At 62.8% G+C, this 114,316-nt stretch carries 103 protein-coding genes and 1 tRNA gene (2 of these 104 cut by a window edge); 60 read left to right on the top strand and 44 right to left on the bottom strand.

The genetic code is table 11. The features are described 5' to 3' along the window. Both FJ492_RS04165 and FJ492_RS04160 read left to right on the top strand, forming a co-directional pair. On the top strand, positions 1 to 93 hold the end of the coding sequence (locus tag FJ492_RS04165) for a glycosyltransferase (protein ID WP_140768609.1). It extends 882 nt beyond the left edge of the window; the window shows 93 of its 975 coding nt (coding positions 883-975); the start codon falls outside the window, past its left edge; the stop codon is at positions 91 to 93. 141 nt (positions 94 to 234) lie between these two features. Then, positions 235 to 1,275 carry an acyltransferase gene (locus tag FJ492_RS04160; RefSeq protein WP_140768607.1) on the top strand — a complete coding sequence of 347 codons (1,041 nt, stop codon included), beginning with the start codon at positions 235 to 237 and terminating at the stop codon, positions 1,273 to 1,275. 369 nt (positions 1,276 to 1,644) lie between these two features. Here FJ492_RS04160 and FJ492_RS04155 read toward each other — a convergent pair whose 3' ends face one another. The 5 genes from FJ492_RS04155 to FJ492_RS04135 all read right to left on the bottom strand — a co-directional run bounded on the left by FJ492_RS04155 (position 1,645) and on the right by FJ492_RS04135 (position 6,951). Further along, the gene (locus tag FJ492_RS04155) at positions 1,645 to 2,976 is read right to left on the bottom strand and encodes a UDP-glucose/GDP-mannose dehydrogenase family protein (RefSeq protein WP_140506638.1); all 1,332 of its coding nucleotides are present in this window, start codon (positions 2,974 to 2,976) and stop codon (positions 1,645 to 1,647) included. A 48-nt stretch (positions 2,977 to 3,024) separates the two neighbouring features. Further along, positions 3,025 to 3,885, bottom strand: coding sequence for a family 16 glycosylhydrolase (locus FJ492_RS04150; RefSeq protein WP_140506640.1), 861 nt, complete (start codon positions 3,883 to 3,885; stop codon positions 3,025 to 3,027). Positions 3,886 to 4,033: 148 nt separating this feature from the next. Then, positions 4,034 to 4,435 carry a hypothetical protein gene (locus FJ492_RS04145; RefSeq protein WP_140746145.1) on the bottom strand — a complete coding sequence of 134 codons (402 nt, stop codon included), beginning with the start codon at positions 4,433 to 4,435 and terminating at the stop codon, positions 4,034 to 4,036. A 298-nt stretch (positions 4,436 to 4,733) separates the two neighbouring features. Further along, positions 4,734 to 5,756, bottom strand: a complete 1,023-nt coding sequence (locus FJ492_RS04140) for a glycosyltransferase family 2 protein (RefSeq protein ID WP_140768605.1) — start codon at positions 5,754 to 5,756, stop codon at positions 4,734 to 4,736. Positions 5,757 to 5,820: 64 nt separating this feature from the next. Next, positions 5,821 to 6,951 carry a nucleotidyltransferase family protein gene (locus FJ492_RS04135; RefSeq protein ID WP_140746139.1) on the bottom strand — a complete coding sequence of 377 codons (1,131 nt, stop codon included), beginning with the start codon at positions 6,949 to 6,951 and terminating at the stop codon, positions 5,821 to 5,823. A 435-nt stretch (positions 6,952 to 7,386) separates the two neighbouring features. Here FJ492_RS04135 and FJ492_RS04130 point away from each other — a divergent pair, with 435 nt between their 5' ends. The 6 genes from FJ492_RS04130 (at position 7,387) to FJ492_RS04105 (ending at position 13,205) form a co-directional block, all read left to right on the top strand. Then, positions 7,387 to 7,539 (top strand): lasso peptide, encoded by a 153-nt coding sequence (locus FJ492_RS04130; protein ID WP_140506647.1) that lies wholly within the window; start codon positions 7,387 to 7,389, stop codon positions 7,537 to 7,539. Positions 7,540 to 7,673: 134 nt separating this feature from the next. Beyond that, complete coding sequence (locus FJ492_RS04125; RefSeq protein WP_140506649.1) at positions 7,674 to 7,973, top strand: PqqD family protein; 300 nt, start codon at positions 7,674 to 7,676, stop codon at positions 7,971 to 7,973. A 109-nt stretch (positions 7,974 to 8,082) separates the two neighbouring features. Next, positions 8,083 to 8,475, top strand: a complete 393-nt coding sequence (locus FJ492_RS04120) for a lasso peptide biosynthesis B2 protein (RefSeq protein WP_246675884.1) — start codon at positions 8,083 to 8,085, stop codon at positions 8,473 to 8,475. Then, complete coding sequence (locus tag FJ492_RS04115) at positions 8,472 to 10,394, top strand: lasso peptide isopeptide bond-forming cyclase (RefSeq protein WP_140768601.1); 1,923 nt, start codon at positions 8,472 to 8,474, stop codon at positions 10,392 to 10,394. The genes FJ492_RS04120 and FJ492_RS04115 overlap by 4 nt, the downstream gene beginning before the upstream one ends. Further along, complete coding sequence (locus tag FJ492_RS04110) at positions 10,391 to 11,368, top strand: serine kinase (protein WP_140768599.1); 978 nt, start codon at positions 10,391 to 10,393, stop codon at positions 11,366 to 11,368. Before FJ492_RS04115 ends, FJ492_RS04110 begins: the two co-directional genes overlap by 4 nt. After that, on the top strand, positions 11,361 to 13,205 hold the full coding sequence (locus FJ492_RS04105) for an ABC transporter ATP-binding protein (RefSeq protein ID WP_140768597.1): 1,845 nt from the start codon (positions 11,361 to 11,363) through the stop codon (positions 13,203 to 13,205). Before FJ492_RS04110 ends, FJ492_RS04105 begins: the two co-directional genes overlap by 8 nt. Before the next feature lie 23 nt (positions 13,206 to 13,228). Here the strand turns inward: FJ492_RS04105 and FJ492_RS04100 are convergent, their stop codons facing one another. After that, positions 13,229 to 13,504, bottom strand: coding sequence for an exopolysaccharide production repressor exox (locus FJ492_RS04100; RefSeq protein WP_140506657.1), 276 nt, complete (start codon positions 13,502 to 13,504; stop codon positions 13,229 to 13,231). Between the two features lie 600 nt (positions 13,505 to 14,104). Between FJ492_RS04100 and FJ492_RS04095 the strand changes: the two genes are divergently transcribed. After that, positions 14,105 to 14,782, top strand: a complete 678-nt coding sequence (locus tag FJ492_RS04095) for a sugar transferase (RefSeq protein ID WP_140506659.1) — start codon at positions 14,105 to 14,107, stop codon at positions 14,780 to 14,782. Positions 14,783 to 14,867: 85 nt separating this feature from the next. After that, positions 14,868 to 16,124, top strand: coding sequence for a polysaccharide biosynthesis/export family protein (locus FJ492_RS04090; protein ID WP_181165857.1), 1,257 nt, complete (start codon positions 14,868 to 14,870; stop codon positions 16,122 to 16,124). A 361-nt stretch (positions 16,125 to 16,485) separates the two neighbouring features. Here the strand turns inward: FJ492_RS04090 and FJ492_RS04085 are convergent, their stop codons facing one another. Further along, complete coding sequence (locus tag FJ492_RS04085; RefSeq protein ID WP_140768595.1) at positions 16,486 to 17,784, bottom strand: O-antigen ligase; 1,299 nt, start codon at positions 17,782 to 17,784, stop codon at positions 16,486 to 16,488. Positions 17,785 to 18,107: 323 nt separating this feature from the next. Between FJ492_RS04085 and FJ492_RS04080 the strand changes: the two genes are divergently transcribed. The 3 genes from FJ492_RS04080 (at position 18,108) to FJ492_RS04070 (ending at position 21,947) form a co-directional block, all read left to right on the top strand. Continuing rightward, the gene (locus FJ492_RS04080) at positions 18,108 to 18,860 is read left to right on the top strand and encodes an SDR family NAD(P)-dependent oxidoreductase (protein ID WP_140506664.1); all 753 of its coding nucleotides are present in this window, start codon (positions 18,108 to 18,110) and stop codon (positions 18,858 to 18,860) included. A gap of 230 nt (positions 18,861 to 19,090) precedes the next feature. Then, positions 19,091 to 20,431 (top strand): glucoamylase family protein, encoded by a 1,341-nt coding sequence (locus FJ492_RS04075; RefSeq protein ID WP_140506666.1) that lies wholly within the window; start codon positions 19,091 to 19,093, stop codon positions 20,429 to 20,431. After that, positions 20,421 to 21,947, top strand: a complete 1,527-nt coding sequence (locus FJ492_RS04070; RefSeq protein ID WP_140768593.1) for a mercuric reductase — start codon at positions 20,421 to 20,423, stop codon at positions 21,945 to 21,947. The genes FJ492_RS04075 and FJ492_RS04070 overlap by 11 nt, the downstream gene beginning before the upstream one ends. A 345-nt stretch (positions 21,948 to 22,292) precedes the next feature. Here the strand turns inward: FJ492_RS04070 and FJ492_RS04065 are convergent, their stop codons facing one another. After that, the gene (locus FJ492_RS04065; RefSeq protein ID WP_140506670.1) at positions 22,293 to 22,868 is read right to left on the bottom strand and encodes a DUF1349 domain-containing protein; all 576 of its coding nucleotides are present in this window, start codon (positions 22,866 to 22,868) and stop codon (positions 22,293 to 22,295) included. 64 nt (positions 22,869 to 22,932) lie between these two features. Continuing rightward, the gene (locus FJ492_RS04060) at positions 22,933 to 24,372 is read right to left on the bottom strand and encodes an aldehyde dehydrogenase family protein (protein WP_140768591.1); all 1,440 of its coding nucleotides are present in this window, start codon (positions 24,370 to 24,372) and stop codon (positions 22,933 to 22,935) included. Between the two features lie 275 nt (positions 24,373 to 24,647). Here FJ492_RS04060 and FJ492_RS04055 point away from each other — a divergent pair, with 275 nt between their 5' ends. Then, the gene (locus tag FJ492_RS04055; RefSeq protein ID WP_181165867.1) at positions 24,648 to 25,307 is read left to right on the top strand and encodes a TetR/AcrR family transcriptional regulator; all 660 of its coding nucleotides are present in this window, start codon (positions 24,648 to 24,650) and stop codon (positions 25,305 to 25,307) included. Positions 25,308 to 25,379: 72 nt separating this feature from the next. Here FJ492_RS04055 and FJ492_RS04050 read toward each other — a convergent pair whose 3' ends face one another. After that, complete coding sequence (locus tag FJ492_RS04050) at positions 25,380 to 25,865, bottom strand: hypothetical protein (RefSeq protein WP_140506676.1); 486 nt, start codon at positions 25,863 to 25,865, stop codon at positions 25,380 to 25,382. Positions 25,866 to 26,220: 355 nt separating this feature from the next. Here FJ492_RS04050 and FJ492_RS04045 point away from each other — a divergent pair, with 355 nt between their 5' ends. The 3 genes from FJ492_RS04045 to FJ492_RS04035 are packed head-to-tail and all read left to right on the top strand — an operon-like array spanning position 26,221 to position 28,104. Continuing rightward, positions 26,221 to 26,895, top strand: coding sequence for a GntR family transcriptional regulator (locus tag FJ492_RS04045; protein WP_140768589.1), 675 nt, complete (start codon positions 26,221 to 26,223; stop codon positions 26,893 to 26,895). Between the two features lie 45 nt (positions 26,896 to 26,940). After that, positions 26,941 to 27,774 (top strand): Crp/Fnr family transcriptional regulator, encoded by an 834-nt coding sequence (locus tag FJ492_RS04040; RefSeq protein ID WP_348641901.1) that lies wholly within the window; start codon positions 26,941 to 26,943, stop codon positions 27,772 to 27,774. A gap of 36 nt (positions 27,775 to 27,810) precedes the next feature. After that, positions 27,811 to 28,104 carry a hypothetical protein gene (locus FJ492_RS04035; RefSeq protein WP_246675877.1) on the top strand — a complete coding sequence of 98 codons (294 nt, stop codon included), beginning with the start codon at positions 27,811 to 27,813 and terminating at the stop codon, positions 28,102 to 28,104. 371 nt (positions 28,105 to 28,475) lie between these two features. Here FJ492_RS04035 and FJ492_RS04025 read toward each other — a convergent pair. Both FJ492_RS04025 and FJ492_RS04020 read right to left on the bottom strand, forming a co-directional pair. Next, a tRNA-Ala gene (locus FJ492_RS04025) sits at positions 28,476 to 28,551 on the bottom strand. Between the two features lie 172 nt (positions 28,552 to 28,723). After that, positions 28,724 to 29,116: a TIGR02300 family protein gene (locus FJ492_RS04020; protein ID WP_140506681.1), complete on the bottom strand. Its 393-nt coding sequence runs from the start codon at positions 29,114 to 29,116 to the stop codon at positions 28,724 to 28,726. 206 nt (positions 29,117 to 29,322) lie between these two features. Between FJ492_RS04020 and aroA the strand changes: the two genes are divergently transcribed. The 3 genes from aroA to rpsA all read left to right on the top strand — a co-directional run bounded on the left by aroA (position 29,323) and on the right by rpsA (position 33,507). After that, entirely contained in the window at positions 29,323 to 30,681 is a 1,359-nt protein-coding gene (aroA, locus tag FJ492_RS04015) for a 3-phosphoshikimate 1-carboxyvinyltransferase (RefSeq protein WP_140768585.1), read from the top strand. Between the two features lie 272 nt (positions 30,682 to 30,953). Continuing rightward, positions 30,954 to 31,604, top strand: coding sequence for a (d)CMP kinase (gene cmk, locus FJ492_RS04005; protein WP_140768583.1), 651 nt, complete (start codon positions 30,954 to 30,956; stop codon positions 31,602 to 31,604). A 205-nt stretch (positions 31,605 to 31,809) separates the two neighbouring features. Beyond that, positions 31,810 to 33,507: a 30S ribosomal protein S1 gene (gene rpsA / locus FJ492_RS04000; RefSeq protein ID WP_008872513.1), complete on the top strand. Its 1,698-nt coding sequence runs from the start codon at positions 31,810 to 31,812 to the stop codon at positions 33,505 to 33,507. A gap of 132 nt (positions 33,508 to 33,639) precedes the next feature. On the opposite strand, the gene FJ492_RS03995 is transcribed toward rpsA, so the two are convergent. From FJ492_RS03995 to FJ492_RS03980, 4 genes are all read right to left on the bottom strand, one after another. Next, the gene (locus tag FJ492_RS03995; protein WP_027142833.1) at positions 33,640 to 34,347 is read right to left on the bottom strand and encodes an SDR family NAD(P)-dependent oxidoreductase; all 708 of its coding nucleotides are present in this window, start codon (positions 34,345 to 34,347) and stop codon (positions 33,640 to 33,642) included. A 235-nt stretch (positions 34,348 to 34,582) separates the two neighbouring features. After that, on the bottom strand, positions 34,583 to 36,163 hold the full coding sequence (locus tag FJ492_RS03990; RefSeq protein ID WP_140768581.1) for a 5-guanidino-2-oxopentanoate decarboxylase: 1,581 nt from the start codon (positions 36,161 to 36,163) through the stop codon (positions 34,583 to 34,585). Positions 36,164 to 36,268: 105 nt separating this feature from the next. Continuing rightward, positions 36,269 to 36,913 carry a TetR family transcriptional regulator C-terminal domain-containing protein gene (locus tag FJ492_RS03985; RefSeq protein ID WP_246675876.1) on the bottom strand — a complete coding sequence of 215 codons (645 nt, stop codon included), beginning with the start codon at positions 36,911 to 36,913 and terminating at the stop codon, positions 36,269 to 36,271. Further along, a complete protein-coding gene (locus tag FJ492_RS03980) occupies positions 36,910 to 37,782 on the bottom strand; it encodes a dimethylarginine dimethylaminohydrolase family protein (RefSeq protein ID WP_140768577.1) in 873 nt (290 codons plus the stop codon). The genes FJ492_RS03985 and FJ492_RS03980 overlap by 4 nt, the downstream gene beginning before the upstream one ends. A gap of 213 nt (positions 37,783 to 37,995) precedes the next feature. On the opposite strand from FJ492_RS03980, the gene FJ492_RS03975 reads away from it, so the two are divergent. The 6 genes from FJ492_RS03975 (at position 37,996) to FJ492_RS03950 (ending at position 43,833) form a co-directional block, all read left to right on the top strand. After that, positions 37,996 to 38,811 (top strand): ABC transporter ATP-binding protein, encoded by an 816-nt coding sequence (locus tag FJ492_RS03975; RefSeq protein ID WP_140506691.1) that lies wholly within the window; start codon positions 37,996 to 37,998, stop codon positions 38,809 to 38,811. A 55-nt stretch (positions 38,812 to 38,866) separates the two neighbouring features. Next, entirely contained in the window at positions 38,867 to 39,664 is a 798-nt protein-coding gene (locus FJ492_RS03970) for a transporter substrate-binding domain-containing protein (RefSeq protein WP_140716408.1), read from the top strand. A gap of 205 nt (positions 39,665 to 39,869) precedes the next feature. Then, positions 39,870 to 40,535, top strand: coding sequence for an ABC transporter permease (locus tag FJ492_RS03965; RefSeq protein WP_140506889.1), 666 nt, complete (start codon positions 39,870 to 39,872; stop codon positions 40,533 to 40,535). Continuing rightward, entirely contained in the window at positions 40,535 to 41,344 is an 810-nt protein-coding gene (locus FJ492_RS03960) for an ABC transporter permease (protein ID WP_140768575.1), read from the top strand. The genes FJ492_RS03965 and FJ492_RS03960 overlap by 1 nt, the downstream gene beginning before the upstream one ends. Before the next feature lie 88 nt (positions 41,345 to 41,432). Continuing rightward, entirely contained in the window at positions 41,433 to 42,434 is a 1,002-nt protein-coding gene (locus FJ492_RS03955; protein WP_181166569.1) for an Ldh family oxidoreductase, read from the top strand. Between the two features lie 421 nt (positions 42,435 to 42,855). Beyond that, positions 42,856 to 43,833: a complex I NDUFA9 subunit family protein gene (locus FJ492_RS03950; protein WP_140768571.1), complete on the top strand. Its 978-nt coding sequence runs from the start codon at positions 42,856 to 42,858 to the stop codon at positions 43,831 to 43,833. A 19-nt stretch (positions 43,834 to 43,852) separates the two neighbouring features. Here the strand turns inward: FJ492_RS03950 and FJ492_RS03945 are convergent, their stop codons facing one another. Then, complete coding sequence (locus tag FJ492_RS03945; protein ID WP_140768569.1) at positions 43,853 to 45,226, bottom strand: cytochrome P450; 1,374 nt, start codon at positions 45,224 to 45,226, stop codon at positions 43,853 to 43,855. 210 nt (positions 45,227 to 45,436) lie between these two features. Here FJ492_RS03945 and FJ492_RS03940 point away from each other — a divergent pair, with 210 nt between their 5' ends. From FJ492_RS03940 to FJ492_RS03925, 4 genes are all read left to right on the top strand, one after another. Next, the gene (locus tag FJ492_RS03940) at positions 45,437 to 46,006 is read left to right on the top strand and encodes an NADPH-dependent FMN reductase (protein ID WP_140716399.1); all 570 of its coding nucleotides are present in this window, start codon (positions 45,437 to 45,439) and stop codon (positions 46,004 to 46,006) included. Between the two features lie 56 nt (positions 46,007 to 46,062). Next, positions 46,063 to 48,717, top strand: a complete 2,655-nt coding sequence (locus FJ492_RS03935; RefSeq protein WP_246675875.1) for a caspase family protein — start codon at positions 46,063 to 46,065, stop codon at positions 48,715 to 48,717. A 144-nt stretch (positions 48,718 to 48,861) separates the two neighbouring features. After that, positions 48,862 to 51,333 (top strand): DNA topoisomerase (ATP-hydrolyzing) subunit B, encoded by a 2,472-nt coding sequence (gyrB, locus tag FJ492_RS03930; RefSeq protein WP_140768567.1) that lies wholly within the window; start codon positions 48,862 to 48,864, stop codon positions 51,331 to 51,333. Between the two features lie 215 nt (positions 51,334 to 51,548). Then, a complete protein-coding gene (locus FJ492_RS03925; RefSeq protein ID WP_140506706.1) occupies positions 51,549 to 52,469 on the top strand; it encodes a hypothetical protein in 921 nt (306 codons plus the stop codon). 73 nt (positions 52,470 to 52,542) lie between these two features. On the opposite strand, the gene FJ492_RS03920 is transcribed toward FJ492_RS03925, so the two are convergent. From FJ492_RS03920 to FJ492_RS03875, 10 genes are all read right to left on the bottom strand, one after another. Then, on the bottom strand, positions 52,543 to 53,949 hold the full coding sequence (locus FJ492_RS03920) for an NAD(P)(+) transhydrogenase (Re/Si-specific) subunit beta (RefSeq protein WP_140506708.1): 1,407 nt from the start codon (positions 53,947 to 53,949) through the stop codon (positions 52,543 to 52,545). Between the two features lie 6 nt (positions 53,950 to 53,955). Next, entirely contained in the window at positions 53,956 to 54,384 is a 429-nt protein-coding gene (locus FJ492_RS03915; RefSeq protein ID WP_027142818.1) for an NAD(P) transhydrogenase subunit alpha, read from the bottom strand. Further along, positions 54,381 to 55,655, bottom strand: a complete 1,275-nt coding sequence (locus tag FJ492_RS03910; RefSeq protein ID WP_140716393.1) for a Re/Si-specific NAD(P)(+) transhydrogenase subunit alpha — start codon at positions 55,653 to 55,655, stop codon at positions 54,381 to 54,383. Before FJ492_RS03910 ends, FJ492_RS03915 begins: the two co-directional genes overlap by 4 nt. A gap of 88 nt (positions 55,656 to 55,743) precedes the next feature. Then, the gene (locus FJ492_RS03905) at positions 55,744 to 55,968 is read right to left on the bottom strand and encodes an aa3-type cytochrome c oxidase subunit IV (protein WP_027142816.1); all 225 of its coding nucleotides are present in this window, start codon (positions 55,966 to 55,968) and stop codon (positions 55,744 to 55,746) included. A 163-nt stretch (positions 55,969 to 56,131) separates the two neighbouring features. Then, positions 56,132 to 56,281, bottom strand: a complete 150-nt coding sequence (locus FJ492_RS03900) for a DUF3096 domain-containing protein (protein WP_084636514.1) — start codon at positions 56,279 to 56,281, stop codon at positions 56,132 to 56,134. A gap of 122 nt (positions 56,282 to 56,403) precedes the next feature. Further along, on the bottom strand, positions 56,404 to 57,090 hold the full coding sequence (locus FJ492_RS03895; protein ID WP_246673838.1) for a hypothetical protein: 687 nt from the start codon (positions 57,088 to 57,090) through the stop codon (positions 56,404 to 56,406). A gap of 242 nt (positions 57,091 to 57,332) precedes the next feature. After that, positions 57,333 to 59,648, bottom strand: a complete 2,316-nt coding sequence (locus tag FJ492_RS03890; RefSeq protein ID WP_140506713.1) for an EAL domain-containing protein — start codon at positions 59,646 to 59,648, stop codon at positions 57,333 to 57,335. A gap of 91 nt (positions 59,649 to 59,739) precedes the next feature. Next, the gene (locus tag FJ492_RS03885; protein ID WP_140716387.1) at positions 59,740 to 63,234 is read right to left on the bottom strand and encodes an indolepyruvate ferredoxin oxidoreductase family protein; all 3,495 of its coding nucleotides are present in this window, start codon (positions 63,232 to 63,234) and stop codon (positions 59,740 to 59,742) included. Positions 63,235 to 63,451: 217 nt separating this feature from the next. Further along, positions 63,452 to 63,997, bottom strand: coding sequence for a hypothetical protein (locus FJ492_RS03880; RefSeq protein ID WP_140506716.1), 546 nt, complete (start codon positions 63,995 to 63,997; stop codon positions 63,452 to 63,454). Continuing rightward, positions 63,978 to 64,586, bottom strand: coding sequence for a CGNR zinc finger domain-containing protein (locus tag FJ492_RS03875; protein WP_140716385.1), 609 nt, complete (start codon positions 64,584 to 64,586; stop codon positions 63,978 to 63,980). The genes FJ492_RS03880 and FJ492_RS03875 overlap by 20 nt, the downstream gene beginning before the upstream one ends. Before the next feature lie 140 nt (positions 64,587 to 64,726). Between FJ492_RS03875 and FJ492_RS03870 the strand changes: the two genes are divergently transcribed. The 4 genes from FJ492_RS03870 (at position 64,727) to FJ492_RS03855 (ending at position 69,255) form a co-directional block, all read left to right on the top strand. Continuing rightward, a complete protein-coding gene (locus tag FJ492_RS03870) occupies positions 64,727 to 65,632 on the top strand; it encodes a branched-chain amino acid ABC transporter permease (RefSeq protein ID WP_140768702.1) in 906 nt (301 codons plus the stop codon). A 182-nt stretch (positions 65,633 to 65,814) separates the two neighbouring features. Next, positions 65,815 to 66,420 (top strand): TRAP transporter small permease subunit, encoded by a 606-nt coding sequence (locus FJ492_RS03865; protein ID WP_140768565.1) that lies wholly within the window; start codon positions 65,815 to 65,817, stop codon positions 66,418 to 66,420. After that, positions 66,420 to 68,207 (top strand): TRAP transporter large permease subunit, encoded by a 1,788-nt coding sequence (locus FJ492_RS03860; RefSeq protein WP_140768700.1) that lies wholly within the window; start codon positions 66,420 to 66,422, stop codon positions 68,205 to 68,207. The genes FJ492_RS03865 and FJ492_RS03860 overlap by 1 nt, the downstream gene beginning before the upstream one ends. A 19-nt stretch (positions 68,208 to 68,226) precedes the next feature. After that, on the top strand, positions 68,227 to 69,255 hold the full coding sequence (locus FJ492_RS03855; protein WP_140506722.1) for a zinc-dependent alcohol dehydrogenase family protein: 1,029 nt from the start codon (positions 68,227 to 68,229) through the stop codon (positions 69,253 to 69,255). Between the two features lie 97 nt (positions 69,256 to 69,352). On the opposite strand, the gene FJ492_RS03850 is transcribed toward FJ492_RS03855, so the two are convergent. Then, positions 69,353 to 70,462: a TRAP transporter substrate-binding protein gene (locus tag FJ492_RS03850; protein WP_140716379.1), complete on the bottom strand. Its 1,110-nt coding sequence runs from the start codon at positions 70,460 to 70,462 to the stop codon at positions 69,353 to 69,355. A gap of 263 nt (positions 70,463 to 70,725) precedes the next feature. On the opposite strand from FJ492_RS03850, the gene FJ492_RS03845 reads away from it, so the two are divergent. Beyond that, complete coding sequence (locus FJ492_RS03845; RefSeq protein WP_140506725.1) at positions 70,726 to 71,499, top strand: gamma-glutamyl-gamma-aminobutyrate hydrolase family protein; 774 nt, start codon at positions 70,726 to 70,728, stop codon at positions 71,497 to 71,499. Here FJ492_RS03845 and FJ492_RS03840 read toward each other — a convergent pair whose 3' ends face one another. The 4 genes from FJ492_RS03840 to FJ492_RS03825 all read right to left on the bottom strand — a co-directional run bounded on the left by FJ492_RS03840 (position 71,500) and on the right by FJ492_RS03825 (position 74,936). Beyond that, complete coding sequence (locus FJ492_RS03840) at positions 71,500 to 71,904, bottom strand: hypothetical protein (RefSeq protein WP_181165950.1); 405 nt, start codon at positions 71,902 to 71,904, stop codon at positions 71,500 to 71,502. Between the two features lie 79 nt (positions 71,905 to 71,983). After that, complete coding sequence (locus tag FJ492_RS03835; protein ID WP_140506728.1) at positions 71,984 to 72,967, bottom strand: 2-hydroxyacid dehydrogenase; 984 nt, start codon at positions 72,965 to 72,967, stop codon at positions 71,984 to 71,986. Then, entirely contained in the window at positions 72,964 to 73,986 is a 1,023-nt protein-coding gene (locus FJ492_RS03830) for a LacI family DNA-binding transcriptional regulator (protein ID WP_140506730.1), read from the bottom strand. The genes FJ492_RS03835 and FJ492_RS03830 overlap by 4 nt, the downstream gene beginning before the upstream one ends. Before the next feature lie 65 nt (positions 73,987 to 74,051). After that, positions 74,052 to 74,936 carry a DMT family transporter gene (locus tag FJ492_RS03825; RefSeq protein WP_181165949.1) on the bottom strand — a complete coding sequence of 295 codons (885 nt, stop codon included), beginning with the start codon at positions 74,934 to 74,936 and terminating at the stop codon, positions 74,052 to 74,054. 479 nt (positions 74,937 to 75,415) lie between these two features. Here FJ492_RS03825 and FJ492_RS03815 point away from each other — a divergent pair, with 479 nt between their 5' ends. Further along, complete coding sequence (locus FJ492_RS03815; protein ID WP_140768563.1) at positions 75,416 to 76,660, top strand: multidrug effflux MFS transporter; 1,245 nt, start codon at positions 75,416 to 75,418, stop codon at positions 76,658 to 76,660. Between the two features lie 16 nt (positions 76,661 to 76,676). Here the strand turns inward: FJ492_RS03815 and FJ492_RS03810 are convergent, their stop codons facing one another. Continuing rightward, entirely contained in the window at positions 76,677 to 77,084 is a 408-nt protein-coding gene (locus tag FJ492_RS03810) for a DUF2000 family protein (protein ID WP_140506737.1), read from the bottom strand. Positions 77,085 to 77,138: 54 nt separating this feature from the next. On the opposite strand from FJ492_RS03810, the gene FJ492_RS03805 reads away from it, so the two are divergent. Then, entirely contained in the window at positions 77,139 to 78,008 is an 870-nt protein-coding gene (locus FJ492_RS03805) for an AraC family transcriptional regulator (protein WP_140768561.1), read from the top strand. Positions 78,009 to 78,020: 12 nt separating this feature from the next. Here FJ492_RS03805 and FJ492_RS03800 read toward each other — a convergent pair whose 3' ends face one another. After that, positions 78,021 to 78,491 carry a MarR family transcriptional regulator gene (locus FJ492_RS03800; protein ID WP_140506741.1) on the bottom strand — a complete coding sequence of 157 codons (471 nt, stop codon included), beginning with the start codon at positions 78,489 to 78,491 and terminating at the stop codon, positions 78,021 to 78,023. 420 nt (positions 78,492 to 78,911) lie between these two features. Here FJ492_RS03800 and FJ492_RS03795 point away from each other — a divergent pair, with 420 nt between their 5' ends. The 4 genes from FJ492_RS03795 (at position 78,912) to FJ492_RS03780 (ending at position 81,934) form a co-directional block, all read left to right on the top strand. Then, the gene (locus FJ492_RS03795) at positions 78,912 to 79,982 is read left to right on the top strand and encodes a GTP-binding protein (protein ID WP_140716370.1); all 1,071 of its coding nucleotides are present in this window, start codon (positions 78,912 to 78,914) and stop codon (positions 79,980 to 79,982) included. An 80-nt stretch (positions 79,983 to 80,062) separates the two neighbouring features. Continuing rightward, positions 80,063 to 80,341 (top strand): DUF1778 domain-containing protein, encoded by a 279-nt coding sequence (locus FJ492_RS03790; RefSeq protein ID WP_027142795.1) that lies wholly within the window; start codon positions 80,063 to 80,065, stop codon positions 80,339 to 80,341. Then, a complete protein-coding gene (locus FJ492_RS03785) occupies positions 80,338 to 80,865 on the top strand; it encodes a GNAT family N-acetyltransferase (RefSeq protein ID WP_140716368.1) in 528 nt (175 codons plus the stop codon). The genes FJ492_RS03790 and FJ492_RS03785 overlap by 4 nt, the downstream gene beginning before the upstream one ends. A gap of 94 nt (positions 80,866 to 80,959) precedes the next feature. Continuing rightward, positions 80,960 to 81,934 (top strand): WD40 repeat domain-containing protein, encoded by a 975-nt coding sequence (locus FJ492_RS03780; RefSeq protein ID WP_140716366.1) that lies wholly within the window; start codon positions 80,960 to 80,962, stop codon positions 81,932 to 81,934. A 15-nt stretch (positions 81,935 to 81,949) separates the two neighbouring features. Here the strand turns inward: FJ492_RS03780 and FJ492_RS03775 are convergent, their stop codons facing one another. Next, on the bottom strand, positions 81,950 to 82,402 hold the full coding sequence (locus FJ492_RS03775) for a hypothetical protein (protein ID WP_140768559.1): 453 nt from the start codon (positions 82,400 to 82,402) through the stop codon (positions 81,950 to 81,952). 151 nt (positions 82,403 to 82,553) lie between these two features. Here FJ492_RS03775 and FJ492_RS03770 point away from each other — a divergent pair, with 151 nt between their 5' ends. The 3 genes from FJ492_RS03770 (at position 82,554) to FJ492_RS03760 (ending at position 86,191) form a co-directional block, all read left to right on the top strand. Next, complete coding sequence (locus FJ492_RS03770; protein ID WP_140716362.1) at positions 82,554 to 83,930, top strand: aspartate aminotransferase family protein; 1,377 nt, start codon at positions 82,554 to 82,556, stop codon at positions 83,928 to 83,930. Positions 83,931 to 83,962: 32 nt separating this feature from the next. Further along, positions 83,963 to 85,348 (top strand): glutamine synthetase family protein, encoded by a 1,386-nt coding sequence (locus FJ492_RS03765; RefSeq protein WP_181165948.1) that lies wholly within the window; start codon positions 83,963 to 83,965, stop codon positions 85,346 to 85,348. A 117-nt stretch (positions 85,349 to 85,465) separates the two neighbouring features. Continuing rightward, positions 85,466 to 86,191 carry a UdgX family uracil-DNA binding protein gene (locus FJ492_RS03760; RefSeq protein ID WP_281406150.1) on the top strand — a complete coding sequence of 242 codons (726 nt, stop codon included), beginning with the start codon at positions 85,466 to 85,468 and terminating at the stop codon, positions 86,189 to 86,191. A 108-nt stretch (positions 86,192 to 86,299) separates the two neighbouring features. Here the strand turns inward: FJ492_RS03760 and FJ492_RS03755 are convergent, their stop codons facing one another. The 4 genes from FJ492_RS03755 to FJ492_RS03740 form a co-directional block, all read right to left on the bottom strand. Then, positions 86,300 to 87,565: a glycerate kinase gene (locus FJ492_RS03755; protein WP_140748961.1), complete on the bottom strand. Its 1,266-nt coding sequence runs from the start codon at positions 87,563 to 87,565 to the stop codon at positions 86,300 to 86,302. After that, the gene (locus FJ492_RS03750) at positions 87,562 to 88,065 is read right to left on the bottom strand and encodes a heme-degrading domain-containing protein (protein WP_140716354.1); all 504 of its coding nucleotides are present in this window, start codon (positions 88,063 to 88,065) and stop codon (positions 87,562 to 87,564) included. The genes FJ492_RS03755 and FJ492_RS03750 overlap by 4 nt, the downstream gene beginning before the upstream one ends. A 214-nt stretch (positions 88,066 to 88,279) precedes the next feature. Next, positions 88,280 to 89,596: a guanine deaminase gene (gene guaD, locus FJ492_RS03745; RefSeq protein ID WP_140768557.1), complete on the bottom strand. Its 1,317-nt coding sequence runs from the start codon at positions 89,594 to 89,596 to the stop codon at positions 88,280 to 88,282. A 2-nt stretch (positions 89,597 to 89,598) separates the two neighbouring features. Continuing rightward, positions 89,599 to 90,816, bottom strand: a complete 1,218-nt coding sequence (locus FJ492_RS03740; protein ID WP_140768555.1) for a urate hydroxylase PuuD — start codon at positions 90,814 to 90,816, stop codon at positions 89,599 to 89,601. 132 nt (positions 90,817 to 90,948) lie between these two features. On the opposite strand from FJ492_RS03740, the gene FJ492_RS03735 reads away from it, so the two are divergent. Further along, positions 90,949 to 91,869 carry a LysR family transcriptional regulator gene (locus FJ492_RS03735; protein WP_140506764.1) on the top strand — a complete coding sequence of 307 codons (921 nt, stop codon included), beginning with the start codon at positions 90,949 to 90,951 and terminating at the stop codon, positions 91,867 to 91,869. Between the two features lie 40 nt (positions 91,870 to 91,909). Here the strand turns inward: FJ492_RS03735 and xdhC are convergent, their stop codons facing one another. From xdhC to uraH, 4 genes are all read right to left on the bottom strand, one after another. Further along, positions 91,910 to 92,851, bottom strand: a complete 942-nt coding sequence (gene xdhC, locus FJ492_RS03730; RefSeq protein ID WP_140716348.1) for a xanthine dehydrogenase accessory protein XdhC — start codon at positions 92,849 to 92,851, stop codon at positions 91,910 to 91,912. Between the two features lie 63 nt (positions 92,852 to 92,914). Beyond that, positions 92,915 to 95,278 carry a xanthine dehydrogenase molybdopterin binding subunit gene (xdhB, locus tag FJ492_RS03725; protein WP_140768553.1) on the bottom strand — a complete coding sequence of 788 codons (2,364 nt, stop codon included), beginning with the start codon at positions 95,276 to 95,278 and terminating at the stop codon, positions 92,915 to 92,917. Further along, on the bottom strand, positions 95,278 to 96,759 hold the full coding sequence (gene xdhA, locus FJ492_RS03720; protein ID WP_140768551.1) for a xanthine dehydrogenase small subunit: 1,482 nt from the start codon (positions 96,757 to 96,759) through the stop codon (positions 95,278 to 95,280). The genes xdhB and xdhA overlap by 1 nt, the downstream gene beginning before the upstream one ends. Before the next feature lie 3 nt (positions 96,760 to 96,762). Further along, positions 96,763 to 97,137: a hydroxyisourate hydrolase gene (gene uraH, locus FJ492_RS03715; protein ID WP_140716344.1), complete on the bottom strand. Its 375-nt coding sequence runs from the start codon at positions 97,135 to 97,137 to the stop codon at positions 96,763 to 96,765. Positions 97,138 to 97,341: 204 nt separating this feature from the next. Here uraH and puuE point away from each other — a divergent pair, with 204 nt between their 5' ends. The 15 genes from puuE to FJ492_RS03640 all read left to right on the top strand — a co-directional run bounded on the left by puuE (position 97,342) and on the right by FJ492_RS03640 (position 114,021). Further along, positions 97,342 to 98,760, top strand: a complete 1,419-nt coding sequence (puuE, locus tag FJ492_RS03710; protein WP_140768549.1) for an allantoinase PuuE — start codon at positions 97,342 to 97,344, stop codon at positions 98,758 to 98,760. A gap of 9 nt (positions 98,761 to 98,769) precedes the next feature. Continuing rightward, positions 98,770 to 99,633 carry a bifunctional allantoicase/(S)-ureidoglycine aminohydrolase gene (locus FJ492_RS03705; RefSeq protein ID WP_140768547.1) on the top strand — a complete coding sequence of 288 codons (864 nt, stop codon included), beginning with the start codon at positions 98,770 to 98,772 and terminating at the stop codon, positions 99,631 to 99,633. After that, positions 99,630 to 100,133, top strand: coding sequence for an ureidoglycolate lyase (locus FJ492_RS03700; RefSeq protein WP_140768545.1), 504 nt, complete (start codon positions 99,630 to 99,632; stop codon positions 100,131 to 100,133). Before FJ492_RS03705 ends, FJ492_RS03700 begins: the two co-directional genes overlap by 4 nt. Next, positions 100,133 to 100,726 carry a nucleoside deaminase gene (locus tag FJ492_RS03695; RefSeq protein ID WP_140748931.1) on the top strand — a complete coding sequence of 198 codons (594 nt, stop codon included), beginning with the start codon at positions 100,133 to 100,135 and terminating at the stop codon, positions 100,724 to 100,726. Before FJ492_RS03700 ends, FJ492_RS03695 begins: the two co-directional genes overlap by 1 nt. A gap of 101 nt (positions 100,727 to 100,827) precedes the next feature. Then, complete coding sequence (locus FJ492_RS03690) at positions 100,828 to 101,184, top strand: type II toxin-antitoxin system MqsA family antitoxin (RefSeq protein WP_246675873.1); 357 nt, start codon at positions 100,828 to 100,830, stop codon at positions 101,182 to 101,184. A gap of 79 nt (positions 101,185 to 101,263) precedes the next feature. After that, a complete protein-coding gene (locus FJ492_RS03685; RefSeq protein ID WP_140768543.1) occupies positions 101,264 to 103,249 on the top strand; it encodes a CocE/NonD family hydrolase in 1,986 nt (661 codons plus the stop codon). A gap of 154 nt (positions 103,250 to 103,403) precedes the next feature. After that, a complete protein-coding gene (locus FJ492_RS03680) occupies positions 103,404 to 104,990 on the top strand; it encodes an ABC transporter substrate-binding protein (RefSeq protein WP_140768541.1) in 1,587 nt (528 codons plus the stop codon). A gap of 16 nt (positions 104,991 to 105,006) precedes the next feature. Next, positions 105,007 to 105,966, top strand: coding sequence for an ABC transporter permease (locus FJ492_RS03675; protein WP_015314326.1), 960 nt, complete (start codon positions 105,007 to 105,009; stop codon positions 105,964 to 105,966). A 9-nt stretch (positions 105,967 to 105,975) separates the two neighbouring features. Continuing rightward, positions 105,976 to 106,800, top strand: coding sequence for an ABC transporter permease (locus tag FJ492_RS03670; RefSeq protein WP_140768539.1), 825 nt, complete (start codon positions 105,976 to 105,978; stop codon positions 106,798 to 106,800). Beyond that, entirely contained in the window at positions 106,800 to 108,455 is a 1,656-nt protein-coding gene (locus tag FJ492_RS03665; RefSeq protein WP_140506789.1) for an ABC transporter ATP-binding protein, read from the top strand. The genes FJ492_RS03670 and FJ492_RS03665 overlap by 1 nt, the downstream gene beginning before the upstream one ends. Positions 108,456 to 108,673: 218 nt before the next feature. Continuing rightward, the gene (locus FJ492_RS03660; RefSeq protein WP_140768537.1) at positions 108,674 to 110,260 is read left to right on the top strand and encodes an ABC transporter substrate-binding protein; all 1,587 of its coding nucleotides are present in this window, start codon (positions 108,674 to 108,676) and stop codon (positions 110,258 to 110,260) included. An 82-nt stretch (positions 110,261 to 110,342) separates the two neighbouring features. Beyond that, on the top strand, positions 110,343 to 111,182 hold the full coding sequence (locus tag FJ492_RS03655; RefSeq protein ID WP_140768535.1) for an alkaline phosphatase family protein: 840 nt from the start codon (positions 110,343 to 110,345) through the stop codon (positions 111,180 to 111,182). Between the two features lie 181 nt (positions 111,183 to 111,363). Then, on the top strand, positions 111,364 to 111,930 hold the full coding sequence (locus tag FJ492_RS03650) for a sigma-70 family RNA polymerase sigma factor (protein ID WP_140716330.1): 567 nt from the start codon (positions 111,364 to 111,366) through the stop codon (positions 111,928 to 111,930). Then, positions 111,927 to 112,595 carry an anti-sigma factor gene (locus FJ492_RS03645; RefSeq protein WP_140506797.1) on the top strand — a complete coding sequence of 223 codons (669 nt, stop codon included), beginning with the start codon at positions 111,927 to 111,929 and terminating at the stop codon, positions 112,593 to 112,595. The genes FJ492_RS03650 and FJ492_RS03645 overlap by 4 nt, the downstream gene beginning before the upstream one ends. Then, positions 112,585 to 114,021, top strand: coding sequence for a S8 family serine peptidase (locus FJ492_RS03640; RefSeq protein ID WP_140768533.1), 1,437 nt, complete (start codon positions 112,585 to 112,587; stop codon positions 114,019 to 114,021). Before FJ492_RS03645 ends, FJ492_RS03640 begins: the two co-directional genes overlap by 11 nt. 41 nt (positions 114,022 to 114,062) lie before the next feature. Here FJ492_RS03640 and FJ492_RS03635 read toward each other — a convergent pair whose 3' ends face one another. Further along, positions 114,063 to 114,316, bottom strand: partial view of a hypothetical protein gene (locus tag FJ492_RS03635; RefSeq protein ID WP_140768531.1) — the 3' portion only. Its footprint extends 211 nt past the window's final position; the window shows 254 of its 465 coding nt (coding positions 212-465); its start codon lies off the right edge, out of view — the gene reads right to left on this strand; its stop codon occupies positions 114,063 to 114,065.

Raw genomic sequence — 114,316 nt, 5'->3', positions numbered from 1 at the left:
AGGATTTCAACCCTTCGGGGCGCTCGCACTCGAATATCCCAGCGCCGGGCATTTCGTGCCTATGTCAAGCGGGACTTCTTCGCAGTTAGATAACCGCCGCTATGTCGATTAATTCAGGGCGCGAATATTGGCTCAAGACCGTTTCAATTCCCTGCATGCAATTCGTGGAATTGCCGCTATCGTCGTACTAACGAGCCACTTGGTGTTGGCAATTCCAGGTATCGATTTGCTTGTGTGGGCAGACCCGAACGCGACACGCCATTTCACCTGGCGTTGGGAAAACGTAATTACCTATTCTCCGCTCCACATCTTCTGGAGTGGGCACGAAGCAGTACTGGTGTTTTTCATATTAAGCGGCTTTGTCTTGACGTTGGCTATTCTCAAGGCACGGGATTCTTTTGCCAATTATGCCGCAAAGAGAATAGTGCGAATTTGGATGCCCTTTGCCGTCGCATTGTTGCTGGCAATAATGCATCAAAGGCTCTTTTCGTTCAATCCATCGGAGATGGATACAGCGAATGGCTCCAGCACACGCCACCTGGTGCGATTTCAATCAAGTCCGTCGTGGGTCATTTGTTAATGACAGGACTGACCCAACATATGACGCTATCGCCCATAATGTGGTCTCTCGTACACGAGATAAGAATATCCATCGCGATGCCATTCATAGTCTGGGGCGTTCTGAAATTTCCAAAGGCCATGGTAACTTTGTCGTTGGTCCTCTTGGTGCCCGGGGCGATCTGGCCCGAAGCATTTAGCCTTACCGCCAGCAGCCTAACGCAGTCTCTTCTGCAGACCTCCATTTATATCCCGATCTTTGTCGGCGGAGCTTTCCTGGCCGTCTATCGAGACACACTGAAAACAGCTATCGCCAAATATCCAACCGTTATCGTTGCGTTGATGTGGGCCATGGGAATTCTTCTTTTGGAGGCTCGTTGGATCATCTATGACGGGTTACTTTTCAGCCACATCTCCTCCGGAGTTGGTGCTGGCCTCATAATTCTTATGGCGTTCGCTTCGCCCGGGAGCAGCCGTTTCCTCGATAAGCCGCCGCTGATTTGGCTGGGGGATATATCTTACCCATTGTACCTCACTCATTTCACCGTGCTCATCGCTGTCGCGAAAATAGGTACGTTGATTGGTGCTCCTGTGTGGATCGTCCTGCCCATGGTTCTTGCAGTGTCGCTTTTGGTAGCCGACATTTTCCGAAGAATGGTCGATAGCCCTGTGCAAAATCTCAACAAGATGTTTTCGACCAAGCCCCGAACCGCCTAAAGCGCGTCGCGTCGAAACGGATTCAGGCGACACGCTTGGTCTTTGTTTTTACGCATGTCGTCTTCCCGAACCGAGATCACTTTTGGGCGACGTGCATTGACCCGCGGCGTCCCATTGAAGTGGCATGGTGGCCAGCCCGTGAGCGTCGAGCGATCGACATGATCGCCTCAATTCACACACCACGATGACGCGCTGCTCAGCTGGAGTGATGGCGCGTTGGTGACGTTGCACGGGGCTACACGAATTCAAGGCCGGCTATCCAATTCAAGCTGGCCTATTTTCCGTCGACCTAATGCATGTCGCGCAAACTGCCCAGAGCGCGGAGCGCACAACGCCGGGTTAACAGCAGTCGTGATTGTATTCAGCTGCTCACGCGGCCAGCCTGCCAATCGAGTGATATTCGATGCCGTGGCGCGCCACGACCTTGGGATCGTAGAGGTTGCGGCCATCGAAGATGACCGGTGTGGTCAGTGCAGCCTTCAGCGCATCGAAGGACGGTGCGCGAAAATTCTTCCATTCGGTGGCGATCAGCAGCGCATCGGCGCCGCGCAATGCCGCTTCCTTGGTGCCGCACAACATCAGGTCGTCACGCAGCCCATAGATGGCCTGGCATTCCTGCATGGCCTCGGGGTCATAGGCCTGCACGGTCGCGCCGGCGCTCCAAAGCGCTTCCATCAGCACACGCGCCGGCGCCTCACGCATGTCGTCGGTGTTGGGCTTGAAGGCCAAGCCCCACAGCGCGAAGGTCTTGCCCGTGAGATCACCCTTGAAATAGCGGTGCACCTTGTCGAACAGGACGGATTTCTGGTCGTTGTTGCGCTCCTCGACGGCGCGCAGCAGCTTGGCGTCGAATTTGACGCCCTCGGCGGTCTTGATCAGAGCGCGGACGTCCTTGGGAAAACACGAGCCGCCATAGCCGAGGCCCGGATAGATGAAGTGGTAGCCGATGCGCGGATCGCTGCCGATACCCTTGCGCACCTCCTCGATGTCGGCGCCGAGCTGCTCGGCGAGGTTCGCCATCTCGTTCATGAAGCTGATCTTGGTCGCCAGCATGCAGTTGGCGGCGTATTTCGTGAATTCGGCGCTCCGAACGTCCATCACGATCATCTTCTCATGGTTGCGATTGAAGGGCGCGTAGAGTTCGCGCATCACCGCTTCGGTGTCCTCGCTGCTGGTGCCGACGATGATGCGGTCGGGCTTCATGCAGTCGGCGACGGCGGAGCCCTCCTTGAGGAATTCGGGATTGGAGGCGACGTCGAAGCGCAAATCCTCGCGCCCCCTTTTCTTCAGCGTCTCGGCGATCCTAGCCTTCACCTTTTCGCAGGTGCCGACCGGCACGGTCGACTTGCCGACGACGATCTTGGCGGTATCCATCTCGCGCCCGATGGTCTCGGCGACCGTCAACACGTATTTGAGGTCGGCCGAACCGTCCTCGCCGGGCGGCGTGCCGACCGCTATCATCTGGATTTCGCCATGCCTGACGGCGGCCGCCGCATCGGTGGTGAACTTGATGCGGCCGGCGGCGTGATTCTCCCTGACGATGCTTTCAAGGCCTGGCTCGAAGATCGGGACTAGGCCCTGGTTGAGCCGCTCCACCTTGCTTGCGTCGATGTCGACGCAAACGACCTGGTGTCCAACCTCGGCAAGCACCGCCGCCTGCACGAGGCCGACATAGCCAATTCCAAACACCGTCAAGTTCATGCGGTTTGATTCCCATCAGGCAGCGGGCCTCTTCTCGGCCCTGCCGGTTCAATTCGTCTTTCCGAACTCCTTTATACTGCACACCAGCGATTCCGGAAATTGGCAGGGCTGGCCGAGCGCGGTGAAGGCGACACGTTCGACCTGCAGCGAAAGCTTGCGGCCCGGATCTGCGAACGCTCCCATCCAGCCCTTCATCGTGTCGCTGCCCCAAAAGCTGAAGAAAATCCTCTGCGCATGGCTGGGCAGCTTCGCAGGATCGGTGATGGTGTTCACAAGCTGGCCGTTGAGGTACCAGCGAAGACTATCCTTCTCCCAGACGAAGGCGTAGTCGTTGAAGGCACTGTCGGTGCCACCGGGCACGTCGACCAGCTTCTCGTTCTTGCCCTTGCCGGCGATATAGGCGTTGACCTGCACCTTGGACGTGTCCTTGGTGAGGACCTCGAAATCGATCTCGTCCCAGGGCTGCTTGTCGGACGGGCCGATATAGGAAAAGAAGGCCGCATTGAGGCCGGCGCCTGTATCGGTTTTCATTCGCGCCTCATAGGTACCATAGCCGAAGCGCTGCTTGGTCTGTATCTCACCGCAGGCGAACTCACGATCCTTGGTCTTCTGCTTCGCGAAACCGAGCGAAAGAACGCCGTCGGAAAGCTGGACCAGGCCTTTCGACCAGGTGCAATTCTGATGGCTGCCGTTTGTCCAGCCATCTGAAACGTACCAGCGCTCGCGGTCGAAACTCTTGAAGTCGTCGACGAAAGAGGGCGCGGACTGGACATCCTGCGCATGAGACGCGGTTGCCGGCAGGCTGCCAAGAGCGGCGAGCAGCAAAGCGACTGCCAGGCCGGACCGCCAGCCGAAATGCAGGGGGGTGTCGATTGCTGTCGTGGACATGATTTTGGGATCCGAATTCATGACAAACTCACCTTTGCGCTGTGCGTCCCCAACCCAAAGTCGACGCTTGAACCGCTTCCAAACGGGCCAACCTTGACCTCTTCAATCACCCTCCCGACTTCCTCCAGTCTTGCATCACCTCCGTCGTAACGGTCCCGCGCCGCCGCCTTCACCCCCGGCCGGCTCCTGCCCGCCAGGCCGATGCGACCGTGGCCGGCGAATCGGTGGCCGCGTTCTCGTCGAAGACCACATCCAGCGAATGCCGGAGCTCGCGCATCATGCCGCCCTGGCGCGACAATGCCGCGATGCGGCGCTCGCTGTTCAAGATCGACTGCGTCAACGCGCTGACCTCGGACGCGCGGCGGTCGGAGGCGGAACCGTTTTCCACGGCTTCGACTGGGAAGGCCGCGTTGGTCGCCTCCTTGCGATAGCGGCTCTCCAGGCTGGTTTTCTCGGCATCGATTTCAGCCGCGACCTGCTCGAACAGCTTCGCCAGCCGGTCGAGACGCGCAACGTCTGTCTGCCTGTCGCGGATAGGATCCCTTGATCTGAAGCCGAATATCGAGGCCATGAGCTTAAATTCCCGTCATCGCCGGCTTTCTGGACCGGCTTTCCGTCCGGGCCACTGGCCGATCCCCGCAACCGGGGCTCAAAAACTCGTACCGCGTCCACTTCTCCGAAGAAGAGAGACTTGGGACCAGTCCGATCGGGGGCCAATTCGGCTGGCCGTTCAATTTGCTGCATCGCAACATAGACTGCCATCCCCAGAGCCGCGAGGCAACCACCCAATTCGTAAACTCATGAATCCGATCGAAATGGTTTGCGTGGCACGCTCCCGGGCGGCAGGCAGCACCGGACGGTCCCGCGCCTTACCGTCCCTTGCCCGTGCTGGTTCCGTCCATCAGGAAACGCAGCGTCGGCACGCGCTTGTTCCTGGACACGAGGCCAACACTGCGAAACAGCGCCTCGAGCTTGTCGGATGCCACCCCCTGGACGATAGGAATGAGGTTGGATTGGCTTGCGAAGGCGTAGGCCGCGGCCGAAGCCAGGCCTCGCTCGGCCTTCACGTCGAGGAAATTGCGCAGCCGGTATTTGTCGCGCACATGCCGCTCGTGCCGCCGCAGTACCGCCTTGGACCCTTCCGGCAGGCTGTCGATGGCCAGCAGCGCCAGATCGGCATCGGCCAGCCGCTTCAGGTCTTGCGTCTTGTGGCGGCCACTGAGCGAATCGGCGCGCACGATGGCGCCGTAACCGCAGGAGCGGATGACCTTGAACCGTGCCCCGTGGGCGACCGCCCGCGCGTAAAGCACATAGTCCTCGCCCAGTCGCAGGCTTTCGTCGTAGCGCAATCCGTGGCGGTCGAGGAAGGCACGGCTGATCACGGGCTTCAAGAAGCCGAGCTCGCCTCTTTGCACGCGGCGTCTGGAGATGTTGCCTTCCACGAAGCTTTCGAAATCCAGGAATTCCGGATCGGCGGCAAAATCCGGGGCGACGATTTTGGTCGCGTCACCGGTCGCGTCATCTCTGATAAGCATGATGTTGTCGGCAGCGAAATCCCAGTCGGCGCCGGCAAACAGGTTGCGAAACCGGCCCTCGAGGAAGAAATCGTCGGCGTCCAGAATGCTGACGAACGGCGCTCGTGAGCGGGCGATCGCGGCATTACGGGCAAAGGACGGGCCGCGGTTGACGTCGAGGCGCATGACGGTAAGCCGACCGCTGCCATCATCGGCGGAGCGGGCGACCTCGGCCGTAGTGTCGGTAGAGCCGTCGTCGACGACGACGACCTCCGCCACTTGCGGTTCGCGCAGCGCGGATCCGATGGCGACCGCGATGGTGCGCGCCGCGTTCTTGGCCGCGATGATCACGCAGACCTGGGATTTCGTCATCGACATGGAATTTGCCTCTTGCACAGGTTCCGTTCTGCCCCCGCCCTGTACCCGTTCGATACCACTGCCATCATGGACTGGCCGGCCGTTCGAAGATGCGGCGGCTGATGTCCGCCGACGCGGCCCAGCCAACCTCGGCCAGATAGCGGACGGGAGCCCGCCCGCACAATTCCCACAACACCGTCCGCCGCTGCGGCCAGCGCAGCGACAACAGCCATGGCGCAATGACCATGTTGAGCAGATCCTCATTGCCGATGCGCGACAGGATCGGCTTGGCCCGCTCCGACAGAAGCGTGCCGGTGCCGCCCAGCAGCACATCGGCGGCGCGCAGGCCGAGCAGCAAGGTGTCTTCCAGTCCCTGGTTCACCGCGGCATCGAGCACACGCTGCTGATCAGCCTCGTCGAGTCGGCTGGCGCCGGCCCTGATATCGCAGACATAGCCGGCGCAGGGCTCGCGGTTGAACAGGGCCTTGGCGACGCTGATGCAGGACAGCATCAAAGTGTCGGCGGCTGACGTGAAGGGGACTTCGGCGCCGGTAATCTCGACCAGCCGTTTTCGCCGCAGGAACCCGTCGGCATCGCGGGGACTGGGCGAGCCGGGCTGCTGAAGCCGGTAATGAAGATCGACCGTGGATGATCTCGGCCCATTGCCGCGGACCATGTGCTGTTCGCCGAGGAAGCGGACCCACCAGACCGAACGTGACTTGCCTGACACCTCGTAGCCGATCGAGCGCAACACTTCGCGTGCCTTCGAGAACCCGACCGGCGAGACCAGGATGTCGACATCGCCCGCAGGCTTCATGAAGTGATCGTCGTAAAGCAGATGCTGCTGGAATGGCCCTTTCAGGAAGACGAAATCAATCCGCCTGTCGAGCAGTGCCTCGTTGATGGCCATCGAATCCATCAGGCAGGCGGCGTTCATCGAAACCGTGCTTCTACGATAGGTTTCAAGCCACTGGAAGAGCTCGGCCGGCCTGTCATTCGCCGGCGCACGCGACAGGGCCTTCAGAACGAAGGTACCGACCTTATTGAGCCTGGCGATATCGGCGACGACAGCGACGGAAAGGCCAGGCGGCGACACCTCGCCCGCCGAGGCGGCCGTTCCTGCGAAATACAATCGTAAGCAGGCCTGCACATAGGCGATCTCATTGGCGCAGTCCGTGGCGCGCAATCTTTCATAAGAGCTTTCCGGCAAGGCCATTGAGCGCACAGTCTCCAAAAAACGGTTTGCGCATCGCGCTATGCTGCACCTGCGAAGCAAAGCATCCTTAAAAACCGCGGCGCCGTAAAGCCTTTCCTTTCGCAGTGCAAAATTTTGCAACCGCCGGGCTGTCGGCGGCGGTCAGCTCAAAGAGGGATATAGTCTAGTGTCATCTAAAATCAATCGCCTGCGTTATTTTCCCTTAAAATAGTAGAATCAAAGGTTTACAGGGCTTTTAGCAGCAAGGGCCGATTGCATGCGGCCTTATCTCAAAAGAGGCGAGTCTCTTATACCGGGTGACGGTCGCAACCCATAATTGATTAACGCAAGGTAAATGAGGCTTGACTCATAAATGTTGCCATGCAGCTATTGCAATGCAGCATTAAAGTGCTGACGGCAATCGACAGGCCGTTTCAAGTCCTAATGGAGAGTAAAATGGAACAGAATGTTGAAAAGCATGAGTATGAGACGCCAAACCTGACGGTACATGGTTCAATTGAAACCATTACGCAGGGCGGCGGTGGCAACACGGCACTCGACGCGTCGTTTCCCGCGCACACCCCGATCGGCGACCTGACTTTCTCCTGAGACCAGCCTGATGCTGGAGGAGTGACGTTGGGCCTCCAGGATCCAAGACCAAAATGGAGCCGGGGATGAAAATCCCCGACTTTCCGCCTTGAACCGACGACGTGTAGGCCGTGTGTTGCAAACGAGGTTTTAGGATGAACTGGAACCCCTCCGAGCAGGATTGCGTAAGGGCCACCAAGGACGCCGTTGCTTGCGAATTCGGCAGTGGCCTCGCGCTTCTCAACCTGAAATCCAATATTTATTACAGCCTCAACGGTGTCGGGGCCTTCATTTGGGAACTGATCCAGGAATCCAAATCGATCGCCGATATCCGCAGCGCGGTTCTCGCTCGCTACAATGTCGACGCCGAACGCTGCAAGGCCGACGTCGACGCATTGCTGAAAGGCTTGATTGAAAACGGGCTTGCGAGGCTTGAGCATGAGGCCCTCGTCTAGGCAGATGTCACAAAAGGCCGTGGTTCCGCAGCAAAGACCTGTGACACAGGGACATCCCCGGCCGATGAAGCAGTGGCCTGGCGGGCGGAGCCTGGCGAGGGTTTTGTCCTTGAGCGGCTCGGAAGCGTTTTTCCTGTGCCGCTGCCTGCTGGTGGTCGCGGCCGTCCGGCTTGGGCTGACATTGTTCTCCTACAACCGCGTCCGCGGGATGGTGACACGGCTCAACGCGCGCCAATGTGCCAGCATGGGCGAGTTGCGGCTTGTCGCCTGGGGGGTTGCAGCGGCCGCACGGTTCGTGCCGGGCGCCACATGCCTGACCCAGGCGCTTTCGGGCCAATACCTCCTGGCGCGCCAAGGCAATGCCTCGAATGTCCGCATCGGCATCGAGCGCGGCACGGGCGAGCAATTGAAGGCGCATGCCTGGCTGGTCAGCGACAACCACATCGTGCTTGGCGGATCCATCGATGGTTTCGCCCATCTGGTCGACCACGGCAGCCGATGAGCGGCGTGGCCGGAATCCTGCTGCGACAGGGCCCCGCGCCGGCTGAAGCGGCGAGCGGCATCCAGCAGATGCTGGCGCGCATGCGCCATCGTGGCCCAGACGGAAGCTCATGGTGGCTGGACAGCGGCATCGCGCTTGGCCACGCCTGGCTGAACACGACCGACGAAGCCGGCCCCGGCCCGCTGACCATGGCCGGCGGCAAGCTGGCCATCACCGCCGACTGCCGGCTCGACAACCGCGACGAGTTGCTCGCCAGGCTCGGTATCAGGGACAGCTCAGTCGCCGACGCGGTATTGCTGATGCGGGCCTATCTGCGCTGGGGTGAAGCCTGCCCCGTGCATCTGCAAGGCGATTTCGCCTTTGCCGTCTGGGATGCCGAGCGGCAACTTTTGTTCTGCGCGAGGGACCATTTCGGGGTCAAGCCATTCTACTACCACGCCGCGGAGCGACGCTTTGCCTTTGCCTCCGAGATCGGGCCAATGCTCGACCTCGATGGGGTCGATGCGCGCCTCAGCGAGCACCGGATTTCTGGATTCCTGGCCGGGCTTGCCGATGACCCGCAATCCACGCCCTACAGCGACATCTTCGCCCTGCCGGCGCGTCACAGCCTCACCGTCAGCGCGCAACGTCTGGTGCTGCGCCGGTATTGGCAGATCGAACCATCGCAGGGAGTGCCGCGGTCTGATGCCGCGGAAGAATTCGCCCATCTGTTCTCGCAAGCGGTCCGAAATCGCATGCGGGGAAGTCCGTCGGTCGGTGCGATGCTGAGCGGCGGCCTCGATTCCTCCTCGATTGCCTGCGTGGCCGGGCTGCAAAATGCGGCCGGGCGCAAGCCGAAGCTGCCGACCTTCTCACTGGTTTTCGACAGAGGTTCGTCGATGGACGAGCGCTCCTTCATCGATGCGGTGCTGGATCAGCAGAAGGCCGATCCGACGCTGATCCCTGTCGGCAACTATGAGCCTTTCGCTGAGTTCGAACGGGTACTGGAGGAGCAGGAAGGCACCTTCCTGGCGCCGGGCCTGACGCTGACCCGCGGCATCTACCGGACGGCGGGCGCCAAGGGCATCAAGGTGCTGCTCGACGGCCATGGCGGCGACGAAGTCGTTTCGCAGGGACATGGCCATCTGCACGAGCTTGCCAATGGCGGCAGATGGCTGGACCTCTGGCGCGAGGTCCGCAGCGCCTCCAACACCTATGGCGGCAGCACGCTCGGCCTCTATTTCCAGTTTCTCACCATTTACGGACCGGCCTGGCGCATCGCCAGGCTGAGGCAGCTGGGGAACCGAGCCCTGAACAGGATACGCAGGCCTGCCAAATCGCAGCGTGGCCGGAGCTGGCGCGACCTGATCAATCCGGACCTCGCCCGGCGAACGGAGCTTATCGACCGGTTCCACCGAGCCGGCTATATGCCGTCCAGCATCCAGGCCAGCGACGCGCTCAGCCACCGCTGGATCCTGTCCAACGGATATGTCCCGCATTCTTTCGAGGTTCTGGACAAGGCCGCCGCCAATTTCGGCGTCGAGCCGCGTTATCCGTTCTGGGACAAGCCGCTGGTCGAATTCTGCCTGGGGCTGCCGGGCGAGCAGAAGCTCAGTCACGGCTTTGGCCGCTACGTGTTGCGCCAGGCCATGGAGGGTATCCTGCCGGCGGCGGTCCAATGGCGGCGCGACAAGATCGATTTCACCGCCAATCTCGTCAACGGCATGGTGCGCAATCATCGCGACCTGCTGGAGCAGTTGCTGGTTGGCGATGCGGGTCGCATCGCACCCTATGTCAACCTGCCGGAAGTAAACGCCGCCTATGCGCGGCTGCTGCGCCAGCCGGACCAGGCGGCACCGCTCGACGTCCAGTATGTCTGGCGCTCGGCGTCACTGTCGCTGTGGCTGCGGCAGGTCCAGCATGGCGGGAGCCCCGCATGATGTCTCGCCATGAGCCGTTCGGCGGCGATCTCGACCATCTTGCCCAGCGCGGCGGGATCGCGGGAGAACGACGTTACTACCGCGCCTACGGCCTGATCATCGCATCCGATGTGTCACTGCCCGAACTGGAGCCGGCGGAACCGGCGGCGGCCGACATCGAGATCGCCATCGGCCCGATCGATATGCCCAAGCCCTCGGCGGAGGCCGCGACCGTCTTCCGCTTCGAGCCCGGCCGGCAGTATCTGGCCTGGGAGGCCGTCGGCGCATTCCTGATCAGCGACGCGCGCCGCATCGATGTCCAGCCGGCGCCCAGCGTCGACGACGCCTTGCTTGCCTTCCCGCTGCTGGGGCCGGTGCTGGCGCTGCTTCTGCACCAGCGCGGCCTGCTGGTTCTGCATGCCAGCGCCATTGCGGTGACCGGCAGGGGCGCCATCTTCATGGGCGACAAGGGCGCCGGCAAATCGACGACGGCAAGCGCGTTGGTCCGGGCCGGACACGATCTGCTTACCGACGACGTCGTGGCGATCGACCTGGCAGACCCGAACCAGCCGATGATCGTTCCGGGGTTTCCGCAGATCAAGCTTGCCGCCGATGCCGCGGCGGCGATCTCGCTTGGGCAGGCGCAAGTGCGGCCGCAAGTGCATCCCGCGATCGAGAAAATGCAGCATCGCCTGCACGGCGCCTTCTCCGGCAACAAGGTGCCGGCGGCCAGGATTTACATCCTCGAGCGCGGCGAAAGGGCTGGGATCACCCCCTTGCCTCACATCGCCGCCTTGCCGGCCATCATCAAATTCTCCTACGTGACACGGTTCGGCCGCGCTGCACTCTCCGGCGATTTCGCGGCGATGCATCTTCGCCACTGTTCAGCAATCGCTAACCATGTCGGCGTGTACCGGCTGGACGTTCCGACGGGCATCGACAGGATCGGCGAGGCCGTAGCGCTGATCGAGAAGGAACTGGCTGGAGATGCCTAGGTCATCGGTCTTCAGCCTGTCGCTGTTTCGCGATGTCGCGGCGTTCGGTGCCGTCATTGCCCAGATCGGCGGGCGGCGAACCTGGACGGCACTGTTGTTCCTGATCCTCGGCAGCCTGACGGAAGGCATCTCCATCCTGCTGCTGGTGCCGCTGCTGCATCTGGTCGGGCGCGCCGACCAGGATTTCGCGGTCAGGCTGCCGAACATTGATTTTGTGCGCTGGCTGGTGCCAGGCGGAACGATGCAGCTGACCACGGTGCTCTGTGCGCTGGTCGGGCTTATTGCCGTGCAGGCAGCTTTCAACCGCTTCAAGTCAGTCTATATGGCAAGGCTGCTCTTCGATTTCATCAACCGCTTGCGCATGAACCTGTTCGAGAGCATCGGCAAGGCGCGGTGGGGCGTGTTCACGCGCATGCGCGGCTCCGATCTCGACCATGCCCTGACCGGTGACATAGACCGCATCCAGGGGGCGGCCTTTTCCCTGCTGATGCTGGTGCAGATCGCCGTGCTGCTGGCGGGCTATCTCGTGATTTCCATGTTCATTTCGCCGGTCATGACGGCGTTTGCCGTTGTCATCGGCATCGTGATGTTCATAGCGCTGCAGCCGTTCCGCTCGCGCGCCACCGCTTTCGGCCGGATCCTGACGACCAATCGCCAGGATCAGTACCGCACGGTCTCGGAATTTCTCGGCGGCATCAAGGTGGCCAAGAGCCTGAATGTCGAGGCCAGCTATTTCGCGCAGCTGCAGGCCACGCTCGAAAAGATGAAGGCCGACAACATCGCCTATGTTCGCAATTCTTCGATCGGCACCGCCGTGTTCCAGGTGGCGAGCGTCGTGGGCTTGAGCGTCTTCATCTACGTGGCGCTGGTCCGCTTCCACCTGTCGCTGGCCGAGATCGTCGTGCTGCTCCTGGTCTTCATGCGAATCGCGCCGCGCTTCATGGACATGCAGACGCAGGCCCAGCAGCTGCTGATCAACCTGCCCGCCTACACAGCAATGCGTAGCCTGCAGGCACGTTTCGACGCCGAGCGCGAACCGGGCCATATCGAACCCACGGACGCCCGCAAGCTGTCGCTCGATACGGGGCTGAACATTCGTGATGTTTCCTTCGCCTATGACGACGGCACCGGCAAGGCGGTGGTGAGCGACATCACTTTCGGCCTCCCGGCCGGCAAGGTCACCGCTCTGATCGGCCCGTCCGGATCAGGCAAGAGCACGATCGCCGACATGCTGCTCGGGCTGCTCGAGCCGACCGCCGGCAAGATCCTCGTCGATGGCGTCGAGATCGATGCCGGCAATCGCCGCCGCTGGCGCGATCGGGTGGCCTATGTGCCGCAGGACGTGTTCCTGCTGCATGACACGATCGCGGCGAACCTGCGGCTTGCCGCCCCGCAGGCCGGCAACGACGAATTGTGGACGGCACTGCGCGCCGCGCACGCCGGCGAATTCGTCGAACGGCTCGACCTGGGACTGGAGACGGTGGTCGGCGACCGCGGCGTACGCCTCTCGGGCGGCGAGCGTCAGCGCATCGCGCTGGCGCGCGCGCTGCTGCGCAAACCCTCGCTGCTCATCCTGGATGAGGCAACAAGCGCGCTCGACTGGCAGAACCAGTCGCTTATCGCCCGGTCGATCGACGGCCTGCGCGGCGCGATGACGATCCTGACCATCGCGCACCGGCCATCAATGATCGCCTTCGCCGACTGGGTGGTGGCAATGGAAGGGGGCCGCGTCGTGGAAGTCGGGCAATATCAGCGGCTGAAGGCGAAGCCGGGCAGCCGGCTGTCCCGGATGCTGTCGGGAGAACAATCGGAGACTGAACCCGCCGATGTGGCCTGAGGACGGTGATATCCCCGTGGGATCTAATGCAGGCCCCGCCGGGCGCTGCCAAGCTTCTCGCCCTTGGGCACTTCGGTGGAGTTCTGCTTTCTCTCGGCTTCGCGCAGCCTGTCGGCTGGTGTCGGCGCGCTACTGGCGATCATGGCATAAACAACCGCGAAATAACCGGCCTGGATGACCACGGCGCAGATGATGATGCGCATCAGTGTCGTGCCAAGCGAAGCCCCACCTAGCCAGGACCAGGCAACGACGATCGCGAGCGCGAAGAGCATCCCAACGATGAATTTTGGAAGCGACATACCCAATAGCCCATAAACCGGCTCGGGTCATATCCAACGATAGCCCCACCCGAGCGCCGTCCCTTGTCATGCGGGCTTGTTGAGTCACCCGCTGCCGACCGGTTGCTTCCGGCCTTTCAACCTATCGTCACTATGACAGGTATAATTTGCAATTCTATTAAGGCGAGCAGAAGGCGGCAAGGGCAACCGCACATATTTTTGATTGAGCTTACGCCTTCGACTCTGCCATGCTGCAACGCACACGATCGCAATTCACTCAACCTGCAGCCGCCATAAGCTGCGAGTACAATCTATAATATTAAGCAGTATTTTAGGTGAATAGTTTCGAATATGGCATCTTCCTAAAGCACTGACATGCTCCCAGCCCTCGCCCCGAGGACGCGTCGCCTAGGAATCGCCTCAAAAAAGTCCTGATTTTTTTATCCCAGGCCATTTATTGTCACAAATGTGCTAAAGATTTCGAAATTTGTGCAGGGCGAGCTTATTATTTAGTCAATTCATGACGCGACTATTTCAAGAGGGTTGGAAATTGTGTGTTGCGCTGCAGCATTTTTTTGGTATCGTGCGGTAAACCATTCGTTCAACGCATGGAGTTTCCGTATGAGGGATATTGCCAAGGCGGCCACGGCGGACTTTTCGCAGGCTGACACCGACTTTCCGCCGCCGATCGGCGGCCTCATCAAGCGGAGCTTCGACATCGCCGGCTCGCTGGCTGGGCTGATCGCGCTCAGCCCGCTGTTCATCATGATAGCGTTGCTCGTCAAGTTCTCCGATGGCGGGTCGATTTTCTACGGTCACCGCCGAATCGGGCGCGGCGGACGGCTGTTCTCCTGCCTCAAGTTCCGCACCATGGTGCCGAATGGCGACAAGGTGCTGACTGCCTATCTTGCGACCAATCCAGAGGCCAATGCGGAATGGATAGCGACCCGCAAGCTGAAGAACGACCCACGCGTCACCCGCGTCGGAGCGGTCCTGCGCAAGCTCAGCCTCGATGAGTTGCCGCAGATCATCAACATCCTCCAGGGCGACATGAGCCTGGTCGGGCCTCGCCCCGTGGTCCGTGACGAACTGGAAATCTACGGCAGCGCGGCCGTCTATTATCTGAAGTCCCGGCCTGGCCTGACCGGCCTGTGGCAGGTCAGCGGCCGCAACGACGTTTCCTATGACAGCCGCGTCGCGTTCGATCGCCACTATGTCGAGAACTGGTCGCTGTTCGAGGACGTTCGCATCATCATCAGGACCGTACCGGCCGTCTGGATGTCACGCGGCTCTTATTGATCGGCCGGCCTGACCCAGGCTTCCGGCGGCAAGCTCATCGGGCGATGGGGCTAAAACGGATCGGAATGTTCAGTTGAAGATAGACATGTTGGAAGCCTTTGGCAGCGGCCCATTTTCCGGCCGCTCGCGGCTCGTGGCGACGTGCCTTGCGATGTCGCTCGCTTTCCCCCAGCTGGCCGCCGCCGACGATTACCGTCTGGGTTCCCAGGACAAGCTCACCATCCGCATTGCCGAATGGCAGACCGTCGAAAGCGCGTTCCGCGACTGGTCGTCGGTCAATGGCCAATACACGGTCGGTCCGGCCGGCACGTTGTCGGTGCCTTTCGTCGGCGAACTGCCGGCGGCCGGCAAGACCACGGCGGAGATCGCCGCGGCGATCGGCGAGGCGCTGCAGCACAAGCTCGCTTTGTCGGACAAGCCCGAAGCCTCGGTCGAAATGGCACAATTTCGGCCGTTTTACATTTCGGGCGAAGTGCAGAACCCCGGCCAATTTCCCTATGTGCCCGACCTTACGGTGCTGAAGGCGATCAGCGTCGCCGGCGGCATCAGGCGCAACGCCGACTACGGTCCCCAGCTCGGCAAGGACTTGGTCACAGCCAAGGGCAATTTCGATATTTCCGACGACCTGCGCGTGCGACTGATCGTCAAGCGCGCCCGCATCGACGCCGATATGGCTGGCAAGACGAGCTTCGAAGCGCCGAAGGAGGTCGAGGGCGATCCGCGCCTGCCGACCATCGTCAATGACGAGATGACGATCCTGACCGCCGACCAGAAGGCGCTGAAGCTGAAGCTCGAGGCGCTGGACGATCTCAAGGGTGTGCTGCAGGCCGAAATCGAATCGCTGCAGAAGAAGATCGTCAACCAGCAGAAGCAGGTCGACCTGGCGCAGCAACAGCTGACCAGCATCGGTCCGCTTGCCCAGAAGGGCCTGGTCGCCAATTCGAGACTTCTGGATTCTCAGCAGTCCGTCACCGACCTGCAGGGCAAGATCCTGGATTATGAGACGGCCATCCTCACCGCCAAGCAGGCTATCAGCAAGGCGACGCAGGACGCCATCGACGCCCAGAACACCTTGAGCTCGAAGCTTGCCGTCGACCGGCAGCAGACCGAAGCCGACCTGAACGAGGCCGCGCTGAAGGTGAATATGCAAAAAGGCCTGATAACCCAGGCCACGGATCCGGCGACGACGGCCGCCATCACCAACGACCAGCAGCCTAGCTTGCTCTATTCGCTGGTGCGCAATGTCGACGGCAAGACCAGCGAAATCGCCGCCAAGGAAGACACACCGGTGCTGCCTGGCGATGTGATCAAGATCAAGCTGGCACCGCTGGCCAGCCAGTAGGAAAGCGGAAGTTCGCGCGGCCGTCGCGTTCGATCCATAACGCAAAGACTTTGAACCTCCGCCTGGCCTGCCGGGCGGAGGTTTTTGCTGGCAGGATTTCCTTCACCGGGAAACCAGAACGGCTGTTGACGCGACACCGGGTGGAGAACCGTCTCACGTTCTTTTCCTGGAATGGCTCTGACCCGCTCCAGCTTTACCTAAAGCGCGTCGCGTCGGAAACGGATTCATGCGGCGCGCTTTAGGCCGTTGCTTAATGCATGCCGTTGTCGCAAAACCGAGGTCACTTTTGCGCGACATGCATTAGCGCCGGACGGAAAGCCGCTACGCACTTTTCCTGGAACAGCTCTAGCGGACCTCATCATTACTCGGCCGCCGCGGGACGATGAGGCCAGGTTGCCTCTCTGCTCTTCGCATTCGCCGGCTCGATGGCGGGGGACCATCGCGTGCGGGTAACAGGCAGCCGCGCCAGCTTGAAGTAGCTGAAATACATCAGGAAGGAGCCCATGATGTAAGGGTTGAGGGTCTCGACTTCGACGAAGGAACGGATGAGCAGCAATACCATCACGCCGAAGAGAACCACCGATTCGGCTTGCCACCTCTTGAAGATCACCGCTGCGACATGGCCATAGAGCGTGCGCAGCAAGATCAGCGATATCAGCACCGCCCCGGTGAAGCCGAGTTCGACAAGGGCCTCGACATAGGTGTTGTGGAAGTGGAAGCCGGTACGGCTGGCGATGTAGAATTCGTTCCAAAGCCGCTCGGGTTCGGCAAAACCCTGCACCCAATAGGCGGCATAGCCGACGCCGAGAATCGGCGAGCGCTGCGCGGCGTCCCAGCCCTGCTCCCACAGATAGGTCCGCCCTGTGAGCGTCGAATCCTTGCCGAAGATGCCAAGCACGAAATCCATGAGCCCGAGATTGAGGGCGACAATAGCCACCACGACGATCATGCCGGCGCCGATCAGGAAGATCACCCGGCGATAACGCCGCGACAAAAGCTTGCTCATCGCAAGAAGCGCAATAAGTGCCAGGACGGCCGGTATCGAGGCCATCGAGGTGGCGGAATGCGAGACGACCAGCACATAGGCCGACAAAAGCACGACTGGCACGGTCAGCATGAAGCTCAGCCGGCCACGCCGCAGAAAAGCAAGGAACACGACGGAGAAATAGATGCCGAGCGAGCCGACAAAACCGATCTGATTCTTGGAGGCGAAGGCGCCGACGAAATTATAGGTGCCGTCGAGCACGTCCTCGGAATAGCCACCGACCTTCAGGGAATAGACCAGGACGAAGAATATGCCGACCAGGGCGCCTATCGTCAGGGTGCGCACGCTGACGGTGCGCGCCGCGACATAAGCGCAGGCGATATGCGAAAAGTACTGGACCGCCGTTCTGGCGGTGACGCCGGGCGCCTGCGACCAGAACACGGAGAAGCAGACATAGGCCACGAAGAGCAGCGGCAGCCAGGCACTGGACAGTTGCCGCAGGAACCGGCGGTAGTCGACCAGGATGAGCGGAAGCCAGACGGCATAATAGGCCAGGATCAGCACCTGGCCGAAAATGACGGAATAGGAGAACGCCCAGATCGAGACGGCAACGGCAAAGCTGCCATAGACCGAATTCTTTTCGGGGTCGACGATCAGGGATTTGGGAATTTTCATCTAAAGGGTCCCGTCGACACGACCCGGGACCGGCAGGTCGCAAACCAGCCGGCATATCCGCAAACAAGGGCGTGCAAGAAACGGCGTCTCCATTGTGCAGTGCAATATAACCTATCGCACCCCATGCTCAATGGCAAATCCGGTCACCTTGTCTTACAGCGCGGCGATCGCCGAGAGATCACACCCCATAATCCGGCCGGTGTTGGCCCAGACGATCCGACCACATACCGACTTGAACTCGGCTGGCGGTAATCTCACAATCTCGAATGGAAAGGCCATCACATAGATCGGCTTTCAGCCAGGATAGACAGGGAGGGGATCACATGCCGATGAATTTCGCGGGACGCTTCGCCGGCCGCGCGGCGGTGATTACCGGCGGCGCCTCGGGCATCGGCCTGGCGGTCGCGCAGAGGATCGTCGACGAAGGCGGGCGCGTCAGCGTCTGGGATCGCGATCCCGCACAGATCGAACAGGCGAAAGCCGTTATTCCCGGCCTGCATGGGGTGATGATGGACGTTGCGGATTCGGCAAGTGTGGAGGCCGCCGCACAATCGACTATCGAAGCCCTCGGCGGCGTCGACATACTGGTCACCAGCGCCGCCATCACCGGGCCGAACATGACGACCTGGTCCTATTCGGCCGAGGATTGGCAAATGGTCATCGACATCAACCTCAACGGCGTCTTCTACTGCAACAAGGCGTTGGTGCCGCACATGCTCGAGCGCAACTATGGCCGCATCGTCAACATCGCCTCGATCGCCGGCAAGGAAGGCAATCCCAACGCTTCCGCCTACAGCACGTCGAAGGCGGCGGTGATCGGCCTGACCAAGTCGCTCGGCAAGGAGCTCGCCAAGACCAAGGTGACGGTCAATTGCGTGACGCCGGCCGCCGTACGCACAGCGATCTTCAAGCAGATGAGCCAGGAGCACATCGACTTCATGCTGTCCAAGATACCGATGGCTCGCTTCGGCGAGGTCGAGGAGGTGGCGGCGCTGATCTCATGGATCGCCTCGGAGGAATGCTCGTTCACCACGGCCGCCGTGTTTGACGTTTCGGGCGGCCGCGCCACTTATTGAGCCGTATCGAGGCAGTTCCGAGTTGGCGCGAGCCAACTACAACTCCGCGTGACGAAGCAACGATTGGAAGCTGGACAGGCTTATGGGAGCTGACGTCCCAATGAACGTGCCATAACAGGGAAATGCCATGACACGACGAGAGAGCCCGGCAGGTGCGACGCCCCCCGGCCACCGTGCCGGTGATGTGCGATCAACGGGAGCCGCGATCATCATGTTGGAGTTTGCATCGTTTGCTTAGAGCAGATCCCGCCGCGCTGGCCGATGACGAGCTTCTGGACCGCTATCAACGCGCCGCCTTCGGCTATTTCCTGGAGAATGTGAACCCCGACAACGGGCTGGTCGCCGACACGTCGCGGCCCAATTCACCGTGCAGCATCGCCGTCGTCGGTTTCGCCCTGTCCTGCTATCCGATCGGCGTCGAACGTGGCTGGATAGCGCGCGACGCGGCTGCCAGGCTGACCCTTGCGGCGCTACGCTTCTTCCAGACCAGCACGCAAGGCAGCGGCCACGACGTCACCGGCCACAAAGGTTTTTACTACCACTTCCTCGACATGCGGACCGGTTTGCGCGTCTGGCGCTGCGAGCTGTCGATGGTCGACACCGCCTTGCTGATCGCCGGCATGCTGGTGGCGGGCGCCTATTTTTCCGGGAACAATGACGATGAGGCCGAAATCCGCCAACTGGCCGAGGCGCTCTACAGGCGCGTCGACTGGCGATGGGCGCAAGGCAGCAGCCCGACGCTCCGCCAGGGCTGGAAGGCCAGGAGCGGCTTTCTGCACTATGGCTGGGAAGGCTACAACGAAGCGACGATCCTCTATGTGCTGTCCATGGCCTCACCGGACCGCCCGAGTTCCGACGGCAGCTACGAGGCCTGGACGGCGACCTATCAATGGGAAAACATCTACGGCCACGACGTGCTCTATGGCGGGCCGCTGTTCATGCACCAGTTCTCACATGCCTGGATCGATTTCGCCGGCATCCGCGACGCTTTCATGCGCGAGAAGAATTCTGACTATTTCGAAAACAGCCGCCGCTCGACACACCTTCACCGCGATTACGCCCGGCACAATCCTTACGGCTTTGACGGCTATGGCGAGAACCTGTGGGGCCTTTCGGCAGGCGACGGACCAGGCGGCTTCCGCGCCAGCGTGCAGCGACGGCGCCACCGGTTTTCCGGTTATGCGGCGCGCGGCGCGCCTTTCGGTCCGGATGACGGCACGATCGCGCCATGGTCCTATCCGGCGTCGCTGCCTTTCGCGCCGGATATCTGCCTGGCGGCGCTACGCCACCTCGTCGATCGTTACCCGGACGTGATCGACAATTTCCGGCTGCCGAGCGGTTTCAACCCGACATTGGCCAACCGGCGAAAATTCGGCCGCAACGGCTGGGTGTCGGAAGGCCATTACGGACTGGACCAGGGTATTGCGGTGATGATGATCGAAAACCACCGTTCCGGCCTGATCTGGGAGCTCATGCGCTCCAATCCCCACATCCGTCGCGGCTTGGGCAAGGCTGGCTTCACCGGCGGGTGGCTGTCGCGGCCGGCAACCGGGGGGCGCGATGTCAGGTGAACCGACGAGAGCCGCCTTCCCCGTCGACCGCAACGACGTTGAACTGATCAGGGGCGCCCATCCTCCGCACTGGAAGAACCCGATCCCGAACGGCCCCTACAATCTCGTCGTCATCGGCGCCGGGCCGGCAGGGTTGACCGCCGCGCATGACGCGGCGAGCGTTGGAGCGAAGGTCGCGCTGATCGAGCGTGGACTGGTCGGCGGCGCCTGCGTCAATGTCGGCAGCATTCCGTCGAAGTCGATCATCCGCACGGCCAGGCTTTATGCCGACATGCGCGATGCCGAGAGTTTTGGCGGCGACCCCCCGGACCATCTTCGTGTCGATTTTCAACGGGCCATGACACGGATGCGGCAGATCCGGCAGCGGATCAGCCGTGCCGATTCCGCCGCGAGCCTGGTTTCGGAAGGAATCGATCTCTATTTCGGCGAGGCGCGATTTGCCGGACGCGATACGGTCGCGGTCGCGGACAGCACGCTGCATTTCAAAAAGGCGCTGATAGCGACAGGCGCGCATCCCGCCTTCCCTGCCATTCCGGGGCTGGTCGAAGCCGGCTATCTCAGTAACGAGACGATGTTCGACCTTACGCAATGCCCGCCGCGGCTCCTCGTCATCGGCGGCGGTCCGCTTGGCTGCGAGACGGCGCAGGCCTTCTGCCTGCTCGGCGCGAAAGTCATCCTGGCGCAGAGCGATCCGATGTTCCTGCCCGGCGAGGAGCGCGACGCCGCTCAGATCCTTTCGGATGCGCTGGCGCGCGAGGGGGTGGAGGTGCGCCTGAACACCGAAGTGGTGGCGGTGCGGATGGAGGGCGGAAAGAAGGCCGCCGACCTGATGCGGGATGGCGACACGACGACGATTTCGGTGGACGAGATCATCACCGGCGTCGGCCGTTCACCCAATGTCGCGGGTCTCGACCTCGAAGAGGCTGGCGTGGCGTACGATGCCAGCGGAATCAAGGTGGATGATTATCTGCGAACCAGCAACCCGCACATCTACGCGGCGGGCGACGTCTGCCTCGACTACAAGTTCACCCACACCGCCGAGGCAACGGCGCGCATTGTCGTGCGCAATGCCTTGTTTCGCGGCCGCGAAAGGCTCAGTGAACTCGTCATTCCCTGGTGCACCTATACCGATCCGGAGATCGCCCATGTCGGTCTCTACCCCCTGGAGGCGCGCAGCAACGGCATTCCGGTCAAGACCTACACCGTGCTGATGCACGATGTCGCCCGTGCCGTGATGGACGGCGAGGAAGAAGGGTTCGTCAAGATCCATGTCAGGGAGGGGTCCGACCGCATCCTGGGGGCGACGGTCGTCGCCAGCCATGCCGGAGAGATGATCAACACGGTGACCCTCGCCATCCAATCGGGCGTGGGATTGCATGCGTTGGCCGATGTCATCCATCCCTTCCCGACACAGACGCAAGGCATCAAGATGGCGGGCGACGCCTACAGGCGGACACGGTTCACCTCCATGCGCAGGCGCCTGGCGGCGCGCTGGCTGGCATGGTCCAGGCGATAACCCCAAAAACCATTGCGACAAGCTGATCGGTCTTTCGGCACGAGGTGCCGATCGATGTCGCTCCCGATGGAATTCCCAACGTGCTGTCCGCCGAAGCCGCGACCGACAGCGTCTATCCGACGATCCCCGAGGCAACCGTGCGGACGCTGCCGGATTGCCTGGTGTGGAGCTCGTCGAAAATCCCGAAAGGAGCGACCGGATGCTGCTCGATTCGTGGCGCCTCCTTGCCAACGACCTCGGCATCCGGCCGGTCGGCCTGCCCAAGCTGGAAATCCTACACATCCCGTGGTGGGGCGGCCGCCCGCCGAAGCTCCTCGCGCAGAGGCTCCAGATAGTTTGCGGGCGTCAGTCGTGCAGGTCCCGCGCAATCGGTGGGCCGACCGAAAATCCGGAGAACGTGACCTCGAAACCTTCACGCTGCGGCGAACAGCACATCATGCCGACATCGACCATCTTCGAGATCGGGAAATAGGCGAGCCGCACCGGCTTCCAATGACCGTCGGAAGCGTCGAGATACTGGACACGGATCGCTTCGCCGTGGCGGGTCAGGCGGATCCTGACGCCGTCCGGGCCAGCGGCGATGGCCACCAGCGACCAGTCCGAGGTGTCGTTGGTGACAACGACCGAGACATAGGCAAGGCCGTCGGTGTATTCGATGCCGGCCTTGATCCAGTGTGTTTCGCTCAGCCGGACCATCAGCCCGGCCTGGTCGTAAAGCACCTTGTAGTCGCCCTTGACGGTGACCTCGGCGGTGAAGTCGCCCTCGACCCGCCCAGACAGGAAGTGGCCGTTGTCGCGCCAGAAACCATAGAAGGTCTCGCGCCAGAAATCGGTCTCCTTACCGGTGCGCACACGCACGCCATCACCTTCGATGGCGTGATGCGGTGGCGGGTTGAGCCAGGTCAGGTCCTGCAACGTCATCGCTTGCACCGGTCCGGTTTCTGGTGAGGTGACGGTTCGCCGGCCCGTCAGCCGGCGCGCCAACTCATCCCGCGAACGTATAAGCGGTCTTTACCGTGGTGTAGAACTCCATGGCATAGCGGCCCTGTTCGCGCGGGCCGAAGCTCGAGCCCTTGCGCCCGCCGAAGGGAACGTGGAAGTCCACACCCGCCGTCGGCAGGTTGACCATCACCATGCCGGCTTCGGAGTTGCGTTTGAAATGCGTGGCGTGCTTGAGGCTCGTGGTGCAGATGCCCGAGGTCAGCCCGAACGGCGTGTCGTTGGCGACGGCAAGTGCCTCGGCATAGTCCTGGACGCGGATGACGCTGGCGACGGGGCCGAAAATCTCCTCGCGCGAACTGCGCATTGCATTGGTGGCCTCGGTCAGCAGCGCCGGCTTGAGATAGAAACCCGGCGTCTTGCGGTCGAGCCGCTCGCCGCCGAAGGCAAGCGTGGCGCCTTCCCGGACACCGATGGCGATATAGTCCTCGTCCTGCTTGAGCTGGGTCGCGTCGACAACCGGGCCGATCTGGGTCTGCGCGTCGAGCGCATCGCCGATCACCAGCTTTTCCATGCGCTCCTTGAGCGCGTCGACGAAACGGTCGTGGATGCCGTTGGTGACGATCAAACGCGACGAGGCCGTGCAGCGCTGGCCGGTCGAGAAGAAGGCGCCGTTCAGCGCGCAATCGACGGCGACCGCCAAATCGGCATCGTCGAGCACGACCAGCGGGTTCTTGCCGCCCATTTCGAGCTGGAACTTGCGCATGTGCTCGACACTTGCCGCGGCAACGCGCTTGCCGGTTCCCACCGAGCCGGTGAAGGAGATGGCATTGACGTCGGGGCTGTCGAGCATTGCCTGGCCGACCACCGAGCCCTTGCCCATGACGAGGTTCAGCACGCCCTTGGGCAGGCCGGCGCGATGCAGGATGTCGACGATGGACCAGGCGCTCTCGGGAACGAGTTCGGCCGGCTTGAAGACGATGGTGTTGCCGTGAGCCAGCGCCGGAGCGATCTTCCAGGCGGGAATGGCGATGGGGAAATTCCACGGCGTGATGATGCCGACCACGCCGACCGCTTCGCGCGTGATCTCGACGCCGACGCCCGGCCGCACGCTTGGCACCACCTCTCCCGACAGGCGCAATGTTTCGCCGGCAAAGAAATCGAATATCTGGGCGGCGCGAATGGTCTCGCCAATGCCCTCGGCCAGCGTCTTGCCTTCCTCGCGCGCAAGATTGCGGCCGAGTTCGTCCTTGCGCGCCATGATCTCGTCGGCCGCCTTTTTCAGCACTGCATGACGGGCCAGCGGACCGGAGCGCGACCACGCCGGAAACGCCGCCTTGGCCGCCGCTATCGCCTGGCTCGCCTGTTCGACGCCCGCCGAGGCATATTCGCCGACGACGTCGCCCGTATCCGAAGGATTGATGTTGCGGGACCCGGCATCGCCGACCCATTCGCCATCGATGAGGTTCTTTCGAAACGCTGTCATGTCCTTGCCTTCCTGCTTGCTGGCCGCGCGGCCGCATCTGTCTGAAGGGGTATTTGCCAGACAATTGCGTTGCGGGAAAGCACGCACTGGGCTGGAAGGCCGCGACAAAAGTCCCCGGCCCATGCTCATGCCTTCGGTGCAGCGGCGACAGTGCCGCGTCGACAACCAATCCGGCTAACATCGGTGGATAGCGCTCCGGGTCAAGGTCGAATTGCCCTGTACAGATATGTCCACGACCTTGATTTGCCCGATGCGGCGTGTCAAGCGTCGTGCTGATGGCAGCACCCGAGACGACGATCCAGCGTGCCGGCGCCACCGGCAACATCAAGGCCACTCGGGACGACTGGCTGAAGCTCGCGCTTGAAACCCTGATCTCGGATGGCGTCGAACGCGTCCGTGTGCTGACGCTAGGCCAGCAGCTCGACGTCTCGCGCTCGAGCTTCTATTGGTATTTCAAGAGCCGCCAGGACCTGCTCGACCAGTTGCTGGACCACTGGCGACAGACCAATACCCGATTCATCGTCGAGCGCGCCCAACGCCCTTCCGCGACTGTCATTCGCGGGGTGATGAGCATTTTCGAATGCTGGGTGGACGAAAAGCTGTTCGACCCCCGGCTGGATTTCGCGATCCGGGCCTGGGCGCGCCGCTCCCCGACCATCCGGCGTGCGCTCGATGAGGCCGACGAAGAACGCGTCAATGCCATACGCGACATGTTCATGCGTCATGGCTATGAGGGGGAAGACGCGTTCGTGCGCGCGCGCGTGCTCTATTTCATGCAGATCGGCTACTATTCGCTGGAACTCAACGAGCCGATGAGCAGCCGCCTGCCGCATGTTGCCGCCTATCTGCGCAGCTTCACCGGCCGGGAGCCCTCGCCCCAGGATATCGAGGATTTCTCGCGCTACGTCGAGAAGACCGTCTCCCGCACCCGGTAGCCGTCCCCTGAAAGCAAGCTGCGCATCGATGTCGGCAACATCGCCGCCGAAATTAGCCAGCGCTGATCATGCTCAAAGCGTAAACGACCAGAACAGGCAGGCCAGCGTGGCGGCGGCAAAGATCACGAAGAACAGGCTGCGCAGCAGCACGTTGCGGCGCAACTCGTTCATGACGAAATGACAGCCGATGATCGCGGCCGCAAACAGGAAGCGCCAGTTCAACACCGCCCACAAGATATCCCGCTGACCGAAAGCCCACCTGGCGACGAGGCAGCCAAGGATGGCCGCGAACAGCACGATGACGGTCCAGAAGACCGCGTCCGCGGCGTTGGTCAGGACAATGCTGGCTGCCCTGATCGGCAGGATCATCATCAGCAGGGCGCTAAAGAAATAGACCGCTGCAAGTGGAATGAACGTGCCGGCATCGGCGATGCCGTCTAGCCGTCTCACACCGATCGCGCCATAGGGATAGCCGTGCCTTGCCACCGCCAGGCTCAGCGCCATGAGCAAGGCGGTCAGCACCGCGACCAGTGCGAAGGATGTGAGGGCTTTGCTCATGATGTTCCTGTCCCGGGCGAATCAGACAGGAACTGATGTAGCCGATGGTCGTAAATTGCGGGTAAGCTTTCACCCGGGATAACCGACAAGGGCGAAGCCACTTAGCTCGACGGTGCCGCTCGTCCCGGCCGCCGGTGATAAATCAGCTCCAGGCGTGCAGCGGCGGATTTTCGCCGTTGAGGAAATATTTGCCGAGGATCTAATGTTTCCAGCGCACCGGATCGTGCAGCGTGTGCGTGCGGGCGCTGCGCCAGCGTCGAGCGTGCCGGCCAGTCCGCGTCGACCGAGGCTCCCATTCCGATTTACATTCTAATATAATCTGACCATTCCCGGTGAACGAAGCTATGGATTTGCCATGGACTTGGACCCTTCGACCCTCAATCGGGCGCTGCCGCTCCGCGATCAGATCTATCAGAAGATCCGCAACCTGATCGTCGTCGGACAGATGAAGCCGGGGGAAGTGATCAACGAGGTGGCCATCGCGGAGGCGCTCGGCGTTTCGCGCACGCCGGTGCGGGAAGCGGTCAAGCGCATCAGCGACGAAGGCCTGGTCAAGATCCTGGCGCAGACCGGCACCTATGTCGCGCCGATCAGCCGCGCCGATCTCGAGGAAGCCTATATCATCCGCCGGACCCTGGAGATGGAGAGCGCCAGGCGCGCGGCCGTCAAGCTCACGCCGGCGTCCGCCGAACTGCTGGAGGACAATATGGCGGCGCACAGGCTTGCCATATCGCGCGGCAGATACGCGACCGCGATCCAGCTCGACGATGTCTTCCATCGCACTATTGCCGAAATCTGCGGCCTGCCGATGATCTGGCGGGCGGTCGACATCTCGAAGGCGCAGATGGACCGCGGCCGTTACCTCGCCATTCCAAAGCCCGGCTATGGCGAACAGACGATCGAGCAGCACGAAGCCATTCTCGACGCCCTGAAGCGACACGATGCCGAGGGCGCGGCACAGGCGATGGAAAACCACCTCGAGACGTCGTTCCGCAACACGCTCGAAGTCGCCGCCGACCTTCTCGACTGAAAACCCGCGACCGGAAGCGATCGTCGCAGGAAGAAGGGTCTTAGGGTGGCCTCGCCCGACGCGGGGCGCAATTATTTGCCAAGCCCGCCTATGGGGCGTAGACTTAATTATCGGCCGCCATTTATCCGGATGCAGCCGACAGTGAGAGGTACGTGCTCTTGCCCGTCAGGGAGAAGAGCCATGCCTCAATCGACTTTTCGCAACCATGTTTTGAATACCCTCACGCCTGAGGATTTCGCGCTTTTACGGCCATCGATGCATCACGTCGAACTGGCCATCAAAGCCCGGCTGGAGATCGCATATCAGCCGATCGAGCATGTATATTTCCCCGAGACCGGTATCGCATCGGTGGTCGCCGCCATGACCGGAGGGCGGCAAAGCGAAGTCGGCCTGATCGGCTATGACGGCATGACGGGCATTGCGGTCGTCCTCGGCCAGGACAGGTCTCCCAATGAAACCTATATCCAGGTCGCCAGCAAAGGCTGGTCCCTGCCGGTTGAACCGCTTCGCATGGCGATCGCCGGCAGCCAGACCCTTCGCCCGTCACTGCTTCGCTACGCCCACGAATTCCTGATCCAGTCTTCGCGAACGGCGCTGGTCAATGGCCACTCGAAAATCGAGGAACGGCTGGCCCGCTGGTTGCTTATGGTCAACGACCGCGCCGAAGGAGATATCATCTATCTGACACATGAATTTCTGGCGACCATGCTTGGTTCCCGACGCCCCGGCGTTACCACGGCTCTCCAGATGCTTGAATATCGAGGGCTTGTTCACGCCAAGCGCGGCGAGATCACGATTGTCGACCGCACCGGAATGATAAAACTCACGCACGGCGCATATGGCGAGGAGGAGCAGCGTCACTTCGGCATCGCCGGCTGACTGTCCGGAATCGGACAGAGCCTTGAAGAGCGCCGCATGTTGGTCGAAAGTCGTATTGGCTTGGATTTCAGGGAGGCATTCTTGATGACCAATACGTTTCACACCATCACGGTGGAAGGAGCGGCCGAAGCCTATGTCCTTTCCAGGGGCAAGGCCCGCTTTCTCTCCATTGCACAAGCAATCCGCGCCATCCGAACACTTATGCCGAAATGTAAGGCCACCGATCACGAATTGGAGGAGATGTTGGCGGCGGCCTGCATCGCTCACATGGTGCCCGTCGCCTTCGACGCGGCAGAGCCAGACGGCTCAGCACCGCGTCTCCATTCATAGGCCGGAGATGTCCGCGCTGGCGCAGAGGACTGTTTCCACGGAGGTTCGCCAGGCGATTGTCCGCTACCTGATCGACAATGTTGACAGCCCCTGCGTTTCGCTATCCGAAATTATCCGCGCCGTAAGAAACATGTTTCCGCTTTGCGAGCTCACGGATTGGGAACTTGGCGACCACGTAGCGCGAAGCGCGATAGATGCGGGATTTGCCATCGAATTCGACGCCGACGTTCCGTGACCGTTCGAGCTCGGTCGCCCCTGATTTGTTGAATGAGGGGGCATCCGGATGCGCAGCCCAAGTCAGACGTCACCGCGAAGCTGGAGACGTCACGCCAGATCAGTACACTTCAAAGGGTTGTCCTAAATAGACTGTTTGGTGGAGCCAATCGGGATCGAACCGACGACCTCTTGAATGCCATTCAAGCGCTCTCCCAACTGAGCTATGGCCCCACTCCCGGCAGTCAGCCGGCGCCGTTTCCGGCGAGAGATCGGCGCGGGTTGGAAGACCGCGCCGTTAGTGCAGGCGGCTTCTAACCCCGCCTTTCCCAGATATCAAGCCTTCATCGGCGGCTTTTTCTTCACAGGCGGTGAAAGCCGGCAAAGGCTCGCGTTCGAGACCTTGTCAGACCTCGTCATCGTCGTCGCCGACGCCGATCATGTCGGAAACGTCGTCTTCTTCTTCCTCTTCGTCGGCGAGGAAGGTGTCATCCTCGTCGTCGCCGAGGTCGACGTCATCCTCGTCGTCCCCGAGATCGGGAAGATCGTCGCTCTTGGTATCGTCTTCCGCCTCTTCGAGCGAGACGACCTCGACGCCCTCTTCGTCCTCGGCGTCCACTTCCTTCTCGGCCACTTCCTCCTCCTCCTCCTCGACGGCGGCGATCTTGCCTTCATCGAAATAGGAACGTGGATAGCTCTTGCCGGTATAGGGCGAGACGATCGGGTCCTTGTTCAGGTCGTAGAATTTCCGGCCCGTTTCAGGGTCGATACGTTTTGTGCCAAGTTCGGTTTTTACCACGGCCAAGCCTCGTCAATAAAAGAGTGGTCCCCTTAACCACAGTTTGCAGCGCTGTCAAAGCGAAAAGCCGGCGTCACAAAACCAAGCATTGAAAGGCCTCGCGCCAAGTGAGGACCATGGGGATGACCATTTCGCCTCGCCGTGATACGAGACCGCCGCAACAAATGAAAAGCGCCGGTCAGCCGGCATCCGTCCAGGGAAATTCCATGTCTCACGCCGCCGCTGCCAAGCCGGCCATCGCCCGCAAGTCACCAGCCCTTTCCGGCACGGCCCGCGTGCCGGGCGACAAGTCGATCTCGCACCGCTCCTTCATGTTCGGAGGGCTCGCCTCGGGCGAAACCCGCATCACCGGCCTGCTCGAAGGCGAGGACGTGATGCGCACGGGGGCGGCCATGAAGGCGATGGGCGCGCATATAGAGAAGCACGGCGCCGAATGGGTGATCCGCGGTACCGGCAACGGGGCGCTGCTGCAGCCGGAAGGACCGCTCGACTTCGGCAATGCCGGCACCGGCTCGCGGCTGACCATGGGCTTAGTCGGCACCTACGACATGGAGACGACCTTCATCGGCGATGCTTCGCTATCCGGCCGGCCGATGGGGCGCGTGCTTGAACCCTTGCGCCAGATGGGCGTGCAGGTGCTCAAAGCCACGCCCGGCGACCGCATGCCGATCACGCTGCATGGCCCAAAACACGCCGCACCGATCACCTACCGCGTGCCGATGGCCTCGGCGCAGGTGAAGTCGGCCGTACTGCTGGCCGGGCTGAACACGCCAGGCATTACCACGGTGATCGAACCTGTGATGACGCGCGACCATACCGAAAAGATGCTGAAAGGCTTTGGCGCCAACCTGTCGGTCGAGACCGACGAGCGCGGCGTGCGCCACATCTTCATCGAAGGCCAGGGCAAGCTGACCGGCCAGACCATCGCGGTGCCAGGCGACCCTTCATCGGCGGGTTTCCCGCTGGTGGCGGCGCTGATCGTACCGGGCTCGGACATCACGATTGAAAATGTGCTGATGAACCCCACCCGCACCGGCCTGCTTCTCACGCTGCAGGAGATGGGCGGCCAGATCGACATCTTGAACCCGCGCAATGCCGGCGGCGAGGACGTCGCCGACCTGCGCGTGCGCTACTCCGAACTGAAAGGCGTCACCGTGCCTCCCGAGCGGGCGCCGTCGATGATCGACGAGTATCCGGTGCTGGCCGTTGCCGCCAGCTTCGCCGAGGGCGAGACGCTGATGCAGGGGCTGGAAGAACTGCGGGTGAAGGAGTCCGACCGGCTCTCGGCCGTGGCCACCGGGTTGAAACTCAACGGCGTCGACTGCACCGAGAGCGAAGCTTCGCTTGCTGTGCGCGGCAGGCCGGACGGCAAGGGTCTGGGCGGTCATCCCAACGGGCGGGACACGACCGTTGAGACCCATCTCGACCACCGCATCGCCATGAGCTTTCTGGTGATGGGACTGGCGACGGAGAAGCCGGTGACGATCGACGACCAGGCGATGATCGCGACGAGCTTTCCGGAGTTCATGGGGTTGATGAAGGGACTTGGCGCGAAGATTGGGTGACAAGTGGCAATCGCAAACCTTGGAGATTGGCTGGGAACATCCCGTGCTTCGTCATCCTGGGGCGAAGCAAGGAGCGCAGCGACGCGGCGCAGACCCCAGGATCCATGCCATGACCTCAACGCGCCGCGACGGTGCAAAATTCTGATCCGCAGCGTTCTTTGGCTGAAGTCACGGCATGGATCCCAGGGTCTTCGCTCCGCTTCGCGTTCGCTACGCCCTAGGATGACGAAGTCGCAGGGGCCTTTTTCCATGCGTAAGGCGTCTGTATGCCAATGACCCACACCTTCACCATCGCCATCGACGGCCCTGCCGGCGCCGGCAAGGGCACGCTCGCCCGCCGGCTCGCCGATCACTATCGGCTGAACCTGCTCGACACCGGGCTTACCTACCGCGCTGTGGCGCATGCGCTGCTGCGGCTGGGCCTGCCGCTCGACAATGTCTCGGCGGCCGAGACCGCTGCCCGCCAGGTCGACCTGGCAAAACTCGACCGGGCGGTGCTGTCGGCGCATGCGGTTGGCGAAGCGGCTTCGAAGATCGCGGTTTTCCCGACCGTGCGCCGCATCCTGGTCGAAAAGCAGCGCGACTTCGCCAGGACGCCGCCGGGTGCGGTGCTTGACGGCCGCGACATCGGCACCGTCGTATGCCCCGACGCCGACATAAAACTCTACGTGACGGCCAGCGCCGAAGTGCGGGCAAAACGGCGGCTGGCCGAGATCGAAAGCATCGGCGGCACGGCCAATTTCGCCGAAATCCTTGCCGATATCCAACGCCGCGACGAGCGCGACATGGGCCGGGCCGACTCGCCCTTGAAGCCGGCCCCCGACGCGCACTTGCTTGATACCAGCGAAATGGCTATAGAAGCCGCGTTTCTCGCGGCCATGTCTGTCATCGACGACGTGCTGGCCAAGAGAAACAAGGCCTGATCCGGGTTTTCATGCTGCTTCCGATTGCCGGAGGCGAAGAAAATACCCATATCGGGCACGAACCAGCCTGCCAGCATTCTTCATGCGCCGGAATTGCCGCCCAAAAAGCGGCCCAGGGCTTTTAGCCCGGAACGCCGGCAGGCCAACGCAACGCTAACCCACGGCGCCCGTCCCGCTTGAGATGCGGGGCACTCCAGGAGAAACAATGTCAGCTGCAAATCCCACTCGCGATGATTTCGCGAGCCTGCTCGAAGAATCATTCACCGCCGGCCACTCCGGCGAAGGTCAGGTCGTCAAGGGCACGATCACCGCGATCGAAAAGGACATGGCCATCATCGACGTCGGCCTCAAGGTCGAAGGCCGCGTGCCGCTGAAGGAATTCGGCGTCAAGGGCAAGGACACCACTCTCAAGGTCGGTGACACCGTCGAAGTTTATGTCGAGCGCATCGAGAACGCGCTTGGCGAAGCGATGCTTTCGCGTGAGAAGGCCCGCCGCGAAGAGAGCTGGGTCCGTCTCGAAGAGAAGTTCACCAAGGGTGAGCGCGTCGAAGGCGTCATCTTCAACCAGGTCAAGGGCGGCTTCACCGTCGACCTCGACGGCGCCGTGGCCTTCCTGCCGCGCAGCCAGGTCGATATCCGCCCGATCCGCGACGTTTCCCCGCTGATGCACAACCCGCAGCCGTTCGAGATCCTCAAGATGGATCGCCGCCGCGGCAACATCGTGGTGTCGCGCCGTACCGTGCTTGAGGAGAGCCGCGCCGAACAGCGTTCGGAGATCGTGCAGAACCTCGAAGAAGGCCAGGTTGTCGAGGGTGTCGTCAAGAACATCACCGACTACGGTGCGTTCGTCGACCTCGGCGGCATCGATGGACTGCTGCACGTCACCGACATGGCCTGGCGCCGCGTCAACCATCCGACCGAAATCCTCAACATCGGTCAGACGGTCAAGGTGCAGATCATCCGCATCAACCAGGAAACCCACCGTATCTCGCTCGGCATGAAGCAGCTCGAGAGCGACCCGTGGTCCGAGATCGGCACCAAGTTCCCGATCGGCAAGAAGATCAAGGGCACCGTCACCAACATCACCGACTACGGCGCGTTCGTCGAGCTGGAGCCGGGCATCGAGGGTCTCATCCACGTTTCGGAAATGTCGTGGACGAAGAAGAACGTGCACCCCGGCAAGATCCTGTCGACGACGCAGGAAGTCGATGTGGTGGTGCTCGAGGTCGATCCGGCCAAGCGCCGCATCTCGCTCGGCCTCAAGCAGACGCTGGAGAATCCGTGGCAGGCTTTCGCCTCGAGCCATCCGGTCGGCAGCCAGGTCGAGGGCGAGGTCAAGAACAAGACCGAGTTCGGCCTGTTCATCGGCCTCGAAGGCGACGTGGACGGCATGGTGCACCTCTCCGATCTCGACTGGACCCGTCCGGGCGAGCAGGTCATCGAGGAGTACAATCGCGGCGACATGGTCAAGGCGCAGGTGCTCGACGTCGACATCGACAAGGAGCGCATCTCGCTCGGCATCAAGCAGCTGGCCAAGGACACGGTCGGCGAAGCAGCGACGAGCGGAGAACTGCGCAAGAACGCGGTCGTCACCTGCGAAGTCATCGGCGTCAAGGATGGCGGTCTGGAAGTGCGGCTGGTCGACAGTGGCATCGAGACCTTCATCAAGCGCTCCGACCTCAGCCGCGATCGCGACGAGCAGCGCCCCGAGCGCTTCACCGTCGGCCAGAAGGTCGACGCCCGCGTCATCGCCTTCGATAAGAAGACCCGCAAGCTGCAGGTCTCGATCAAGGCGCTGGAAATCGCCGAAGAGAAGGAAGCGGTCGCCCAGTACGGCTCGACCGACTCCGGCGCTTCGCTGGGCGATATCCTGGGTGCCGCGCTGAAGAAGCAGGGCAGCTAAGCTCTTCTCGCAGCCTTGAAAACAAAACCCCGCCGGATCGCTCCGGCGGGGTTTTTCTTTGACGAATGCTGTCGGAGGCCGGTTACAGCATGTCGCGGCGACTAGGATTCGCCCGACCTGCTGCGACATGCATTAAGCGCGTCCGTAAAGCGGCACCAGCGTTCCGCTCATCGCCTGGTTGGTGGGCGAGGCGAGATAGGCGATTGCTTCAGCCGCCGCTTCGAGGCTGACCCATTTGGTGAAATCGGCATCCGGCATGTCGGCGCGGTTTGCCGGCGTGTCGAGCGTTGAGGGGGCGACGGCATTGACCAGGATGCCATTGGCCTTGAGCTCTTCCGCCATTGCCACCGTCATGGCGGCCACCGCGGCCTTGCTGGCCGTGTAGGCGACCATCCCGGCGCCGCGCCTGGGGTCGAGCCCGGCGCGCGCGGTGACATTGACGATGCGGCCGGCAGAGCCCGACGCCAGCATCGAGCGGATAGCCGCGCGGCTGCACAGGAAGGTGGTGCGGGCGTTGGTGTCCATCATCTCGGCAAAGGATGCCGATTCGATCTTTTCCACCGGTGCCTTGGCAAAGCCGCCCGCCAGATGGATCGATCCCCACAAGGCAGGGACCTGGGAATAGAAGGCTTCGACCTTGGCGGAGTCCGACAGGTCGACATTGTGCGCCAGCTTCACATTGTCATGCGCGGTGAAGGGGAAATGTGAAGGCGCGGCGGCGTGGGCGTTCGGCACATGGCAGATCGCGCCCTGCTCCAGCAGTCTGCCGACCACCGCCCCACCGAGCGCGCCGGTTCCACCGGTCACAACGATATGCCTGCCTTCAAGTGTTTCCATCATCCTGGACCGCTCCTGTCATTTTTATGACTTTTGTCGTTGGTTGCCGCGCCGACGCGAAGCGTCGCGCCTTTCAGCCGATCACTCAACCGATATCTCGACATGGCAGCCGTCACGTCTTTGCATGCGTCAGGACATCGTCGAATAGCGAAGCCACCCGGAAGCGGCCCACGCCTTTCAGGACTACGCCGGCGAATGATCCGCCTCCGGACGGGGGACCAAGGCCAGCCTGGATGGTTCAAACGACCGTGATTTCGATCACGCGCGGCAGTCCCGTTGCCCGGGCGTGCTTCAGCGCCTGAGGCAAGGCGCCGATGTCGGCCAGCCTTTCGGCGCCAATACCATAGGCTTCGGCCAGCTTGCAGAAATTGGGCGGCGCCGGCGACACGCCGACAGGTTCAACGCCGACATCGAGCATCGAGGTCTCGATCTCGCGATAGCCCCTGTTGTTCCAGACGACGAAGATGACAGGCGCTTCGGAATCCAGCGCTACGGCTATCTCCGGCAAGGTGAACTGGAAGCCGCCGTCGCCGGTCAGGCAGACCACCGGTGCATCGGGCATGGCGAGTGCCGCGCCGATCGCCGCCGGAGGGCCATAGCCCAGCGCGCCGAAGCCGGTCGCGGCATTGAACCAGCCGCCAGGCCGGTCGTGGTCGTAATAGAGATTGGCGGCGTAAATCGGCTGCGTCGAGTCGCCGACGATGATGGCCCCGGGCAAGGCATCGCGGATCATTTCCACGGCGTGCACCTGCGCCGCATAGGCCGGACTCAACTCGGCAAAGGCTGCCTTTCGCCCCATCGCGGCGCGGCCATGACCATCTTCACCGGCTCTGTGGGCCGGATCGATCGCCGCAAGCAGGGCCTCGATCGCCTCGGCGCAGTCAGCATGGATGGCGACCGTCACCGGGCGCCGCGCAAGCTGGTCGGCACCGATGTCGATACGGATCAGGTTTGAAGGCAGCACAAAGCCGCCGTCGCCATAGCCGTCATAGTCGGTCGCGCCGAATTCGGTGCCGGCGGCGATCACCAGATCGGCATCGGCCATCAGCGCGCGAACCGCCTTCAGACTCGGACTTGCCGGTACGCAGAGCGGATGGCGGTGCAGCAACCCGCGCGCATTGGTCGTCTCGACGACGGGAGCGCCCAGCCTTTCGGCGAGGCGCCGCAGCGGGGCTTCCGCCTTCTTGACACCGCCGCCGGCAAGGATCAGCGGACGGCGCGCGGCGGCGATGAGCTTGGCCGCGTTCACAATTGCCGCACCATTGGGTGCCGGAGGCGCCGCATTGCTGAGCAGGGCGGCGATGCCGTCCGCCGGCTTGACCATGACGTCGGTCGGGATCTCGATATGCACAGGACCGGGCCGCGAGGAGGAAAACAGGGCGAAGGCCCGCGCCAGCGCACCGGGCAACTCGCTGGCCCCGGTGACGCGTACCGACATCAGCGCCACCTTCTCCATCATGCCGCGCTGGTCAGGCAATTCATGCAGAAAGCCGAGCCCCTTGCCGAGCGTATCGGTGGCGTTGACGCCAGAAATCACCAGCATCGGCACCGAATCGGCGCGCGCCTGGCCCATGGCGGTGATGGTGTTGGTCAGACCCGGCCCGGTGATGACGAAGGCGACGCCCGGCCTGCCGCTGGCGCGGGCATAGCCGTCGGCCATGAAGCCGGCGCCCTGTTCGTGGCGCGGCGTGACATGGCGGATCTTCGACCTCGCCAGGCCCCGATAGAGCTCGACCGTGTGGACGCCGGGGATGCCGAACACGGTGTCGACGCCATGGGCCTCGAGTAGCGAAATCAATGCTTCGCCGATGGTGGTCATTGGTTTTCTCCCGGTTAGAGCGGATTATTGGTTCCGCTCTGTCTCTTTGTTTCTTACGCAATTGCGAAGGGAAAGCGTACGCGGTTTTCCCGGGAAAACCGCTTCTCACTTTTCCTGGAATTGCTCTAGCGGTGCGAGGCCGAGCTCGGCCTCGACAGCCTTGACGCCAATCGCCGCCAATTCGCCGGGCGAGAACATCTCGCCGGCCAGGCAGCCTTCTATCCAGAGCCCGTCGATGATCGCATTGATCGCGATGGCATGGTGGCGCAGCTCGCTTGCGTCCGGCTTGTGCTGTTCGGCGGCGAGCACTTCAGCCACAACCGCTTCCACCTCGTTGCGAAAGCCAAGGTAGCCTTCGCGGTGGGCACGGGCCAGGGCAGGATCCGCACTGGCGCGGCCGATGAAGGTTGCCCAGAGCGAAAACACCCGCGCGTCGATGATCGGCGCATTGAGATTGGCGGTGACGAAGGCCGCAAGGCGCTGGCGCGGCGAGGCGCCGTCCATGACCAACGCCGCCTTCGCCTGCTCGGTCATGCGGCTGACCAGCGCCGTATAGGCTTCCTGCAGCAATTCTTCCTTGCCCGGGAAATAGTGCCCGATCAGCCCGGCGGTGACCCCGGCACGCAATGCGATGGTGCGCAGGCTGGCGCCTTGCAGGCCATGTTCCGCCACGCTGTCCAGAGTCGCTTCGATCAGATCCTGCCGCCGCCGCCCCTCGCCCTCGCGACGGAACTTACGGCGCGCATTCATTGGCGCAGGATCGGCCGCGTCAGGCATGTCGGCCCGCCTTCGCAGGCGATGCAGAGCGCATCCGCCTCGACGATTTCAACCGTGCAGCCGGCGGCTTCCATCGCGGCCTTGGTCCTGGGAAAGCCCGCGACGGCAATGACGTTGAGCGGGCTGGTCGGCAGTACGTTCAGGCTGAGGCCATTGGAAGCGGCGAACTCTTCGGCATCGCCTTCGACCAGCCGGATGCCGCGCGCCTTCAGCGCCTGATAGAACGGGGCCGGTAAAAGCGGCGAATAGACCAGCGCCAGGTCGTCGGCCAGCGGGCTGATCACCGACATCAGATGCAGGCACGCCTCTTCGCCCTGCCACAGCGGCAGATCGAAGCCGTAGACGGAAATGCCCAGCGGCGTCAGCAGATTGGAAACCTGCTGGATGCCTTCCTGGTTGGAGCGGACACCGCGCCCGATCGCCAGCGTGCGGGCATCGACCCATACACAGTCACCACCTTCGACCTGGCCAGGAGCCTCGACGCGGCCGAGGATCGGAATGCCCAGTCTTCTGTAGGTTTCCTCATGCAGCGAAGGCTCGCCGGCCCGCAACGGCTTACCCATGGACAGGATCAGCGCGCCGCGGTCGGTCATCAGCGAGGGGTCGTGCGTGAACACCGAATCCGAAAGTCCGTCGGCCTTGTCCTCGATCCATTCGATCTCGGCGCCTGAAGCGGCCACCAGTTCAGCAAGGACCGCGTGCTGCGAGGCTGCTTTCGCCGGGTTGAATCCCGGGCCATAGTGCCAGGCGGCCCTGTCGGCGTCGCGCATGGCGTTGGCCGCCGACCGCATCAGCACGCGCCGCAGCGGCGCCGCCATGGACTGTGATCCGAAAGCGCTCATCGATGCCCTTTTTAAGCTGAAAAAAATCGAGAAAATTTCATGAGAGGTTATTTATACACTTGCACAACAAGGCCGCAAGTGCCGTAATGAGCGGGATTGACGGGCTCGCTCTGTTGAGTCCATGCTTGAAATCTGGAGCAGGGCAGTACAGCGTATGTTGATTAGCCGGGTAGACGTTCGACGAACCGCCGGCGGCCATATGGAGGTCATTTGGTGAGCGCTCTGGCAGCTGCCAAGATCTCATCCGGCGAGGCGCAGGACTGCGCCGCAGAAGCCATCCATGTCGAGAACCTGCACAAGAAATTCGGTCAACTGCATGTGCTGAAGGGCGTATCGCTGTCGGCGCGCGACGGCGAGGTCATCGCCATCATCGGCGGCTCGGGCTCGGGTAAATCGACGCTGCTGCGCTGCATCAACTGCCTGGAAAATCCGACCAGCGGCATCATCCGTGTCAATGGCGAGGAGATCAAGCTCAAGGCGGACAGCCATGGCCACACCATTCCGGCCGACCGCAGGCAGATCGAACGCATCCGCTCCAAGCTCGGCATGGTGTTCCAGAATTTCAACCTGTGGAGCCACATGACGCTGATCGAAAACGTCATAGAGGTGCCCGTGCATGTACTGGGCATCAAGCGCGACGAGGCTGTCGCCCAGGCCGAAAAGCTGCTGGCGCGTGTCGGGCTCGCCGAGAAGCGCGATGTCTACCCGGCCTATCTCTCCGGTGGCCAGCAGCAGCGCGCCGCGATCGCTCGCGCCTTGGCCATCAATCCGCGTGTCATGCTGTTCGACGAACCGACCTCGGCCCTCGATCCTGAACTGGTCGGCGAAGTGTTGAAGGTGATCGGCGATCTGGCGCGCGAAGGCCGCACCATGGTGCTGGTCACCCACGAAATGAAATTCGCCCGCGAGGTCGCGACCCACGTCGTCTACCTCTACAACGGGCTGGTCGAGGAGGAGGGACCACCGGAGCAGATCTTCGGCGCGCCCAAATCCGAAAGGCTCAAGCAGTTCATCCGCAACATCGGCTAGGAACGGCCGGGACGGAAGAAAACCGGGAACCAACAACAAACTGGGAGTTCTGAAAATGAAGACTGTTCTGAAGACATTCGCCACGGCGCTGCTGCTCGGCGTCGCCGCCATGGGCGTGGCCAAAGCCGATCCGGTCAAGATCGGCGTCGCCGCCGAACCCTACGCGCCCTTCACCTCGCCCGACGCTTCGGGCAAATGGGTCGGCTGGGAGATCGACTTCATCGACGCCGTTTGCGCCGAGGAAAAGCTCGATTGCGTCATCACCCCTGTCGCCTGGGACGGCATCATCCCGGCGCTGACCACCAAGAAGATCGACCTCATCGTCTCGTCGATGTCGATCACCGACGAACGCAAGAAGACCATCGACTTCTCGGACAAGTACTACAACACGCCGACCGCGATCATTGGCCCGAAGGACCAGAAGTTCGGCGCCACGCCTGACGACCTCAAGGGCAAGGTCCTCGGCGTCCAGGTGTCGACGGTGCATGCCGTCTACGCCAAGAAGCATTTCGGCCCCACGGCATCCGAGATCAAGGAATACCAGACGCAGGACGAAGCCAACAACGACCTTGCCGCCGGCCGCCTCGACGCGGTGCAGGCCGATTCCATCGCGCTCAAGGAGTTCCTCAAGACAGACCAGGGCAAGGCCTGCTGCGATCTCAAGGGCATGGTGGCCCCTGACGACGAAGTGCTCGGACCGGGCGTCGGCGCCGGTGTGCGCAAGGAAGACACCGATCTGAAAGAGAAGATCAACGCCGGCATCAAGGCGATCCGCGCCAACGGCAAATATGACGAGATCTCGAAGAAATACTTCGATTTCGACATTTACGGCGGCGCCACGCAGTCGAACTGACGACCCTCGCATGGGCTGGAGGACAGGGCGCTGACGTCCCCATCCTCCAGCTAGCCAGTCCACGCATGCTTGCCGCCGGCCGCTGGTGCCGGCGGATCGAGCCAGCAATCCGGGGGCGACGCTGATCGAATCCTTTCTTCCGGCCTCCGCGGCCGGCATCGTCGAACTCCTCTCGCCGGCGCCCGTCGGCTGGGGTGGGACCCTTTTGCTCGGGCTCTTGCATTCGCTCGAGATCGCAGTCGGTGCCACGATCGTCGGCCTGCTGATTGGAACCTGGGGTGCCTATGGCAAGCTCTACGGCGGGCCCGTGGTGCGCGACCTGTTCGCGGTCTACACCACGGTGGTGCGCGCCGTGCCGGAACTGGTGCTGATACTGCTGCTCTATTATGCCGGTACCGACCTGATAAACCAGGTGCTGGCCGCGATGGGTTACCAGCGTGTCGATATAAGCGGGCTGGTGGCCGGCATTGCCGTGCTCGGCTTCGTCCAGGGCGCCTATTCGACGGAAGTCATCCGCGGCGCGATCCTCGCCATTCCGCAGGGCCAGATCGAAGCCGCTCGCGCCTTCGGCATGTCTCCCGGCCTGCTGTTGCGGCGCATCACACTGCCGGCGATGCTGCCTTTCGCCATTCCGGGCCTCGCAAATCTGTGGCTGATCGCCACAAAGGACACCGCGCTGCTGGCCGTCGTCGGCTTCTTCGAACTGACGCTGGCGACACGACAGGCGGCGGGCGTCACCAAGGCCTATCTGGTTTTCTTCCTCGCCGCCGGCGTGCTGTATCTCTGCGTGACGCTGGTTTCGAACTTCCTGCTTGGCCGCGCCGAGAAATGGGCGCGGCGCGGCATGCCTTCCATCAAGGAGGCACGCTGATGACCAGCGAAACAGCCGTCATCGACACGGCGGCGCGCGCTTCGCTCTGGCTGCAGCCACATCGCATCGTGCTGATCCTCATCGCGTTGGGGCTCGTGGCCTCGGCCGCCTATTTCATGCGCTGGGACTGGCTGCCGCAATATTGGGAAATGGGCCTGATGGGCATCTGGCGTGCCCTGTGGATCCTGGCCGTCACCTGTACGCTCGGCTTCATGATCGCCTTGCCCGTCGGGCTGGCGCAGGCGGCCGGTTCGATCTGGGTCGCGGCACCGGCGAAAGTGTTCTGCACCATCATTCGCGGCACGCCGCTGCTTCTGCAGCTATGGCTGCTCTATTACGGGCTGGGCTCGCTGTTCCCGCAATATCCATGGATCCGCGAATCCTGGATGTGGCCTTATCTCAGGCAGGCCTGGCCGTACGGCGTGCTGGCGCTGACCTTGTCCTTTGCCGGCTATGAAGGCGAAGTGATGCGCGGCGCCTTTGCCGGCGTGCCCAAGGGGCAGCTGGAAGCCGCGCGCGCCTTCGGCATGAGCCGCTGGAAGATCTTCCGCCGCATCTGGCTGCCTCAAGCCTTCTACCGGGCGCTGCCGACGCTGACCGGCGAGACCGTGCTGCAGCTGAAATCGACGCCGCTGGTGGCGACCATCAGCGTGATCGACATCTTCGCCGTCTCGTCCAAGGTGCGGCAGGACACCTATCTCACCTACGAGCCCTTGCTGCTCCTGGCGTTGATCTATATGGCGATCACCGGCATTCTGGTCTTCGCGTTCAGCCGGATCGAGGCGCGGATTCCGGTCAAGATCGGGTAAGCGAGTAGTGAATAGGAAATAGTGGGCTGCTTGCCGGTTTTTTCCTACTGACTACTCCCTATTTCCTACTCACTCAGGAGCAGCCCTGATGCAACTCAGTCTCGACCAGGCAAAAGGACTGTGCCGGATGGCGGCACTTGGCGCCGGCGCCAATGAGGAAGCGGCGCAATCGCTCACCGCCTCGATCATCGCGGCCGAGGCGGAAGGACTTGCCACCGTCGGGCTGTCGCATTTCATCGATTACCTCGAGGCGTTCGAGGCCGGGCGCATCGACGGCAATGCCGATCCGGTGATCACGCGGCCGGCGCTGGCCATCTATCTCTCGGACGCACGCCGCGGGCTGGCGCACATCGGATTCGACCGCACCATCGACGACCTCGCCAAGGCGGCAAGACTGTTCGGCGTCGCCATCTTTTCGCAGAAAAACGCCTATACGTGCGGGGCGCTCGGCTACTTCACCGGCCGGCTGGCGGCGCAGGGACTGGTGTCCTTCGCCGCCACCAACGGCCCGGCCGTCCTGGCCGGCTCGGGGTCGGTCAAGCCGGTCTATTGCACCAATCCGATGTCGTTCGCCGCGCCCGCCGCCGACGGCGCGCCGCTGGTCATCGACCAGTCGTCGAGCGCCACCGCCTTCGTCAACATCCGCAAGGCGGCGGAAGACGGCAAGAAGATTCCCGAAGGCTGGGCGCTGGACGCCAGCGGCAATTCGACGACCGACCCGGCCGCCGCCATGAAGGGCGCCATGCTTGCCTTTGGCGGCCAGCGTGGCGCCAACATCGCGCTGATGGTCGAAGTGCTGGCGGCGGGCCTGTCGGGCGCCAACTGGTCGCTCGACGCACCGTGGTTCAGCGGCGGTCCCGACAGTCCGGGAACCGGCCTGTTCGTGCTCGCGGTCGAGCCGAAGCTACTCGATCCGGATTTCGAGCAGCGCATGAAGGACCAACTCGACCGGCTGCGCCGACGCTATGGCGTGCATGTGCCCGGCCGCGCCCGGGCCGAAGCGGTCGAGAAGGCGCAGGCGCGCGGCATCACCGCGCCCAAGGCGGTGATCCAGCGCATCTCCGAATTCGCCGAGCGCTATTCGGTCTGAAGAAACTGACGAAATTTCCCGCGCGTCGGTGAACCTTCCCGCGCCTCGCGACGACCAATGGCTGTCCGGGTCGGGTTTGCCCGGTCGGTGTCTTCTGTCGGATGCGTTCAGGGCTGGGGCGGGCGTACTTGCTTCACGCCACGCTGATACCGTCTCAGGTCAGGCCGCCTCGTTGGACCCTGCTTTCGGCGCGAACGTCACCCGGAAAACCCCGCTTCGGCGGGGTTTTCTGCGTCTGTCGTTCGCGGCGCCAAAACATGATGAAAGTGCCATGCGCTTTCGCGGAAAACCGCTTCACACTTTTTCTGGAATTGCCCAAGAGACAAGGATGACGCGACGACGCGTCACCCTTTGCCTTTAGCGCAAAACGGACTATGAAACGGCTCAGCCAAGCCATCTGGAACGCGCGCCGGAGCCCGCCATGACCGAAATCCTGCAGACCCCAAAGCTCGTCGTCGTCTTTGGCGGGTCAGGCTTTGTCGGCCGTCATGTCGTGCGGGCGCTGGCCAAGCGCGGCTATCGCATCCGGGTCGCCTGCCGGCGGCCCGATCTTGCCGGCCATTTGCAGCCACTCGGGAATGTCGGTCAGATCCAGCCGGTGCAGGCCAATGTGCGCGTACGCTGGTCTGTCGACCGCGCCGTGCAAGGCGCCGACCACGTCGTCAATCTCGTCGCCGTCCTGCATGAGAGCGGCCGTCAGAAATTCTCCGCCGTGCACGAATTCGGTGCTCGCGCTATCGCCGAGGCCGCGCGCGCCGTCGGCGCCGGCCTCACCCATATTTCGGCGCTCGGCGCCGATCTGGACTCCAAATCGGATTATGCGCGCACCAAGGCGTTGGGCGAGAAGGCCGTGCTAGAGACGATCGCCGATGCCGTGATCCTCCGGCCGTCGATCAATTTCGGGCCCGAAGACAGCTTCTTCAACCGCTTCGCCAACATGGCGCGTTATTCGCCGGTGCTGCCGCTGATCGGCGGCGGCCAGACCAAATTCCAGCCGGTCTATGTCGGCGATGTTGCTGAAGCTGTTGCGCGCTCGGTCGACGGCAAGATCGATGGCGGCCGGGTCTATGAGCTTGGCGGCCCCAACGTGCTCACTTTCAAGGAGTGCATGCAGGAAATGCTCACCGTAATCGAGCGCAAGCGCCTGCTGGTGCCGGTGCCGTGGTGGGTGGCCAACATCCAGGCCTCGATCCTCGGCCTGCTGCCCAACCCGATGCTGACCAAGGACCAGGTGACGCAGCTGCGCGAGCACAACATCGTTTCGGACGAAGCCGCCAAGGCCAACCGGACACTGGCGGGGCTCGGCATCCAGCCGCAATCGATCGCGACGATCCTGCCCAGCTATCTCTGGCGCTTCCGCGCCGCCGGCCAGTTCCAGCAGCGCAAGCCCGCGGTATAATCTCCAGAAGCGTCAGCCCTCAACGATGACGAGGCGTGATCCGCATCGGCAGCCCGCCTTGCGGCTGCGTGGTTAATTTCTGCACCGGCCAAGGTTTTGTTTCAGCGGTCGCGTCGAAGCGGAAGCGTGACAAAAGGATGGCGAGCGCGATGATCGCCTCCTGCATGGCGAAACTGGCGCCTATGCAGACGCGCGGTCCCGCGCCGAAGGGCAGATACTGGAAGCGGTCGATCTTTTCACGGTTTCCCGGGTGGAAGCGTTCGGGCAGGAAAGCGTCGGGCCGGTCCCACAACTTCCTGTGGCGGTGGACGACCCACGGCATCACCAGCACGGCGGCGTGCTTGGGAATATAAAGGTCCCTCCACATTTCCGGCACGATCGGCTCGCGGTTGATCGATGGCGCCGGCGGGTAGAGCCGAAGCGCCTCGTCGAAGGCGGCGCGTGTCAGCGGCATGGCGTCGAGCCACTTCGTCGGATCGGGCTCGCGCGCCAGCACCTGGTCGATCTCCTGTTCGACGCGGTCGCGCTCCCAGGGCGATTCGGCCAGGCAATAAAGCGTCCATCCGAGCGCGCGCGCCGTGGTCTCGTGGCCGGCACCGATGAAGGTGATGATGTTGTCCTCGACTTCCGGGCGTGTCAGTCCGTCGGGGCCTTCGGCCTTGAGCAGCAGCGTCAGGAAATCCTGGGGCACGGCATCGGGGTCGCGCCTGAACTTCTCTTCGCGCATCTTGACCGTGTCGGTCACGATCTTGCGGAAATAGGCCATCGTCTTGCGGCCGCGGATGCGGGTCAGCCGTGGCAGCCAGTCGGGCGCACGCAACAGGTCGAGCGGGTCGACGCGGCCCATGGTCTCGAACAGGCGGTCGATCTCGTTTTCGAAACTGCCCGGCTCGCCTGCGATCTCGCCGGAAAACAGCGTCTCGGCTAGGATGTCGTAGGTGAGCAGCGTCATGTCATGGGCGATATCGGACGCGCCGCCTGCCTCGTAACGGGTGACGAACTCCAGCGTGCGTTTCAGCATCGGCTGGGCAAAGCCGAAAATGTGGCGCGGTGTGAACACCGGCGCCATCGCCTTGCGCGACCGCTTCCACACCTCGCCCTCGGCGGTCAGCAGGCCATCGCGCAGGATCGGCCTCAGGATCTTCTGGCGCACCGTCGCCATCTTGTAGTTTTTGGCGTTGTCGACCAGCACATGGCGGATCAGGGCGGGATCATTAGCGATGACCAGCGGCCCGCCGGCGCCCTTGGCCGAAATCCAGGGTTCGTTGTAGGTCAGCTCGCCCCAGAGTTCGAGCGGGTTGCGATAGACGATGCGGATCATCTCCAGCGTCGAAGGCGGCGACGTGCGCGGCTTCGGGGCGGGAGGAACGAAGGGGGCGGGCTGAGTATCCATGGAGTGCTCCGCTGTTCCCATCAATGTAGTGGCTGGCACACCGGGCGTCCATGTGGCCAAACGGCAGAGCGGACCATGACTTCAGGAACGCAGGGCAGACGGTCTGTTCATCCGATCGTGACCGTTCCGTCAGGGCTCCGACCTTGTCCGCTGGAACGCTCTGCCGTAGTGACGGTCACCAACGGATACCGCCTGACAAAGGAGCCTGCCTTGAAGCACCAGTTGAACATCATCATCGGCAGCACGCGGCCCGGCCGCGCCGGCTCGGTTTTCGCCGAGTGGCTGGAGACGTTCGCGCGCGAGCACGGAAAATTCGAGCCGGTGCTGACCGACATCGCCGCGTTCGGTCTGCCGGTGCTGGACGAACCCTATCATCCAAGGCTCGGCAATTATCAAAACGACCACACCAAGGTCTGGTCGAAGGCGATCGACGCTGCAGACGCCTTAGTCTTCGTGGCGCCGGAATACAATTATTTCGTGGCGCCCGCGATCGTCAACGCGGTCGACTATCTCGCCCGCGAATGGAGATACAAGCCAGCCGCCATCTTCAGCTATGGCGGTGTTTCCGGCGGCCTGCGCGCGGCGCAGGCGCTGAAACCGCTGCTGACCGCGGTCGGGATCATGCCGATCCCGGAAGGTGTCGCGCTGCCGCTGTACCAGAAACTGCTCGACGAGAATGGCGCCTTCGATGCCAGCGAGCAGGTGCGGGGCGGAACCAAGACCATGCTGGACGAACTGTTGCGCTGGAGCGAGGCGTTGAAACCAATGCGCGCTGCCTGAGAGAGCCGCTCTCAGCGCGGCTTGCTCGCGCCATAAAGAGGTGGAATGGTCGGCAAATGACCGAGCCGGGGCGGTTCGACTTGCGTTTGCTGTTTGCCTTGCTGCTGATGCTTGCGACCACCGCCGCGGCGGTGGCGGAGCGGCGCGTGGCATTGGTCATGGCCGATGACGACTACCGGCTGGTCCGGCCGCTTGCCAACCCCATCCATGACGGCGAGGCGATGGAGGCGGCGCTGAAGAAGCTTGGTTTCGAGGTGGTGCTCGAAACCAATCGTGACCTCAGGCGCATGCGCCGCGCGCTCGACGATTTCCGCGAAGACGCCAAGGGCGCCGACGTGGCGCTGGTGTATTTCTCAGGCCATGGCGTCGAAATATCGGGCGACAACCGGCTGCTGCCGGTCGATGCCGACGCGTCTTCGCTCGATGCGCTGGACAAGACCAGCCTGCCGCTGGAAGAGGTGCGCGACGCGGTCGCCGCCACCGCGAAAGTCGGGCTGATCGTGCTCGATGCCTGCCGCAGCGATCCGTTCTCGGGGAACGGCGGCACCGGTCGTGGCGCGACCTCGCTGGCCAAGGATGTCGCCGACAGCGTAAAACCGGGTCTTGGCCGCATCGGGCGGGCGGAAAACATCCTGTTCGCGTTCTCGGCCGCACCTGGCGAGACGGCCGCCGATGGCACCGGCCAGAACTCACCCTTCACCACGGCGTTGACCAAATATCTCGGCACCGACGGGCTTGAGATTCGCTCGGTGCTGACGCTGGTGCAGCAGGAGGTCTACGACGTGTCGCGCGGCAAGCAACTACCCTATGTCGAGAGCGGCCTGCCGAAGCTGTTTTTCGCCGCTGCCGCCAAGGAGCAATTGCCGGAGCGCGAAAGGCTGCTGCTGGCCATGGCCGACGTGACGCCGGAGATGCGGGGCGAGGTCGAGCGGATCGCCAGCGATGCCGACATGCCGCTGGCGCCGCTCTATGGGGCGTTGATCAGCGCCGACACCAGCCATCTGTCGGCGGAGAGCCTGAATGCCCGGCTGCGCGAGGCGGCGGACGCCTTCGTCAAGGTGCGTGCCGAGATGAAGACGCTGGCTGCCGACGATCCGCGTGTGACGGATCTGCGCCGTCAGGCCGAGGAGCAGCTGGCCCTGGGCGCCTTCGGCACCGCACAGGCGAAGTTGGCCGAGGCGGTCGGCATCGACGAAGTGTCGCGCAAGGCGCTGAAGGTGAATTTCGTCGATCGAACGCTGTCGCAGGCCGCGACGCTGTTCCTGTCGGCGGGCACGGCGCGCGCCGACCTCGATTATGCGGCGGCCATCAAGGGCTATGAAACGGTGCTGTCGCTGTATGGCGAGGCCGGGCAGACCTCGCTCAGCCTGGAACAAGCCGACCGCCAGAGCAGCACGCTGGACGAGCTCGGTCTGCTCTATACGACGGTCGGCAATGTCGAGGCGGCCGGCCGGGCCTTCACCGCCCTGTTGGCCAACCTCGAGCAGCGGTCGCTTCTGGAAACCGATCCGAGCGTCAAACGCGATCTCGCCATCAGCCACATCAAGCTCGCCAACATAGAGATGGCGCAGGGCGATCTGCCAAACTCGCTCGAAAACTATGAGGCGGCCAGGGGCATGCTGCAGGAGCTGACCGCAAGCGTGCCGGACAAGAAAGACTGGCTCGGTGATCTTGCCATGGCCAATGACAAGATCGGCAACGTGCTGGCGACGCAAGGCGATGTGGGTGCGGCGGCCCAGGCCTATCAACAAAGCCTGTCGATCAAGCAGAAATTGGCCGACGCCGAGCCGAACAGCGCTTATCTGCTGCGCGACCTGACCATAACCTATGACGAAATCGGCGACCTTGCCCGTACCGCCGGCCAGTTGAACAGCGCCCAGACCGCCTTTGAAGAGAGCCTGAGACTCCGGCTGGCGCTGGCCGAGAACAAGCCCGACGACCTTGAGCGCCAGCGGGCTGTCTCTGTCAGCCACGAGAGGATCGGCGACGTGCTGCGCGAGCGAGGCGACGCCGCCGGCGCGCTCGTGGCCTACAACAAGAGCCAGGCGATCGCCGGGAGCCTGGTGCGCCGCGACCCTAACGATACCGACTTGAAGCGCGACCTGTCGATCAGTTACGCCAAGATCGGCAACGCGCTCAACGACCAGGAGAGCTGGCCGGCAGCACTGGTCTCCTATCAGAAAGCGCTGGCCGTAGCGCGTGACCTTGCCCGGAGTGACCCCGGCAACACCGGCTGGCAGCGCGACCTGTCGGTCTGTCTGGAAAAGGTTGCCGGTGTGCTTGATGCGCAGGGCAATGTCAGCGAGGCGCTGCAAAACTACCAGGACAGTCTTGCCATTGCCGACCGGCTGGCCCAGCTCGACCCAGGCAATTCCGACTGGCAACGCGACCTGTCGATCACTCTGTCGGAAATCGGCATGCTGGAGACCAAGCAGCGCCACTTCGAGGGCTCCGAGAGGGCCTTCGAAGCCAGCCTCGGCATCCGCCAGCAACTGGCTCAGTCCGATCCGAACAATGCGGTTTGGCAATTTGATCTGGTGCAGGCTTACATCAACTATGCGTATGTGGCCAAGGATCCGAAGGCGGTGCTGACCAAGGCGCTGAACCTGACGCTGGAGCTCGACCGCACGGGCCGGCTGGCGCCCAGGGACAAATCCACGATCAAATATTTGCGCGGCCTTCTCGCCAAAATCAACGCCCGAAAAAAATAGCCGGCCGCCGGCTTGGGATTTGCGCCGGAAATGCCTGCAAACCTTGGAAAAACCGCCTTTAGCGCCTATATCTAATCGATCTCAGAAGCGCGATTCGGGGCAATTTTTCGCGCTGCAAAAACGGCATCTAGACAATAGGTTTTCATGAGCGACCAGACCGAGAACACCAACGGCGCTGAAGCCGAATACGGCGCCGATTCCATCAAGGTTTTGAAGGGGTTGGATGCTGTCCGCAAGCGACCGGGCATGTATATCGGCGACACCGATGACGGCTCGGGCCTGCATCACATGGTCTACGAGGTGGTCGACAACGCCATCGACGAGGCGCTGGCGGGCCATGCCGACCTGGTTTCGGTGACGCTCAACCCCGATGGCTCGGTGACGGTTATCGACAATGGCCGTGGCATTCCCACCGACATTCACCCCAGCGAGGGCATTTCGGCGGCCGAAGTGATCATGACGCAGCTGCATGCCGGCGGAAAATTCGACCAGAACTCCTATAAGGTGTCTGGCGGCCTGCATGGCGTCGGCGTCTCGGTGGTCAACGCGCTATCGGCCTGGCTGAAGCTCAAGATCCGCCGCAACGGCCAGATCTTCGAAATGAGCTTTACCCATGGCGATGCCGACGCGCCGCTGAGGGCGACCGGCAGCTACGAACAGAACAAGCGCCCGGGCACCAATGAGGGCCGCAGCGGTAGTGAGATCACCTTCTTTCCGTCCGCCGAGACCTTCACCATGGTCGAGTTCGATTTCGGCACGCTGGAGCACCGGCTGCGCGAGCTCGCCTTCCTGAACTCCGGCGTGCGCATCGTGCTGACAGACGCCCGTCATGCCGACGTCGTGAGGCATGAACTGCACTATGACGGGGGCCTCGAAGAGTTCGTCAAATATCTCGACCGGGTCAAGAAACCGCTGATCGAGAAGCCGATTTCCATCAGGGCCGAGCGTGACGGCATCACCGTCGAAGTTGCGATGTGGTGGAACGACAGCTACCACGAGAATGTGCTGGCCTTCACCAACAACATCCCGCAGCGCGATGGCGGCACCCATCTGGCCGGTTTTCGCGGCGCACTGACCCGCCAGATCACCGGCTATGGCGAATCTTCGGGCCTGACCAAGAAGGAAAAGGTCTCGCTGATCGGTGACGATTGCCGCGAAGGCCTGACGGCGGTGCTGTCGGTCAAGGTTCCCGACCCGAAATTCTCGTCGCAGACCAAGGACAAGCTGGTCTCGTCGGAGGTTCGTCCCGTGGTCGAGGGACTGGTCAACGAAGCGCTCGGCACGTGGCTCGAGGAGCATCCGGCCGAGGGCAAGGTGGTCGTCGACAAGGTGATCCAGGCCGCGGCGGCGCGCGAAGCCGCGCGCAAGGCGCGCGACATCACCCGCAAGACCTCGCTCGGCGTCACCTCGCTGCCCGGCAAGCTGGCCGACTGCCAGGAACGCGACCCGGCGAAGTCCGAAATCTTCATCGTCGAGGGCGACTCGGCCGGCGGCTCCGCCAAGGGCGGCCGTTCGCGCCAAAACCAGGCGATCCTTCCCCTGCGCGGCAAGATCCTCAATGTCGAGCGGGCCCGCTTCGACCGCATGCTCTCGTCCGACATGATCGGCACGTTGATCACCGCGCTCGGCACCTCGATCGGCAAGGACGAATTCAACGCCGACAAACTGCGTTATCACAAGATCATCCTGATGACCGACGCCGACGTCGACGGCGCCCATATCAGAACCCTGCTGCTCACCTTCTTCTTCCGGCAGATGCCGGAGCTGATCGAGCGCGGCCATCTCTACATCGCCCAACCGCCGCTCTACAAGGTGACGCGCGGCAAGAGCTCGCAATACATCAAGAATGAAAGCGCCTTCGAAGAATTCCTTATCGATTCGGGGTTGGAGGAAGCGTCCCTTACGCTCGGCTCAGGGGAAGTGCGGACCGGACAGGATCTGCACGGCGCCGTCGCCGATGCGCTTGCCGTGCGCCAGCTCATCAACGGCTTGCACACGCGCTATAACCGCGACGTCGTCGAGCAGGCGGCGATCGCCGGCGGGCTCAATCCCGATGTCTTCGCCGATCTCGGTCGCGCCAACGCGATGGCCGAGCGGATCGCGCAACGCCTCGACATCATTGCCGAGGACACCGAGCGCGGCTGGACCGGCCGCATGTCGACCTCGAACGAGGGCATCGGCGGCTATGTCTTCGAACGCACCGTGCGCAGCGTCAAGGAATACGCCCATCTCGACATGGCACTGATCAATTCCGCCGACGCACGCCAGCTCGACCGCTACGCGCAGCGCCTCAGCGAGGTCTACGGGGCGCCGCCGGTGCTGCGCCGCAAGGAGGTGTCCGAGACAGTCTCGGGACCGCTGGCGCTGCTCAACGCGGTCTTTGCCACCGGCCGCAAGGGGCTGACCATGCAGCGCTACAAGGGTCTCGGCGAGATGAATGCCGAGCAGCTCTGGGAAACCACGCTCGACCCGAATGTGCGTTCGCTGCTGCAGGTCAAGGTCAACGATGCGACCGATGCCGACAGCCTGTTCTCGCGGCTGATGGGCGACGAGGTGGAGCCACGACGCGAATTCATCCAGGACAACGCACTGTCGGTTGCAAATCTGGATATTTGAGGTTTCGCCCAGCCTTTTCGGTACATTGGCGTAGCTCGGGCGCGCGCCAATAATGAGGACCTGCCGGAACAGAAGGCTTTCAGAGACATTGTGACAGTGTCGATCACAATTTCTTGCAGGAGGCTTTCATGGGACGCGGCATTCTACTCTGGTTGCTCGGAGTTCCGATTCCGATCATCATTCTTCTCATGCTTTTCATGCGATAGGGGGCCGCTATGCAGTCCGCCACCCTATCGGCTGTCGACGTATCAGCTTCAACGGAATCGTCCTCCACCGCCGTCAGCTGGGGACCGATCATTGCCGGCGCCTTCGCGGCCTCGACGCTGACGTTCATCCTCATGCTGCTCGGCTCGGGCCTTGGATTGAGCATGGTCTCGCCATGGTCCGGGTCCGGTGCATCGGCGACCACTTTCGCGGTATCGACCGCCATCTGGCTTATCATCGTGCAATGGCTGTCGTCGGGCGTCGGCGGCTACCTCGCGGGCCGGTTGCGCACCAAATGGGTCGGCATCCACACCGACGAGGTCTATTTCCGCGACACCGCGCACGGCTTCCTCGCCTGGGCATTGGCCACCTTGCTGGTCGTCGGCGTGCTCGGCTCGGCGCTTTCCGCCGCGATTGGTTCAGGCGTCCAGGCCGCGTCCACCGTGGCCTCGGGAGCCGCCATGGGTGCGTCGGCCGGTGCCTCCGCCAATGCCAGCGCCACCTCGGCCGATAATGCGACGTCCTATCTGGTGGATTCGCTGTTCCGCCCGGCCGATCCGGCCAAGCTCGCGACCGCCAATCCAGGCGACGAAGCGGCCGCGGCCGGGCAGGCCTCGCGCATCCTGATCGCCGGTGCTGTCGCCGGCGAGGTCCCCGCGGAAGACAAGACCTATCTTGCCCAATTGGTCGCCGCGCGCACCGGTCTTTCCGAGGCAGACGCCAAGACGCGTGTCGACACGGTGCTGGCGAAGGCGCAGGACGCGAAGGTCAAGGCAAAACAGGCGGCCGACACGGCAAGGAAGGCAAGCGCCACCTTTGCGCTCCTCGGCGCCTTGTCGCTGGTCATCGGCGCCTTCATCGCCAGTGCGGCCGCCGCGCTCGGCGGCCGGCAGCGCGATGAAGAGGAAGCGGTCTTCCTGACCAACGGTTGAACGCAGCACCACGCCAGAATCACAGAGCCCGGATCGACCGGGCTCTTTCTATTCGACGGTCAAGATCGGCCGGTCAGTGATCCATGGCCTTGACGATTTCCTCGGTCATCTTCTTGGCGTCACCGAGTAGCATCATGGTGCCGTCCTTGTAGAACAGCGTGTTGTCGATGCCGGCATAGCCGGAACCGAGCGAGCGCTTGACGAACAGGCAGGTGCGCGCCTTGTCGACGTCGAGGATCGGCATGCCGTAGATCGGACTGCTCTTGTCATCACGCGCGGACGGGTTGGTGACGTCGTTGGCGCCGATGACATAGGCGACGTCGGCCTGGGCAAACTCCGAGTTGATGTCCTCGAGCTCGAACACTTCGTCGTAAGGCACGTTGGCTTCGGCGAGCAGCACGTTCATATGGCCAGGCATACGGCCGGCGACCGGGTGGATGGCGTATTTGACGTCGACGCCATTGGCCTTGAGCTTGTCGGCCATTTCACGCAGCGCGTGCTGCGCCTGGGCGACCGCCATGCCGTAACCCGGCACGATGATGACCTTCTGCGCGTTCATCATCAGATAGGCGGCGTCGTCGGCCGAACCCTGCTTGACCGTGCGCTCGATGCCGTCATCGGCGGCAGCCGCCGTTTCGCCGCCGAAGCCACCGAGGATGACCGAGATGAAGCTTCGGTTCATGCCCTTGCACATGATGTAGGACAGGATCGCGCCCGACGAGCCGACCAGCGCGCCGGTGATGATCAGCGCCAGATTGCCGAGCGTGAAGCCGAGTGCGGCCGCTGCCCAGCCCGAATAGGAATTCAGCATTGAGACGACGACCGGCATGTCGGCACCGCCGATCGGGATGATCAGGAGGATGCCGAGCACCAGCGAGGCGGCGACGATAAGCCAAAAGACCAGCTTCGATTCCGTGGTGACCAGCAGCACGATCAGCATAATCAGGGCCACGCCAAGCGCGGCATTGATGAAATGGCGGCCGCCGATCATGATCGGCTTGCCCGACATGCGGCCATCGAGCTTCAGGAAGGCGATGACCGAGCCGGTGAAGGTGACGGCGCCGATGGCGACGCCCAGGCTCATCTCGATCAGGGCCTGGGCATGGATGTCGCCCATAGTACCGATGCCGAAGCTTTCGGGCGCGTAGATGGCCGCGGCCGCGACCATGACGGCGGCGAGACCGACGAGGCTGTGGAAAGCGGCGACCAGCTGCGGCATCGAGGTCATGGCGATGCGGCGCGCGGTCACGGCGCCGACGCCGCCGCCGATGGCGAGACCGAGCACGATCAGACCGTAGCGGCCGGCCGACGGGACCAACGGGACTGCCAGCGCCAATGTGGTGGCAATGGCGATGCCCATGCCGATCATGCCGTAGAGATTGCCCTGGCGGCTGGTGGTCGGGTGTGACAGGCCGCGCAACGCCATGATGAACAGGACGCCGGAAACCAGATAGAGGAAGGACGCGAAGTTGGCGTTCATGGCGCTCTACTTGTCCTTCTTCTTGTACATGGCCAGCATGCGCTGGGTGACGAGAAAGCCGCCGAAGATGTTGACCGAGACCAGCATCAGCGCGACGAAGCCAAAGCCGGCGGCGACGCCGGAGGCCGCTATGCCGACGGCGAGCAGCGCGCCGACGACGATGACCGAGGAAATAGCATTGGTGACCGCCATCAATGGCGTGTGCAGTGCGGGGGTCACTGACCAGACGACGTAGTAGCCGACGAAGATCGCCAGGATGAAGATGGCAAAACGGAAGACGAAGGGGTCGATGGCGCCGCCCGACAGCGCGTGCGCGGCGTCACCGGCGGCCTCAGTGCCACCCGGGGCATTGGCCAGGTTCTGCACCGCGAGCCTGACGGCGGCACTCGCCTGGTCGAGCTGGTCCAGGGCTTTCTGCAAGGTCTGATCCATCACGCGGTCCCTTTCGGCTTCGGCGAGGGTGACTTGGATGCGGCGGTCTTCCGGGTCGATGACTTCTTCGGCGCAGCCGAAGCATCGGCGACCATGGTCGTGGCCGGGATCGCGGGCGGCTCGATATAAGGCTGCTGGTCGGCCTTGGCGAAGGCCGGATGGACGACCTTGCCGCCATCGGTCAGCATCGTCGCCTTGACCAGATCATCGTCGCGGTTGATGGCCAGCGTCTTGGTGGTCTTGTCGACCAGCGTCTCGAGGAATGCGAACAGGTTCCTGGCATAGAGCAGCGAGGCGGATGCCGCGATGCGACCCGGCACGTTGAGATGGCCGACGATCTTCACATTGTTGGCGGTGGTGACGATCTTGCCCGGCTCGGCACCCTCGACATTGCCGCCACGCTCGACGGCGAGGTCGACGATCACCGAGCCAGGCTTCATCGAGGCAACCATGGCCGCCGAGACAAGCTTAGGCGCCGGCCGGCCTGGGATCAGCGCGGTGGTGATGACGATGTCCTGCTTGGCGATATGTTCGGCGGTGAGCGCCGCCTGCTTGGCCTGATACTCCTTCGACATTTCCTTCGCGTAGCCGCCCGCGGTCTCGGCGGCCTTGAACTCCTCGTCCTCTACGGCCAGGAATTTTGCGCCGAGCGAGGCGACCTGTTCCTTGGCGGCGGGCCGAACGTCGGTGGCGGTGACGACCGCGCCGAGACGGCGCGCCGTGGCGATCGCCTGCAGGCCAGCGACGCCGACGCCCATGATGAAGACCTTCGCGGCCGGCACCGTGCCCGCGGCCGTCATCATCATCGGCAGCGCCCGGTCATATTCGGCGGCTCCGTCGATCACCGCCTGGTAGCCGGCAAGATTGGCCTGGCTGGACAGCACGTCCATCGATTGCGCGCGGGTGATGCGCGGCATGAACTCCATCGAGAAGGCAGTGACGCCGGCTTTGGCAAGGGCCGCGACTTCAGCATCGTTGCCGTACGGATCCATAATGGCGATCACCGCTGCGCGGGCTTTGTAGCCCTTCAGCTCCGCATGCGTTGGCCGGCGAACCTTCAGCACGACATCGGCCTTGGCGACATCCGCCGCCTTGCCGATGGCAGCGCCTGCCTTGGCAAACTCCTCGTCGGGGATGCGCGAGCGGGTGCCGGCACCGGCTTCGACGATGATGTCGAATCCCAGCCCCGCCAGCCGCTTCACCGTATCGGGCGAGGCGGCAACGCGCGGCTCGTTCGCATCGAGCTCACGAGGGATGAAAACCGTCTGTCCCACCGCATGATCCTTTCGGCTGGAACCTGTCTGCGCGAAGTTTCGGCCGGGATATCCGGCTACTTCAACCGCAAGAGGGTTTTTGGAAGGTCTATCGCAGAATGAAGGCGCCGACGGCCAGAATAAGCACGAACAGGATCAGCGCAGAGAAGAACCCGCCCGCGAAGAAGCCGAAAGCCATCGCCAGAAGAAGCGCACCGCAGAAGAGCGAACCATATTTGGCCAGCGCCAGGAAGCCCGCATAGGTGCGGTCATGCTCGGCATAGTCCATCTTCGCGCCCAGTTCTGCAGGACCGCTCGGCGTATGCTCAGCCATAGGAATACCCCTTCGAAGACATCTTTCAGGCACATACCGAAAAGCCGCGCGGAGAGCAATGGCGCTATTGCCGCATCGCAGCCGACAACTGCCTCAAGGGAAAATTGAAACTGGCGGGCCGCTGCCCGCAGGGATGGGTTTTGCGCGAGGCCTGCCCAGCGTCTCAGCCAGCAAGGTGAGGAAAAAGCCCGAGCAGCCCAACGATGATCAGATAGAGCGCGACGATATAGTTCAGCAGCCGCGGCATGATCAGGATCAGCACGCCGGCGATCAGCGAGATCAGCGGCGTGAGCGCGAGCTGGGATAGATGCATGTCGTTGTCCTTTCAAGAAGCGATAAGCATCAACTCGCGTCGACGCCGCCAGTCACAACGCGGTCAGGCCTGGAAAGCTCCATCGACCCGCAGGAGGCATAAGGCCCGGAAATGGCGTGGGGTCAGGCCGCCTCGAAATACTTGGCCGTGGGCAAAATGGTCAGCGGCGCCAACTCGCCCCGCCTGGGGCGTTGGAAAAGCATGCGCTGCTCGAACGCCGTGGAATTGAAGAAAGGGAAACGATCCAGCGTCGCCTGCATGTTCTCGGAGCATTTCGACTGGAACAGATGCACGGGAACGGTAAGTCCGGGATAATTCCGCGGCGGCACCGCCTGCTCGGAACGGAAGATGCGGTGATAGAAAGCGGAATGCTCTTCCTTGATCGCCGTCAGGCAATAGGTTGGCTTGAAATGGCTGCAGGCGACCACCGCCAGCCTCAACGTGATGTAGGGCAGCACCCGCAGGCTGCTCGACCACTCGAGATCGGCGGCGAACCGGCTCGGGTCGACGAACGTCTCGCCAGAAGCCAGACGCCGTGACAGCACGTCGCCGAAAACATCGGTGCTGGGTGAAACAGGATACCTCGCGCTGGCGTAGTGAATTCTGATGGTGCTGACGAGCGTGCCGTCGAAGAAGACGCCAAAGCGGTAAGAATTGGGCAGATCGTCGAAGCTGTCCTTCACCATGTGGGAAGCATCTGATTTGACCATGCCGGCGTGAAGGTAGGAATTGTAGCGAAGCTTATAGATCGCTTCCAAATCCTCGGCGCCATCGCAAAGGCGATACTCCACGTGCTCCAGAACGTCCATGATGTGATCTGTAAACACCGAAGGACGATTCTTGTCCCTGCCCGCAGCCGCCGCCAGCGGCCTACTCACCAACTTATTGTCCATTTGACCCTCGTACCGCCGCACAAACGACCATAGCGAAGCGCTGGAGGAACAAGAAGCAAAATTGCGAGCTTTCGCGTTTACCCTAAATTAACGTTAACAGATCGTAAATACCGAGCACGGGAGCATCATGCCCCTCGACGAACGACTTCATGACGATGTCAGGTGGTGGCGCGCTTCTTGAGCGGCCGCAATTCGGCAGCGAAGGGCCAGGTCACGTTGGACATGGTTTCGATGCCCGACGCGCTGAGCGCGGCGCCGAAAAGGAAGCCCTGGACAAGATCCGGCTTCACCGATTGCATGAGGATCTTGAGCTGCTCGAATGTCTCCACGCCTTCGATGGTGACGGAGAGTCCGAGGATGCGGATCAGGTCGACGACGCCCTTCAACAGCTCGAGCGAGCGCGGATTGTGGGTGATGTCCATCACGAACGACCGGTCGATCTTGATCTTGTCGAGTGGAAGCTTGTGCAGATAGCTCAGACTTGAATAGCCGGTGCCGAAATCGTCGAGGGCGATGCGGACGCCGAGCTGCTTCAGTTCCTCGATATATTGGCGGGTCAAGGACTTGTCGTCGAGCAGCGCGGTTTCCGTGACTTCGATTTCCAGGCGGCTAGCGGGGAGCCCGGAGTTCGCCAAGGCATCGCGCACCTTCTGGATAACGTCCCGGCTGCGGAAATCCCTGGCCGAGAGATTGACCGAGACACTGGTCTGGTCAGGCCATTTGGCGCATTCGGTGCAAGCCGCATGCAGCACGAAGGTGCTGATCTCGGAAATGATGCCCATCTCCTCGGCAAGCGGAATGAAGATGCCGGGCGAAATCGGCCCGAGATCGGGATGATCCCAGCGGCAAAGCGCCTCGCAGCTGGCGATGCGCATGGTGTTCATCGCCACGATCGGCTGATAGACGACCCGCAGATCCCTGCTTTCCACGGCGGTGCGCAGGTCCGCCTTCATCAGCTGGCGGTTGCGGAACGCAGCGTCCATCGCCGCCTCGAACAGCCGCCAACCGTTCTTGCCCAGTTCCTTGGCCTTGTAGAGCGCCAGGTCCGCCTTGACGATCATGGCGTCGACATCGATTTCGTCGACCTTGGACAGCACCGCGCCGGCGCTGGCCTGAATCCGCAACCCATGGCCCGCGACGTCGACCTCTCCCTGCAGCTCGGCGAAAATCTCGTCGAGCAGGCTCGCCAGATGGCTCTCATCATCAATGCGATCGAAGAACAGCATGAACTCGTCGCCGCCGAAGCGGCTGACGGTAAGGCCTTGTCCGGCAATGGCCGCCAGCCGTTCGGCGACGGCGTAGATCAGGCCATCGCCGACAGGATGGCCGAGCGTGTCGTTGACGCTCTTGAAATCGTCGAGGTCGACCACGGCCAGGCCGCACATGCGATCGCGGTCGCCCGAGGCCATCAATTCGCCGACCAGTTCGTGGAAATAGGCGCGGTTCGGAAGGCCGGTGAGGTTGTCGTAGCGCGCCATGAACCGGATCTTTTCCTCCGCTTCGACACGCGCCGTGACGTCCTCGAAGGTGATGACGCCCAATTCCTGGTTGCCCTCGCGCGCCGAAAATTCGAAGTTCTGCCCGTTGGAAAAGGAAACCAGCACCTTGCGGTCGCGCCCTTCGCGCAACGCGCGCGTCAGCTGCGCCTCGACATAGCGGCAGTCCTTTGGTGCGAGCATGCCGCCGGCGACGCCGCGCAAGAGCAGCGAATGGATCGACCGTCCGAGCAACTGGTCCGGCGATTTGAGCGACATCAGACGGGCGGCTTCCGCATTGCCGACGACCACCTTGCCATCGGGGCCGAGCATGACGAGGCCATGCGACATGGTGTTGAGGGCGCGATTGAAGCGCTGCGCGATCTGCCTCGCCTGCTTGTGTCCGACAACGGCCGAAAACAGCACGTTGCGGACATGGTCGGCGCTGCCCTTGATGATGAACATGAACGGAATGATCAGCAGGCCAAGCACGACGTAGGGAATGTCGAACCTGAGAATGAGGGCGGCGGCGATCGGCCCGACGAAGGTGACCGCGAAGATCATGACCATGCGCGGCGAGCCGTAATTTCGGCCCACGACAGTCACCAGCGAGGACAGCGTTACCGACAGCGCGCCGATCTCGGCATAGGAATCCGAGTAGACATAGATGGAAATGAAGCAAAAGAACCCCAGCAATAACCCCTGAAGGCTTCCCTTCAGGATGTATTCGCGCTCCCACCTGGTCGCATCGGCGGCGTCGCGCATCACGCCACCCGAGCGGTGGAACCGCCGCAGGCTGAAGTAGCGCCAGACGCCGATGGCAAGCAGCGCGCCTGCGAGAACCAAGAAGATGGGTTGGCCGTTGCGCCAGTACACCATGAGGCTGATGACGGCATGGCAAAGCGCGCCGATAACCAGCATATGCGCGTTGTCGAACAACGAGCGCACAAACTGGATATAAACATCCACCGGGATGTTATCGGTTTTTGTTCTGCCCATTACTGGCGCCCAATGAGCCCCAGCCTTGGCATAGTCCCATTAAAAAACCTTTAGCTTGGGCTCAAACGCCTGATTTTCGGGCGCTTTTGGCTCACTCGGCGGCCTGGAGTTCAGGCCTTGCCGGTGCCGCCGCAAGACGGTCGAGCAACCTGCGGCGCTCGCCCGCCGCCTTTTCGGCGCTTGCCCGCCGGACATGGCCATAGCCGCGGATCAGCGTCGGGACCGAGGACAGGGCTACCGCGGCCTCGATTTTGCCCGGCGCCAGCGAGCTGGCCACGAGCTGCAGATCGGCTTCGTACTGCGCCAGCAATTGCCGTTCCGTGCGCCGCTCGGCGGTGTAGCCGAACAGGTCGAAAGCCGTGCCGCGCAGGCCCTTCATCGCCGCCAGCAGGCGAAAGCCCTTCATCATCCAAGGCCCGAAGCTCGATTTCCTCGGCTTGCCGTCGTTACCGCGACGCCCCATGATCGGCGGCGCGAGATGGAATTCGAGCTTCTCATAGCTCTGGAACTGCTTGCCAAGCTCGGCGGCGAAGGAGCCGTCGGTGTAGAGCCGCGCCACCTCGTATTCGTCCTTGATCGCCATCAGCTTGAACAGGCTTTTGGCAGCGGCCTCGGTCACGGTCGTCGAACCCGGCATGGCCTTGGTTTCCGCCGCTCGCAGCGTCGAGATCCTGTCGGCATAGCGCTTGCCGTAAGCAGCGTTCTGATAGGCCGTGAGGAAAGTGACGCGGCGGGCGATGATCTCGTCGAGCGTCTCGGCGGCCGGCGCGGCGTGCCCGGTCTTGTCGGCGAAGGTTGAGCCCGGCTGGGCGACGAGGCCGCGCACAAAATCCGGCTGATGTGCGGCGCGGCGGCCCCACTGGAAAGCGGCGATGTTCATCGCCACCGCTTCGCCGTTCAATTCAATGGCCTTTTCAACGGCTTCGGCCGAGAGCGGCAGACCACCGTGCTGGAAGGCAAAGCCAAGCATGAACATATTGGCGCCGAGCGAATTGCCGAACAGTGCGGTGGCGGTACGGGTGGCGTCGAAGAAATGGGCCTTGTCGTCGCCGGCGGCGGACCGGATCGCCTTCTTCAGGCGCTCGACCGGCAGCGAGAAATCGGCCGATCGGGCAAATTCGCCCGGCATGATCTCGGCGGTGTTGGCAAGGAAGATCGTATGGCCCTCGCGCACCGCCGTCAGCACCTTCTTGGCCCCCGATACGACGAGATCGCAGCCGAGCACGAGGTCGGCCTTGCCCGCCGAAACGCGGATGGCATTGATGTCTTCCGGTGTGCGGGCGATGCGGACATGGGTGAACACAGAGCCGCCCTTCTGGGCGAGGCCGGCCATGTCGATCATGCCGCAACCCTTGTCCTCCAGATGCGCCGCCATGCCGAGCACGGCGCCGACGGTGACGACGCCGGTGCCCCCGACGCCGTCGATAATCGCCGCCCAACCCTCGACGCCGAGCGGGAATTCCACTGGTGTCGGTACGCCTTCGAGCGGGTCGGTCTTGCCGGCCAGGCCTTCTGCCTTGCGGATCTTGGCACCGTGCACGGTGACGAAGGACGGGCAGAAGCCGTTGACGCAGGAGAAGTCCTTGTTGCAGCTCGACTGGTCGATCTTGCGCTTGCGGCCAAATTCGGTCTCGACCGGCTGGATCGAGACGCAGTTCGACTGCACGCCGCAATCGCCGCAGCCTTCGCAGACCAGTTCGTTGATGAAGACGCGCTTGTCAGGATCGGGAAAAGTGCCGCGCTTGCGGCGGCGGCGCTTTTCGGCAGCGCAGGTCTGGTCGTAGAGCAGGATCGATACGCCCTTGACCTCGCGCAGCTCGCGCTGGACGAGATCGAGGTCGTCGCGGTGGTGGATAGTCGCGCCCGCCGGAAACTCGGCCTTCCCAGCATATTTGTCGGGCTCGTCGGTGACGATGGCGATGCGGTCGACGCCCTCCGCCCGCACCTGCCTGGCGATCATGTCCACGGTCAGCCCGCCTTCATGCGGCTGGCCGCCGGTCATGGCGACGGCGTCGTTGTAGAGGATCTTGTAGGTGATGTTGGCTTCGCTCGACAGGGCAAAGCGGATCGCCAGCGTGCCCGAATGGTTGTAGGTGCCGTCGCCGAGATTCTGGAAGATGTGGCCGCGCTTCGAGAACGGCGCCTGGCCGACCCATTGCGCGCCCTCGCCGCCCATCGCGGTGAAGCCGAGCGTGTTGCGGTCCATCCAGAGCGCCATGAAGTGGCAGCCGATGCCGGCGGCGGCGATCGAGCCGTCCGGCACCTTGGTCGAGGAATTGTGCGGACAGCCCGAACAGAAGAAGGGCGTGCGCGATCCGATGTCGGTAGCGTCCTTCAGCATCGCCTGGAACTGGCGCAACTTCGCGACCCTTGCCGAAATCTCTTCGGACGGGCCGATGGTCTTCACGATCCTCTCGCCCAGTGCAATGGCGATCTCGTTGGGATCCAGCGCCCCCTTGGCCGGGAACAGCCAGTCGCCGCGCTCGTCCTTCTTGCCGACGATGACCGGCTGCGTGGCGGTGCCATAAAGGCTTTCGCGCAGTTGCACCTCGATCAGCGAGCGTTTCTCCTCGACGACGACGATGGTGTCGAGACCGCGCGCGAACTCGGCGATGTGCTGCAGGTCGAGCGGCCAGGGGCAGCCGACCTTGAACAGCCGCACGCCGATGCGGTTGGCTTCCGCCTGGTCGATGCCGATATCCTCCAGCGCTTGGCGGACGTCGAGATAGCTCTTGCCCAGCGTGATGATACCGAGCTTCGGATTGCGGCCGCCCGAATAGACGATCCTGTTCAGCCCATTGGCATGGATGAAGGCGGAGGCCGCGGCACGCTTGTGCTCATGCAACCGCTCTTCCTGGCCGAGCATGTCGATCTCGTGGCGGATGTTGAGACCACCCGGCGGCATGTCGAAATCCGGGACGACGATGTTCAACCGTTCAAGCGAGGCATCGACCGAAGCTGTCGATTCGATATTGTCCTTGACGCATTTGATCGCCGCCCAGGTGCCGGCGAAGCGCGACATGGCAAAGCCATACAGGCCGTAGTCGATGATCTCCTGGACTCCGGCCGGGTTCAGGATTGGCACCATGGTGTCGACGAAGAGGAATTCGGTGGCGTGCGCATTGGTCGAGGATTCGGCCATGTGGTCGTCACCCATGAGCGCGAGGACGCCGCCATATCTAGACGAGCCGGCGAGATTGGCGTGGCGGAACACATCGCCTGAACGATCGACGCCCGGACCCTTGCCGTACCAGACCGAAAACACGCCGTCATGGGTACCCTCGCCCAACAGTTCCGTCTGCTGCGAACCCCAGCAGGCGGTGGCGGCAAGCTCCTCGTTAAGGCCAGGCTGGAAAACGATATCGGCCTCGCCGAGCTGCTTTTTCGCCTTCCAAAGCTGCATATCCAGGCCGCCGAGGGGCGAGCCGCGATAGCCCGAGACAAAGCCTGCCGTGTTCAGGCCGGCGCGGCGGTCGCGCTCGCGCTGCATCAGGAGCATGCGGATGACCGCCTGCGCGCCGGACAGGAAGATGCGCTCCTTACCAAGATCGAATTTGTCGTCGAGCGCGACATCATGCAGCGTCATCAGGCATTTCCTCTGCGAAGGCCGCGCGGGGCAGCGGCCAACGTCGGGATCGGATGACGCATCCTTTCTTCCCTTGCAAGACAGGTCAAACAAAATCGAAAGGACCAGCCAACGCGCAACAAACAGTCCGGCGGGTGCTGGGCCGCGCATGAAAGGGTGCGCCGACAGTGCGACGGCGCACAAAAATTCCGGGCGAAATCGATGCCGTCGGAAGGCGTCAGCCGGCTTTCGAGCAGTTCGGCTTTGGCTCGCCCGGCAGCTTGCCGTCGGGATGGCCGGCGAGATCGGGATTGGCCGTGTAGAGCTGGTCGATGACCAGCGGCCGGTCGGGCAGGATGGACTGGTCTTCCGTCGACATCAGCGTGGTGTCGATGGTCTGCAGGACGGCACCGTCGGCGCCCTTGATGCTGATGGCGATGGCATAGGGCTTGTTCTTGACGACGCAGGTGAGCGCCGGGCTTTCCAGGCTCACCTTGTCGAGCTTCGGCCAGATCTTCTGTTCGACCACGAAGGGCGCGCCGCCGGCCGGATTCTGGAAACTGGCGACCGCCACCTGACCCTCGCCCATCGGCCGCAAGGGCCGCAGCGTCACGACATAAGTCGCCCTGGCGAGACGGTAATTGAAGATGAATATCTTGCCGGAAACCTCGAACAGCTTGCCCTCGCCGCCGGTATCGCGACAGGCGCCGAGTGCCATCGCCGCTACCAGCGCCACGCCAACAACGATCAAGCGGGAAAGAATTCTAGGCATTCCTGACCTCATTGGCCGCGATACGGCGACGGTAGTGACGGCTTGCCTTCTGCCGGTTGCCGCACACCGCCATGTCGCACCAAAGGCGGCTGGAATTGCGGCTTCTGTCGACGAACAGCCAGGTGCAGTTGGGGCAAATCCTAAGCCTCGCGACCGTGTCGCCGCGCAGCAGTGAAAGGGCTGAAACCGCCAGCGCCGCCTCGAAGGCGATCGGCGTCGCCGGATCGCCGAATGGCCGTCCCGGCGCCCCGATCTCGGTCCGGCCGGCGACTAGGCCGTCGGCGCAGGCCCGCAGGAATTCAGGCAGGTCGGCGGTGGCGACCGCGCCCTTCGAGACCGCGCCTCGAAACAGCCGGTCGGTCGTCTCGCGGATCGACAGCACGACGGGCGCGATTGCAGCCGGCGAGGACACCGCCAGCCGCCTGTCGCCAAGCTCGACGGCGCGAAAGCCGCTGGCCGCGTCGGCGAAGCGGGCGATTTCGACCGGATCGTCGAAGCGGTCGAACGTGCGCTCCGGATCGCCGCGCAGCACGACGGTGTTTGCCGTGTCGAGCGCGAGCAGGCCGCCGGCGAAGCGGTGTGGGGTCCAGGCGACTGTCATTCCGAAAATCTAACCGATAAATCGCATTTGACAAGTTAGATTCGGCGGTGCAAACCTCAGATGCGCACAGTATGATCGCCTTTATCCGATCCGCTCCTGTCCGATCCGCTCTTGGGCGGATGATTGTGGTGTTGTCGAGCATGCTCTATTTCTTCCAGCAGGTGCTGAACGGGCTGCATTCGGGCGCGCTTTATGCCCTGCTTGCCTTCGGCTACGTGCTGACTAACGGCATCCTGCACCGCACCAACCTCGCCTATGGGGCGCTGTTTGCCTTCTGCGGCCAGGCAATGATCCTGAGCGTCGCCTTCGGCTATCAGGTGCTGTGGCTGACGCTGCTGGCTTCGGTGCTGTTCGGCGTTGTCGCGGCGTTCCTCTATGCCGCGCTCATCAGCCATGTCCTGTCACGCAGCGTCTTTGAACCATTGGCCGACCGCTCGCCCAATGCCATCGTGGTGATGACTCTCGGCATCCTGATCATCCTGTCGGAAGCAAGCCGCATCGCGGCCGACACGCATGATCTGTGGCTGCCGCCGATGCTGGCCGAGCCCATCGTTTTCGCCGAAGGCTCCGGTTTTAAGGCGACGCTGACGCTGATCCAGGTGCTCGACTGCGTCGTGGTCCTGGCGGCGGTCGCACTCGCTACATGGGCGTTTGCCCACTCAAACTTCGGCCGATGCTGGCGTGCCGTCTCCGACGACCCCAGGGCCGCCGCCCTGTGCGGCGTCGACGTGCGTGGCGTGTTTAGGCGCGCCGTGCTGTTCGGAGGCTTCTGCGCCGCGCTGGCCGGGGTCATGGCCAGTCTCTATTACGGCAATGTCAGCTTCGGTTCCGGCCTGGTCTACGGCCTGAAGATCCTGTTCGTGACGGCTGTCGGCGGCTATCTCTCGCCGCCAAGGGCCGCGCTGGGCGCGGCCGCTTTCGGCATGGCCGAATCACTGTGGGCGGGCTATTTTCCGGTCGAATGGCGCGATGCGTGGATGTATCTGTTCCTGGTGACCATGCTGATCCTGATCGGCGCCGGCCGCGACGCCGGCAAGGTCGTCTGAACCCATCAGACTTTGGTTGCATGACGTGTCGTCAGGCTGCGGTTTTCCACCGTGCCGCAAGAGCCGATGGCCTGCATCCTTCCTTCTCGTGTTGACCAACCGGGCCACGCACTGCATACGGTTGGGCCAGGCGGCGCGACGAAAAAAGGGGGATCGCGCGTCACCGCATCAGGGAGGAATGCATGGCAGGGCTTCTCGCTCTATCCAGAACGATCGATCGTATGAACGAGTTCATCGGCAAATCGGTATCCTGGCTGATCCTGCTGGCGATCCTGGTGAGTGCGGCCAACGCGGTCATCCGCAAGGTGTTCGACACATCGTCGAACGCGTGGCTCGAGCTGCAATGGTACCTCTTCGGCGCCGCCTTCATGCTGGCCGCCGCCTATACGCTGAAAAAGAACGAGCATATCCGCATCGATATCGTCTACGGCCTGTTTTCACGCCGCCTGCAGCACTGGATCGACCTCTTCGGCCACCTCTTCTTCCTGATGCCGTTCGTGACGCTGATGGTGTTCTATTTCGTGCCCTACGTATCGCTGTCGTTCCACAGCGGTGAAATGTCGACCAACGCCGGCGGCCTGATCGTGTGGCCGGCCAAGGCCATCCTGCTGGTCGGCTTTTTCCTGCTCGCGCTGCAGGGCATTTCCGAGATCATCAAGAAGATCGCCATCATGCGCGGCATCATTGACGATCCCAACCCGTTCATTTCCGTGCACGAACAGGCTGAACTCGAAGCCAAGGCGCTCGCTGAAGAAGCCAAGGCGCTCGCTGAAGAGGTGCGTTCGTGATGGAGTTCATCGCCCAGAACATGGCGCCGATCATGTTCGCCTCGCTGATCCTGTTCATGCTGATCGGCTATCCCGTTGCCTTTTCGCTCGCCGCCAACGGCCTGATGTTCTTCTTCATCGGCGTGCTTTTGACGCCCTATTCGGGCGGCGCGATCAATCTCGCCTGGCCGCTGCTCTATGCGCTGCCGGACAATTTCTACGGCAGCCGGGTGATGTCGAACGACACGCTGCTGGCCATTCCGTTCTTCACCTTCATGGGCATCGTGCTTGAGCGATCGGGCATGGCCGAGGACCTGCTCGACACCATCGGCCAGTTGTTCGGACCGATCCGCGGCGGCCTCGCCTATGCGGTGATCTTCGTCGGCGCGCTGCTGGCGGCGACCACCGGCGTGGTGGCGGCATCCGTCATTGCCATGGGGCTGATTTCGCTGCCGATCATGCTGCGCTATGGTTATGACCGCCGGGTCGCATCGGGCGTCATCGCAGCGTCGGGCACGCTCGCCCAGATCATTCCGCCATCGCTGGTGCTGATCGTTCTCGCCGACCAGCTCGGCCGCTCTGTGGGCGACATGTATGCCGGCGCCCTGATCCCCGGCCTGGTGCTGACCGGCCTATACACGCTCTACATCGTGATCATGTCGATCGTCCGGCCAAAGTCGATGCCGGCGCTGCCGCTCGAGGCGCGGACACTTGGCCATGGCGTGGTGTCCTTGCTGATCGCGTTGATAGCGGCCGTGGCCATCGCTTACGCGGCCTACCGTTACCTAGTGCCAGCTCATGGCGACAATGCCGACATTCTCGGCGCGGCCGTCGGCGTTATCTTCATCTACGTCGTCGCGATTCTCGACCGCGGCCTGAACATCAACATGATGTCGCGGCTGGCGCAGCAGGTCGTGATCGTGCTGATCCCGCCGCTGGCGCTGATCTTCCTGGTGCTCGGCACCATCTTCCTCGGCATCGCCACCCCAACCGAAGGCGGCGCCATGGGCGCGGTCGGCGCACTGGCGATGGCGGCGATGAAGGGCCGGCTGTCGATGGACGTGATCAAGCAGGCACTGGCCTCGACGACGCGGCTGTCGTCCTTCGTGCTGTTCATCCTGATCGGCGCGCGGGTGTTCTCGCTGACCTTCTACGGCGTCAACGGCCAGATCTGGGTCGAGCACCTCTTGACCTCGCTGCCGGGCGGCGAAGTCGGCTTCCTGATCGGCGTCAACATCCTCGTCTTCTTCCTCGCGTTTTTCCTCGATTTCTTCGAACTCGCCTTCATCATCGTGCCGCTGCTGGCGCCGGCCGCCGACAAGCTCGGCATCGACCTGATCTGGTTCGGCGTGCTTCTGGGCGTCAACATGCAGACCAGTTTCATGCATCCGCCGTTCGGTTTCGCGCTGTTCTACCTGCGCTCGGTCGCCTCGCGCGTGCCCTATCTCGATCGCTTGACCGGCAAGAAGATCGCGCCGGTGACGACGGGCCAGATCTATTGGGGCGCGGTGCCGTTCGTCTGCATCCAGGTCATCATGATCGGCCTGACCATCGCCTTCCCGCAAATGGTGATGCGCTACAAGGGCGCGGCCGTCGATTCCGGCACGATCGACTACAAGGTGCCGGAAATGCCCAGCCTGTCGCCGCTTGGCAGGCCGGAAGGTGGCGGCGCGCCTGCCAATGGCGGTGGCGCACCGGCGGCGCCCGGCACGCCCGACCTGTCGCAACCGCCAAATTTCGGCGATACGCCGCCGGCCAAGCCGGCGACGCCGACGCCGGACCTGTCGCAGCCGCCGAATTTCAATTGAGATCGGAGGGGAAGACGCCATGAAAGCCGTGCGGCTGGAGAGAGTGGGCAGCATCGCGCTGCGCGAGGTCGCCAAGCCGGCCCCCGGTCCGGACGAGCTTCTGGTGCGGATCGAGGCCTGCGGTGTCTGCGGCACCGACCGGCATCTTTTTCACGGCGAGTTTCCCTGCAGGCCGCCGGTGACGCCGGGGCACGAATTCTCCGGCATCATCGAGGCGATCGGCACCGCCGTCTCAGGCTTTGCTGTCGGTGATCGGGTCACTGGCGATCCCAACATCGCCTGTGGACGCTGCGGCCACTGCCATGCCGGCCGCGTCAATCTGTGCAGCAATCTCACCGCCATCGGCATCCACCGCGACGGCGGCTTTGCCGATTATGTGGTGATGCCGCAGAAACAGGCCTTTGTCCTTCCCGCGGATATGAAGCCGACACATGGCGCTTTCTGCGAGCCGCTCGGCTGCTGCCTGCACGGCGTCGACCTTGCCGAGATCAAGCCAGGCAGTTCGGTTGTCGTGCTCGGCGGCGGTGTCATCGGCCTGCTCACCGTTCAACTGGCGCGGCTTGCCGGGGCCACCACCATCATCCTGTCGACAAGGCAAGCCTCGCGGCGCGCGCTTGCCAGGGAACTCGGTGCGACGGCGACGGTCGACCCCACAGCCGCCGATGTGATCGATGCCATCGCCGGTCCGACCGGCCTGATGCCAGACGGCGTCGACGTCGTGTTCGAATGCGCCGGTGTGCGCGAGACCGTCGAGCAGTCGATGCGGCTGGCAAGGGCCGGCGGCACCGTCGTCATCGTCGGCGTGACGCCGCAAGGCATGAAAGCGGAATTCGAGCCCTTCGACCTGTTGTTCCGGGAGCTGAAGGTGCTGGGCTCGTTCCTCAACCCCTACACACACCGCCGCGCCGCCGCGCTCATCGCGTCGGGCGCCATCGAGATCGACCAGCTGATCTCCAGGCAAGTCACGCTCGAAGAGGCGCCGGCGGTGATCGCCAACGCGCCGGCTCCAGGCGAAGTGAAGGTGCTGGCGGTGCCGGGTTTGGGCTGAGGCGCGGGCTTCGGGCGTCTGGCAATTGCCGTCGCCGTTGAGGAAAAGCCCCGGGACAGAAGAGCCCCGGGGCTTCGAACAAATAAAGTGCGATCGCCTACAGCTTGCTGTTGCGCTGCTGGACCATCATGAAGGTGTCGTAGTTGTATTCGGCCACCTGCGCCCAGAGATAGTGCTCCTTGCGGAAGCCTTTGATCGATTCCCAGATCTTCTTGAACGGCGCGTTCGAGGTTTCCATTTCGGCATAGACCTCGTTGGCCTTCTCGAAGCACGCGGCCATGATCTCCTGGCTGAACGGACGCAGTTTCGCCCCGCCGGCCACCAGCCGCTTCACCGCCGGAGGGTTCACGTAGTCGTATTTCTGCAGCATGTTGGCATCGGCGGCCTGGGCGCACGTGCGCAGCAGCGATTTGTAGGTCGGCGAAAGCTCATCGTATTTCGCCTTGTTGAACATCAGGTGGACGGTCGGGCCGCCCTCCCACCAGCCTGGATAGTAGTAATAGGGCGCGACCTTGTAGAAGCCGAGCTTCTCGTCGTCATAGGGGCCGACCCATTCAGCGGCGTCGATGGTGCCCTTTTCCAGCGCCGGGTAGATGTCGCCGCCGGCGATCTGCTGCGGCACGACGCCGAGCTTCTGCACCACTTTGCCGGCAAAGCCGCCGATGCGCATCTTGAGGCCGGAGAGGTCGGCGACGGTGTTGATCTCCTTGCGGAACCAGCCACCCATCTGCACGCCGGTGTTGCCGCCCGGCAGGCCGAACAGACCTTGCGTGGCGAGGAACTCATTGAACAGGTCGATGCCGCCGCCATGGTAGTGCCACGCATTCATGCCGCGCGCGTTGAGCGAGAAGGGCACCGCCGCACCCAGCGCCCATGTCGGATCCTTGCCCCAGTAATAATATGCCACCGTGTGGCAGGCCTCGACCGTGCCGGCCGTGGTGGCGTCGGCGGCCTGCAGGCCGGGAACGAGTTCGCCCGCGGCAAAGACCTGGATCTGGAAATTGCCGTCGGTGGCTTCAGACAGCATCTTGGAGAACACTTCGGCCCCCCCATAGATGGTGTCGAGCGACTTCGGGAAGGAGGACGCCAGCCGCCATGTCACCTTGGTATTGGACTGGGCTATTGCCGGTGCGGCGAGCGTGGCCGCTGCCGCGGCTGCGCCGACGCCGGTGACGCCGGCCTTGCGTATGAATGAACGACGATCCATGCAGTTCCTCCCTTTTGGATCAACAGACCGACGTTCGGGAAATCCTCGGCCCCCGCATCGGTTCGCACGAAACAATACACGGGCAAGGAGTCGAGTCCAGCACCGCGGCCGGATTTGGTGGCGAAGCCGCGCGATCCTGCAACTATAGTCTAACAGGCGGTTTCCTGGCCCATGCGGCACGCCGAAACTTGGCTGGAAAAATGCCCGGGGATCGCTTATTTTAAAGGCAGGACATCCCTTGCCAGATGGAAAACAGACCCAAAATGCAGCAGCCGCTCGTCGCCATATCGACCGACGTCCGTCAATTCGACAACTACACCTGGCATGCCGCGCCCCAACAATATCTGGAAGCAGCAATCGTAGGTGCCGGCGTTTTCCCCTTGCTCGTGCCTTCGTTCGGCGACCGGCTGGACTTCGACGAACTCCTGTCGTCGGTCGACGGCGTCATGCTGACCGGCTCGAAATCCAATGTCGATCCCTCACTCTATGGCGGCGATGCCAGCGAAGCCAATGGCCCCTATGACACCGCGCGCGACTCCACGACGCTGCCGCTGATCCGCAAGGCGATCGAGCGCGGCGTGCCGCTGCTTGCCATCTGCCGTGGCATCCAGGAGCTGAACGTGGCGCTTGGCGGCACGCTGGGCACCGAGATCCAGGAGCGCGAGGGGTCGCTGGACCACCGCGCGGCGGTGAGCGACAAACAGGATGAGCGCTTCGCCATTCACCAGACCATTTCGATCAAGCCAGGCAGTTGCCTCGCCGGCGTGTTCGGCGCGGGCGACATCAAGGTCAATTCCTTGCATCGCCAGGCGATCGACCGGTTGGGCTCGAAGCTCGAGATCGAGGCTGTCGCCGCCGACGGCACGGTCGAAGCGGTTTCGGTCAAGGGCGCGCGCGCCTTCGCCGTCGGCGTCCAGTGGCATCCCGAATACTGGGTCAAATCGGACAGCAATTCCGCCAAGATTTTTCGCGCTTTCGGTGATGCGGTGCGTTTGCACGCGGCGGCGAAAGCCGGCGCACGGGCCGCGGCTGAGTAGTCAGTTTCCGCGCTTCAAGCCACCGTCTGATGCCAGCGACAGCAACGGCAGCGCCGGGGCGTAGGATTCGTAGCCGTTGCCGTCAGCCACGGCGAAGGTGACGATCGGATCTATGCCGTTGGCGCTGAAGGCGACCGTTCCGTCGTTTTGCTCGCGCCAGAATTTCGCCTGCTCGAGGCCCGGCAGGAGCCGTCGGCAATTCGGAGCCACGGTCAACAGCGACAGGCCATCCGAGACCGAGGCACCGCGCGTGACCGCGCAGGCCCCCTCGTCGCCATTGGCAACCAGCCTGTAGGCATTGGACTGCGTGGCCTCATTGGCAGTGCTTTCCCCGCTGCCGTCATGAAACAGTTGAATGCCGCCCAACAGCGCGGCGGCGGCGATCAATGCGGAAAGCGTTTTCATCATTCTTCATCCAGCATACAGGATGAAGAATGATTTCAAAGGGTTAAGCCGACGTTAATAGGGATGGCAGCGCCACCGCTCAAGGGCGAGCCTTCACATGCGCCGTCTCGGGCACCGGTGTCAGCGGCCGGCGTTCGCTGAACCACGACACCAGATTGTCGACGCACAGATCGGCCATGGCGCGGCGCGTGTGCTCCGAGGCCGAGCCGACATGCGGCAACAGAGAGGTGTTTGGCAAGTCGAGCAACGCCTTGGGGACATTCGGCTCGTCGGCGAAGACATCGAGCCCGGCTGCGGCGATGGTGCCGTCGGCGAGAGCGGCCGCGAGGGCCGCCTCGTCGACGGTGCTGCCGCGGCCGATGTTGACGAAGACGCCGTTCGCGCCGAGCGCCGACAGGATTTCGGCATTGACCGCTTTCTGTGTCGATGCACCGCCGGGCGCCACCGAAATCAGCGTGTCGACTGCCTCGGCCAAGCCCTTCAGCGTCGCGTGATATTGGTAGGCAAGACCTTCGACACGACGCCGATTGTGATAGGCGACCGGCAGTCCGAACGCCTCCAGCCGCCGTGCAATGGCCTGGCCAATGCGGCCCATGCCGAAAATGCCGACACGGCGCGCGCGCAAGGTCAGCCGGCTCAGCGGATAGTTGCCCTTGCGCACCCAGCTGCCGTCACGCAGCCAGGTCTCGGCGCGCGGCAGGTCGCGGATTGTGTTGATCAGCAGGCCGATCGCGGTGTCGGCGACCTCCTCGGTCAGGACGTCGGGCGTGTTGGTGACCATGATGTTCTTCGCCGCCGCATGGTGGACGTCGACCGAATCATAGCCGACGCCGAAGGAGGCGATGAGTTCGAGATTGGGCAACGCATCCATCATCGCCGCACTGATGCCGGCAAAGGATGCGATGCCACGCACGGCGCGGCGCATCTCCTCGGTGACCAGCGCCGGATCGGCGCGCTCGATGCCGACGCGCCTGAAGGTCCGTTGGATACGCCCGACGGCGTGATCGCTGAAATCCGCCGGCACCAAAATGGCAACGGCTTGCAGATCCTTGGCCCTGGTCATGCACGCTCCACCGGCTTGCCGGTCGACTGGCGCACATGCAGTTCCGGCTTGATCAATTCCTGCGAGGGCCGCACCGTCTGCCCGTTGAGCTTGTCGAGCAGCGCGCTGGCGGCGCGGCGACCGACCTCGCGCTGGCCGTTCCAGACGGTGGTCAGCGCCGGCGTTGCGATCGCCGCCTCCTCGAGATCGTCATAGCCGGTGACGGAGATGTCGATGCCCGGCACCAGGCCGGCGCGCGCTATGCCGTTCATCAGGCCGATGGCGACGAGGTCGTTCCAGCAGCAGGCGGCGGTCGGTCTGTCCTTCAGCGCCAGGAACTGCCCGGCCGCCTCGAAGCCGGCTTGCTTGGTGCGCGGGCCGGCAATGCGCCAGGACGGTCTGACTTCAAGCCCCGCCGCCTCCATGGCATTGACATAGCCCTGGTAGCGATCACGCCCGGTCGAGGTCTGGTCGGTGCCGCCAATCATGGCGATGCGCTTGTGGCCGAGCGAGATCAGGTGGTTGGTGGCGAGGCCCGTGCCATAGGCATCGTCACCGCGAAACACCGGCACGTCGGCGCCCTCCACGGTGCGTGCGATCAGCACCGCCGGCAAGCCGTTGTCCTCGGCCATGACGATATCTGATGCGGGCGTGCCGATGGCCGGCGACATGATGACGCCGTCGGCGCCGAGCTGCAGCAGCGTATCGATGAAGGTGCGCTGCTTTTCGAGCTGATCATAATGATTGGACAGGATGAAGGTTTGCCGGCTGCGATCGAGCTCGCTCTCGATCGAGCGCAGGATCTCGGCGAAGAACGGGTTCATTATGTCGTGCACGACGACACCGACAATGCCCGAGCGCGAGGTGCGCAGACTGGCGGCGCGGCGGTTGTAGATATAGCCGATGGCGCGGGCGTGTTCCTTGATGCGGTCGCGCGTCGAGCCGGCGACCAGCGGACTGTCGCGCAGCGCCAGCGAAACCGTGGCCGTGGACACGCCGAGCGCATCCGCGATCGTCGACAGCTTGATCTTCTGTGCCAGGCTTTCGCTCCCCGTCGTTTTTTAAACTGTTTAAGGGCGGCCTTATGCCATCGATCGGGGCCAAATCAAAGTTTTTTTGCCAGCGCTTCGGCCTCGACATCCGAGGCCGCGCGGCTGCGGAGCCGAAGCCGGTGTTCGCGATGGACGATGTAGAGGCCGCTGGCGACGATGATGGCGGCGCCGACCAGCGTCCAGCGGTCGGGGAACTGCTTGAAGACAAGCCAGCCGGAAATGATCATCCACACCATCTGCGAATAGGGATAGGGCGCCAGCGCCGTGGTCGTCGCCAGCCGATAGGCCTGCACCAGCAGCCAATGGCCGACGCCGCCGAACACACCAAGCATGAGCAGGACGAACCAGTGCCACCCATCGTGCGGCAAGGAAAAGGAGAACGGCAGCATGGGTAAAAGCAGCACCGCCGGCGCCAGCGCCGAGAACAGGATCAGGCTTTCCGACGTCTCGGTCGCCGACATGCGGCGCGTCATGATGACATAGAAGCAGTTCGACAGCATCGAGCCGAGCGCGAAGAGATGTCCGACGCCGAAAACACCGACACCCGGCCTCGTGATGATCAAGACCCCGGCGAAAGCGGCCAGGATCGCCAGCCAACGCCGCCAGCCGGCCCATTCGCCCAGCAGCGGGCCGGCAAGCGCGGTGATCACCATCGGCCCGAAGAAATAGATCGATGTCGTCTCGGCCAGTTGCAGGGAGCGCAGCGCCAGGACGTTGAACATGGTCGAGCCGAACAGGAAGGCGCCGCGTATCACATGCGCGGGCAAGTTGACCGGGCGAAACCGCACCGGCTCGCGCCAGCCGCGCAGCAGCGCCCCGACCAGCACGACATGCACGGCAAAGCGCACCCAGGCGACGATCAGGACGGAGACGCCTGCAAGGACGAGATATTTGCTGCTGGTGTCGAGGAAGGTGAAAAAGACATAGGTCGTCAGCATGCACAGGATCGCCGCCGGCGGCGTCGCGCTTTCTGCATTTCTTTGGGAAGGATTCACGTGCAGGCCGGGGGAAAAGCTGGGCTGGAGCCCACCTTTTGCGGGAATTGTCGCTTGCCGGCAAGCCAAAAGCGTCTGGCACAACAAGACGCCTGGACAGGCTTAGCCTCTTCCGGCATTTCACGGCCCAAACCGCCATCCGCTCAGGTCAAGTCTGAGTGCAGGCTCCATGGTCTTTTTTGTTGATCGACGTCGAAGCATGCCGACTTGACGACATGCACCTTTCCGCCTAGCCGTGATGCCATGAACATCGCAATGATTTTCATCGTGGTAAGCGAGCGCATGGGCAGGATGGTGTAACCATCGGGCGAAAGCACCCATGCGCGGTAAGCAGGCTCCTGACGGGGCCTTTTTTTATGCCCGGAATTCGGGCCGCCCCGTCAGACCCTCACTTCAATCCCACTGACCAGGCGAACGAGATCATGGCGAGCGATAACCCCATTCCGAGTCCGAGCACGGACACAATCAGGAAAACGATATTCTCCGAACCGGCGGCTCCACCCCGACTAATCACTCTTATCTTGCTTTCAGCTCTTGCAGTGTTGCCGGTGAACATGATCTTGCCGTCGCTGCCGAACATTGCCGCAACGTTCCAAGCTGATTTCGCATTGGTCAATCTGTCGATTGCCGGCTTTGCGATCATCACCGCCCTCATAGAGGCCGTCGGAGGCGCAATATCGGACCGATTTGGGCGAAGGCTGGTCGTCTTGGCATCTCTCTCGATCTTCGTCGCCGCGTCCATCGGCTGCGCCCTGGCCCCCAACATCGGCATTTTTCTTCTGTTTCGCGCTATGCAAGCGTGCATTGGCCCCTGTTACTCGGTCGCTCTGGTCATCATCAAAGAGACATCAGGTGAGCGCGAAGCCGCCAGCAAATTTGGTTATCTCGCCATGGGGTGGGCGCTCGCACCAATGGTCGGTCCTTTGTTTGGCGGGTCCCTGGACGAACTGTTCGGATGGCGGTCAAGCTTCATTGTCTTCGCGATCCTCGGCGCGGCCGCCTTGGCCTTGTCCGTGCGCGAAATCAGGAGAACGGCCACCCCATTGTCGAGATCCAATGGGAACTGCGTTGCCTCATATGGACTGCTCCTCCGGTCAGCGCGGTTTTGGGCCTACACCCTGTGCATGGCCTGCTCAATGGGCGTGCTTTATGTGTTCCTGGGAGGAGCGCCATTGATCGTCGGTGATGCGCTCGGTGGATCAAGCATGAAGCTCGGCTTTTACATGGGATTAGTCCCGACCGGCTTCATTCTCGGCAGCTATTTGGCCGGGCGTTACGCCTCGAAGATCTCGCTGAGCGCCACACTTGTTTTTGCACGCCTCCTGACCTGCGCGGGTCTGCTGGTCGGCCTGGTCCTGTCAAGCTTTGGCACCACGCACGTTCTGGCCCTCTTTGGACCTTGCGTGTTCATCGGTGTCGGCAACGGGTTGACCATGCCCGCCGCCAACAGCGGCGCATTGTCGGTACAGCCGGATCTGGTTGGCACCGCCGCAGGACTGGCCGCCGCCGTGAGGATCGGCGGCGGGGCACTCATCGCCTCCATCGCCGGCCTGTTTCTTGCAGATTCAGCTCCAGCGCTTTTTTCCATGATGCTGGTGTCGGCGGTATTCGCATTGCTGGCGGCACTGTATGCCGCTCTTCTCGATCGTCGGCAGCCAGCCGATTGAGTTTGTGAGTTTGCCTCTATGCATGCATGCGGGCACCCTTGGTGATCTTGTCGACGACCTTCTTGTCGGCGCGCAGCGCGATGCCGACCACCTTGGCGTCTTCGGGCGCGAATTCGGCAAAGACGGCGCGATTGGCGGCGTCGAAGCCGGTCGAAAACATCTCCTCGACATAGAGCGAGGTGGTGACGCCGCGTTCCAGCGCACGCCGGTGGATCGCACCAAGCGCCGCATGGTCGGCCGAGAGCACGATGACCGGCTGGATCGACAGGGGATTGTAAAGATTGTCGGCGCGGTCGCGATAGGGCTCGCCGATGATGTCGGGGAATTGCGCGACGACGCCGCTGGTCAGGAAGGCGGTGACGTTGAGTTTCTGCCAAACGGGCAAGTCTTCCCGCAGTACGATTGCAAATTTCGTATCGAACATGAGAAAATGCGCCATTCGAGGTTAGGGCCCCGTATTGCGAGGCTGAAGGAGACGATGTCGTTCGAACTAGACCGTCAGGCCTTCGAGGGTCTTGGACGTTTGTGCGCCGATGCCGCTGAAAGCTGCATCATCTCCGCTACCGACCCTGCGGGGATGGAGCGCATCGAGGCGCGGTTTCACGGCAGCGCCTTCGATCCGCATCGCCACGACACCTATGCGATCGGGGTGACGCTGCGCGGCGTGCAGACCTTTCGCTATCGAGGTGCCGCGCGGCACAGCCTGCCAGGCCAGATCATCGTGCTGCATCCGGACGAATTGCACGATGGCGGCGCGGGCACCGAGGAAGGCCTGCGCTACAGAATGCTCTATCTCGAGCCGTCACTGATGCTCGACTGTCTCGGCGGCACAGCGCTGCCGTTCGTCAGCGACGGCGTGGTGAGCGACGATGCCTTCCGCGCGACGCTGCTTTCGGCGCTTGGGCCATTGGAGCAGGAACTCGACGAGCTATTCGTCGACGACTTCCTGGCTCAACTGATGCAAAGCCTCGCCCGGCATGCCGGTCAGCCGGCAAAGGCACTAGCCGGGACGGCGTGGCGAGCGGTGACACTGGCGCGTGAATATCTCTCGGAAAACCTCGACCGGCCCGTGCGTTCGGACGAGTTGGAAGCCATCACGGGTCTCGACCGCTATGCCCTGTCGAGACATTTCCGCGCGGCCTTCTCGACCAGTCCGCATCGTTTCCTGGTGATGCGCCGGCTTCAGAGCGCGCGCAGGATGATCGCCGCCGGCGAGCCCTTGGCACAGATCGCGGTCGAGGCCGGCTTCAGCGACCAGAGCCATTTCAACAGGCAATTCAAGAAAGCGTTCGGCATGACACCGGGACGCTGGTCGTCCTTGATCCACGGAGCTACCGCGGCGGCTTGATAGCCGAAGAGATCATTCGTCCGCCTCGGCGTCGTCGTCGATCAGCACCAATTCCTCGTTGGAGAGGTTGGCCTCGATACGGGCGAGCAGCTTGAACAGCGCCTTCTGGTCTTTCTTGTCGAGGCCCTTCAGCGCCTGCTTTTCGGTCTTCTTCACCGACTTCTCGATAGCACGGATGGTTTCACGGCCGATATCGGTGAGGAAGATATGGGCCTGGCGGGCATCGGAGTTCGACGCGCGTTTTTCCAGAAAACCCTGTGCCTGCAGCCGGTTGATGGTCTTGGTGATGGTCGGCGGACGCACGCCGAGACGCCCGGCAAGGTTGCCCGGTGTCTGGCCGTCCTCGCGGTCCAGCGACAGCATGATCTGGTCCTGGCCGGCGTAGAAGCCGTGCGCCAGAAGCCGTGCCGCCAGCGCGGTCCTTGCCAGCCTTGCCGCCGAATGCAGCCGGCTCATCGTTGCAGTCTTGTCCGCCTTGGCCATGGTCATCCCTCTTCGGCCGTACCGGTGCGCACAGCATAGACGCAGCCGGCCGGTTGGCAATCAACGATCGAAAAAAATCCGGCATCCGAAACAGCTTTGCCGGCAAGCATTTGCGGTGTCCGCCGTGGTGATGCCAGATGTTTATTTCAGTTAGATGACAAACGAGTTTCGCGTGCAGGACATTCGGACCAACCGCTGCGTGAATGCGGTCCGACACCCGGCAGCCCGGGCAAGGCGCCCCCCTGATCATTCCATCGCGCGGCGGCGACCGCTTTTCGCGGCCACGATGTCAGAACGAATCCCAGCCGTTAAATTTGGCCCATGGTTTGCCCCGTGCAAAAGCCCGGCGCACATCCTATATGGAGCCGACAATCCCTTTCGCGGCCTGGATTTCAGGGCCCAGTCATTTCGAGGCAAGCCATGAGCGACGCACAGACGCAGATTCCCGTAACCGTTCTTACCGGCTATCTCGGCGCCGGCAAGACGACGCTGCTCAACCGCATCCTGTCGGAGACCCACGGCAAGCGTTACGCCGTGATCGTCAACGAATTTGGCGAGATCGGCATCGACAACGAGCTGATCGTGGAATCCGACGAGGAAATCTACGAGATGAACAATGGCTGCGTCTGCTGCACGGTGCGCGGCGACCTGATCCGCGTCGTCGAGGGCCTGATGCGCCGGCCCGGCCGCTTCGACGCCATCGTCGTCGAGACCACCGGGCTCGCCGATCCGGTACCGGTGGCGCAGACCTTCTTCATGGATGACGACGTGCGCTCCAAGACCAAGCTCGATGCCGTGGTGGCGCTGGTCGACGCCAAGCATTTGCCGCTGCGGCTCAAGGATTCCAAGGAAGCCGAGGACCAGATCGCCTTCGCCGACGTCGTGGTGCTCAACAAGACCGACCTTGTGACCCCGGAAGAACTCGCCAAGGTCGAGGCGACGATCCGCGCCATCAATCCGGCGGCCAGGATCCATCGTACGACCCGCGCCGGTGTCGAGCTGTCGGAAGTGCTCGACCGCGGCGCCTTCGACCTGTCCCGGGCATTGGAAAACGATCCGCATTTCCTCGAGTCGCATGACGATCATGATCACCATGACCATGATCATGATCATCACGACCATGATGGCCACGATCACCACCATCATGATCATGATGGGCATGACCATCACGCGCATCCTTCCGACATCCATGACGTGACGGTGCAGTCGGTGTCGCTGCGCGGCGGCGAGATGGACCCGAAGAAATTCTTCCCTTGGATCGAGAAGATCACCCAGATGGAAGGTCCCAACATCCTGCGACTGAAAGGCATTATCGCGCTCAAGGGCGATGATGAGCGCTATGTCATCCAGGGCGTGCACATGATCATCGAAGGCGACCACCAGCGCGCCTGGAAGGACGGCGAGAAGCACGAAAGCCGGCTGGTGTTCATCGGCCGCGAACTCGACGCCGAGCGGCTGAGGAAGAGTTTCGAGGCCTGCCAAGCCTCGTAGGGCTGTATTGAAGGGCTCTCGAGATTGACTATGGATCCATGTACACATATCATGTGTACATGGACCCGAGGAGATTTCCGATGCCCAGGTCGGCCGACAACAAAACGGAGCGCTATCAAATCCGCATCGCGCCTGCGCAGAAGGCGATGATCGCGCGCGCTGCCGCGCTATCTCATCAGGACGTTACCGACTTCATTCTCAACAAGGTGGTTCCGGAAGCACAGGCCGTAATCGAAGCAGCCGAGGTTGCGAAAGTGTCCGACCGCGATTTCACACGTATACTCGATCTGCTGGAGAACCCGCCGAAACCCAATGCCAAGCTCCGAGCAGCGATCGCAGCCTTGCCGGATACTCTGTGACGCTTCCCGCCTGGCACGAGGAGCCGATTGCGAAACGCCATGATCGGGCCTCGTTCGATTGCGGCGATGCGCAGATGAACGATTTTCTGCGGCGGTTCGCGCGGCAAAGCCACGAACAAAATGCCGCCAAGACTTTCTGTGCGATCGACGACACGGCTTTGGAGCGGATCTTTGGCTTCTATACGATCGCGCCGTCAGCCATTGCTCATGAAACCGTGCCGGAGACGATGACGAGAGGCTTGGCGCGGCACGAGGTTTCCGGCTTCAAGCTTGCCCGGCTGGCGACCGACCGCAGCGTCGCCAGGCAAGGACTCGGAGGTCAACTGCTTGCCGCCGCCGCGTTGCGCTGCTTGCGACTTGCTGGCGAAGGCGGCGGCATCCTGCTCATCATCGATGCCAAGAGCGAGCGGGCCGCAAGATGGTATGCCAGCTACGGGGCCGAGCGTCTCGATGGATCGGATCTGACCTTGGTGATGCCATTGGCGACGTTCGCAACCGATCTGCGGGCGAAGGGGCTGCTTTGATGACAGCCTCTCGCCATCTGATCTGCCGGTTGCCGGAACCGCAAACGTCGAGTAAGCCGCCTCTGTAATCTCATTCAGTTGAAAAAAGACAATCATGCCCACAGTCGCCCCGCTTGATCTCGAAGGCCATTGCGTTACCGCCGTCTTCCTTGGCGATGTGCCGCATTTCGCGCTGGCCGATGGTGCCGTCCATCGGCTCGACAATGGCCACAAGACTGTGCAGGCCAATGATGGGCTGCTCGCGGCTTTCCATGACGCGGCCAACGACCGGCTGATCACCGGCGGCGAGGACGGCAAGGTGTTTGCCGTCAAAGCCGGCGGCGAGACCCAGGAGGTGGCGAGCGCCGGCAAGAAATGGATCACCAGCGTTGCCGCCGGGCCGCAAGGGGCCGTCGCCTATGCCACGGGCAAGACCGCTTTCGTGCGCTTCGCCGATGGCAAGACCCGGGAATTTGCCCATCCGCGCTCGGTCGAGGGGCTGGCGTTCTCGCCCAAGGGCATGCGCTTCGGCGTTGCTCGCTACAATGGCGCGACGCTGCATTTCCCGGCCGCCGAAGGCAAGCCGGTGGAACTCGAATGGGCGGGCGCCCACACCGGCATCACCTTCTCGCCGGACGGCGCCTTTCTGGTCACCACCATGCAGGAAAACGCCCTGCATGGCTGGAAACTCGCCGACGGCAAGCACATGCGCATGAGCGGCTATCCCGGCAAGGTTAAAAGCCTGTCGTGGAGCGTGAAAGGCAAGTGGCTGGCCAGTTCCGGCGCGCCGGCGGCGATCGTCTGGCCGTTTTCGGCTAAGGACGGGCCGATGGGCAAGGCGCCGCTGGAACTCGGCACGCGCGGCAACGCCATGGTGACGGCGGTCGCTTGCCACCCGAGCCAGGATGTCGTCGCCGTCGGCTATGACGACGGCATGGTCATGGCCGTGCGCTTTTCCGACGCCAAGGAAGTGCTTTTGCGGCGCCCGGGCAAAGGCGCCATCACCGCGATGATGTGGGACAAGGAAGAACGCCGCGTCGCCTTCGGCAGTGCCGCCGGCGACTGCGGCGTCATCGACATCACTGCGTAGTTTCGAAACAGCGGATTACTCGGCGCCGCAGGAAACCTTGCCGGTCAGATCGACCGGCTTGCCATCGCTGTCCTTGTCGGCCGTGCTGTCATAGACGGCGAGTTTGTAGTCTCCATCATAGACGCCCTCGTCGCTGGCCCTGGTCAGGATCGTGAGTTCGACCGAACTGTAGGTCTTGGCCACCTCCTGCTCGTGGTAGATGTTCAGCCGCAGCTCCTTGTTGTCGAGCCAGTATTGGGTGAGGTTGGAGTTCTCGAAAGTGGCCTTGCGCAGATGATCGCCGGCCGGCCCTGCCTTGATCTCCAGGTCGCCGCGAAAATTGAAGGTCGGGCCGCCCATGCCAGTGGTGACGCCAGCATCGACCTGGAATTTCACCTGTGAATCATCGACGGAGCACCAGATGCCGCCGGTCGCAAAAGCCGTACCGGCCGACAGGAACAGTGCCGTCACGCAGATGATCGTCCGCATTTCCCTTGCCCCAATTCCGTTCCATTGGCGCCGACTTCGCGCAGAGCGTCAAGCGCCGCCAGCTAGAGCTGAGCCAATGCAGAACGGCCGCGCGGCCAATTGCCGTTGCGGAGGTGGATTGGCTAAGAGGAACGTGCCAGAGGGGGTTTTCATGCACAGCGACAGTTCAAAAACCATCGGCGGTATCAGCCGCGACCGCATCGCGCAATTGCGCGAGACGGAAGGTGCCGTATTCCGCAAGGCGCGGCCAAAATCGCAGGCCAAGGTCGGCAACGGTGTCCCCGGCTTCTTCGGCGGCGTGCCGATGCACTGGATGAACGACTGGCCGACGCCGTTTCCGATCCTGGTCGATAGTGCCCGCGGCGCCACGATCACCGATATGGACGGCAACAAGCTCGACGATTTCTGCCTCGGCGACACCGGTTCGATGTTCGGCCATTCGCCTCCGCCGGTGGCACGCGCCATTCGCCGCCAGGCTGGGCGCGGCTTGACTTACATGCTGCCTTCGGAAGACGCGCTCGCCATCGGGCCGCTGCTGCAGCAGCGCTTCGGCCTGCCTTTCTGGCAGATCGCGACGACGGCGACCGACGCCAACCGGTTCGCGCTACGCGTCGCCCGCGCCATCACTGGGAGAGAAAAAATCCTGGTCTTCAACGGCTGCTATCACGGCTCGGTGGACGAGACGATGGTGCGGCTGATCGACGGCAAACCAATCAACCGGCCCGGACTGGCGGGCGAATTCCGCGACCTGACCCGAACGGCCAAGGTCATCGAATTCAACGATGTCGCCGCTCTCGAAGCGGCGCTGAAGGACAGGGATGTCGCTTGCGTCATCGCCGAGCCGGTGCTGACCAATTCCTGCATGGTGCTTGCCGATCCCGGCTACCATGATGCGCTGCGAAAGTTGACGCGCGAAGCGGGCACGCTGCTTTTGATCGACGAGACGCACACGATCTCGACCGGCCCGGGCGGCTACACCAGGAAATATGGCCTGGAGCCGGACTTGTTCGTGCTGGGCAAGCCGATTGCCGGCGGCGTGCCGGCGAGCGTCTGGGGGATGAGCGAGGAGGTCGCGTCGCGCTATGCCGACTACAACAGGACGAAAGAGCCTGGCTATTCCGGCATGGGCACGACGCTGTCGGCCAACCCGCTGCAGTTCGCGGCGATGCGCGCCACGCTCGAGGAGGTGATGACGCAGGAGAATTACGACCGCATGGATCATCTGGCGCGGCGGCTCGATGCTGGGCTGACCGGCGTGATCAATCGCTATCGTCTGCCCTGGCATGTCTCCCGTGTCGGGGCCCGCATTGAGTTCATCTGCGCGCCCGGCCCGCTGTGCAATGGCGCCGAGGCCGAGGATGCACATGCACCGGAACTGGAGGCCGCCATCCATGTCGCGCTGGTCAATCGCGGCGTGCTGATCGCACCCTTCCACAACATGATGCTGATCTCACCGGCAACGTCAGGCGCCCAGGTCAACCGGCTGATCACCGCTTTTGGCTCGGTTGCGGCAAAGCTTGCGGCATGAGACAAGCCACCAAGCCAAACCCGAGTTCCATCATGACTTCACCTTCGGGCTCGACGCCCACCGAGGCGCAAGCCTTCCTCGACGCCCATCCCGAGGTCGAGGCCTTCGATATCGTGCTGACCGACGCCAATGGCGTCGGGCGCGGCAAGATCGTGCGCCGGCATGAGCTGAAAAGCATTTTCGAAGGCGGCCGGCATATGCCGATCTCGATCCTCGGCCTCGATATCACCGGCGAGGATGTGCACGAAACCGGGCTGATCTGGGACAGCGGCGATGGCGATCTCAGGGCCTGGCCAATTCCCGGCACGCTGGTGCCGCTTTACGGCACGAACCCGCCCCGCGGCCAGGTGCTGATGGCGATGCACCATCTCGACGGCCAGCCAATGTCGTCGGACCCGCGGCTGGCGCTTGCCCGGCAGGTCGACATACTGGCGGCCAAGGGCCTCCATCCGGCTGGCGCCTTCGAGCTGGAGTTTTTTCTGCTGGCCAATGAGCGCGATGTCGAGGGCAAGGTGCAGCCGGCGCGCGCGGTGCTTGATGGCCGCGTCTCGGGCAAGACGGAAGTCTATTCCGTCGACCATCTGCACGGCATGGAGCCGCTGTTCTCCGACATCTACGCCGCCGCCAAAGCGCAAGGCATTCCGGCCGAGACGGTGATCTCGGAATATGCGCCTGGCCAGTACGAATTGACGCTGAACTACCGCAAGGACGTGATCCGGGCGGCGGACGATCTGGTCATGCTGAAGCGGCTGGTGCGGGCGCAGGCGCGCCGCCACGGCGTCACCGCCTGCTTCATGGCCAAGCCGATCGAGAAATATGCCGGCTCCGGCATGCATTTCCATGTCTCGCTGCAGGACAAGGACGGCCGAAACGTCTTTTCGGAAGCAGCCGGCGAGAATTGGTCGTTGCCGCTGCTGCGTGGCCTCGGCGGGCTGATCCAGACCATGGCGGAATCGATGCTGGTGTTTGCGCCGCACGCCAATTCCTGGCGCCGCTTCGTCTCGCAATCCTATGCACCGGTCGCGCCGACCTGGGGCGTCAACAACCGCTCGGTGGCGCTGCGCGTGCCGGCGGGCGATGCGAAAAACCGGCGCATCGAACATCGTCCGTCCGGCGTCGACGCGAACCCCTATCTGATTGCGGCCACGGTACTCGCCGGCATCGTCAAAGGCCTCGATGAAGGGCTCGATCCAGGCCCCGAAACGACCGGCAATGGCTATGAGGCGTCCGTCACCCGTACGACGATGCCGGCCGATTGGCGCGCCGCCATCGAAGCAGCCAAGGCGTCCAGCTTTCTGAAAGGCGCGCTCGGCGAGGACCTGCACCGCACCTTCGTGGCGATCAAGCAGTCCGAATACCTGCGCGTGGCGCGCACGGTCAGCGAACTGGACTATCATCTTTACCTGCACGAAGTCTGATGGCTGCGGGACCCGGCGACGATCACTTTTTCGCCGTTGTCATCAAAATGAGGTGGCGTATCGCCCTACCCATAGAAATATTGGCGGAACCTTCCCGAGGGCTCGCTCATTCCTGACTTGATCGCGAGAGCGGACAAGGCCGCCAGAGATATGATTGCGAAGATGCCAACAACGCCGGCGCCGCACCACGCCAAGGTGCAGGCGAGGCACTGGCCGAAGCAGCAGCCAGCCGAAACACCTGATGACGATGCCGCGGACACGGTTTCCGAATTGCGAGAGGTCGCCAAGGGATGCCGCCGCTGTCCGCTTTGGCGCGATGCGACGCAGACGGTATTCGGTGAAGGGCCTGACAATGCCAAGGTGATTTTTGTCGGCGAACAGCCGGGCGACCAGGAAGACATCGCCGGCCAGCCATTCGTCGGCCCGGCGGGCAAGGTGTTCGATGCCATATTGGACGATGCCGGGGTCGATCGCCTGAAGGTCTACGTCACCAACGCGGTCAAGCACTTCAAATTCGAGCCGCGCGGCAAGCGGCGCATCCATTCCAAGCCGAATGTCGGCGAGGTTCAAGCCTGCCGCTGGTGGCTCGACCAGGAGTTTGACCTGATCAAGCCGAACGTCGCCGTGGCGCTCGGCGCTACGGCGGCGCTGTCCCTGCTTGGCAAGGCGATACCGGTGACCAAGATGCGCGGCCAGGTGATCGAACGCGAGGATGGCTTGCGGGTCTTCATCACCATCCATCCCTCCTTCATCCTGCGCATTCGTGATCACGCCGACAAAGAGGCCGAACGCGAGCGGTTCTTGCAGGATATGAAGCAGGTGAAGCGGCTTATGGCCGCGTGATTACGGTCTAAAGCGCGTCGCGTCGAAACGGACTCATGCGACGCGCTTTAGGTCTTTGTTTTGATGAATGTCCTTCCCCCAAAACCGAGGTCACTTGGGCGACATGCATTAGCGGACGAGAATTGCCCTGAGATCATTCACGTTCGTGCCGGTCGGGCCGGGCACGAAGAGATCGCCGACGGCATTGAAGGCCGTCCAGGCGTTGTTGCCGGCGAGCATCGCCTTGGCATCCACGCCCGCCGCGCGCATGCGCGAAACGGTCGAGCCGTCGGCGAAGGCGCCGGCATTGTTTTCCGAACCGTCGATGCCGTCGGTGTCGGCCCCCAAGGCATGAATACCCTCCATGCCATTGATGCCGATGGCGAAGGCGAGCAGGAATTCCGAGTTGCGGCCACCCTTGCCTTTGGCCCGCAAGGTCACGGTGGTCTCACCGCCAGAAAGGATCAGAACCGGCTTTTGGAAGGGCCGGTTGCGCGTCGCCACTTCGCGGGCAATCGCGGCGTGGACGCCGCCGACCTCGCGCGCTTCGCCTTCAACGGCATCGGAGAGGATGACGGCTTCTATGCCTTGCCGCCTCGCTTCCACTGCTGCCGCTTCCAGCGACACACCGGCGGAGGCGATCAGATGCACTTCGTTACGCGCAAAGCGCTTGTCGTCGGGATCTGGCGCGTCGGCCGCAGGCGACCGGATGTGCGCCATGACCGCGTCCGGCAGTTTCATGCCATAGGCTGATATCGAAGCCAGGGCATCTTCACGGCTGCCGGTATCGGGAACGGTTGGGCCGGACGCGACAAGGGCCGGATTGTCGCCGGGGATGTCGGAGACCACCAGCGACACCACCTTGGCCGGCCATGCGGCGGCAGCCAGCCGGCCGCCCTTGATGGTGGAGAGATGCTTGCGGATGGTGTTCATCGCCGCGATCGGCGCGCCGGAGGCGAGCAGCGCCTCGTTGACGGCGATCTCGTCGGCCAGCGTCAGGCCGGCGGCTGGAGACGGCAGCAGCGCCGAACCGCCGCCGGAGATCAGCGCCACGACCAGATCGTCCGCTGTCAGCCCTTGCACCTTGTCCAGCAGCCGCCGCGAGGCCTCGAGCCCGGCGACGTCCGGCACCGGATGCGCCGCCTCGATGATCTCGATGCGCTCGCATTTGGCACCATAGCCGTAGCGGGTGACGACCAGCCCTTCGATCGGGCCATCCCAGACCTTTTCGAAGGCCGCAGCCATCTGCGCCGAGCCCTTGCCGGCGCCGATGACGATGGTGCGGCCCCTTGGCTTGGCCGGCAAATGGTCGCGGATGGTACGCTCCGGATCGGCGGCGGCGACGGCGGCATTGAAGATCGAGGTAAGAAAAACCTTGGGATCGGGCACGGTCATTCGGGGTCCGGGGACAGCGCCAGCTCGCGCCTGTCCATGCCCAGGTGATCGCACAGCGCATCGACCACCACGCCATGATCCTGGCGCTCCGGCAGGCCAGACACCGCGATCACACCGATGACACCGGCGCCCTTGACCGTGACCGGGAAGCCGCCGCCGGCCAGCACGTAGTCAGCAATATCCAGCCCCTCGCCGATCTTGAAGGTGCGGTCAGGACGTTGCTGTTCAAGCACCAGACGGTAAGTGCTTCTGAGATAGCGCTTCACGACATTGATCTTGCGCCGCGCCCAGTCGGGGTTGGAAGCGTTCGAACCCGGCATGGCGGCATAGAAAAGCGGCCGGTCCCATAGCCTGATGTCGACGATGATCGGCAGGTTCTCGGCCATTGCACGACCACGGATGGCTGCGCCTATCTCGAAGGCGACGGCCTCGTCGAAGGCTGCGAAGACAAGTGTCTCTTCCTGTCTCTTGATCAGAGCGATGTCATCAGCAACGGCCATGTCTCTTTTCTCCGAAAATCGTGACGTGTCGTTTGTACGACAACATCGGCCGGGTCAAGCTTGCATCGCGGCGCGCCCTCATCCGGCCGCTGCGCGGCCGCGTTCTCCCGGTTGGGAGAAGAGCCTGGCGCCAGCGCCGGCGGCCTCCTCTCTCCTTGGGGAGAGGCCGGATTGCCCCGAATTGCCCTTCGCAATTCGGTTGGCAAGACGGGGTTCACCCCGCGATCATGTCGCTCTTGGCCGCGCGCCCCGCCACATAGACCTCGCGCACGGCGCGGTCGTCGCCAAGCGTCTGCAGCAGAAACAATTCCTGCGCCAGCGTCTCGACCGTTTCCATCCTGAGCCGCATGGCGGGCGTCGCCCTGGCATCGAGCACGACGATGTCTGCATCGGTGCCTTCCTCCAGCGTACCGATCTTGTCCGCCACCGACAGTGCCTCTGCATTGCCGCGCGTGATCTGCCAGAAGGACTGGAACGGGTTCAGCTTCTCGCCATTGAGCGCGATGACCTTGTAGCCCTCGTCCATGGTGCGCAGCATCGAATAGCTTGTGCCGCCGCCGACATCGGTGGCGGCTCCTATGCGCAACGGCTTGTCGCGGCGACGAAAGCGCTGATAGTCGAACAGGCCGGAACCGAGGAACAGGTTCGAGGTCGGGCAGAACACAGCCACCGAACCGCTGTCCGACAGCGCGTCCGCCTCGCGCTCCGACAAATGGATGCAGTGGCCGAACAGGCTCTTTTTGCCCAGCAGCCCATAGTGCTCGTAAACATCGGTGTAGTCGCTCGACCAGGGGTAGAGTTCCCCGGTGAAGGCGATCTCGGCGTGGTTTTCCGACAGATGCGTCTGCATGTGCAGGTCGGGATGTTCGCGGCACAACGCGCCGGCCATCTCCATCTGCTCCGCTGACGAGGTGATGGCGAAACGTGGCGTGATGGCATAAAGCTGGCGGCCCTTGCCGTGCCATTCGGCGATCAGCGCCTTGGTGTCGTCATAGCCTGATTGCGGCGTATCGAGCACGCCTTCGGGCGCGTTGCGGTCCATCATCACCTTGCCGGCGATGTTGAGCATATCGCGCGCATGCGACTCGGCGAAGAACGCTTCCGCCGACGCCTTGTGCACCGAGCAGTAGGCGGCAACCGTGGTGGTGCCATGGCGCACCGTCTCATCAAGGAACAGGCGCGCGATGCGGCGGCCATGCTGGGCGTTGGCGAATTTTGTCTCCTCGGGAAAGGTGTAGGTGTTCAGCCAATCGAGCAGTTCGGCGCCATAGGACGCGATGACCTGCATCTGCGGGAAATGCACATGGGCATCGATGAAGCCCGGCAGCAGCAAATGCGGCCGGTGGTCGATTTTTTTCGCCGTCTCACCGGCCTGTTTCTCGACATCGGCATAGGCGCCTGCTGCAACGATCCTGCCGTCGCTTATCAGCAGCCCGCCGTCCTCCTCGTAGCGCCAGGCGGAGTGGTCGTCGATGGTTTGCGGCCAGCGCACGAAGGACAGCGTGCGGCCACGCAGAAGTGTCAAGATCATACTTATTTCCCCGCGCCTTCGAACCACGCCACCAGCAACGCCCGTTCCTTGTCGGTGATCTCCGTGACATTGGCTGGCGGCATGGCGTGGCTGCGGCCGGCCTGCAGATAGATCTCGCGGGCATGCTCGGCGATGCCGGCGTCCGTATCCAGCATCACCCCCTTGGGTGCGTGATAGATGCCTTCATAGACCGGCTCCTGCGCATGACACATCGAGCAGCGGCCGAGCACGGTGTCACGCACCGCCGGAAAATGCGCCGATGCGATATAGACCTCAGCCGCGGCGGAGGCCTTGGGCTCGCCAGTCAGCACCTTCGGCACGGTCGACAGCCAGATGATGATGAGGAACAGGACAAGGGCACCCAGCCACGTCCAGTGCGGATTGCCGGCACGCTTGTGCACGGTGTTGAAATAATGCCGGATCAGGACGCCGATGATAAACACCAGCGAGGCGATGACCCAGTTGAACTCGGTGCCGAACGCCAGCGGATAATGGTTCGACAGCATCAGGAACAGCACCGGCAACGTCAGATAGTTGTTGTGGAGCGAACGCTGCTTGGCGATCTTGCCGTATTTCGGGTCCGGCTTGCGGCTGGCGATGAGGTCGGCGACGACGATCTTCTGGTTGGGAATGATGACCATGAAGACATTGGCCGACATGATCGTCGCGGTGATGGCACCCAGATGCAGGAAGGCGGCGCGGCCGGTGAACAGATGCGTCAGCCCCCAGGCGATGAACACCAGCACGCCATAGAGCACCAGCATCAGGCCGGTATCGCTTTTTCCGAGCGGCGAGCGGCACAAGAGATCATAGACCACCCAGCCGACGCCGATCGTCGCCATCGACAGCAGGATGCCGACCGGTACCGACATCGGCAGCACGTTGGGATCAATCAGGAACAGGTCAGCGCCGGCGTAATAAACCACGCACAGCATCGCGAAACCGGACAGCCAGGTGGCGTAGGATTCCCATTTGAACCAAGTCAGGTGTTCCGGCATCTCGGACGGCGCCACCAGATATTTCTGGATGTGGTAGAAGCCGCCGCCATGCACCTGCCATTCCTCGCCGAAGGCGCCGACCGGCATGTCCGGGCGCTGGCGCAGGCCAAGATCGAGTGCGACGAAGTAGAAGGACGAGCCGATCCAGGCGATGCCGGTAACGACGTGCAGCCAGCGCACGGCGAAGCTCAGCCAGTCCCAGAAAATCGCGAAATCCGTCATTGAAGTCGTCCCTGCCGATCCGGTGACTTTACGGTGTGGTGCGCAAACGAAAAGAGGCGAGGTGTACGATGACTTTCAAAAAAAATTGGAAAATACTAGGTTGATGGCCACAAACCGGCGAAGGTGCTCCGCATGGCCTATCTCGACAACATCGCCGTCTTCGTCCGCGTCGTCGAGCTCGGCAATCTGTCGGCGGCCGGCCGCGACATGCGTATTTCACCGGCTGTCGCCTCCAATCGCATCAAGGAACTGGAGAAGCATCTCGGCGTGCGGCTGTTCAACCGCACCACCCGACAGTTGATGCCAACAGAACACGGCACCGTTTTCTATTCCGGCGCCAAGCAGGTGCTGGAAGCGATCACCGAGGCGGAGGCTGCCGTCTCGGCGCTGTCCGGCCAGCCGCGCGGCACCATCCGCGTCACCGCGCCGCTCGGTCTCGGGCGACGGCTGGTGGCGTCGGGCATTCCCGATTTCCATGACAAATACCCTGACATCGAGGTGCGGCTCAGGCTCTCGGACCACAATGTCGACATCATGAAGGAAGGCATCGACGTCGCCTTCCGGCTCGGCATCATCGAGGATTCCAGTCTTCGGATGCGTGGCATCATGGAATGCGAACGCGTGCTGGTCGCCGCACCAAAATATCTGGAGGCGCGCGGCGAGCCGATGGAGCCGCAGGAGCTGATCGGCAGGAAACATGACTGCCTGATGCTGCGCTATTCCGGCGCGCGCGAATATGTCTGGACCTTGCAGACCCCAACCGGACCACAAAAGTTCGAGGTACACGGCCCCTACGACACCGATGATGGCGACGTGCTGACCGGTTGGGCGCTGTCAGGACGCGGCATCATCAACAAACCGCGCTTCGAGGTCGAGCCTTTCATCCGCGACCGCCGGCTGAAGGTGATCCTGAGCAATACGCCACCAACGCCGGTGCAGTTCGCGGCCGTTTATCCGCACAAGAAGCTGCAGGATCCCAAGGTGCGGCTGCTGCTCGATTTCATGGCGGAGCGCTGCCAGCGGCTGATCAAGGACATTCTGGCCGGCAAGTAGGCGGAAGAGCGAACTGGCCTGCAAGTGATCGCCTCGTGGCTTATCCGATCCGGTTGCCTTGCGTGAAAGCCAGCCTAGGCTGGTCTAGCCGGGCCATCACCCTGCCCTGCAGAGCCCGATAATCCGCGGTCACGTAGCTGACCAGCGCCGTCATGATCTCGGCGGCGGCCAGCGCGGCGATGACGGGCGGGCGCTTGTCCTTGACCGCATCGCCGATCGGCGAGACGAGGCGGGCGAATTCAGCCTCCGTACCGTCCGCCGACTTCAGGAACCAGCTCCTGAACGTGGCTTTCTTGGTCTTCGAGCCGATCATGCCGACATAGGCCGCGTCGTCGCGTTTCAGCGCTTCGGCGACGATCAGGAAATCGAGCGCATGGTCATGAGTGAGGATGGCGAAGGCGGTGCCGGCCGGGGCGTTGCGCACCTCGGCCTCCGGCATGGGGGTCAGCCGTGTCTCCACGGTTTCCGGCATTCCTTCCAGCGCCTCGGCGCGTGTTTCGATGACGACGCCGCGCACGGGAAGGAGCGCAATGGTCGACGCCAGCGCCTGGCCGACATGACCGCCGCCGAAAATATAGACATGCGGCATATGAGCTTCCTCGGCTTCCGCCGCCGCGACCAGTTCGGCGGCCAATGCGGTATCGACCAACCGGATCAGCACCTCGACCCGCCCGCCACAGCACTGGCCGATTTCGGGGCCGAGCGGGACGTCAAGCGTGGTGCGGACTTCGTCGACCGCGACGCGGGACGTCGACTGCAGGCGGTTGGATCCACCCGATGGCGCCACCATCTGCCGCGCCTTGTCGATGGCCATGTATTCGAGTTGACCGCCGCCGATCGTGCCGAAGATCGCCGTTCGCGAGACGAGCATGAAGGCGCCCTTCTCACGCGGTGTCGAGCCCTTGGTGCCGGCCACTTCGACCAGGGCAAGACGGCCGGCGCCGCCGAGAAAGGCTTTCAGGTTTTGTACTTTCGAGGTCATAGTTTCACGTTCCCGAATGGGAAATATAGGCTTTTTCGGTCCGAATTGCACGTTCTGCCCGATTCAGGCGCCAGCCTTGATCGCTTTCTTCAGCCGCTCGATTGCCATCAGCACGCGTTCCGGCGTTGCCGGGGCGTCGAGACGCGGGCAGATCTTGTGGTCGGCGACGCTGGCCACTGCGTCCGACAGGGCGTGCAGCACCGCCATGCCATGCGGCAGCGGCGGTTCGCCGACCGCCTTGGAGCGATGGATGGTCGGTTCATAGGCCTGCGACCAGTCAGTCAGCGCCACGTTGAAGATCTTCGGTCGGTCGGACGCCAGCGGGATCTTGTAGGTCGACGGCGCATGCGTGCGCAGCCGGCCCTTGTCGTCCCACCACAATTCCTCCGTGGTCAGCCACCCCATGCCCTGGATGAAGCCGCCCTCGACCTGGCCGAGGTCGATGGCCCGGTTCAACGAACGGCCGCAATCGTGCAGGATATCGGCGCGCTCGACGACATATTCGCCGGTTAGCGTGTCGACCGACACTTCGGCGCAGGCCGCGCCATAGGCGTAGTAATAAAAGGCGTGGCCCTGGCCCTTGCCGCGGTCCCAGTGGATTTTCGGTGTCTTGTAGAAGCCGGCTGCCGAGAGCTGCACACGCGCAATATAGGCCTGCTTGACCAGATCGTTGAAGCTGACCTCCTGGTTGCCGACGCGCACCCGGTTTGGCAGGAACACCACCTGGTCGACAGGGATCTGGTATCTCTCGGCGGCAAAGTCGGTCAGCCGCTGGCGGATCTGGCGCGCCGCGTTCTGTGCCGCCATGCCATTGAGGTCGGCGCCCGAGGACGCCGCCGTCGGCGCGGTGTTGGGCACCTTGGCGGTGGTGGTGGCGGTGATCTTCACGCGGTCGAGGTCGATCTGGAATTCCTCGGCCACGACCTGCGCCACCTTGAGGTGCAGGCCCTGCCCCATTTCGGTTCCGCCATGGTTCATGTGCACCGAGCCGTCGGCATAGACATGCACCAGCGCGCCGGCCTGGTTGGACTCGGTCTTGGTGAAGGAAATGCCAAACTTGACCGGCGTCAGTGCCAAGCCGCGCTTGATGAAGCGGCTGTTGGCGTTGAACGCGGAAATCTCGCGACGGCGGCGTGCATAACTGGCGCTCTCTTCCAGTTCCGCCACGATGCGCTGAATGATGCAGTCCTCGACCTTCTGGTGATAGGGCGTGACGTTGCGGCCGCCGATCGCTTCCATCGGATCGTAGAAATTCAGCTTGCGGATCTCGAGCGAATCCTTGCCGACCGAAAAGGCGACCTCGTCGATGACGCGCTCGGCGCCGATCATGCCTTGCGGGCCGCCGAAGCCACGAAAGGCGGTGTTGGAGACGGTGTTGGTAAAGAGCGGCGCCGATTTGGCCAGCACCGCTGGATAGAAATAGGCATTGTCGCAGTGGAACAGCGCACGATCGCCGACCGGGCCGGACAGGTCGGCTGAAAAGCCGCAGCGCAAAGCGTAGGTGAAGTCGACGCCAAGGATGTTGCCCTCGTCGTCGAAGCCGACCTCGTAGTCGATGGCGAAATCATGCCGCTTACCGGTGGCGGTCATGTCCTCGTCGCGGTCGAGCCGGATCTTGACCGCGCGCTTCAGCCTCTTGGCGGCAATGGCGGCGATCGCGGCGCACTGATTGGCCTGCGTTTCCTTGCCGCCGAAGCCGCCGCCCATGCGGCGCACCTCCACCGTCACCGCGTTACTCGGCACGCCGAGCGTGTGGGCGACCAGATGCTGCGTCTCGCTCGGCCCCTGGGTCGAACAGTAGACGGTCACCTCGTCGTCCTCGCCGGGGATGGCGAGCGACACCTGGCCTTCGAGGTAGAAATGGTCCTGGCCGCCAAGCCACATGCGGCTCTTGATGCGGCGGGGCGCTGCCTTGATTGCCGCGGCCGCATCGCCGCGCTTCAGGACCAGCGGCGTGGTCACCTGCTTGTCCCTCGTTGGATCAAGGTCCCAGATGTCGATCACGGCGGGAAGCTCGTCATACTCGATCCTGGCCAGGCGCGCGGCGCGCCGGGCTGCCTCGCGCGTCTCGGCAATCACCGCAAAGATCGGCTGGCCGAAGAACTGCACCTTGCCTTCCGCCAGCACCGGATCGTCATGCATGTTGCTGGGCGAGACATCGTTCTCACCCGGTACGTCGGCATAGGTGAGCACGTCGACGACACCAGGGGCCGCGCGTACCGCCGAGAGATCGACGCTTTTCAGAACGCCATGCGCCACCTTGGACAGGCCAAGGCCGGCATGCAGCGTGCCGGCCGGTTCCGGCATGTCGTCGATATACACGGCGCCGCCGCTGACATGCTTGTGGGCGGAATCATGCCGCTGGTCGGTAGCGATGCCGCCGACGATCTTCTCGGCTTTGAGGTTTGATGTGGCGTGCTTGTTCATCAGGCCGCCTCGCTGCGCGATACCTGCACCGGCACCTTGGTGCCCGTGGTTTCCACATAAAAGCGCAACAAAAGGTTTTTCGCTGCCAGCGCTCGATATTCGGCGCTCGCGCGCATGTCGGTGAGCGGCGTAAAGTCCTTGGCGTATTCGGCCATCGCAGCCTCCACCGTCGCTTCGCTCCAGGCCTTGCCGATCAAAGCCTGTTCAACGGCCGTAGCCCGCTTCGGCGTTGCCGCCATGCCGCCATAGGCGATGCGGATATCGGCCACCGTGCCGTCCTTAGCCAGAGCCAGGCAGAAGGCCCCAAGGGTCGCGGTGATGTCCTCGTCGCGGCGCTTGGTGACCTTGTAGACGGCGAATTTCACGTCCTTTGCCGGCACCGGCACATGCACGGCCTCGACGAACTCGCCTGGCTGGCGGTCCTGCTTGCCATAGGCGATAAAGAAATCCTGCAATGGGATCGTGCGCCGCGTCTTGCCCTTGCGCAAAGTCAGCCGTGCGCCGAGTGCGATCAACGGCGGCGGCGTGTCGCCGATCGGCGAGCCGTTGGCGACGTTGCCGCCGATCGTGCCCATGTTGCGAACCTGTTCGCCGCCGATGCGGTCGAACAACGGCCCCAACGCCGGGATGCGTTTCGACAGTGTCGAAAAAGCTTCGGTATAGGTGACGCCGGCGCCGATCGATATGACACTATTGTCTTCCGTGATGGTGCAAAGCCCCGGCAGATTGCCGATGAAGATCGCCGGCGAGATTTCGCGCATATGCTTGGTCACCCACAGGCCAACGTCGGTCGAACCGGCGACGACGGTGGCTGTGGGTTCTTTTTCGAAGACGGTCGCGAAATCGTCGGCATCGGTCGGCACGACCAGCCGCGTCCTGCCGGAGCCCATCTCGATCCTGGCGCCATCGCGCAACGCCTGCAGCCGTGTCGTGATGTCCCGGCGCTCCGCCGCCAGCGGATCCTTCGCCGCCTTGCCATAGCTCGAGATGGCGTGCGCGGCGCGCATGATCGCCTCGTAACCGGTGCAACGGCAGAGATTGCCTTGCAAGGCTTTTTCGATGGTCGCGTTCGAAGGGTCCGGTGATTTCATCCACAGGCCATAGAGCGACATGATGAAACCCGGCGTGCAGAAGCCGCATTGCGAGCCGTGGAAATCGACCATCGCCTGCTGCACAGGATGCAACTGGCCAGCTTCGCCACGCAGATGCTCGACCGTCACGACATGGGTGCCGTCGAGCGAGCCGAGGAAGCGGATGCAGGCATTGACGCTTTCATAGACCAGTCCGGCGGCCGAAAGCTTGCCGATGAGCACGGTGCAGGCGCCACAATCGCCCTCGGCACAGCCTTCCTTGGTGCCGCGCAGCGAACGGTCGAGCCGCAGCCAGTCGAGCAAGGTCGCATCGGGCGCCACGGACGACAGCGCGATATCCCTGCCATTGAGAATGAAGCGGATTTCGTTGCGGATGTTGACCTTGGCCATGCCTCAGCTCCCCCTGTAGGTGGAATAGCCGTACGGCGAGATCAGCAATGGTACATGATAATGCACCGCCTCCGCCATGCCGAAGCGGATCGGCACGCTGTCCAGGAAGGCAGGCGCGGGCAGCTTCGTGCCCTGGCCGCGCAGATAGTCGCCAGCCGCGAACACCAGTTCGTATTCGCCGGTGCGGAAGTCGGCACCCGCCAGCAGCGGCGCGTCGCAGCGGCCGTCGGCGTTGGTGACGACCTCCTTCAGAAGCGTGCGATCGGCACCGTCGAGACGGTAGAGCGCGATCGACAATCCCGCCGCCGGCCTGCCGGTCGCGGTATCCAGGACATGGGTCGTCAGACGCCCGCCATCGGCTTTCGACGTTTCTGCCATTGGCCGCCTCCCATTTTCCAATACGAATAAATTGGTCGGTACAATCGAGCACTAACGATGAATTGTGCGCCAATTAAAGGCGATGCATAAGTCCCGGTCGAGCGGAGTGCGACAAAAACACTTTCAAAAATTTTGAGGGGAATGCGAGAAGCACCCTTTCGATATCCTGATCATACTTCCGGTGATGCCGGGCGCGGAGGGACGATGCGTTACACCAGGGACATGCGTGGCTACGGAGCCAATCCGCCGGATCCGAAATGGCCTGGCGGCGCGCATGTCGCCGTGCAGTTCGTCGTCAACTACGAAGAGGGCGGCGAGAACTGCGTGCTCCACGGCGACAAGGCTTCGGAAGCCTTCCTGTCGGAAATCGTCGGTGCGGCGCCCTGGGTGGGCCAGCGCCACTGGAACATGGAATCAATCTACGAATATGGAGCGCGGGCCGGCTTCTGGCGGCTGCTGCGCCTGTTCAGCGAAGCGCAAGTGCCTGTGACCTGCTATGGCGTCGCCACGGCGCTCGCGCGCTCACCCGACCAGGTCACGGCCATGCAGGAAGCCGGCTGGGAAATCGCCTCGCACGGGCTGAAGTGGATCGATTACCGCGACCACGACGCCGAGGACGAGCGCCGCGACCTCGAAGCGGCGATCAAGCTGCATTACGAGGTGACCGGCCAGCGCCCGACCGGCTGGTACACGGGCCGCACATCGGTCAACACGGTGCGGCTGGTGGCCGAAGAAGGCGGCTTCGATTACGTCTCGGACACCTATGACGACGAACTGCCTTACTGGTTCGAGCATGCGGACGGCACGCAGCTCATCATCCCCTACACGCTCGACGCCAACGACATGCGCTTTGCCACGCCGCAGGGTTTCAACTCGGGCGACCAGTTCTTTGCCTACCTCAGGGATAGTTTCGATACGCTCTATGCCGAGGGCGAGGCAGGCAGGCCGCGCATGATGAACATCGGTCTGCACTGCCGCCTCGTCGGGCGGCCGGGCCGGGTGGCGGCGCTGAAACGCTTCGTTGATTATGTCAAATCGCACGACAAGGTCTGGCTGGCACGGCGCATCGACATCGCCAAGCACTGGCAAGAGAACCATCCCTATAAGCCGGCCGCTCTGCGCCCGTCGAAAATGGAATTCGAGACGTTCGTTCACACCTTCGGCGGCGTGTTCGAGCATTCGCCGTGGATTGCCGAACGTGCCTACGAGCTGGAGCTCGGCCCGGCGCACGACACGGCCGGCGGCGTGCACAATGCGCTCTGCCGCATCTTCCGTTCCGCCAGCGAAACCGAGCGGCTCGGCGTGCTCAACGCCCATCCCGACCTCGCCGGCAAGCTGGCCAAAGCCAGGCGGCTGACGGCGGAATCGACCAGGGAACAGGCTTCCGCCGGTCTCGACGCGCTGACCGACAAGGAGCGTGAATTGTTCTCCAAGCTCAACGCCGCTTACGTCACCACCTTCGGCTTCCCCTTCATCATCGCGGTGAAAGGCAAGACAAAGGAGGAAATCCTCGCCGAATTCGAAGCCCGCATCGGCAACGGCCGCAGCGTCGAATTCGAAACCGCCTGCAAGCAGGTCGAGCGCATCGCGCTGCTCCGCCTCAAGGACATGCTTCCACAATAGGTTTGAACCATGGATACGATCAGGATGCCCGAGCGCACCTATTATGCCCCACAGGGCGGCCATCCCGGCCAGAACGAACTTCTGACCGGACGCGCCGTCTTCACCGAGGCTTATGCCGTCATTCCCAAGGGCGTGATGCAGGACATCGTCACCAGCGCCTTGCCGTTCTGGGACAAGACGCGTGTCTGGATCCTGTCGCGGCCGCTGTCCGGCTTCGCCGAGACGTTTTCGCAATACATCGTCGAGGTCGCGCCCGGCGGCGGCAGCGACCGGCCCGAGCCCGATGCCGGCGCCGAGGGCGCCCTGTTCGTGGTCGAGGGCGAACTGACGGTTCTGCTCGACGGCAAGAAGCATAGCTTGAGCCCCGGCGGCTTTGCTTTCCTGCCGCCTGCCAGCGGCTGGACAGTCCGCAACGAAAGCAAGGCGGCTGTCCGCTTCCACTGGATACGCAAGGCATATGAGGCGGTCGACGGCCTCGAGATTCCCAGGGCCTTCTTCGCCAACGAACAGGAGATCGCGCCGACGCCGATGCCGGGCACCAAAGGCCGCTGGGCAACGACGCGGTTCGTCGATCCCGCCGATCTGCGCCACGACATGCATATGACCATCGTCACGCTCGAGCCCGGCGCGGTCATTCCTTTCGCCGAGACACATGTCATGGAACACGGGCTCTATGTGCTCGAAGGCAAGGCTGTCTACCGGCTCAACCAGGACTGGGTCGAAGTCGAGGCCGGCGACTATATGTGGCTGCGCGCCTTCTGCCCGCAGGCCTGCTATGCCGGCGGCCCCGGCAAATTCCGCTATCTGCTCTACAAGGATGTCAACCGGCATGCCAAGCTCGGCGGGGCTGGCATCGCGAAGCGGACGTCATGACCCGCATCGTCGCGCGGCCGCTTACCCGTGAGGCCTTTGCCGAATTCGGCGACGTCATCGACATGGACGGCGACAATCACTATCCGATCAATGGCGGCAAGGCCGAGCGCTACCACGCCCTCGCCACCGCTGAAGCTGCAGGACATAACGCCCGCGTGCTGATTTCCATGGTACGCGGCACGCCCTACGAGATGCCGCTGAAGCTGACCATGGTCGAGCGTCATCCCTTGGGCAGTCAGGCGTTCATCCCGCTGTCGCCGCGTCCGTTCCTGGTCGTCGTCTGCCATGACGGCAAAGAGGGGCCGGGCGAACCACATGCCTTCATCACCGCACCGGGCCAAGGCATCAACTATTCCCGCAATCTGTGGCACGGCGTGCTGACGCCCATCGGAGAGCCTCAGGACTTTTTGATCGTCGACCGTGGCGGCGACGGCGCCAATCTCGAGGAATTCCATTTCTCGCACGCCTACGAGATCCATATCCCCGACGAGAGCTTGTGATGACCGACATTTCGCTGATCGACCGCCTGCTCGACGTGATCGAGCACGAAATCGTGCCGAAGACGGCAGAAGGCGTCGCGCACGGCAACAAGCTGTTCGGCGCGGCGATCCTGCGCAAGGGCGACCGGTCGCTGGTGCTGGCCGAAACCAACAACGAGATGGAAAACCCGCTCTGGCATGGCGAGGTGCATTGCCTGAAGCGCTTTTACGAAATGCCCAAGGCCGAACGTGTCGACACGAAAGATGCCATCTTCATTGCCACGCATGAACCCTGTTCGCTCTGCCTGTCGGCGATCACCTGGACCGGCTTCGACAATTTCTACTATTTGTTCAGCCACGAGGATTCGCGCGACAGTTTCGCCATCCCGCATGATCTCAAAATCCTGAAAGAGGTCTTCACCCTCGACCCCGGCGGTTACAACGCCGAGAACGCCTATTGGAAAAGTTTTTCGATTCGCAGGCTGGTGAGAGCGCTGCCCGAGGTCGAGCGCCAGCGGCTGGAGGAGCGGATCGGCAGGATTTCCGGACGCTATGACGAGCTGTCCGGCGCCTATCAGGCGAACAAGGCCGAAAACGACATTCCGCTAAATTGACGCGGACCTCATATGAATGGAACTTGAGTTGCCACCTTTATGGTGGCAAATTGAGATATGGAGAATAGGACCATGATTTCCCCCGAACCGGGGAGATGCTGATGCGCGGGGTCCGTTCATTCACCGTAACCTATAAGGGCGAGAGCATGATCATCGACCTGCCCGGTTATTATCCGCCATCGGATCGCGAGGGTGTGCATGTCGGCGACGACATGGCCGCTGTCGATGCCGCCTTGCGCGCGCTCAAGGAGAAGGTCGACGGCGTGCCGGCGCCGTCAACCATCCGCCGCATGCGCACGAAGCTCAAGCTGTCGCAACGCGAGGCCGGATCCCTGTTCAAGGTCGGCGAGAACGCCTTCGACAAGTATGAAAGAGGCTTGATCGAACCGAGTGGCCCGACCATTCAATTGATGACATTGCTGGAGAAACATCCCGAACTGCTCGACGAATTGCGGTAGCGGCACAGGTCGCATATTTCGCTGCTCCAGTCGCGAATGACGATTGAAAGTTCTCGTGCCGCGGAGCGTTATGCCTGCCATGAAAACCATCACCGAATTTCCCCGCAAGGTCGTCGAATTTCCCGACATGGGCATCGTCATGCCCGATGGCTGCCGGCTGTCGGCGCGGGTATGGATGCCGGAGGATGCGGGCGACGATCCAGTACCTGTCATCCTTGAGCACCTGCCTTACCGCAAGCGCGACGGCACGATCTTTCGCGATCAGCTTACCCATCCCTATTTCGCCGGCCACGGCTACGCCTCGATCCGCGTCGACATGCGCGGCAACGGTGATTCCGAAGGGCTGATGGACGACGAATATTCCGAGCAGGAACTGCAGGACGCCTGCGATGTCATTGCCTGGGCGGCGGCGCAGCCCTGGTGCAACGGCAATGTCGGCATGATGGGCATCTCCTGGGGCGGCTTCAATTGCCTGCAGGTGGCGGCCAAACAGCCGCCGGCGCTGAAGGCAGTGATCAGCCTGTGCTCGACCGTCGACCGCTATGCCGACGACATCCACTACAAGGGCGGCTGCCTTTTGAACGAAAATTTCGGCTGGGCCTCGACCATGCTGTCCTATTCGTCGCGGCCACCGGATCCGCTGATTGCCGGCGACGACAAATGGCGCGATCTGTGGCTGAAACGGCTGGAGAACCAGTCGTTCCTTTTGCCGCTGTGGCTCAGCCACCAGCATCGCGACGCCTATTGGAAGCGCGGTTCGATCTGCGAGGATTTTTCCGCTGTTCATGCTGCAGTGCTCTCGATCGGCGGCTGGCACGACGGATACCGCAACACGATATCGCACCTCGTCAGCAACATCGAGGCACCAGTCAAGGGCATCGTCGGACCGTGGATTCACAAATACCCGCACTATGCCGAACCCAAGCCCGCGATCGGCTTCCTGCAGGAAGCGTTGCGCTGGTGGGACCACTGGCTGAAGGGCGCCGAGACCGGCGTCGAGGCCGATCCCGACTACCGCGCCTATGTGATGGACAGCGTGCGTCCCGCCCGCTGGCATCCGGAGCGGCCTGGCCGCTGGATAGCCGAGCAGGAGTGGCCATCGTCCAACATAACGATTGAAGCGATCGAACTCATTTCCCCTGATGCGGGGCCTTCAACCGTCGCTTCGCCGCAGACCTGCGGGCTTGCCGGCGGCGAATACTTTCCGTTCACCTTCGGGCCGGAATTGCCTGGTGATCAGCGCCCTGACGATGGGCTGTCGGCGTGTTTCGACCAGCCTGAGCTCACCAAGCCGATCGAGATCGTCGGCGCGCCGGAGTTTGAGGTCCTGCTTGCCTCCGATCGGCCCCAGGCCAACATCGCGGTCCGGCTTTGCGACGTGCATCCCGACGGCGCCTCGGAACTGATCTCTTATGGCGTGCTCAATCTGACGCACCGCAACTCGCATGAATTCCCCGAGGCGCTGGTCCCCGGAGAAACGATTTCGGTACGTATCGTGCTCGATCAATGCGCCTACCGCGTGCCGGCCGGCCATCGTCTGCGCATCGCCGTTTCGACCGCCTACTGGCCCGCTATCTGGCCCTCGCCCGAGCCGGTACGGCTGACCGTGTCGGGGGCCACGCTATCGGTGCCGTTGCGCCTGCTGGCAACAGGCGACGAAGCCGTTTTCGCCGAGCCGGAAGGGGCTACGCCGTGGGCGACCGAGACGGTTCGGCCCGCCAATTCCGAACGCCATGTCGATCGCGACGAGAAGACCGGGATTGTCACGCTGTCGATAACGGACGACTTCGGCGAAGTGCGCGATCTCGACCACGGACTGGTCAACGGCAGCATCGCCCGCGAAACCTGGACCATCCATCCCGACGATCCTCTGTCAGCCTCGGGGAAAACACACTGGACGCAGACCCTGTCGCGAAATGGATGGTCGGTCCGCACCGAAACATGGGCCCAGATGCGGTCGGACGCACAAAACTTCATCGTCAGCGCCAGAATCGAGGCCTACGAAGGTGAAAACCTCGTCTTCGAGCGCGATTTCGACGAAAAGGTCCCGCGCGCGCTGGTTTGAGTGCTGAAATCGTTGGTCCAAATGCGACGTGCGATTTACGCCACGGCATGTCGCATTCGGTCTTGCTTACCGCTTTCCCTTGCGGTCATTATTCCCTTTAACAACAAGCAAGAAAATCGACCGCAGAGTCGAACCAACAGAGTGAGGAACTCAAATGTCAAATGAACTGGAATTCCTTAGCCGGCGGGTTGCGTCGGGCAAACTGAGCCGTCGTGATTTTCTCGGCCGGGCGGCCGCGCTCGGCATCGCCGCACCCTTCGCCAACGCGCTGCTTTCAAGCGCTGCGCGCGCGGCGGGTCCGGTCAAGGGCGGTACGCTGAAGGCCGGCCTGGTCGGCGGTGAATCCACCAACAGCCTCGATCCGGCGCTGATGATGACGCAGGTGCCGTTCGCTTTCGGCAAGTGCTGGGGCGAATTGATCGTCGAGCTGTCGCCGGACGGCAAGCTCGAGAACCGCATCGCCAAAGAGATCGGCTCCTCGGACGATGCGAAGACCTGGACGTTGAAGATCCGCGACGGCGTCGAATTCCACAACGGCAAGACGGTGACCGCCGAAGACGTCGCCGCCACGCTCGAGCGCCATTCGGACGAGAAATCGAAATCCGGCGCGCTCGGCTATATGAAGGGCATCGAGACCATCAAGGCCAGCGGCAAGGAAGTGGTGCTGACGCTGAAGGAAGCCAACGCCGACCTTCCGTATTTGCTCAGCGACTATCACCTGATCGTGCAGCCCAATGGCGGCAAGGACAAGCCCGACGCCGGCATCTCGGCCGGTCCATACGTGGTCAAGACCAACGAGCCGGGCGTGCGCCATGGCGGCGAGCGCTTCGCCAATTACTGGCAGGGCGACAAGATGGGCCATGCCGACCAGATCGAAGTCATCGTCATCAACGACGCGACGGCGCGCACGGCAGCACTGCAGGGCGGCCAAGTCAACATGATCAACCGCGTCGAGCCGAAGATCGTCGACCTGATCAAGCGCGTGCCGGGCGTCACCATCCGCAACCACGCTGGCCCCGGCCACTACGTGTTCATCATGCATTGCGACACGGCGCCGTTCGACAACAACGACCTCAGGATGGCGCTGAAGCTGGCGATCGACCGCGAGGAGATGCTGACCAAGGTGCTGCGCGGCTACGGCTCGCTCGGCAACGACTTCCCGATCAACGCGTCCTATCCGCTGTTCAGCGAGATCGAGCAGCGCAAGTATGATCCCGACAAGGCCAAGTTCCACTACAAGAAATCTGGCCATGACGGCACCGTGCTGCTCAGGACCTCGGACGTTGCCTTCCCGGGCGCTGTCGACGCGTCACAGCTCTTCCAGCAGAGCGCGGCCAAGGCGGGCATCAAGATCGAGCTCAAGCGCGAGCCCGGCGACGGCTACTGGAACGAAGTCTGGAACAAGCAGCCCTTCTGCGCTTCTTATTGGGGCGGCCGCTCGACGCAGGACCAGATGTACTCGACCGCCTATCTGTCGACAGCCGACTGGAACGACACGCGTTTCAAGCGCCCGGATTTCGACAAGATGGTGCTGGCGGCTCGTGCCGAACTCGATGAGGCCAAGCGCAAGCAGATGTACCACGACATGGCTGTCATGGTGCGCGACGAAGGCGGCCTGATCCTGCCGATGTTCAACCAGTTCATCGACGCCACCGGCGCCAAGGTCGATGGCTGGGTGGACGACCCGCATCAGGAGCTGATGAACGGCTACGCCCTGGCGAAGTGCTGGCTGCAGGCCTGAGTCCGGCTTTGCAGAGATGTCTTCACCCATCCTGAAACTAATTGCCCAGCGCATTGCGCTGGGCATCCTGCTTCTGTTGGCCATCTCGGTCTTGATCTTCGCCGGCACGCAGATCCTGCCCGGCGACGTCGCGCAAGCCATTTTGGGACAATCGGCGACACCCGAGTCGCTGGCCAATTTGCGCGAGCAGCTTGGGCTGAACGACCCGGCCTATGTCAGGTATTTCCATTGGCTCGGCGGCGTCTTGACCGGCGACCTCGGCACTGCGATGTCGAGCGGGCAGGATATCGCGACCTCGATCAAGTCGCGCTTGTGGAACACACTGTTCCTCGCCTTCTGGGCGGCGATCGTGGCTGTACCGCTGGCCATCATTCTCGGGCTGATCGCGGTGCGCTACCGCAATGGCTGGGTCGACAAGCTGATCTCCGGCCTGGCGCTCGCCTCGACCTCCTTCCCGGAATTCTTCATCGGCTATGTGCTGGTCTATTTCTTCGCCGTGAAGTGGCAGATCTTTCCCGGCATCTCGACCGTCTATGAAGGCATGCCATTCGGTGAGCGGATGCAGGCGATCGCGCTGCCGGCGACGGCGCTGACGCTGGTGGTGCTCGCCCACATGATGCGCATGACGCGAGCTGCGATCCTCAATGTCATGCAGTCGGCCTATGTCGAGACGGCGGAACTGAAAGGCCTGTCAGCGTTCAACGTCATCCGCAAGCACGCCTTCCCCAATGCCATCGCACCGATCATCAACGTCGTCATGCTCAACCTCGCTTATCTCATCGTCGGCGTCGTCGTGGTCGAGGTGATTTTCGTCTATCCCGGCATGGGACAATATCTCGTCGATCACGTGACGAAGCGTGACGTGCCGGTGGTACAGGCCGTCGGCCTGATCTTCGCCGCCGTCTACATCAGTCTCAACATCATCGCGGACATAGCGGCGATCGTCGCCAATCCGCGTCTGCGACATCCGAAATAGGGGGCGGGCATGCTCGATATCAAACGCATCCCCATCCCCGCGTTGATCGGCATTATCCTGACGGTACTGTTCGTGCTGGCGGCGATCTTCGCGCCGTGGATTTCGCCGCATGACAACGCCGAAATTGTGGGCGATGTCTGGGAGCCGATGTCGGCGGGGCATTGGCTGGGCACCGACAATCTCGGCCGCGATTTGCTGTCCCGGATGATCTATGGCGCCCGCATCACCTTGTTCATCGCGGTGCTGGCCACCGCGCTGTCGTTCTCGCTCGGCGCCATCCTTGGCTTTTCGGCTGCGGTGTTCGGCGGCTGGTTCGACACAATCTTGTCGCGCCTCGTCGACCTCCTGATGTCGATCCCGACACTGATCATGGGCCTGGTGGTGCTCTCGGTGCTGCCAACCAACCTGGTGACGCTGATCCTGGTGATGGGCATTCTCGACTCGACGCGCGTCTATCGTTTGTCGCGCGCGGTCGCCGTCGACATCAACGTCATGGACTATGTCGAAGCCGCCAAGCTGCGCGGCGAGGGCAGCGTCTGGATCATCTTCCGTGAAATCCTGCCCAACGCGTTGTCGCCGCTGATCTCCGAGCTCGGCCTGCGCTTCATTTACGCGGTGCTGTTCCTGTCGACGCTTTCCTTTCTCGGCCTTGGCGTGCAGCCGCCGGACGCCGACTGGGGCGGCATGGTGAAGGAGAACAAGGACGGCATCGTGTTCGGCATAGGCGCAGCGCTCATTCCCGCGGCCGCGATCGCGGCGCTGGCGATCTCGGTCAATCTTGTCGCCGACTGGGTGCTGAACCGCACGACAAGCCTGAAGGGAGGACGCGGGTGATGGCCGACGGCAAGGCAAAGTCCACCCCTCTGCTCGACATCCGCAATTTGCGCATCGAGGCGACGGTCTATCCGCCCGGTGAGGCGCCGAAGACCATCACGCTGGTGCACGACGTCTCGCTGACACTGGAGAAGGGCAAGGTGCTCGGCCTGATCGGCGAATCCGGTGCCGGCAAGTCGACCATCGGCCTGTCATCCATGGGCTATGGCCGTGGTGGCGTGCGCATCACCGGCGGCGAGGTGCTCCTCAACGGCCGCGACATCCTCAAGGGCGGCAAGGAGGACTTTCGCAAGCTGCGCGGTCGCGAGGTCTGCTATGTCGCGCAGTCGGCGGCGGCCGCTTTCAATCCCGCGCACAGGCTGATGGACCAGGTGGTGGAAGCCACGCTGCTGCACGGAACGGCGACACGAGCGGAGGCCGAGAAGCGCGCCGTCGCGTTGTTCAAGAAGCTCAGCCTGCCCAACCCGGAAGCCATCGGCGAACGCTTTCCGCACCAGGTTTCAGGCGGCCAGCTGCAGCGTGTGATGACGGCGATGGCACTGTGCTCGGAGCCTGACCTGATCGTCTTCGACGAGCCGACCACGGCGCTCGATGTGACGACGCAGATCGACGTGCTGGCGGCGATCAAGGATGCTATCCGCGACACCCATGTGGCGGCGCTCTACATCACGCACGACCTGGCCGTCGTCGCCCAGGTTTCGGACGAGATCATGGTGCTGCGTCACGGCCGGCTGGTCGAATGGGGAGGCACCCGCCAGATCATCAAGGAACCGCGGCAGGAATACACCAATGCGCTGGTTTCGGTGCACGAGATCGAACATGCCGAACAAAAACCCGGCACCGCGCCGTTCCTGTCGGTCAAGAACGTGACCGCCGCCTATGGCGGCGGCCACGTCAAGGTGCTGAAGAACGTCTCGGTCGACATCTACCCCGGCCAGACGCTGGCCGTGGTTGGCGAATCCGGCTCCGGAAAGTCGACGCTGGCGCGCGCCATAACCGGACTTTTGCCGCCCGAGCAAGGCACCGTTACATTCGACGGGCGCCCCTTGGCCAACCGGCTTGCCGACCGGCCGAAGGAAGACCTGCGCCAGCTGCAGATGATCTATCAGATGGCCGACGTGGCGATGAACCCGCGCCAGACCGTCGGCACCATCATCGGCCGGCCGCTCGAATTCTATTTCGGCATGCGCGGCAGGCAGCGCGATGCCCGCGTCGCCGAACTGCTCGACAAGATCGAAATGGGCAAGGGCTTTGTCGACCGCTACCCGGCCGAGCTTTCCGGCGGCCAGAAGCAGCGTGTCTGCATCGCCCGCTCGCTCGCGGCAAAACCCAAGCTGATCATTTGTGACGAGGTGACCTCGGCGCTTGACCCCCTGGTGGCGCACGGCATCCTGAAGCTTCTGCTTGAACTGCAGAAGGAGGAGAACGTCGCCTATCTGTTCATCACCCACGATCTGGCGACGGTGAAGTCGATCGCCGATTCGATCGCGGTGATGTATCGCGGCGAGGTGGTGCGCTATGGTTCGAAAAGCAAGGTGCTGACGCCCCCCTTCGATGACTACACCGACCTTCTCTTGTCATCGGTCCCGGAGATGGAGATCGGCTGGCTGGAAAAGGCGATCAAGGGGCGGCGCATGGCCAGCGCGGGGAACTAGCGCGGTTCACCGTTTCACGGAAACGATGAACTGCTCTATCTCTTTGTTTTTACGCAATTCCGGACGGAAACCGTTCACACTTTTGGAATTGCTCTAGCCAGCCGGCGATCCGCCAGCCAGGGGAGATGGCGGCCGTCATCCGCATGCAATACTAGGACGCCACACGTCCTTTGGACGGGCGCCACTGGTGCGACGTTGTTTTCAACAAGGGGTAGGACATGAAAACTGAACTCGACCATCTCGCTGAACTCGCCGGCCGGGGCCGGATATCGCGCCGCGACTTCCTTGGCCGTACCGCGGCACTGGGCATGTCGGCGGCGCTGGCCACGACGCTGGCCGGCAGGGCCTTCGCACAGACGCCTGTCAAGGGCGGCGTCCTCAAGGCCGGCCTGCAGGGCGGCGAATCGACCAACAGCCTCGATCCAGCGCTGAACCTCAGCCAGGTCACCTACAGTTTTTGCAAGCAGTGGGGCGAATATCTGGTCCGGCTGATGCCGGACAACAGCCTGACTCACCTGATTGCCGAGGAGATCGGCGCATCCAAGGACGCCAAGACCTGGACTATCAAGGTGCGCGACGGCATCGAATTCCATAATGGCAAGACCGTTGCCGCCGAAGACGTCGCCGCCACGCTCGAGCGCCATGCCGACGAGAAATCGAAGTCGGGCGCGCTCGGCGTTCTCAAGAACATCAAGGGCATCAAAGCCAGCGGCAAGGAAGTCATCGTCACGCTCGGCGACGCCGACGCCGATTTCCCCTATCTGATGGCCGACTACCATCTCGTCATCCAGCCGAATGGCGGCAAGGACAACCCCAACGCGGGCATCAGCGCCGGTCCCTACAAAGTCACCGTCAACCAGCCCGGCGTGCGCCATGGCGGCGAGCGCTTCGCCAATTACTGGCGTGGCGACAAGGCGGGGCATGCCGACCAGATCGAGATCGTCGTCATCAACGACGCCACGGCCAGGCTGGCGGCGCTGCAGGGCGGCCAGGTCCACATGATCAACCGTATCGAGCCGAAGGTCGTCGACCTGGTCAAGCGCATTCCAGGCGTCAGCATCGAGAACGTGTCGGGCCGGGGCTATTACCCGTTCAACATGTTCTGCGACACCGCACCGTTCGACAACAATGATCTGAGGATGGCGCTTAAGCTCGCCATTGACCGCGACGAAATGCTTGAGAAGATCCTGCGCGGCTACGGCTCGGTCGGCAACGACTTCCCGATCAACGAGGCCTATCCGCTATTTACAGCCATCGAACAGCGCAAGTTCGACCCGGAAAAGGCCGCGGCAGCCTACAAGAAATCGGGCCACAGCGGCTCCATCCTGCTGCGCACCTCCGACGTCGCCTTCCCCGGCGCCGTCGACGCCGCCCAGCTCTACCAGCAGTCCTGCGCAAAGGCGGGCATCAAGATCGAGATCAAGCGCGAGCCGGGCGACGGCTATTGGTCGGAAGTCTGGAACAAGCAGCCCTTCTCTCTTTCCTACTGGGGCGGACGCCCGACGCAGGACCAGATGTATTCCACCGGCTATGTCTCGACGGCGGACTGGAACGACACGCGCTTCAAGCGGCCGGAATTCGACAAGATGCTGTTCGCGGCGCGCGGCGAACTCGACCAGGACAAGCGCAAGGCGATCTACCACGACATGGCGGTGATGATGCGCGATGAAGGCGGATTGATCGTGCCCTTCTTCAACCAGTTCATCGACGCGGCCGCCACCAACAAGATCAGCGGATGGGTCAAGAACCCGATCGGCGAAATGATGGATGGGTACGCGCTGGGAGAATGCTGGCTGAACGCCTGACATCTGTCTCATAGCGAAAGCGCCGCGTGTCTGAACGACACGCGGCGCACTCGTTTCAACAGACAATCGCATGGAGCAACCCGTGGCGATCCAATCCAAGCTTCTACTGATCATCCTCGATGGCGTTCCCTACCGGAACTGGCGCCGGCTGATGGGCAATCTCGAAGGCTGGGTGCAGTCGGGCGGGGCACGAGTGTGGAAGATGCGCTCGGTGCTGCCGTCGACCTCGGCCTGCTGCTATGCCTCGATCCACACCGGCGTGTCGCCGCAGGTGCACGGCATCCTGTCCAACGAGAACCGCTTTCGCGTCGTGCAGCCCGACATCTTCTCGGAAGTCAGCAAGGCCGGCGGCAAGACCGGCGCGGTCACCCATTCCTACTGGTCCGAATTCTTCCGCTCCTACCCGTTCGACCTCGTCGAGGACATGGAATATGACGAGCCGGACGGCCCGATCACGCATGGCCGATTCCACACCATGACCGGCTACAATCTCAAGAACCAGATGACGCCGAGCGATGTCGACCTGTTCGCGACGCTGACCATGCTCACCCGGCGCCACGGCATCGACTATGGTGTCCTGCACACCTGCACGCTGGACTCGATGGGCCACCGTTTCGGCCATGACTGCCACGAGATGGACCATGCCTGCTACGCCATGGACGGCATGCTGGCGGCCTTCCTGCCGGGCTGGATCGAAGCCGGCTACGAGGTCATGGTCACCGCCGACCACGGCCAGACCGACCGCGGCCACCATGGCGGCCATGACGACCAGATGCAGGATTTCGCGCTGTATTATTTCGGACAGGGCGAAGGGCCGGAAGCCGATACGCTGCTCGACCAGTTGCAACTGGCGCCAACGGTTCTGAGCCGGCTTGGCGTGCCGGTGCCGGCGACGATGAAGGCGAAGGCTTTTCTGTCCTGATTGAGTGGCTGGCGCCGCCCCTCATCCGCCTGCCGGCACCTTCTCCCCGTAAATGGCGAGAAGGGATGCTCTGGCAACCGTCCCGCTCTTCGGTTAGCCTCCCAGAATTCCTTGGCGGAGGATGAACCTTTTTGGATCGATCGGCGACAGAGCGGACAGGAGCCAGGCGGCTCGACCGGCCATGACGGCGGCGACGGAAACCGATCGCGCGCTTGTCGACCGGGTCGCGAAGGGCGACCGAGCCGCCGTGCGGCTCCTGTTCATGCGTCATCACGCGCGGGTCTACCGCTTCGTGGCGCGCCAGACGGGATCGGAAATGATGGCTGACGATATCGCGAACGAAGTGTTCCTCGAACTGTGGCGCCAGGCGCCGAGCTTCGAAGGGCGGTCCGAAGTCTCGACATGGCTGCTCGGCATCGCCCGCTTCAAGGCGCTCTCGCTGCTGCGCAAGAAGAAGGAAGACTGGATCGACGACGAGGCCGCCGCGGCGGTGCCCGATAGCGCCGACACGCCTGAGGTCGTCACCATGAAGGAGGACAAGGCCGCCGCCTTGCGCCGCCTCATCGACGCCTTGCCCGAGGAGCACCGCACGGTGATCGACCTCGCCTATTATCAAGGGCAATCGGTGACCGAGATCGCACAGGTGCTCGGCATCCCGGTCGCGACCGTCAAGACCCGTATGTTCTACGCCCGCAAGAAACTCGGCGAAGCCTTGAAGGCCGCCGGTTACGACAGGGGGTGGCCATGAGCGCCGCTGAAAAGATGTCGCGCCGCGACGAAATGGAAACGCTGCTGCCGTTTTACCTGAACGGTTCGCTCGAAGGTTCGGATCTGGAAGCCATCGAAGAATGGCTGGCCACCGATCCGGCGGCACTTGTGGCGCTCGGCGAGGCGGAAGCCGAGTTCTCCGGCACGGCGGCGGCCAATGAGGCGATCCGCCCGCCGGCCGATGCGCTCAGCCGCTTCGCCAAGGCGCTCGACGCGGAGGCAGGGCCGGTTCGGGCGCCCGCAAGCGCGTCCTGGTTGGCGCAGACCTGGGGCCGTCTTATGGCGGTGCCGGTCGGCGTCGCCTGGGCGGCGGCAGCGGTCCTGCTGGCCTTGATCGCGGTCCAGTCTCTGGTGCAGCCTGGCGGCAAGGGCGGCAATTTCGAGATCGCCGGCGCACAAGACGATCTGGCCAAATTGCCGTTCGCGCTGATCAAATTCAAGCCGGATGCCAGGATGGCCGATATTGCGGCCTTTCTCGACGCCAACAAGCTCAAGATCATCGGCGGGCCGACCGCCGACGGCGTCTTCAGGCTCGCCATTCCGGCGACGACAGCCGCCGACTATGAGAAACTGCGGGGCCTTATTGCCGCCCAGCCTTTCGCGGAGGCTGTGATCGAGGGAAGGAAACCTGTTGATGGCGGTTGAGGCGGTCATTCGATTTGCGGCTATCCTGGCGGCGGCGATGACAATCGCCGCCGTGCCTGCCTCGGCGCAGAGCAACGATGCCACTCCCGACCGGACGAAAATCGATTGCAGCAACGAGGCCAAGGCGGCCGCGGCCGACTGCGTCAAGGACGGCGGCGATAAGGGTGGGTCGGGTGCGGCCCAGGCCGGCGCCGTTTTTCTGCCCGCCTTGATTGTCGACCTCTTCCCCAACCCGGTCGCCCTTCCTGCACCGGTTCCGACACCACGACCGGAGCCCGCGACAGCCCCCGCCGGGAACCAGGCAGGCTCGCCGTCCGGTGGCCCGATCATCTCGCCGACCGATCTCATCGCCGTCCAGTCGCGACGCGCCGTGACCGGCGACTTCGTACCCGACGAGGTGTTGGTGACCGTCGATGGCGATGCCGAAGCCGTGCAGCGGATCGCCGCTTCCTTCGGCCTTGAAGTGCGCTCGCAGCGCCAGTCCCGGCTGCTCGGCACCACGCTGGTGCGTTTCGGCATTCCCGATGGGCGCCCCGTCGGCGTCGTGCTGGCGCAGCTTGCCGCCGACGGCCGCACGCAGCGCCGCGAGCCCAATCATATCTATTCGCTGCAGCAGGCGGCCGGCATCGTCAACTATGCCTTCGACCGTATCGCGCTCGACGCCAAACAGGCCAGTGGCGAGAACGTGCGTGTCGCCGTCATCGATACCGGCATCGACGATACCAATCCGGCTCTGGCCGGGGTCATCGCCGCGCAGTTCGACGCGATGCCCGACGTCCCGATCGAAAAGCGCGACCACGGCACTTCGATCGATGGTCTGATTGCCGGCGTCGGCCCGCTGGAAGGCATGGCGCCGGGCGCGAAAATCTACCACGCGCGTGCCTTCGAGGGCGGCAAGTCGACCATGGACGTCATCCTGTCGGCGCTCGACTGGGCGGCGGACCAGAATGTCAGCATCATCAATATGAGCTTCGTCGGCCCGAAAAACGACCTGCTCGGCGCCGCCTGCCGTAATGCACGGGCGCTCGGCATGGTGCTGGTCGCCGCCGCCGGCAACAACGGCCCGAAGGCGCCCTATGGCTATCCGGCCGCCTTTGACGGTGTCATCGCGGTGACGGCCACCGACGCCAGTGACGGACTGATGCCGCAGGCCAATCGCGGCGCTTATGTCTTCATCTCGGCGCCGGGCGTCGAGATGGTGGCACCGAGCGGCGCCGGCTCGGACGTGGTGACGGGCACCTCGTTTGCCGCGGCGATCGTCAGCGGCGCCATCGCCAACCTCATCCACGCCACGCCCGACCGCTCGGCCAACGACATCGAGAAGGCACTTGCAGTGACGGCGAGAGATCTCGGGCCCAAGGGGCGCGACAATGATTTCGGCTACGGGCTGCTGGATCTTAAGGCGGCCGACGCCGTGAGGGAGTAGGTTTTTCGCTTCAGGCGTCGATTTCGTCGATCTGCGGCCGATCAACCTGTCGCCAGTTGCCGGGTTCGACGGAATAGCAGAAGCAACGCGACTCCAAGACAAAGCCCGACGACAGCCAAACCGATTATTGCCAGCCATCGCATTAATACCGCCTGCTCATCGCTGCCAATAACCCGGTAAAGGCCATTGATCTCGATCATTTCCGAGTTGGACAACCGCTTCTTGGGCAGCATTCGATCGGAATAGAAATATTTGGTCATGACGTTGAATTCGAGTTCACTTCCGATGAACATTT

The organism is Mesorhizobium sp. B2-5-4, assembly GCF_006441095.1.
Classification (GTDB): Bacteria; Pseudomonadota; Alphaproteobacteria; order Rhizobiales; family Rhizobiaceae; genus Mesorhizobium; species Mesorhizobium salmacidum.
This window is presented reverse-complemented; position numbering and strand designations above follow the sequence as displayed.

Coding starts and splice junctions, on each gene's coding strand:
- guaD (WP_140768557.1), bottom strand. CDS start 89,596: ATGATCTTGACACTTCTGCGTGGCCGCACGCTGTCCTTCGTGCGCTGG.
- aroA (WP_140768585.1), top strand. CDS start 29,323: ATGTCTCACGCCGCCGCTGCCAAGCCGGCCATCGCCCGCAAGTCACCA.
- FJ492_RS04105 (WP_140768597.1), top strand. CDS start 11,361: ATGCCTAGGTCATCGGTCTTCAGCCTGTCGCTGTTTCGCGATGTCGCG.
- FJ492_RS03950 (WP_140768571.1), top strand. CDS start 42,856: ATGACCGAAATCCTGCAGACCCCAAAGCTCGTCGTCGTCTTTGGCGGG.
- FJ492_RS04135 (WP_140746139.1), bottom strand. CDS start 6,951: ATGGCCTTGCCGGAAAGCTCTTATGAAAGATTGCGCGCCACGGACTGC.
- FJ492_RS04050 (WP_140506676.1), bottom strand. CDS start 25,865: ATGAGCAAAGCCCTCACATCCTTCGCACTGGTCGCGGTGCTGACCGCC.
- FJ492_RS03960 (WP_140768575.1), top strand. CDS start 40,535: ATGACCAGCGAAACAGCCGTCATCGACACGGCGGCGCGCGCTTCGCTC.
- puuE (WP_140768549.1), top strand. CDS start 97,342: ATGCGTTACACCAGGGACATGCGTGGCTACGGAGCCAATCCGCCGGAT.
- uraH (WP_140716344.1), bottom strand. CDS start 97,137: ATGGCAGAAACGTCGAAAGCCGATGGCGGGCGTCTGACGACCCATGTC.
- FJ492_RS03705 (WP_140768547.1), top strand. CDS start 98,770: ATGGATACGATCAGGATGCCCGAGCGCACCTATTATGCCCCACAGGGC.
- FJ492_RS03665 (WP_140506789.1), top strand. CDS start 106,800: ATGGCCGACGGCAAGGCAAAGTCCACCCCTCTGCTCGACATCCGCAAT.
- FJ492_RS03810 (WP_140506737.1), bottom strand. CDS start 77,084: ATGTTCGATACGAAATTTGCAATCGTACTGCGGGAAGACTTGCCCGTT.
- FJ492_RS04045 (WP_140768589.1), top strand. CDS start 26,221: ATGGACTTGGACCCTTCGACCCTCAATCGGGCGCTGCCGCTCCGCGAT.
- FJ492_RS04070 (WP_140768593.1), top strand. CDS start 20,421: ATGTCAGGTGAACCGACGAGAGCCGCCTTCCCCGTCGACCGCAACGAC.
- FJ492_RS04155 (WP_140506638.1), bottom strand. CDS start 2,976: ATGAACTTGACGGTGTTTGGAATTGGCTATGTCGGCCTCGTGCAGGCG.
- FJ492_RS04085 (WP_140768595.1), bottom strand. CDS start 17,784: ATGAAAATTCCCAAATCCCTGATCGTCGACCCCGAAAAGAATTCGGTC.
- FJ492_RS03855 (WP_140506722.1), top strand. CDS start 68,227: ATGAAAGCCGTGCGGCTGGAGAGAGTGGGCAGCATCGCGCTGCGCGAG.
- FJ492_RS03645 (WP_140506797.1), top strand. CDS start 111,927: ATGAGCGCCGCTGAAAAGATGTCGCGCCGCGACGAAATGGAAACGCTG.
- FJ492_RS03765 (WP_181165948.1), top strand. CDS start 83,963: ATGACTTCACCTTCGGGCTCGACGCCCACCGAGGCGCAAGCCTTCCTC.
- FJ492_RS03985 (WP_246675876.1), bottom strand. CDS start 36,913: ATGAATGCGCGCCGTAAGTTCCGTCGCGAGGGCGAGGGGCGGCGGCGG.
- FJ492_RS03695 (WP_140748931.1), top strand. CDS start 100,133: ATGACCGACATTTCGCTGATCGACCGCCTGCTCGACGTGATCGAGCAC.
- FJ492_RS03885 (WP_140716387.1), bottom strand. CDS start 63,234: ATGACGCTGCATGATGTCGCGCTCGACGACAAATTCGATCTTGGTAAG.
- xdhB (WP_140768553.1), bottom strand. CDS start 95,278: ATGAACAAGCACGCCACATCAAACCTCAAAGCCGAGAAGATCGTCGGC.
- FJ492_RS03680 (WP_140768541.1), top strand. CDS start 103,404: ATGTCAAATGAACTGGAATTCCTTAGCCGGCGGGTTGCGTCGGGCAAA.
- FJ492_RS03755 (WP_140748961.1), bottom strand. CDS start 87,565: ATGACCGTGCCCGATCCCAAGGTTTTTCTTACCTCGATCTTCAATGCC.
- FJ492_RS03700 (WP_140768545.1), top strand. CDS start 99,630: ATGACCCGCATCGTCGCGCGGCCGCTTACCCGTGAGGCCTTTGCCGAA.
- FJ492_RS03790 (WP_027142795.1), top strand. CDS start 80,063: ATGCCCAGGTCGGCCGACAACAAAACGGAGCGCTATCAAATCCGCATC.
- FJ492_RS03905 (WP_027142816.1), bottom strand. CDS start 55,968: ATGGCTGAGCATACGCCGAGCGGTCCTGCAGAACTGGGCGCGAAGATG.
- FJ492_RS04150 (WP_140506640.1), bottom strand. CDS start 3,885: ATGAATTCGGATCCCAAAATCATGTCCACGACAGCAATCGACACCCCC.
- FJ492_RS03675 (WP_015314326.1), top strand. CDS start 105,007: ATGTCTTCACCCATCCTGAAACTAATTGCCCAGCGCATTGCGCTGGGC.
- FJ492_RS03870 (WP_140768702.1), top strand. CDS start 64,727: ATGCTCTATTTCTTCCAGCAGGTGCTGAACGGGCTGCATTCGGGCGCG.
- FJ492_RS03795 (WP_140716370.1), top strand. CDS start 78,912: ATGAGCGACGCACAGACGCAGATTCCCGTAACCGTTCTTACCGGCTAT.
- FJ492_RS03890 (WP_140506713.1), bottom strand. CDS start 59,648: ATGGGCAGAACAAAAACCGATAACATCCCGGTGGATGTTTATATCCAG.
- FJ492_RS03995 (WP_027142833.1), bottom strand. CDS start 34,347: ATGATGGAAACACTTGAAGGCAGGCATATCGTTGTGACCGGTGGAACC.
- xdhC (WP_140716348.1), bottom strand. CDS start 92,851: ATGACCTCGAAAGTACAAAACCTGAAAGCCTTTCTCGGCGGCGCCGGC.
- FJ492_RS03750 (WP_140716354.1), bottom strand. CDS start 88,065: ATGGCCGTTGCTGATGACATCGCTCTGATCAAGAGACAGGAAGAGACA.
- FJ492_RS03920 (WP_140506708.1), bottom strand. CDS start 53,949: ATGAACGCCAACTTCGCGTCCTTCCTCTATCTGGTTTCCGGCGTCCTG.
- FJ492_RS03815 (WP_140768563.1), top strand. CDS start 75,416: ATGGCGAGCGATAACCCCATTCCGAGTCCGAGCACGGACACAATCAGG.
- FJ492_RS03840 (WP_181165950.1), bottom strand. CDS start 71,904: ATGAAAACGCTTTCCGCATTGATCGCCGCCGCCGCGCTGTTGGGCGGC.
- FJ492_RS03935 (WP_246675875.1), top strand. CDS start 46,063: ATGACCGAGCCGGGGCGGTTCGACTTGCGTTTGCTGTTTGCCTTGCTG.
- gyrB (WP_140768567.1), top strand. CDS start 48,862: ATGAGCGACCAGACCGAGAACACCAACGGCGCTGAAGCCGAATACGGC.
- FJ492_RS03805 (WP_140768561.1), top strand. CDS start 77,139: ATGTCGTTCGAACTAGACCGTCAGGCCTTCGAGGGTCTTGGACGTTTG.
- FJ492_RS03670 (WP_140768539.1), top strand. CDS start 105,976: ATGCTCGATATCAAACGCATCCCCATCCCCGCGTTGATCGGCATTATC.
- FJ492_RS03770 (WP_140716362.1), top strand. CDS start 82,554: ATGCACAGCGACAGTTCAAAAACCATCGGCGGTATCAGCCGCGACCGC.
- FJ492_RS03735 (WP_140506764.1), top strand. CDS start 90,949: ATGGCCTATCTCGACAACATCGCCGTCTTCGTCCGCGTCGTCGAGCTC.
- FJ492_RS03865 (WP_140768565.1), top strand. CDS start 65,815: ATGGCAGGGCTTCTCGCTCTATCCAGAACGATCGATCGTATGAACGAG.
- xdhA (WP_140768551.1), bottom strand. CDS start 96,759: ATGGCCAAGGTCAACATCCGCAACGAAATCCGCTTCATTCTCAATGGC.
- FJ492_RS03690 (WP_246675873.1), top strand. CDS start 100,828: ATGCGCGGGGTCCGTTCATTCACCGTAACCTATAAGGGCGAGAGCATG.
- FJ492_RS04055 (WP_181165867.1), top strand. CDS start 24,648: ATGGCAGCACCCGAGACGACGATCCAGCGTGCCGGCGCCACCGGCAAC.
- FJ492_RS03800 (WP_140506741.1), bottom strand. CDS start 78,491: ATGGCCAAGGCGGACAAGACTGCAACGATGAGCCGGCTGCATTCGGCG.
- FJ492_RS03990 (WP_140768581.1), bottom strand. CDS start 36,163: ATGACCACCATCGGCGAAGCATTGATTTCGCTACTCGAGGCCCATGGC.
- FJ492_RS03780 (WP_140716366.1), top strand. CDS start 80,960: ATGCCCACAGTCGCCCCGCTTGATCTCGAAGGCCATTGCGTTACCGCC.
- FJ492_RS03970 (WP_140716408.1), top strand. CDS start 38,867: ATGAAGACTGTTCTGAAGACATTCGCCACGGCGCTGCTGCTCGGCGTC.
- FJ492_RS03900 (WP_084636514.1), bottom strand. CDS start 56,281: ATGCATCTATCCCAGCTCGCGCTCACGCCGCTGATCTCGCTGATCGCC.
- FJ492_RS03925 (WP_140506706.1), top strand. CDS start 51,549: ATGCAGTCCGCCACCCTATCGGCTGTCGACGTATCAGCTTCAACGGAA.
- FJ492_RS03740 (WP_140768555.1), bottom strand. CDS start 90,816: ATGACGGATTTCGCGATTTTCTGGGACTGGCTGAGCTTCGCCGTGCGC.
- FJ492_RS03945 (WP_140768569.1), bottom strand. CDS start 45,226: ATGGATACTCAGCCCGCCCCCTTCGTTCCTCCCGCCCCGAAGCCGCGC.
- rpsA (WP_008872513.1), top strand. CDS start 31,810: ATGTCAGCTGCAAATCCCACTCGCGATGATTTCGCGAGCCTGCTCGAA.
- FJ492_RS03650 (WP_140716330.1), top strand. CDS start 111,364: ATGACGGCGGCGACGGAAACCGATCGCGCGCTTGTCGACCGGGTCGCG.
- FJ492_RS04035 (WP_246675877.1), top strand. CDS start 27,811: ATGTTGGTCGAAAGTCGTATTGGCTTGGATTTCAGGGAGGCATTCTTG.
- FJ492_RS03955 (WP_181166569.1), top strand. CDS start 41,433: ATGCAACTCAGTCTCGACCAGGCAAAAGGACTGTGCCGGATGGCGGCA.
- FJ492_RS04080 (WP_140506664.1), top strand. CDS start 18,108: ATGCCGATGAATTTCGCGGGACGCTTCGCCGGCCGCGCGGCGGTGATT.
- FJ492_RS04090 (WP_181165857.1), top strand. CDS start 14,868: ATGTTGGAAGCCTTTGGCAGCGGCCCATTTTCCGGCCGCTCGCGGCTC.
- FJ492_RS03980 (WP_140768577.1), bottom strand. CDS start 37,782: ATGAGCGCTTTCGGATCACAGTCCATGGCGGCGCCGCTGCGGCGCGTG.
- FJ492_RS03875 (WP_140716385.1), bottom strand. CDS start 64,586: ATGACAGTCGCCTGGACCCCACACCGCTTCGCCGGCGGCCTGCTCGCG.
- FJ492_RS03880 (WP_140506716.1), bottom strand. CDS start 63,997: ATGAGGTCAGGAATGCCTAGAATTCTTTCCCGCTTGATCGTTGTTGGC.
- FJ492_RS03640 (WP_140768533.1), top strand. CDS start 112,585: ATGGCGGTTGAGGCGGTCATTCGATTTGCGGCTATCCTGGCGGCGGCG.
- FJ492_RS03825 (WP_181165949.1), bottom strand. CDS start 74,936: ATGCTGACGACCTATGTCTTTTTCACCTTCCTCGACACCAGCAGCAAA.
- FJ492_RS04060 (WP_140768591.1), bottom strand. CDS start 24,372: ATGACAGCGTTTCGAAAGAACCTCATCGATGGCGAATGGGTCGGCGAT.
- FJ492_RS03860 (WP_140768700.1), top strand. CDS start 66,420: ATGGAGTTCATCGCCCAGAACATGGCGCCGATCATGTTCGCCTCGCTG.
- FJ492_RS04125 (WP_140506649.1), top strand. CDS start 7,674: ATGAACTGGAACCCCTCCGAGCAGGATTGCGTAAGGGCCACCAAGGAC.
- FJ492_RS04110 (WP_140768599.1), top strand. CDS start 10,391: ATGATGTCTCGCCATGAGCCGTTCGGCGGCGATCTCGACCATCTTGCC.
- FJ492_RS03835 (WP_140506728.1), bottom strand. CDS start 72,967: ATGACCAGGGCCAAGGATCTGCAAGCCGTTGCCATTTTGGTGCCGGCG.
- FJ492_RS03895 (WP_246673838.1), bottom strand. CDS start 57,090: ATGGACGTTCTGGAGCACGTGGAGTATCGCCTTTGCGATGGCGCCGAG.
- cmk (WP_140768583.1), top strand. CDS start 30,954: ATGACCCACACCTTCACCATCGCCATCGACGGCCCTGCCGGCGCCGGC.
- FJ492_RS03775 (WP_140768559.1), bottom strand. CDS start 82,402: ATGCGGACGATCATCTGCGTGACGGCACTGTTCCTGTCGGCCGGTACG.
- FJ492_RS04100 (WP_140506657.1), bottom strand. CDS start 13,504: ATGTCGCTTCCAAAATTCATCGTTGGGATGCTCTTCGCGCTCGCGATC.
- FJ492_RS03845 (WP_140506725.1), top strand. CDS start 70,726: ATGCAGCAGCCGCTCGTCGCCATATCGACCGACGTCCGTCAATTCGAC.
- FJ492_RS03850 (WP_140716379.1), bottom strand. CDS start 70,462: ATGGATCGTCGTTCATTCATACGCAAGGCCGGCGTCACCGGCGTCGGC.
- FJ492_RS03660 (WP_140768537.1), top strand. CDS start 108,674: ATGAAAACTGAACTCGACCATCTCGCTGAACTCGCCGGCCGGGGCCGG.
- FJ492_RS04095 (WP_140506659.1), top strand. CDS start 14,105: ATGAGGGATATTGCCAAGGCGGCCACGGCGGACTTTTCGCAGGCTGAC.
- FJ492_RS04065 (WP_140506670.1), bottom strand. CDS start 22,868: ATGACGTTGCAGGACCTGACCTGGCTCAACCCGCCACCGCATCACGCC.
- FJ492_RS04140 (WP_140768605.1), bottom strand. CDS start 5,756: ATGTCGATGACGAAATCCCAGGTCTGCGTGATCATCGCGGCCAAGAAC.
- FJ492_RS04130 (WP_140506647.1), top strand. CDS start 7,387: ATGGAACAGAATGTTGAAAAGCATGAGTATGAGACGCCAAACCTGACG.
- FJ492_RS03685 (WP_140768543.1), top strand. CDS start 101,264: ATGAAAACCATCACCGAATTTCCCCGCAAGGTCGTCGAATTTCCCGAC.
- FJ492_RS04115 (WP_140768601.1), top strand. CDS start 8,472: ATGAGCGGCGTGGCCGGAATCCTGCTGCGACAGGGCCCCGCGCCGGCT.
- FJ492_RS04145 (WP_140746145.1), bottom strand. CDS start 4,435: ATGGCCTCGATATTCGGCTTCAGATCAAGGGATCCTATCCGCGACAGG.